Origin of the sequence: Enterobacter sp. MGH 16, from assembly GCF_000493175.1 — a bacterium.
GTDB lineage: Bacteria > Pseudomonadota > Gammaproteobacteria > Enterobacterales > Enterobacteriaceae > Enterobacter > Enterobacter roggenkampii.
In genome coordinates, this window is sequence record NZ_KI535695.1 from 2083543 (window position 1) to 2198885 (window position 115343).

At 55.8% G+C, this 115343-nt stretch carries 112 protein-coding genes, 7 tRNA genes and 2 pseudogenes (1 of these 121 running past the window's edge); 60 read left to right on the forward strand and 61 right to left on the reverse strand.

Translation table 11 applies throughout. From position 1 onward, the window contains the following. Window positions 1-613: 613 nt before the first annotated feature. The 6 genes from cheW to flhD all read right to left on the reverse strand — a co-directional run bounded on the left by cheW (window position 614) and on the right by flhD (window position 6046). Complete coding sequence (gene cheW, locus L362_RS12945; RefSeq protein ID WP_008500420.1) at window positions 614-1117, reverse strand: chemotaxis protein CheW; 504 nt, start codon at window positions 1115-1117, stop codon at window positions 614-616. Window positions 1118-1136: 19 nt separating this feature from the next. Then, window positions 1137-3173: a chemotaxis protein CheA gene (cheA, locus tag L362_RS12940; RefSeq protein WP_008500419.1), complete on the reverse strand. Its 2037-nt coding sequence runs from the start codon at window positions 3171-3173 to the stop codon at window positions 1137-1139. 4 nt (window positions 3174-3177) lie between these two features. Then, window positions 3178-4107, reverse strand: a complete 930-nt coding sequence (gene motB, locus L362_RS12935) for a flagellar motor protein MotB (protein ID WP_008500418.1) — start codon at window positions 4105-4107, stop codon at window positions 3178-3180. Then, window positions 4104-4991: a flagellar motor stator protein MotA gene (gene motA, locus L362_RS12930; protein WP_008500417.1), complete on the reverse strand. Its 888-nt coding sequence runs from the start codon at window positions 4989-4991 to the stop codon at window positions 4104-4106. The genes motB and motA overlap by 4 nt, the downstream gene beginning before the upstream one ends. 123 nt (window positions 4992-5114) lie before the next feature. Continuing rightward, the gene (gene flhC, locus L362_RS12925; RefSeq protein ID WP_008500416.1) at window positions 5115-5693 is read right to left on the reverse strand and encodes a flagellar transcriptional regulator FlhC; all 579 of its coding nucleotides are present in this window, start codon (window positions 5691-5693) and stop codon (window positions 5115-5117) included. 2 nt (window positions 5694-5695) lie between these two features. After that, window positions 5696-6046, reverse strand: coding sequence for a flagellar transcriptional regulator FlhD (flhD, locus tag L362_RS12920; RefSeq protein WP_008500415.1), 351 nt, complete (start codon window positions 6044-6046; stop codon window positions 5696-5698). A 795-nt stretch (window positions 6047-6841) separates the two neighbouring features. On the opposite strand from flhD, the gene uspC reads away from it, so the two are divergent. Further along, a complete protein-coding gene (gene uspC / locus L362_RS12915; protein WP_008500414.1) occupies window positions 6842-7270 on the forward strand; it encodes a universal stress protein UspC in 429 nt (142 codons plus the stop codon). A gap of 15 nt (window positions 7271-7285) precedes the next feature. Here uspC and otsA read toward each other — a convergent pair whose 3' ends face one another. From otsA to araF, 5 genes are all read right to left on the reverse strand, one after another. Next, window positions 7286-8710: an alpha,alpha-trehalose-phosphate synthase gene (gene otsA / locus L362_RS12910; RefSeq protein WP_021240457.1), complete on the reverse strand. Its 1425-nt coding sequence runs from the start codon at window positions 8708-8710 to the stop codon at window positions 7286-7288. Next, window positions 8685-9488 (reverse strand): trehalose-phosphatase, encoded by an 804-nt coding sequence (otsB, locus tag L362_RS12905; protein ID WP_023344441.1) that lies wholly within the window; start codon window positions 9486-9488, stop codon window positions 8685-8687. Before otsB ends, otsA begins: the two co-directional genes overlap by 26 nt. Before the next feature lie 176 nt (window positions 9489-9664). After that, complete coding sequence (araH, locus tag L362_RS12900; RefSeq protein WP_171843394.1) at window positions 9665-10654, reverse strand: L-arabinose ABC transporter permease AraH; 990 nt, start codon at window positions 10652-10654, stop codon at window positions 9665-9667. A gap of 11 nt (window positions 10655-10665) precedes the next feature. Further along, window positions 10666-12180: an L-arabinose ABC transporter ATP-binding protein AraG gene (araG, locus tag L362_RS12895; protein ID WP_008500410.1), complete on the reverse strand. Its 1515-nt coding sequence runs from the start codon at window positions 12178-12180 to the stop codon at window positions 10666-10668. Between the two features lie 71 nt (window positions 12181-12251). Further along, window positions 12252-13241 carry an arabinose ABC transporter substrate-binding protein AraF gene (gene araF, locus L362_RS12890; RefSeq protein WP_008500409.1) on the reverse strand — a complete coding sequence of 330 codons (990 nt, stop codon included), beginning with the start codon at window positions 13239-13241 and terminating at the stop codon, window positions 12252-12254. 788 nt (window positions 13242-14029) lie between these two features. Here araF and L362_RS12885 point away from each other — a divergent pair. Next, window positions 14030-14533, forward strand: coding sequence for a non-heme ferritin-like protein (locus tag L362_RS12885; RefSeq protein ID WP_008500408.1), 504 nt, complete (start codon window positions 14030-14032; stop codon window positions 14531-14533). Between the two features lie 156 nt (window positions 14534-14689). After that, window positions 14690-16033 (forward strand): anaerobic C4-dicarboxylate transporter, encoded by a 1344-nt coding sequence (locus L362_RS12880; protein WP_008500406.1) that lies wholly within the window; start codon window positions 14690-14692, stop codon window positions 16031-16033. 42 nt (window positions 16034-16075) lie between these two features. Here the strand turns inward: L362_RS12880 and L362_RS12875 are convergent, their stop codons facing one another. Then, entirely contained in the window at window positions 16076-16327 is a 252-nt protein-coding gene (locus L362_RS12875) for a DUF2766 family protein (protein ID WP_008500405.1), read from the reverse strand. Between the two features lie 107 nt (window positions 16328-16434). Then, a complete protein-coding gene (gene azuC, locus L362_RS24650) occupies window positions 16435-16518 on the reverse strand; it encodes a stress response protein AzuC (protein WP_014884364.1) in 84 nt (27 codons plus the stop codon). 234 nt (window positions 16519-16752) lie between these two features. On the opposite strand from azuC, the gene yecR reads away from it, so the two are divergent. Then, on the forward strand, window positions 16753-17091 hold the full coding sequence (yecR, locus tag L362_RS12870) for a YecR family lipoprotein (protein WP_023344442.1): 339 nt from the start codon (window positions 16753-16755) through the stop codon (window positions 17089-17091). A gap of 203 nt (window positions 17092-17294) precedes the next feature. Then, a complete protein-coding gene (gene ftnA, locus L362_RS12865; protein WP_008500403.1) occupies window positions 17295-17792 on the forward strand; it encodes a non-heme ferritin in 498 nt (165 codons plus the stop codon). Window positions 17793-17828: 36 nt separating this feature from the next. Here the strand turns inward: ftnA and L362_RS12860 are convergent, their stop codons facing one another. Next, complete coding sequence (locus L362_RS12860; RefSeq protein WP_023293975.1) at window positions 17829-18170, reverse strand: hypothetical protein; 342 nt, start codon at window positions 18168-18170, stop codon at window positions 17829-17831. Between the two features lie 229 nt (window positions 18171-18399). On the opposite strand from L362_RS12860, the gene tyrP reads away from it, so the two are divergent. Next, on the forward strand, window positions 18400-19611 hold the full coding sequence (tyrP, locus tag L362_RS12855) for a tyrosine transporter TyrP (RefSeq protein WP_032637793.1): 1212 nt from the start codon (window positions 18400-18402) through the stop codon (window positions 19609-19611). 32 nt (window positions 19612-19643) lie between these two features. Here tyrP and L362_RS12850 read toward each other — a convergent pair whose 3' ends face one another. Beyond that, entirely contained in the window at window positions 19644-20312 is a 669-nt protein-coding gene (locus L362_RS12850; protein ID WP_023293977.1) for a YecA/YgfB family protein, read from the reverse strand. A gap of 424 nt (window positions 20313-20736) precedes the next feature. Here L362_RS12850 and L362_RS12845 point away from each other — a divergent pair, with 424 nt between their 5' ends. The 8 genes from L362_RS12845 to L362_RS0123015 all read left to right on the forward strand — a co-directional run bounded on the left by L362_RS12845 (window position 20737) and on the right by L362_RS0123015 (window position 27101). Next, window positions 20737-21858: a branched-chain amino acid ABC transporter substrate-binding protein gene (locus L362_RS12845; protein WP_008500398.1), complete on the forward strand. Its 1122-nt coding sequence runs from the start codon at window positions 20737-20739 to the stop codon at window positions 21856-21858. Between the two features lie 99 nt (window positions 21859-21957). Then, window positions 21958-22872, forward strand: coding sequence for an ABC transporter permease subunit (locus L362_RS12840; protein ID WP_008500397.1), 915 nt, complete (start codon window positions 21958-21960; stop codon window positions 22870-22872). 11 nt (window positions 22873-22883) lie between these two features. After that, on the forward strand, window positions 22884-24158 hold the full coding sequence (gene livM, locus L362_RS12835; RefSeq protein WP_032637795.1) for a high-affinity branched-chain amino acid ABC transporter permease LivM: 1275 nt from the start codon (window positions 22884-22886) through the stop codon (window positions 24156-24158). Beyond that, on the forward strand, window positions 24155-25030 hold the full coding sequence (locus L362_RS12830) for an ATP-binding cassette domain-containing protein (RefSeq protein ID WP_023344445.1): 876 nt from the start codon (window positions 24155-24157) through the stop codon (window positions 25028-25030). Before livM ends, L362_RS12830 begins: the two co-directional genes overlap by 4 nt. Next, window positions 25027-25743, forward strand: coding sequence for an ABC transporter ATP-binding protein (locus L362_RS12825; protein WP_008500393.1), 717 nt, complete (start codon window positions 25027-25029; stop codon window positions 25741-25743). Before L362_RS12830 ends, L362_RS12825 begins: the two co-directional genes overlap by 4 nt. Before the next feature lie 154 nt (window positions 25744-25897). Further along, window positions 25898-26389 (forward strand): Hcp family type VI secretion system effector, encoded by a 492-nt coding sequence (locus tag L362_RS12820; RefSeq protein WP_023344446.1) that lies wholly within the window; start codon window positions 25898-25900, stop codon window positions 26387-26389. Between the two features lie 110 nt (window positions 26390-26499). Continuing rightward, window positions 26500-26865, forward strand: coding sequence for a DUF2778 domain-containing protein (locus tag L362_RS0123010; RefSeq protein WP_230469171.1), 366 nt, complete (start codon window positions 26500-26502; stop codon window positions 26863-26865). Beyond that, window positions 26862-27101 carry a hypothetical protein gene (locus L362_RS0123015; protein WP_023325544.1) on the forward strand — a complete coding sequence of 80 codons (240 nt, stop codon included), beginning with the start codon at window positions 26862-26864 and terminating at the stop codon, window positions 27099-27101. Before L362_RS0123010 ends, L362_RS0123015 begins: the two co-directional genes overlap by 4 nt. Window positions 27102-27220: 119 nt before the next feature. Here L362_RS0123015 and L362_RS12815 read toward each other — a convergent pair whose 3' ends face one another. The 7 genes from L362_RS12815 to uvrY form a co-directional block, all read right to left on the reverse strand. Further along, window positions 27221-27898 (reverse strand): DUF2076 domain-containing protein, encoded by a 678-nt coding sequence (locus tag L362_RS12815; RefSeq protein ID WP_023344447.1) that lies wholly within the window; start codon window positions 27896-27898, stop codon window positions 27221-27223. A gap of 302 nt (window positions 27899-28200) precedes the next feature. Further along, a tRNA-Leu gene (locus L362_RS12810) sits at window positions 28201-28287 on the reverse strand. Window positions 28288-28298: 11 nt separating this feature from the next. Further along, window positions 28299-28372 (reverse strand) — tRNA-Cys (locus L362_RS12805). 46 nt (window positions 28373-28418) lie between these two features. Beyond that, window positions 28419-28494: transfer RNA gene (locus tag L362_RS12800), tRNA-Gly, on the reverse strand. 152 nt (window positions 28495-28646) lie between these two features. Next, window positions 28647-29195 carry a CDP-diacylglycerol--glycerol-3-phosphate 3-phosphatidyltransferase gene (gene pgsA, locus L362_RS12795; RefSeq protein WP_008500348.1) on the reverse strand — a complete coding sequence of 183 codons (549 nt, stop codon included), beginning with the start codon at window positions 29193-29195 and terminating at the stop codon, window positions 28647-28649. Window positions 29196-29251: 56 nt separating this feature from the next. After that, on the reverse strand, window positions 29252-31084 hold the full coding sequence (gene uvrC / locus L362_RS12790) for an excinuclease ABC subunit UvrC (protein ID WP_008500347.1): 1833 nt from the start codon (window positions 31082-31084) through the stop codon (window positions 29252-29254). Further along, the gene (gene uvrY / locus L362_RS12785; protein WP_008500346.1) at window positions 31081-31737 is read right to left on the reverse strand and encodes a UvrY/SirA/GacA family response regulator transcription factor; all 657 of its coding nucleotides are present in this window, start codon (window positions 31735-31737) and stop codon (window positions 31081-31083) included. Before uvrY ends, uvrC begins: the two co-directional genes overlap by 4 nt. Before the next feature lie 465 nt (window positions 31738-32202). Between uvrY and L362_RS12780 the strand changes: the two genes are divergently transcribed. Then, the gene (locus L362_RS12780) at window positions 32203-32427 is read left to right on the forward strand and encodes a DUF2594 family protein (RefSeq protein ID WP_008500345.1); all 225 of its coding nucleotides are present in this window, start codon (window positions 32203-32205) and stop codon (window positions 32425-32427) included. Between the two features lie 66 nt (window positions 32428-32493). Here L362_RS12780 and sdiA read toward each other — a convergent pair whose 3' ends face one another. The 8 genes from sdiA to L362_RS12740 all read right to left on the reverse strand — a co-directional run bounded on the left by sdiA (window position 32494) and on the right by L362_RS12740 (window position 39305). Further along, complete coding sequence (gene sdiA, locus L362_RS12775; RefSeq protein WP_008500344.1) at window positions 32494-33216, reverse strand: transcriptional regulator SdiA; 723 nt, start codon at window positions 33214-33216, stop codon at window positions 32494-32496. A gap of 221 nt (window positions 33217-33437) precedes the next feature. After that, the gene (gene tcyN / locus L362_RS12770) at window positions 33438-34190 is read right to left on the reverse strand and encodes an L-cystine ABC transporter ATP-binding protein TcyN (protein ID WP_008500343.1); all 753 of its coding nucleotides are present in this window, start codon (window positions 34188-34190) and stop codon (window positions 33438-33440) included. Continuing rightward, window positions 34187-34855: a cystine ABC transporter permease gene (tcyL, locus tag L362_RS12765; protein ID WP_008500342.1), complete on the reverse strand. Its 669-nt coding sequence runs from the start codon at window positions 34853-34855 to the stop codon at window positions 34187-34189. The genes tcyN and tcyL overlap by 4 nt, the downstream gene beginning before the upstream one ends. A 21-nt stretch (window positions 34856-34876) precedes the next feature. Beyond that, window positions 34877-35863 (reverse strand): D-cysteine desulfhydrase, encoded by a 987-nt coding sequence (gene dcyD, locus L362_RS12760; RefSeq protein ID WP_023344448.1) that lies wholly within the window; start codon window positions 35861-35863, stop codon window positions 34877-34879. Window positions 35864-35969: 106 nt separating this feature from the next. Continuing rightward, entirely contained in the window at window positions 35970-36770 is an 801-nt protein-coding gene (gene tcyJ / locus L362_RS12755) for a cystine ABC transporter substrate-binding protein (protein WP_021240470.1), read from the reverse strand. Window positions 36771-36856: 86 nt separating this feature from the next. Next, window positions 36857-37408: a flagella biosynthesis regulatory protein FliZ gene (gene fliZ, locus L362_RS12750; protein WP_008500339.1), complete on the reverse strand. Its 552-nt coding sequence runs from the start codon at window positions 37406-37408 to the stop codon at window positions 36857-36859. 54 nt (window positions 37409-37462) lie between these two features. Beyond that, on the reverse strand, window positions 37463-38182 hold the full coding sequence (locus L362_RS12745) for an RNA polymerase sigma factor FliA (RefSeq protein WP_008500338.1): 720 nt from the start codon (window positions 38180-38182) through the stop codon (window positions 37463-37465). Window positions 38183-38345: 163 nt separating this feature from the next. Next, the gene (locus tag L362_RS12740) at window positions 38346-39305 is read right to left on the reverse strand and encodes a flagellin N-terminal helical domain-containing protein (RefSeq protein ID WP_023344449.1); all 960 of its coding nucleotides are present in this window, start codon (window positions 39303-39305) and stop codon (window positions 38346-38348) included. Between the two features lie 237 nt (window positions 39306-39542). Between L362_RS12740 and fliD the strand changes: the two genes are divergently transcribed. The 4 genes from fliD to amyA all read left to right on the forward strand — a co-directional run bounded on the left by fliD (window position 39543) and on the right by amyA (window position 43331). Continuing rightward, window positions 39543-40946: a flagellar filament capping protein FliD gene (gene fliD / locus L362_RS12735; protein ID WP_023344450.1), complete on the forward strand. Its 1404-nt coding sequence runs from the start codon at window positions 39543-39545 to the stop codon at window positions 40944-40946. 24 nt (window positions 40947-40970) lie between these two features. Continuing rightward, entirely contained in the window at window positions 40971-41381 is a 411-nt protein-coding gene (fliS, locus tag L362_RS12730) for a flagellar export chaperone FliS (RefSeq protein WP_023293878.1), read from the forward strand. After that, window positions 41381-41740, forward strand: a complete 360-nt coding sequence (fliT, locus tag L362_RS12725) for a flagella biosynthesis regulatory protein FliT (protein ID WP_023344451.1) — start codon at window positions 41381-41383, stop codon at window positions 41738-41740. The genes fliS and fliT overlap by 1 nt, the downstream gene beginning before the upstream one ends. A 103-nt stretch (window positions 41741-41843) precedes the next feature. Continuing rightward, a complete protein-coding gene (gene amyA / locus L362_RS12720; RefSeq protein ID WP_021241382.1) occupies window positions 41844-43331 on the forward strand; it encodes an alpha-amylase in 1488 nt (495 codons plus the stop codon). Between the two features lie 93 nt (window positions 43332-43424). Here amyA and yedD read toward each other — a convergent pair whose 3' ends face one another. Both yedD and fliE read right to left on the reverse strand, forming a co-directional pair. Next, window positions 43425-43838: a lipoprotein YedD gene (gene yedD, locus L362_RS12715; RefSeq protein ID WP_023293875.1), complete on the reverse strand. Its 414-nt coding sequence runs from the start codon at window positions 43836-43838 to the stop codon at window positions 43425-43427. 74 nt (window positions 43839-43912) lie between these two features. Continuing rightward, window positions 43913-44227 carry a flagellar hook-basal body complex protein FliE gene (fliE, locus tag L362_RS12710; RefSeq protein WP_023344452.1) on the reverse strand — a complete coding sequence of 105 codons (315 nt, stop codon included), beginning with the start codon at window positions 44225-44227 and terminating at the stop codon, window positions 43913-43915. Between the two features lie 228 nt (window positions 44228-44455). On the opposite strand from fliE, the gene fliF reads away from it, so the two are divergent. The 14 genes and pseudogenes from fliF to rcsA all read left to right on the forward strand — a co-directional run bounded on the left by fliF (window position 44456) and on the right by rcsA (window position 55990). Continuing rightward, window positions 44456-46135 carry a flagellar basal-body MS-ring/collar protein FliF gene (gene fliF, locus L362_RS12705; RefSeq protein ID WP_021241384.1) on the forward strand — a complete coding sequence of 560 codons (1680 nt, stop codon included), beginning with the start codon at window positions 44456-44458 and terminating at the stop codon, window positions 46133-46135. Beyond that, window positions 46128-47126: a flagellar motor switch protein FliG gene (fliG, locus tag L362_RS12700; RefSeq protein WP_008500327.1), complete on the forward strand. Its 999-nt coding sequence runs from the start codon at window positions 46128-46130 to the stop codon at window positions 47124-47126. The genes fliF and fliG overlap by 8 nt, the downstream gene beginning before the upstream one ends. Beyond that, window positions 47119-47826, forward strand: a complete 708-nt coding sequence (gene fliH / locus L362_RS12695; RefSeq protein ID WP_008500326.1) for a flagellar assembly protein FliH — start codon at window positions 47119-47121, stop codon at window positions 47824-47826. Before fliG ends, fliH begins: the two co-directional genes overlap by 8 nt. After that, complete coding sequence (gene fliI, locus L362_RS12690) at window positions 47826-49196, forward strand: flagellar protein export ATPase FliI (RefSeq protein ID WP_008500325.1); 1371 nt, start codon at window positions 47826-47828, stop codon at window positions 49194-49196. The genes fliH and fliI overlap by 1 nt, the downstream gene beginning before the upstream one ends. 21 nt (window positions 49197-49217) lie before the next feature. After that, window positions 49218-49661, forward strand: coding sequence for a flagellar export protein FliJ (gene fliJ / locus L362_RS12685; RefSeq protein ID WP_021241386.1), 444 nt, complete (start codon window positions 49218-49220; stop codon window positions 49659-49661). Next, window positions 49658-50890: a flagellar hook length control protein FliK gene (gene fliK / locus L362_RS12680; protein ID WP_023344453.1), complete on the forward strand. Its 1233-nt coding sequence runs from the start codon at window positions 49658-49660 to the stop codon at window positions 50888-50890. The genes fliJ and fliK overlap by 4 nt, the downstream gene beginning before the upstream one ends. A gap of 106 nt (window positions 50891-50996) precedes the next feature. After that, window positions 50997-51467 (forward strand): flagellar basal body-associated protein FliL, encoded by a 471-nt coding sequence (gene fliL, locus L362_RS12675; RefSeq protein WP_021241388.1) that lies wholly within the window; start codon window positions 50997-50999, stop codon window positions 51465-51467. Between the two features lie 4 nt (window positions 51468-51471). After that, window positions 51472-52476: a flagellar motor switch protein FliM gene (gene fliM / locus L362_RS12670; protein WP_008500320.1), complete on the forward strand. Its 1005-nt coding sequence runs from the start codon at window positions 51472-51474 to the stop codon at window positions 52474-52476. Further along, the gene (gene fliN, locus L362_RS12665) at window positions 52473-52886 is read left to right on the forward strand and encodes a flagellar motor switch protein FliN (protein WP_008500318.1); all 414 of its coding nucleotides are present in this window, start codon (window positions 52473-52475) and stop codon (window positions 52884-52886) included. The genes fliM and fliN overlap by 4 nt, the downstream gene beginning before the upstream one ends. Window positions 52887-52888: 2 nt before the next feature. Next, entirely contained in the window at window positions 52889-53263 is a 375-nt protein-coding gene (fliO, locus tag L362_RS12660; RefSeq protein ID WP_021241389.1) for a flagellar biosynthetic protein FliO, read from the forward strand. Beyond that, entirely contained in the window at window positions 53263-54000 is a 738-nt protein-coding gene (gene fliP / locus L362_RS12655) for a flagellar type III secretion system pore protein FliP (RefSeq protein WP_008500316.1), read from the forward strand. The genes fliO and fliP overlap by 1 nt, the downstream gene beginning before the upstream one ends. 9 nt (window positions 54001-54009) lie before the next feature. Then, the gene (fliQ, locus tag L362_RS12650) at window positions 54010-54279 is read left to right on the forward strand and encodes a flagellar biosynthesis protein FliQ (protein ID WP_008500315.1); all 270 of its coding nucleotides are present in this window, start codon (window positions 54010-54012) and stop codon (window positions 54277-54279) included. Window positions 54280-54286: 7 nt separating this feature from the next. After that, window positions 54287-55079 (forward strand): annotated as a pseudogene (gene fliR / locus L362_RS12645) (flagellar biosynthetic protein FliR); the annotation flags it as partial. A gap of 287 nt (window positions 55080-55366) precedes the next feature. Then, the gene (gene rcsA / locus L362_RS12640; protein ID WP_008500313.1) at window positions 55367-55990 is read left to right on the forward strand and encodes a transcriptional regulator RcsA; all 624 of its coding nucleotides are present in this window, start codon (window positions 55367-55369) and stop codon (window positions 55988-55990) included. Between the two features lie 107 nt (window positions 55991-56097). On the opposite strand, the gene dsrB is transcribed toward rcsA, so the two are convergent. Beyond that, window positions 56098-56286, reverse strand: coding sequence for a protein DsrB (dsrB, locus tag L362_RS24815; protein ID WP_008500312.1), 189 nt, complete (start codon window positions 56284-56286; stop codon window positions 56098-56100). Window positions 56287-56422: 136 nt separating this feature from the next. Here dsrB and yodD point away from each other — a divergent pair, with 136 nt between their 5' ends. Then, window positions 56423-56650: a YodD family peroxide/acid resistance protein gene (gene yodD, locus L362_RS12630; RefSeq protein WP_008500310.1), complete on the forward strand. Its 228-nt coding sequence runs from the start codon at window positions 56423-56425 to the stop codon at window positions 56648-56650. Between the two features lie 301 nt (window positions 56651-56951). Continuing rightward, window positions 56952-57752 (forward strand): mannosyl-3-phosphoglycerate phosphatase-related protein, encoded by an 801-nt coding sequence (locus tag L362_RS12625; protein WP_023344454.1) that lies wholly within the window; start codon window positions 56952-56954, stop codon window positions 57750-57752. On the opposite strand, the gene dgcQ is transcribed toward L362_RS12625, so the two are convergent. The 3 genes from dgcQ to L362_RS12610 form a co-directional block, all read right to left on the reverse strand. After that, window positions 57737-59437 (reverse strand): cellulose biosynthesis regulator diguanylate cyclase DgcQ, encoded by a 1701-nt coding sequence (dgcQ, locus tag L362_RS12620; protein ID WP_021241391.1) that lies wholly within the window; start codon window positions 59435-59437, stop codon window positions 57737-57739. The two genes, L362_RS12625 and dgcQ, sit on opposite strands and share 16 nt — an antisense overlap. 73 nt (window positions 59438-59510) lie before the next feature. Continuing rightward, complete coding sequence (locus tag L362_RS12615; RefSeq protein WP_008500307.1) at window positions 59511-59693, reverse strand: YodC family protein; 183 nt, start codon at window positions 59691-59693, stop codon at window positions 59511-59513. Between the two features lie 78 nt (window positions 59694-59771). Beyond that, window positions 59772-60683: a DUF808 domain-containing protein gene (locus tag L362_RS12610; RefSeq protein ID WP_008500306.1), complete on the reverse strand. Its 912-nt coding sequence runs from the start codon at window positions 60681-60683 to the stop codon at window positions 59772-59774. Between the two features lie 178 nt (window positions 60684-60861). Here L362_RS12610 and yedA point away from each other — a divergent pair, with 178 nt between their 5' ends. Further along, a complete protein-coding gene (gene yedA / locus L362_RS12605) occupies window positions 60862-61776 on the forward strand; it encodes a drug/metabolite exporter YedA (protein ID WP_021241392.1) in 915 nt (304 codons plus the stop codon). Here the strand turns inward: yedA and L362_RS12600 are convergent. The 3 genes from L362_RS12600 to L362_RS12590 all read right to left on the reverse strand — a co-directional run bounded on the left by L362_RS12600 (window position 61748) and on the right by L362_RS12590 (window position 64398). Next, window positions 61748-62239, reverse strand: coding sequence for a very short patch repair endonuclease (locus L362_RS12600; RefSeq protein ID WP_023344455.1), 492 nt, complete (start codon window positions 62237-62239; stop codon window positions 61748-61750). The genes yedA and L362_RS12600 overlap by 29 nt on opposite strands. Then, window positions 62220-63635, reverse strand: a complete 1416-nt coding sequence (locus L362_RS12595; protein ID WP_023344456.1) for a DNA cytosine methyltransferase — start codon at window positions 63633-63635, stop codon at window positions 62220-62222. The genes L362_RS12600 and L362_RS12595 overlap by 20 nt, the downstream gene beginning before the upstream one ends. 61 nt (window positions 63636-63696) lie before the next feature. Next, window positions 63697-64398: a phosphohydrolase gene (locus tag L362_RS12590; protein ID WP_023344457.1), complete on the reverse strand. Its 702-nt coding sequence runs from the start codon at window positions 64396-64398 to the stop codon at window positions 63697-63699. A gap of 284 nt (window positions 64399-64682) precedes the next feature. Between L362_RS12590 and ompC the strand changes: the two genes are divergently transcribed. Further along, window positions 64683-65825 carry a porin OmpC gene (ompC, locus tag L362_RS12585; RefSeq protein ID WP_023325575.1) on the forward strand — a complete coding sequence of 381 codons (1143 nt, stop codon included), beginning with the start codon at window positions 64683-64685 and terminating at the stop codon, window positions 65823-65825. 57 nt (window positions 65826-65882) lie between these two features. Here ompC and L362_RS12580 read toward each other — a convergent pair whose 3' ends face one another. Next, window positions 65883-66746, reverse strand: a complete 864-nt coding sequence (locus L362_RS12580) for an N-acetylmuramic acid 6-phosphate etherase (RefSeq protein ID WP_008500299.1) — start codon at window positions 66744-66746, stop codon at window positions 65883-65885. 165 nt (window positions 66747-66911) lie between these two features. Between L362_RS12580 and L362_RS12575 the strand changes: the two genes are divergently transcribed. Both L362_RS12575 and dcuR read left to right on the forward strand, forming a co-directional pair. After that, window positions 66912-68528 carry a sensor histidine kinase gene (locus L362_RS12575; protein WP_023293867.1) on the forward strand — a complete coding sequence of 539 codons (1617 nt, stop codon included), beginning with the start codon at window positions 66912-66914 and terminating at the stop codon, window positions 68526-68528. Further along, window positions 68525-69244, forward strand: coding sequence for a two-component system response regulator DcuR (dcuR, locus tag L362_RS12570; RefSeq protein ID WP_023325577.1), 720 nt, complete (start codon window positions 68525-68527; stop codon window positions 69242-69244). The genes L362_RS12575 and dcuR overlap by 4 nt, the downstream gene beginning before the upstream one ends. Here dcuR and L362_RS12565 read toward each other — a convergent pair. Together L362_RS12565 and L362_RS12560 are read right to left on the reverse strand one after the other, a co-directional pair. Beyond that, window positions 69225-70187 carry an FAD:protein FMN transferase gene (locus L362_RS12565; protein WP_023344458.1) on the reverse strand — a complete coding sequence of 321 codons (963 nt, stop codon included), beginning with the start codon at window positions 70185-70187 and terminating at the stop codon, window positions 69225-69227. The genes dcuR and L362_RS12565 overlap by 20 nt on opposite strands. A gap of 94 nt (window positions 70188-70281) precedes the next feature. After that, on the reverse strand, window positions 70282-73062 hold the full coding sequence (locus L362_RS12560; protein ID WP_023293866.1) for a flavocytochrome c: 2781 nt from the start codon (window positions 73060-73062) through the stop codon (window positions 70282-70284). A 609-nt stretch (window positions 73063-73671) separates the two neighbouring features. Between L362_RS12560 and L362_RS12555 the strand changes: the two genes are divergently transcribed. Both L362_RS12555 and fumA read left to right on the forward strand, forming a co-directional pair. Further along, window positions 73672-75180: an anion permease gene (locus tag L362_RS12555; RefSeq protein ID WP_023325580.1), complete on the forward strand. Its 1509-nt coding sequence runs from the start codon at window positions 73672-73674 to the stop codon at window positions 75178-75180. 52 nt (window positions 75181-75232) lie between these two features. After that, window positions 75233-76882 carry a class I fumarate hydratase FumA gene (gene fumA / locus L362_RS12550; RefSeq protein ID WP_023344459.1) on the forward strand — a complete coding sequence of 550 codons (1650 nt, stop codon included), beginning with the start codon at window positions 75233-75235 and terminating at the stop codon, window positions 76880-76882. Here the strand turns inward: fumA and L362_RS12545 are convergent. Beyond that, window positions 76871-77764 (reverse strand): LysR family transcriptional regulator, encoded by an 894-nt coding sequence (locus tag L362_RS12545; protein WP_023344460.1) that lies wholly within the window; start codon window positions 77762-77764, stop codon window positions 76871-76873. The two genes, fumA and L362_RS12545, sit on opposite strands and share 12 nt — an antisense overlap. 106 nt (window positions 77765-77870) lie before the next feature. Here L362_RS12545 and L362_RS12540 point away from each other — a divergent pair, with 106 nt between their 5' ends. The 3 genes from L362_RS12540 to L362_RS12530 all read left to right on the forward strand — a co-directional run bounded on the left by L362_RS12540 (window position 77871) and on the right by L362_RS12530 (window position 81548). Continuing rightward, complete coding sequence (locus tag L362_RS12540; RefSeq protein WP_023344461.1) at window positions 77871-79169, forward strand: serine hydrolase domain-containing protein; 1299 nt, start codon at window positions 77871-77873, stop codon at window positions 79167-79169. Window positions 79170-79449: 280 nt separating this feature from the next. Then, on the forward strand, window positions 79450-80763 hold the full coding sequence (locus L362_RS12535) for an MFS transporter (RefSeq protein ID WP_008500288.1): 1314 nt from the start codon (window positions 79450-79452) through the stop codon (window positions 80761-80763). After that, entirely contained in the window at window positions 80760-81548 is a 789-nt protein-coding gene (locus L362_RS12530; protein ID WP_023344462.1) for a substrate-binding domain-containing protein, read from the forward strand. The genes L362_RS12535 and L362_RS12530 overlap by 4 nt, the downstream gene beginning before the upstream one ends. Here L362_RS12530 and L362_RS12525 read toward each other — a convergent pair. From L362_RS12525 to L362_RS23880, 3 genes are all read right to left on the reverse strand, one after another. Further along, window positions 81523-82422: an L-proline-binding transcription factor PsrA gene (locus L362_RS12525; RefSeq protein WP_023344463.1), complete on the reverse strand. Its 900-nt coding sequence runs from the start codon at window positions 82420-82422 to the stop codon at window positions 81523-81525. The two genes, L362_RS12530 and L362_RS12525, sit on opposite strands and share 26 nt — an antisense overlap. 94 nt (window positions 82423-82516) lie before the next feature. After that, window positions 82517-84046, reverse strand: coding sequence for a cryptochrome/photolyase family protein (locus tag L362_RS12520; protein ID WP_023344464.1), 1530 nt, complete (start codon window positions 84044-84046; stop codon window positions 82517-82519). Beyond that, complete coding sequence (locus tag L362_RS23880; protein WP_071530926.1) at window positions 84043-84189, reverse strand: DUF2256 domain-containing protein; 147 nt, start codon at window positions 84187-84189, stop codon at window positions 84043-84045. Before L362_RS23880 ends, L362_RS12520 begins: the two co-directional genes overlap by 4 nt. 216 nt (window positions 84190-84405) lie before the next feature. On the opposite strand from L362_RS23880, the gene mtfA reads away from it, so the two are divergent. Next, window positions 84406-85203 carry a DgsA anti-repressor MtfA gene (gene mtfA, locus L362_RS12515; RefSeq protein ID WP_008499488.1) on the forward strand — a complete coding sequence of 266 codons (798 nt, stop codon included), beginning with the start codon at window positions 84406-84408 and terminating at the stop codon, window positions 85201-85203. Here the strand turns inward: mtfA and L362_RS12510 are convergent. Further along, window positions 85200-86411, reverse strand: a complete 1212-nt coding sequence (locus L362_RS12510) for an MFS transporter (RefSeq protein ID WP_023344465.1) — start codon at window positions 86409-86411, stop codon at window positions 85200-85202. The two genes, mtfA and L362_RS12510, sit on opposite strands and share 4 nt — an antisense overlap. Before the next feature lie 138 nt (window positions 86412-86549). On the opposite strand from L362_RS12510, the gene L362_RS12505 reads away from it, so the two are divergent. The 6 genes from L362_RS12505 (at window position 86550) to L362_RS12480 (ending at window position 94756) form a co-directional block, all read left to right on the forward strand. Continuing rightward, window positions 86550-88292: an IucA/IucC family protein gene (locus L362_RS12505; protein ID WP_023344466.1), complete on the forward strand. Its 1743-nt coding sequence runs from the start codon at window positions 86550-86552 to the stop codon at window positions 88290-88292. Then, window positions 88292-89239 carry a GNAT family N-acetyltransferase gene (locus L362_RS12500; RefSeq protein ID WP_023344467.1) on the forward strand — a complete coding sequence of 316 codons (948 nt, stop codon included), beginning with the start codon at window positions 88292-88294 and terminating at the stop codon, window positions 89237-89239. The genes L362_RS12505 and L362_RS12500 overlap by 1 nt, the downstream gene beginning before the upstream one ends. After that, entirely contained in the window at window positions 89236-90978 is a 1743-nt protein-coding gene (gene iucC / locus L362_RS12495; RefSeq protein WP_023344468.1) for an IucA/IucC family protein, read from the forward strand. Before L362_RS12500 ends, iucC begins: the two co-directional genes overlap by 4 nt. Continuing rightward, complete coding sequence (locus tag L362_RS12490) at window positions 90975-92300, forward strand: lysine N(6)-hydroxylase/L-ornithine N(5)-oxygenase family protein (protein WP_023344469.1); 1326 nt, start codon at window positions 90975-90977, stop codon at window positions 92298-92300. The genes iucC and L362_RS12490 overlap by 4 nt, the downstream gene beginning before the upstream one ends. A 26-nt stretch (window positions 92301-92326) precedes the next feature. Beyond that, the gene (locus tag L362_RS12485) at window positions 92327-94516 is read left to right on the forward strand and encodes a TonB-dependent siderophore receptor (protein WP_023344470.1); all 2190 of its coding nucleotides are present in this window, start codon (window positions 92327-92329) and stop codon (window positions 94514-94516) included. A 164-nt stretch (window positions 94517-94680) separates the two neighbouring features. Then, window positions 94681-94756 (forward strand) — tRNA-Asn (locus tag L362_RS12480). 107 nt (window positions 94757-94863) lie between these two features. Here L362_RS12480 and L362_RS12475 read toward each other — a convergent pair. Continuing rightward, the gene (locus L362_RS12475) at window positions 94864-95265 is read right to left on the reverse strand and encodes a RidA family protein (RefSeq protein ID WP_023344471.1); all 402 of its coding nucleotides are present in this window, start codon (window positions 95263-95265) and stop codon (window positions 94864-94866) included. 141 nt (window positions 95266-95406) lie between these two features. On the opposite strand from L362_RS12475, the gene L362_RS12470 reads away from it, so the two are divergent. Beyond that, window positions 95407-96345 carry a LysR family transcriptional regulator gene (locus tag L362_RS12470; protein ID WP_023344472.1) on the forward strand — a complete coding sequence of 313 codons (939 nt, stop codon included), beginning with the start codon at window positions 95407-95409 and terminating at the stop codon, window positions 96343-96345. A gap of 43 nt (window positions 96346-96388) precedes the next feature. Here the strand turns inward: L362_RS12470 and L362_RS12465 are convergent. Beyond that, window positions 96389-97026, reverse strand: a pseudogene (locus tag L362_RS12465) (LysR family transcriptional regulator); the annotation flags it as partial. A 170-nt stretch (window positions 97027-97196) separates the two neighbouring features. Between L362_RS12465 and L362_RS12460 the strand changes: the two are divergent. Then, window positions 97197-97805, forward strand: coding sequence for a glutathione S-transferase family protein (locus tag L362_RS12460; RefSeq protein ID WP_023344474.1), 609 nt, complete (start codon window positions 97197-97199; stop codon window positions 97803-97805). Between the two features lie 43 nt (window positions 97806-97848). On the opposite strand, the gene cbl is transcribed toward L362_RS12460, so the two are convergent. Together cbl and nac are read right to left on the reverse strand one after the other, a co-directional pair. Next, window positions 97849-98799, reverse strand: coding sequence for an HTH-type transcriptional regulator Cbl (cbl, locus tag L362_RS12455; protein WP_023344475.1), 951 nt, complete (start codon window positions 98797-98799; stop codon window positions 97849-97851). Between the two features lie 96 nt (window positions 98800-98895). Further along, entirely contained in the window at window positions 98896-99813 is a 918-nt protein-coding gene (nac, locus tag L362_RS12450) for a nitrogen assimilation transcriptional regulator NAC (RefSeq protein ID WP_008499475.1), read from the reverse strand. A gap of 320 nt (window positions 99814-100133) precedes the next feature. On the opposite strand from nac, the gene L362_RS12445 reads away from it, so the two are divergent. Then, a tRNA-Asn gene (locus L362_RS12445) sits at window positions 100134-100209 on the forward strand. An 80-nt stretch (window positions 100210-100289) separates the two neighbouring features. Here L362_RS12445 and ldtA read toward each other — a convergent pair. Beyond that, the gene (gene ldtA, locus L362_RS12440) at window positions 100290-101189 is read right to left on the reverse strand and encodes a L,D-transpeptidase (RefSeq protein WP_023344476.1); all 900 of its coding nucleotides are present in this window, start codon (window positions 101187-101189) and stop codon (window positions 100290-100292) included. Between the two features lie 191 nt (window positions 101190-101380). On the opposite strand from ldtA, the gene shiA reads away from it, so the two are divergent. From shiA to L362_RS12425, 3 genes are all read left to right on the forward strand, one after another. Further along, the gene (gene shiA / locus L362_RS12435; RefSeq protein WP_008499472.1) at window positions 101381-102694 is read left to right on the forward strand and encodes a shikimate transporter; all 1314 of its coding nucleotides are present in this window, start codon (window positions 101381-101383) and stop codon (window positions 102692-102694) included. A 73-nt stretch (window positions 102695-102767) separates the two neighbouring features. Further along, window positions 102768-104222 carry an AMP nucleosidase gene (locus tag L362_RS12430; protein ID WP_023344477.1) on the forward strand — a complete coding sequence of 485 codons (1455 nt, stop codon included), beginning with the start codon at window positions 102768-102770 and terminating at the stop codon, window positions 104220-104222. 18 nt (window positions 104223-104240) lie between these two features. After that, the gene (locus tag L362_RS12425; RefSeq protein ID WP_023344478.1) at window positions 104241-106013 is read left to right on the forward strand and encodes an aminopeptidase P family protein; all 1773 of its coding nucleotides are present in this window, start codon (window positions 104241-104243) and stop codon (window positions 106011-106013) included. Window positions 106014-106158: 145 nt separating this feature from the next. Here L362_RS12425 and L362_RS12420 read toward each other — a convergent pair. Together L362_RS12420 and emmdR are read right to left on the reverse strand one after the other, a co-directional pair. Continuing rightward, window positions 106159-106234: transfer RNA gene (locus tag L362_RS12420), tRNA-Asn, on the reverse strand. Window positions 106235-106337: 103 nt separating this feature from the next. Further along, window positions 106338-107792, reverse strand: coding sequence for a multidrug efflux MATE transporter EmmdR (gene emmdR, locus L362_RS12415; RefSeq protein ID WP_021241423.1), 1455 nt, complete (start codon window positions 107790-107792; stop codon window positions 106338-106340). Between the two features lie 162 nt (window positions 107793-107954). On the opposite strand from emmdR, the gene L362_RS12410 reads away from it, so the two are divergent. After that, a tRNA-Asn gene (locus L362_RS12410) sits at window positions 107955-108030 on the forward strand. Between the two features lie 53 nt (window positions 108031-108083). After that, a complete protein-coding gene (locus L362_RS12405) occupies window positions 108084-108419 on the forward strand; it encodes a gamma-glutamylcyclotransferase family protein (RefSeq protein ID WP_008499468.1) in 336 nt (111 codons plus the stop codon). Window positions 108420-108466: 47 nt separating this feature from the next. Here the strand turns inward: L362_RS12405 and L362_RS12400 are convergent, their stop codons facing one another. From L362_RS12400 to dacD, 4 genes are all read right to left on the reverse strand, one after another. Beyond that, entirely contained in the window at window positions 108467-108802 is a 336-nt protein-coding gene (locus tag L362_RS12400) for a DUF496 family protein (RefSeq protein WP_008499467.1), read from the reverse strand. Window positions 108803-108960: 158 nt separating this feature from the next. Further along, window positions 108961-110019 (reverse strand): FUSC family protein, encoded by a 1059-nt coding sequence (locus L362_RS12395; protein WP_008499466.1) that lies wholly within the window; start codon window positions 110017-110019, stop codon window positions 108961-108963. A gap of 92 nt (window positions 110020-110111) precedes the next feature. Further along, window positions 110112-110585, reverse strand: a complete 474-nt coding sequence (gene sbmC, locus L362_RS12390) for a DNA gyrase inhibitor SbmC (RefSeq protein ID WP_023344479.1) — start codon at window positions 110583-110585, stop codon at window positions 110112-110114. Between the two features lie 119 nt (window positions 110586-110704). Further along, entirely contained in the window at window positions 110705-111871 is a 1167-nt protein-coding gene (dacD, locus tag L362_RS12385; protein WP_023344480.1) for a serine-type D-Ala-D-Ala carboxypeptidase DacD, read from the reverse strand. A 198-nt stretch (window positions 111872-112069) separates the two neighbouring features. Between dacD and sbcB the strand changes: the two genes are divergently transcribed. After that, window positions 112070-113506 carry an exodeoxyribonuclease I gene (gene sbcB, locus L362_RS12380; protein ID WP_369796356.1) on the forward strand — a complete coding sequence of 479 codons (1437 nt, stop codon included), beginning with the start codon at window positions 112070-112072 and terminating at the stop codon, window positions 113504-113506. 122 nt (window positions 113507-113628) lie between these two features. Here sbcB and plaP read toward each other — a convergent pair whose 3' ends face one another. The 3 genes from plaP to L362_RS12370 form a co-directional block, all read right to left on the reverse strand. Further along, complete coding sequence (gene plaP, locus L362_RS12375; RefSeq protein WP_008499462.1) at window positions 113629-114987, reverse strand: putrescine/proton symporter PlaP; 1359 nt, start codon at window positions 114985-114987, stop codon at window positions 113629-113631. Beyond that, window positions 114977-115039, reverse strand: coding sequence for a membrane protein YoeI (gene yoeI / locus L362_RS24655; RefSeq protein ID WP_099458931.1), 63 nt, complete (start codon window positions 115037-115039; stop codon window positions 114977-114979). The genes plaP and yoeI overlap by 11 nt, the downstream gene beginning before the upstream one ends. A gap of 219 nt (window positions 115040-115258) precedes the next feature. After that, on the reverse strand, window positions 115259-115343 hold the end of the coding sequence (locus L362_RS12370; protein WP_021241428.1) for a LysR substrate-binding domain-containing protein. Its footprint extends 845 nt past the window's final position; 85 of the gene's 930 nt are visible here — the last part of the coding sequence; the start codon falls outside the window, past its right edge; its stop codon occupies window positions 115259-115261.

Genomic DNA, 115343 nt, shown 5'->3' on the forward strand with positions numbered 1-115343 from the left:
TGGCTCGAACACGTAGGCCGGGTAAGCGTCAGCGCCACCCGGCTTTGTTTTAGGCTACGCGACTCGCCGCGATATCCTGCAGTGAAGACGGCCCCCGAGCATTAACGTATGGGTAGCCACGGAAGCTAAGCCGGTGGAGCAGGATGTAAAAAAGCCGGGTGGCGGCTTCGCCTTACCCGGCCTACAAATGGCCCGAACACGTAGGCCGGGTAAGCGTTAGCGCCACCCGGCTTTGTTTTTATGCCACGTGACTCGCCGCGATATCCTGCAGTGAAGACGGCCCCGAGCATTAACGTATGGGTGGCCACGAAAGCTGAGCAGGTGGAGCAGGATGTAAAAAAGCCGGGTGGCGGCTTCGCCTTACCCGGCCTACAAATGGCTCGAACGCGTAGGCCGGGTAAGCGTCAGCGCCACCCGGCTTTGTTTTTATGCCACGCGACTCGCCGCGATATCCAGCGGCGAAGAAGGCCCCGAGCATTAACGTATGGGTGGCCACGGAAGCTAAGCTGGTGGAGCAGGATGTAAAAACGCCGGGTGGCGGCTTCGCCTTACCCGGCCTACAAATGGCTCGAACACGTAGGCCGGGTAAGCGTCAGCGCCACCCGGCTTTGTTTTAGGCTACGTGACTCGCGGCGATATCCAGCAGCGCCATCTCATCGCTGTTCAGCAGCTTCTCAATGTTCACCAGAATCAGCATACGCTCGCCGAGCGCGCCCAGACCGGTCAGGTATTCGGTCGACAGCGTGACCGCAAACTCTGGCGCAGGACGAATCTGATCAGAGGTCAGGGAAAGCACGTCAGACACGCCATCCACCACGATCCCCACCACGCGCTGCCCCAGATTCAGGACGATCACCACGGTGTTGTCGTTGTAGTCAACGTCGCCCTGGCTGAACTTCACGCGCAGATCCACGATGGGCACAATGACGCCACGCAGGTTGGTGACACCTTTAATAAACGCAGGCGTGTTAGCGATGCGGGTAACCTGGTCGTAACCACGGATTTCCTGCACTTTCAGGATATCGATGCCGTACTCTTCATCGCCTAAAGTGAATACCAGAAATTCCTGTCCTGATGGCTCGCCCGCCAGTTTCGTTACATTACTCATACCGGTCATGTTATTACCTTCTACTTAATCAGGCGGCTGTGTACGCCACACGTTGTTCACGATTTAATCCCTGAAGCGCCGACACGTCGACGATCAGCGCCACGCTACCATCACCCAGAATGGTGGCGGCAGAAATACCCGGCACTTTGCGGTAGTTGCTTTCGAGGTTCTTCACCACCACCTGGTGCTGACCGATCAGCTGATCGACCAGCAGCGCATAGCGGCGGCCCGCGCTTTGCAGGATCACCACGATACCCTGCGTGGCCTCGGTCTTCGCCCCGTCCACTTCGAACACTTTCCACAGTTCCACCAGCGGCAGGTACTCACCGCGCACTTCGAGGACGCGCTCGCCGCCCGCCAGCGGATGCAGATCTTCCTCACGCGGCTGCAAGGATTCCATTACGGCGTTCAGCGGGAGGATAAAGACTTCGTCCGCCACTTTGACGGACATGCCGTCGAGGATCGCCAGCGTCAGCGGCAGCAGGATGCGAATGGTCGTGCCGGAACCCTGTTTGGACTGAATCTCAACGTGGCCGCCCATCTCCTGGATGTTACGTTTCACCACGTCCATGCCCACGCCGCGCCCGGAGACGTCGGTCACCTGCTCTGCGGTAGAGAAGCCCGGTGCGAAGATCAGCATGCCCACTTCTTCGTCGGTCATGTTTTCATTGACCGCCATTCCCTGCGAAATCGCTTTTGCCAGGATGCGCTCGCGGTTCAGACCTGCGCCGTCATCGGTCACTTCAATGCAGATGTTTCCGCCCTGATGTTCCGCAGACAGGATCAGATTCCCGACCGGGGATTTCCCTGCGGCAATGCGGTTTTCCGGCAGTTCAATACCGTGGTCGAGGCTGTTACGCACCAGGTGCGTTAACGGGTCAATGATGCGCTCGATCAGGCTTTTATCCAGTTCGGTTGAGCTGCCCATCAGGGTCAGTTCAATCTGTTTATTCAGCTTGCTGGCGAGATCGCGAACCAGACGCGGGAAGCGGCTGAAGACATATTCCATCGGCATCATACGGATGGACATGACCGATTCCTGCAGATCGCGGGCGTTACGCTGCAGCTGGCCCATGCTGGTAATCAAATCCCCGTGGGTGACCGGGTCGAGTTCGTTTGAACGTTGCGCCAGCATCGACTGGGTGATCACCAGTTCGCCCACCAGGTTAATCAGCTGATCAACCTTCTCAACGGCAACGCGGATGCTGGTCGACTCGCTGGAGCGCGCGGCAGGTTTTTCACCACGGCCCGGTGCAGCAGCCTCTTTTGGCACCGCCTTGAGCGCCGGAGCCGCAGGCGCCACAGCCGGTGCGGCAGCCTGAGCGACAACAGCCGCCTCTTCCACAGCCGCAGGGGCATCAACCGCGACCGTTTCGGTTTCGAAGGCGATTTGATCGGCTTCAATCACAAAGCACAGCACCGCCACGATATCGTCCTGGCCAATACCGTCATCAAGCGTCGCGGCCAGGCTGTCTTTGCCTTTAACCACGTTGCTTAATTTCGCCAGGTTACCCAGCTCTTCTTCCAGCAGGTTAACTTCATTCTCTTTAAGGCGAGACAGCACCACGCGCAGTTTGCCCGCCGGTGCGTCGGCAGGGGCAGACGCCTGCGCGGCAACCGTATCCACAACGCTCAGTTTTGCGGCAGGAACCACGGCTGCGGCAACCTCACCTTTGGCTTCCAGCGCGAGCTGGCGCAGCGCATTGCAGATGTATTCAAAGCTGGCGGCGTCAGGCTCTGCCGAACTTTTATAGGCGTCGAGCTGTTCCTGCATAATATCTTTGGTTTCCAAAAACAGGTTGATAATGTCGGTATTGAGCTGCATCTCACCGCGTCGTGCTTCATCAAGCAGGTTTTCCATTAAATGGGTCGTTTCCTGCAGGATGGTAAATCCAAACGTTCCGGCTCCGCCTTTAATGGAATGCGCCGCACGGAAGATGGCATTGAGCTGCTCGGAATCCGGTGCTTCGGGCACCAAATCGAGCAAGTGTTGCTCCATATCGGCCAACAATTCGTCGGCTTCATCAAAGAATGTCTGGTAAAAATCGCTAATATCCATGCTCACGCTATCACCTCGGATTGGCTGGTGGCGATGTTGGAACGGCAGCCGAAGGAACGGCCCCAGGCTGTTTTAAATCGTCCAGTGACTCATTCTGACTTTCGGCGTTTTCATGCAGGATGGCCTGCTCCGCCTGCTGGTTCAGCACTAAAAGACTGATACGACGGTTGATGGCATCATCCGGCCCGCGGTCGGAAACGCGCATGGTTGCGGCCATGCCGACTACGCGCAGTACCTTGCCATCATCAAGCCCACCTGCCACCAGCTCGCGGCGCGAGGCGTTGGCACGGTCGGCAGAAAGTTCCCAGTTGCTGTATCCCTTCTCCCCACTGGCGTACGGGAAATCATCCGTGTGGCCTGACAGGCTGATTCGGTTAGGAATGCCGTTCAGCACCGGTGCAATGGCACGCAGAATATCGCGCATGTACGGTTCGACTTCCGCACTCCCGGTTTTAAACATCGGGCGGTTCTGGCTGTCGATAATCTGGATACGCAGCCCTTCCTGCACCAGGTCAATCTTCAAATGCGGTCGCAGCGCGCGCAGCTTCGGATCCGCTTCAATCAGCTGATCGAGATCGCCACGCAGTTTTTTCAGGCGCGCCTGTTCCATCTTTCGTTTCAGCTCGTCGATGTTCGGCTCTTTTTTCACCTCACCCTTCTGCTGGGTGTAATCATCGCCGCCGCCCGGGATCGGGCTTTCGCTGTTAGAGATACGCGGCCCGCCGGCCACCGCCGTTGCCAGCGGCGTGCGGAAATATTCGGCAATCTGGATCAGTTCTTTTGGGCTGGAGATGGAGATCAGCCACATCACCAGAAAGAACGCCATCATTGCGGTCATAAAATCGGCGTACGCGATTTTCCACGAGCCGTGGGCGCCATGCCCACCGCCCTTGTGCTTGCGTTTTTTTACGATGACGATCGGATGGGACTGGTTTTTCATGCGTCCTCAGTTGTCGTCTGTTGGTTTGGGTTTTTCACCGCACGCACGTGTTCTTCAAGCTCGATAAACGACGGACGCTCGCTGGAGTAAAGCGTTTTACGGCCAAACTCAACCGCGATCGGTGGCGCATAACCGTTGAGGTTAGAGAGCAGCGTGATCTTCACGCACTGCATCATTTTGGTGGTTTCCGCGCTCTTCTGGCGCAGCACGCTGGCCAGCGGAGAGATAAAGCCATACGCCAGCAAAATACCGAGGAAGGTACCCACCATCGCATGGGCAATCAGCGCGCCGAGCTCGGCTGCCGGACGGTCTGCCGAGGCCAGGGCGTGAACCACCCCCATGACCGCAGCAACGATACCGAATGCCGGAAGCGAGTCGCCGACCAGCGCCAGGCTGTTAGCCGGCACTTCCGATTCGCTTTCATGGGTTTCAATCTCTTCATCCATCAGCGCTTCGATTTCGAAGGTATTCATGTTGCCGCTGATGATCAGTCGCAGATAGTCGACGATGAAATCCAGCATCATGGCATCAGCAAGAATGCGCGGATAGCTGGCAAAAATTTCGCTCTCTTTCGGGTTTTCAATATCCCGCTCAAGCGAGAACATGCCCTGCTGACGCGACTTCGCCATCAGGCGATAGAGCAGTGCCAGCAGATCCATATACATGCTTTTGGTGTATTTTGAGCGACGGAACAGCAACGGAATTGCCTTCAGCGTGCCCTTGATCGATTTACCGTTGTTGCCAACGATAAAAGCCCCTACCCCTGCGCCGCCGATGATAATAAGTTCAGCCGGTTGATAGAGTGCTCCAAGGTGCCCGCCGGTCATCATGTAACCGCCGAAAACTGTACCGAGAACTACCAGGTAACCTAATAAGATAAGCACGACATCATCCTTCCGCTAGTGACTATGGCAAGGACGTCCAGCTCGCAGCGTTGACCGTTCGCGGGGTAAAAAAAAGCAGCGGTAATCGCTTACCGCTGCTGGAATCTTTCCCACTCGTTCGGGTTAAACAGCTTGTTCGATCTGTTCATCCAGCAGTTGTGGAATAATATCGGCAGCATCCCGGGAAAGTTTACGTCTTTTTACTGCACGGGAAGGAGGCTGACATAAACTACAGGCGAAGCTGCCTGCAGGTTGGTGAGCATGGGTAATGAAATTGCCGTTGCAGCAGTTGCAGCGCGACAGCTCAAGCATTCCGCTCTCAACAAAACGCACCAGCGTCCATGCGCGGGTCAGCGCCAGCAGAGGACCTTCTTCCTGCTGTGGGCATTGTTCAAGGTAAAGTTTGTAGGCTTTGATCACGGCGTCAACGCCGCTACACAAACCGGTTTTGAGAAGATACTGCCAGGCATTACAGAACATGGAAGCGTGAATATTCTGCTCCCACGTCATAAACCAGTCGGTAGAAAACGGCAGCATGCCTTTCGGCGGGGGACTACCACGTAACTCTTTGTACAGTTTGATGAGACGACCACGGCTCAACTGCGTCTCGCTTTCCAGCATTTGTAAACGAGCACCCAGTGTAATCAGCTCCATGGCCAACTGTATGTCACGCGCTTCCTGAACAATGCTTTTCTCGCTCATTGCTAGGCCCTTTTCTTACGGGCTACGTCATCAGGCTGGCTGATTTCGTTAAGCAAGCGAGTAGAGAGAAGAATACCGGTATGGATCTGTTGAAGATCGTCTACACGGGACTCCTGCGTCAGACGCGTTATAGTCTGAGAGTCATCGAAACGGAACTGGCAAACCAGTTGATTCGTTTCAGCCAGTTTAACCATCTGCGGGAGGGTTAAACCACCCAGCATGGTTGCCATCTCTTCGTTAATACCCAGACGAAACATCGCGGACGCCTTGTCCTGACTAATCAAACGCTGCGCGAGCAGTAAATACGACAAATTGATGTCATAGATATGTTTTAGCAACTCGGATGTATGCATTGTTCCCATCCCGAATAACCAACTATTATTTTTATGCGGAAAGACCGCACCCCGTGATGTCGCCGGGAAATCACCCGGTATAAAAAAGAAAAGGCTAAATGCATAGTTGAATTTAGGTTTGTATTCATCGAAACGCGTAAGAGAGGAAACGCGAATGCGTCTCTTACATGTTTTATCATTTCTTACAAATAACTAAGATTTTTCCTAATTCGACGCAAACTCTACTCGTCAGTTTTGACACATACAATCCAGCCATCCTCAAATTTAAAAAAAATGTGATCTACGTCACACAATTTAAGTGAATATGACCCATAAATCCATCAGTATGACTTGTAATTTGTTCAATTATTAACCAATCGACACTGTTTTGTATTCTTAATTGACGAATACTCATGCAGAAGGGGGATCAGAACTGGCATGCAACGTGCTTTTCCTCGGGTGGGCGTCGCGCGGAAACATTTACATCATTCACCCCTCCGGGAAACATTTTTCTTACTGTGAAAAAACATAGAGTTATGCAGGCAGCCCAAAAAAGATGTTTCAGAGCGTGATCATTCGAAATGATTTTGTAACGCATCAAAACGATTCAACAGTCAAGGCATAAAATTGTGTGATTTACGTTAAGTTGTTAATTTTTTTCATTTAGGCGCATTTTTCAGTTATTCTTCTTATAAGAATAATTAATGAATAATTATGATAAGCTTCACACTAATGTCGTAATCAGCCCTTGCAGAACCCGGAAAATCGCGGTAAAGGTGATCAAACGCTGTCAGTCAGACACCCAAGGAGTGCGCCATGAGTTACTCCCATCTACTTGTTTCTGTTGCCGTTTCCCCAGAAAGCCATCAACTCGTCGCCCGGGCAGTTTCCATTGCCAGACCTCACAATGCCCGCATCAGCCTCATCACGCTTGCGGCCGAACCCGAGATGTATAATCAGCTGGCTGCCCCCATGCTGGAGGATATTCGTGAGGTACTTCAGGAGGAAACGCAGCAATTTCTGCGCGAGCTGGTCGAAAAGGCACACTATCCTGTCTATGAAACTGTAATTGCGACAGGAGAACTTAATGCCCATATTCTCGACATGTGTCGTAAACAGAATATTGATTTAGTGATATGCGGGAATCATAACCACAGCTTTTTATCGCGCGCGGCCTGCGCGGCGAAATCCATTGTCGCATCAAGTCAGGTTGACGTGTTATTAGTGCCGCTTGGGGGGCGTTAACCCCCCAGGGAAATATCAGGCAAGTTTAGGGAAAGTTGCGATCTTTTTTTGTAAATCGCCTTCATGGCTTTGTGGGGCGATATCGCGGAGATCCTGAATAAAACGCGCCTGCCAGTGGTTAATATCGTTCTTCCGGATCGTCTCCATCATTTCAGCATGGCGGGAAATACGTTCCGTGAGCGGCATGGTCAGCGCGCGGTTAAGGGCATTCGCCACGTCATCGCGATCGTAAGGGTTCACAATCAGCGCCGAGGTAAGCTCATTCGCGGCCCCGGCAAACTGGGATAGCACCAGCACACCCGGATCGGCGGGGTCCTGCGCTGCCACATACTCTTTCGCGACCAGGTTCATCCCGTCGCGCAGCGGCGTCACCAGGCCAACGTCCGCATAGCGGAAGACCTTCATCAGGATCTTGCGGTCGAAGTGCTGATTCAGATAAAACAGCGGCGTCCAGCCCAGCTGCCCGTAGCGGCCATTAATGCGCCCGGCTTCTGTCTCCAGCTGATGGCGAATGTCCTGATAGGCCTGAACCTCACCGCGCGACGTCGGCGCTATCTGGGTATAGCGAATTTTACCGTGGTGCTCCGGATATTTATCCAGCAGCGTTTCATATGCCAGGAAGCGTTCCGGCAGCCCTTTAGAATAATCAAGACGCTCGACCGAGAAGATATTTTTCACGTGCTTGAGTTCATTCTTAAGCTGCGCCAGCTTCGGCGGCAGCGGGCCGGAGGCCTGCTCCGCGATTTCGTCAGGTTCAATCCCTATTGGATACACTTCGGTGTGGAACGTTTTTCCCCACGCCGTATGGGTTTTCCCGCCTTTGGTCACCAGACGCGCTTTCCCTGACACGGAGTCCAGGAATGCCAGGCGGTCATTTTCCGTCTGGAAGCCCAGCAAATCGTAGTCACACAGCGCTTCCAGCAGCTCTTCATGCGGCGGCAGCGCGGTAAAAATTTCCGGCGTCGGGAACGGGATGTGCAGGAAGAAGCCAATCCTGTTATTCACTCCCCTCTTTCGCAGCTCTCTGGCGAACGGCAGCAGGTGATAATCGTGGATCCATAAAATATCGTCTTCCTCTATCAATGGCAGCAGTTTATCCGCCAGCAGCGCATTCACGCGCGCGTAGCCTTCGAAGGATTCACGCTGGAATTTGACCAGGTCAAGACGATAGTGAAACGCCGGCCACAGGACGGCATTCGAGAACTGCGAGTAATACTCGTCGTAGTCTTTCTCTTTCAGTGCAAACGACGCCCACGTGATATTCCCGCGCGTCACTTTTTTGAGCGGTTTCTCTTCTTCACTGATTTCTCCGCTCCAGCCAAACCACAGCCCGCCAGCGGCTTTCAAGGCACCTAACACCCCTACCGCCAGGCCACCCGCACTGGCTTTTTTATCATCAGGCGGTGCGATTCGGTTAGAGACGACGACTAAGCGACCCATAATGGTTTCCCCCTTTGTTTTGCGCTATTTGTTGTTGTTGCTGGTTAGCGATATCAGATACCCACTGCCAGACGCTGGCGACATCCGCCAGCCGCCATTCGGCGACAGTGTCACCAGGCCCTACCTTAACGGCGATCCCTCCGGCCTGATTAACCACACGGAACCCGGCCTCGTCGGTCAGGTCATCCCCAAAGAAAACAGGCGTCCGGCCCTTAAAAGGTGCCTCCGCCATAAATGCGGTGATGGCTGCGCCTTTATTAATCCCCTTCGGCTTTAACTCCACCACGCATTTGCCCGGCTGCAGCGCCAGCTGTGGATGCGCATCCGCAACCGTCTGAGCAAGCGCGAGCACGGCATCTTCGTGCTGCGGTGCCTGGCGATAATGCAGGGCAAAGGCCATGCCTTTGGCTTCCAGCTCGGTGCCAGGCAGGTCGGCCAGCGCAGCAGAGAGCCGCTTCTGGAGCGTTTGCGTGAGTGCGTCGGGGAGTGAAACGATATGCGTTTGATCATGGATGTCGCGGCGCTCCGCTCCGTGTACACCGGCCAGCGGAAAGTGGTATGGACTGGCGAGCAGATCCAGCTCGGCCATTGAGCGCCCTGATATCAATGCCAGTGCTCCCTCATTCATGAGCGAGAGCTGATGCAAATCCTGTAACACCGCCTCCGGAATAGACACCTGATCGGGGTGCGGTTTTATCCCGGCGAGCGTGCCGTCGAGATCAAAAAAGAAAGCATAATGTCCGGGCAGTACAGGCGGTGCGGTTAACAAGTCAGCCACCCTTTTCCTCCTTACGGTTGACGAGAGGTAAACGCCTTTACCTCTTTCATAGCCATGTAAGTATAGACAGTGTGACGTCGCTCGCCATTTGACAACCGCCCCGCCAGTTTTACTGGCGGGGCGGTGAAGGGGTCAACTATGGTTATAAGTTGAGCAATAAAAGAAGTGCAAAACGGTTACACGGTACGCTTCGCTTTTTGCTTGTAACGGTCGAATATCACCGCTGCCAGCAGGATCAGACCACGCACCACGTACTGCGAGAACGGCGAAATATTCAGCAGGTTCATGGCGTTCTCTACCGTGCCCAAAATCAGGATACCGGCCACCACATATGAGATTTTTCCGATGCCTCCCTTGAGGGAAACGCCCCCTAACACGCAGGCCGAAATAACGATCAGCTCATAACCGATAGAGGTCATTGGCTGGCCGCTGGTCATACGCGACGCCAGAATAATCCCCGCCGCGGCAGAAACCAGCCCCGAGAGCACAAAGATAATAATCTTGGTGCGCACCACCGGTACCCCGGCCAGACGGGCGGCCTCTTCGTTACCGCCAATCGCCAGCGTATTACGGCCAAAGGTGGTCCGGTTAAGCAGGAAGCCGAACAGGATCAGGCAGGCCACGGTCAGCCAGATAGGCGCAGGCAGACCCAGCCAGTTGGCGTAACCCAGCGTAAAGAAGCGCTCGTCTTCAATCCCCACCGCTTTACCGTCGGAGATGATATAGGCCAGCCCGCGGACAATTTGCATTGTCGCAAGCGTCGTGATCAGGGCGTTAATCTTCAGGCGCGCGATAACAAAACCGTTCACCAGGCCGCTGATGACGCCGAGTAACAGACCGGCAAAAACGCCAATCCACAGGCTCTCCGTCATGTTGATCACCACGGCCGTCGTAACGCCTGCACAGGCAATCACCGACGCCACCGACAGGTCAAAATCGCCGGAGGCCAGACAGAACAGCATCCCGCAGGCCACCATCCCGGACATGGAGATGGCGAGACCCAGCCCCTTCATATTAATGAAGGTGGCAAAGTTGGGGACAAAGATCGCGCAGGCGACGAACAGTGCGGCAAACACCACCAGCATGCCGTACTGATCCCAGATACGCCCAACGCTCAACGCCGACTTCGACTTCGGCACTCCGGATGTAGTAACAGAGGACATCATTAACTCCTTACTCAGGCGACGGCCTGGCTAACTTTAGGCATGGCGAGGTTCAACGCCTGTTGTTCATTCGCCTGTTCATGAAGTAATTCGCCGGCAATTTCGCCTTCACGCATCACCACAATGCGGTCGGCCACGCCAAGCACCTCCGGCAGATCGCTGGAGGCGAAAAGCACCGCCACGCCGCGTTTTGCCAGCTCATAGATCACGTTATAAATCTCGTGTTTTGCCCCCACGTCGATACCGCGCGTCGGCTCATCCAGTAAGATGACCTTCATGTCCTCCGACAGCCAGCGGCCCAGAATGGCCTTCTGCTGGTTTCCGCCTGACAGATTCATGATCAGCTGTTCCGGACCCGGCGTTTTGATATTCAGTGAACGAATATGGTGGTCGGCATTACTCGACTCCCAGCTATCGTTTATCAGGCAACCTGCGCGAATAAACTTACGGCGGGCGGAAATATTGATGTTGTCGCGTACCGAGTGCACCGGAATAATGCCCTCTGCTTTCCGGTCTTCCGGACAGAGCATCATTCCCGCCCCGATCGCGTGGGCCGGTTTCTGAATGTCTACCCGCTCGCCGTCAATGGAGACCTGCCCATCGGTAATACGGGTACCGCCGAACAGCCCTTTCATCAATTCGCTACGCCCCGCGCCTACCAGACCAAACAGGCCGACGATTTCACCGCTGCGTACGGATAACGAAATCGGCGTTCTGACGCCAGGCGCTTTTACGCTATCGAGGCGCAGACGCTCAGGGCCGTACTGGCGAGGCTGCCAGTGATAGATATCACCCAGATCGCGTCCGACCATCGCCTGAACAAGCTGGTCATGGTTCACCTGCGCCATGTCGGTAAAGGTGCGCACATAGCGTCCATCTTTAAACACGGTGATGGCATCGCTGAGAGCAAATATCTCTTCCATGCGGTGCGAAACGTACAAAATCGTCCGGCCTTCCTGACGCAATTCGCGGATCACGCGGAACAGATTTTCGATTTCCCGCTTAGAGAGCGAACTGGTGGGTTCATCGAAGGCAATTATTCTGGCGTTACGCGCCAGCGCCTTGGCAATTTCAACCATCTGCCACTGGCCGATGGAGAGATATTTCAGCGGCGTCTGGGGATCGACGTCCAGCCCCAGGTGTTTTAGCTGCAGCCCCGCTTCATAATTAAGTAGCGAACGATTCACCACGCCGCCTTTGTGCGGGAGCTGTCCTAAATAGATGTTTTCCGCCACGGTCATCTCAGGGATGAGGTGCAGCTCCTGATAGATAATGGCCACCCCGGCATTGAGCGCCGCCGTGGTATCGGCAAAAGAGACCTCTTCGCCGCGGATCGCCAGCGTGCCGGTTGTTGGCGAGTAGTTGCCGCTGAGGATTTTCAACAGCGTGGATTTTCCCGCACCGTTTTCCCCCATCAGGGCGTGAACCTGGCCGGCATAGCAGTCGAAGCTGATATCGGTCAGCGCGTTCACACCGGGGAAGGTTTTCCCGATGCCGCGAAAAGAGAGATACGGATCAGACTGTCGCATAACGTCTCCGTGATTCCTGTAGTGTGTACGTCAGGCCCCTCACGCAGGATGAGGGGCACAATCACCGCGTATTACTTCCCGCCCAGTCCTTTTTTCGCCAGCTCCTCTTTGAAGTTGTCGCGGGTGATGAGCACCACGTCGGTCACTTCGGTAAATTTCGGCGGTTCAGCTCCTTTGGTGACCCAGTTGTATAGCATCTCGCTGGATTTATAGCCGTGAACGTCCGGGCTTGGCAGCAGTGAGCCGTAGAAGCCGGTGGCCTGCGCTTTGGACAGCTCGCTGACGGCGTCAACGCCGTTGATGCCAATCCCGATCACGTCAGGTGCCTTGAAGCCCTGACCTTCCGTCGCGCGCACGCCGCCCAGCACGGTGTTGTCGTTCATGCCGACCACCAGCCAGTGTTTGACCTCCGGATGCTGAACCAGCATGGAGTTGGCGGCGTCGAAAGCGCCCGGGATATCGTTAGATTTGGTGGGGACTTTGTAGATTTGTTTTTCCGGGAAGCCGGCCGCCTTCAGCGCGTCCATTGACCCGGTTGTACGACGACGCGCCGTGTCCAGCTCATCCGCTGTAATAGCCATCACTGCGGTCTCTTTGACGTCCCAGCCGCGTTTTTGCATCTCTTTATAGAGTTCCTGGCCCTGACGTTCGCCGATTTTTGTCGCGGCCATCATGACCAGCGGGACGCTGTCCATCGGCTTGCCTTTGGCGTTCACGAACTGATCGTCAACGGCAATGACCTTCATGTCGTAACCGCGGGCTTTTGCCGCGATGGCCGAGCCCAGCTTTGGATCCGGCGTACAGATAACGAAACCTTTCGCACCGCTGGCCGCCAGGCTGTCGATGGCGTTCAGGGTTTTCTCACCGTCAGGCACGGCGATTTTAATCACTTCAAAACCTAAATCTTTCCCGGCCTTATCGGCGAATTTCCACTCCGTCTGGAACCAGGGCTCTTCGGGCTGTTTTACCAAAAAACCGAGCTTTAAATTCTCAGCAATAGCGGATTGTGACATAACGGCAGCCAGACCGATGGCCGCCAGCGCTTTAGTAAATTTGTGCATGGTAAACTCCAGCTTTAGCTTTCTTTTCTGTAGGGAATATGTGCGTGCTTCTTATTTAATCGGACTTAAAACAAGGCATTAGCGCTTACCTCGTTATAAGCGTTATTGCTGGTGATAGTTTTAGCGGGAAATTAATCATCCATAAGAGAGCCCCATCACACCGCAGAATTACAGTAATTGCGTACATAAATTCAGCGAAAAATGACATAAAAAAGGCAGTATTTGTCAGACAAATGAAATGAGGGTAAGCAGGATTATCCATAAGATTAGCTAAGATATCCCTGATGCCCCGGATCGGGCACGAGAACGCCGGACGTCAGAAAAGTGCAGTATGTTTTTCATCAAAAATGCCACACGCACTGAAAATTATTTACTCCACAGAATTTGATTTAGCGCAATTTTATTAATGCACCTGATATACGGAATAATTAATCCGTGATTCATTTTTTTACAGAGCATTATTCCGGTTTAATATTCCCGAAAGAGTAACAGCATATCTCTTCGATAAAAAATGTTGATTATCAGAGGATTATCTAAACACCGATCTATGGCGAGCTAATTGTATTTCTGTACTATATTAAAGTTTGTAATGTATGGTAAACACAGCCAATTTAAGAGTTTTCTTAGACCAAAGACAAGGGTATGCTTATTTATATCGAACACAGGAAGTGAATTTCGGTCGACTTCGTTTACTGCAGAAAGCGTATTTCTGCTCTTTTTCTTCGTACTTGCCTGGTGCTCAGGTTAAGCAACGGACATCACGTCCCACCGTCAATAAGGATATGAGTATGGCTACCCAAACGATGATGCAAAAACTTAACGCGCAGATGAACCTTGAGTTCTACGCCTCCAACCTGCACCTTCACTTAAGTGCCTGGTGCGCTGAGAATAGCCTCACGGGCTCTGCCACCTTCTTTCGCTCTCAGGCACAAAGTAACGTCACCCATATGATGCGCGTTTTTAACTTCCTGAAAGCTGCAGGGGCAAACCCTGTCGTTAAAGCCCTTGATGGGATAAACGAGAGCTACTCTTGTCTGGAAGAACTGTTTCAGAAAACGCTTGAAGAGTATGAACAACGCTGCAGCACCCTCAACAAACTGGCCGATGAAGCCAAAGCGCAGCAGGACATTACGACGCTGAGATTCTTACGCGATATGGATAAAGAGCAGCAGCAGGATGGCCTGCTGCTGAAGACGCTGGCGGATGAGCTGCATAACGCGCAGCAGGCAGGTTTATGTCCTGAGCAAACCGACCGTCACCTGCTCGACATTGTGGCGGTGCAGCACCACTGAGTTTTTGGCCTGCTTCCGTCCCGGGGAGCAGGTCCCCTTCCCCTCTCCAACCTTCTGCTTTTGCTGAAATTTAACAAATCAGATCTGGCTCCCAATGATTAACCACACAACGTGTGATGATTTATTTAATTACATAATCATTGACGAGGGAGCATCATGATCACCATTGAGTTTGTTGTCATTCTCCTCTGCCTGCTGACGGGTACGCGTTTCGGCGGTATGGGGCTTGGGTTAATCAGCGGTATTGGTCTTTTTATTTTATGTTTCGTCTTTGGTCTGCAGCCGGGTAAACCGCCGGTTGACGTCATGCTGACCATCCTCGCGGTGATCGGCTGTGCCGCTACCCTGCAAACGGCGGGCGGTCTCAACGTGATGATGCAGTTTGCGGAACGTCTGCTGCGCAAACACCCGCAGCACATCACCCTGCTCGCCCCGTTTACCACCTGGATGCTGACCTTTCTGTGCGGCACCGGCCATGTGGTCTACACCATGTTCCCGATTATTGCGGATATCGCCCTGAAAAAAGGGATCCGCCCGGAGCGCCCTATGGCCGTGGCGTCGGTCGCGTCGCAGATGGCCATCACGGCCTCCCCCGTTTCCGTTGCCGTCGTGTCGCTGGTGTCCATCCTGGCGGCCCAGCATGGGATCGGCCACGCGTGGGGAATTCTGGAAATTCTCGCCGTGTCGGTTCCCGCTTCACTTTTCGGCGTGGCTATTGCTGCACTGTGGAGTTTACGGCGCGGGAAAGATTTGGCGGACGACATGGAGTTTCAGGAAAAGCTAAAAGATCCTAAGCAGCGCGAGTTTATCTACGGCGGAACAGAGACGTTAATGAATCAGCGTTTCCCAAAACAGGCCTACTGGTCCACGTGGATTTTCTTTGCCGGCATTGCCGTGGTCGTTCTGCTGGGGGCCTTCCCTGAGCTGCGCCCCGCCTTTGAACTGAAAGGCAAAATGACGGCGCTGTCGATGAACCTTGTCATCCAGATGATGATGCTAATTGCGGGTGCCGTGATGCTGATGGCCTGTAAGGTCAATGCCTCCGCGATTTCCAACGGCGCGGTGTTCAAGGCCGGTATGGTTGCGATCTTCTCGGTATTCGGCGTGGCGTGGATGAGCGATACCTTTTTCCAGGCGCATCTCGACGAGTTAAAGCTGGCCCTGGAAGGCGTGGTGAAAAGCCACCCGTGGACATATGCGATTGTGCTGTTTCTGGTGTCAAAACTGGTGAACAGCCAGGCGGCGGCGCTGACGGCGGTGGCGCCGATGGGGTTGATGTTGGGCATCGACCCGAAAATGCTGATCGCCTTTTTCCCGGCGTCTTACGGCTATTTTGTCCTGCCGACCTATCCCAGCGATTTGGCCTGCATCGGCTTTGACCGGTCAGGCACGACCCGCATCGGTAAATTTATCATCAACCACAGCTTTATTTTGCCAGGGCTGATTGGGGTAAGCTGCGCGTGTGCCGCGAGCTACCTGCTGGTCCAGACGTTCTTCTGATAACATCAAAGGGCGACGCATGCCGTCGCCCATTTCCCTGCGTCAGTGGGACTCACCCTGCGGCGTGAATCGCAGCTCGATCAGCGCGATGGCCTTCTGGATCGCACGAAGCGTTACCGGGTCAGCGGCAGCAGGATGGCTGGCAAAATCGATGTTTTTCAGCTGGGTAGACATCTTCTCGCGCACTTCAACCGGCGCAATCACGTCCAGAACATCCAGGATTTGTTTGATAACCAGCTGGCAGGCGACAACGTCAGAGACCAGTTCCTGATCGGCGCTCAGGTTTTGTGACATGGGGTTTCTCCTTATTTAAAGGCCGCCATAGTATCAAAACACGCCCCCTGACATCTTCCCTTCAACGTCTGCAGGTATAAAAAAACCTGCCGAAGCAGGTTTTTTTATCAGAACATGGCGCCCGGCGGCACGTCTTTGAACGTGCGGCAGTAATTGGCCCACATACTTTTCAGGATTTTGCGCAGTTTCACAGTGATGCTCCATCAACTTGTTATACAACTTTATCGTCAATGCGCCTATAATATGACCACCATCACAAAAATCAATGCTTTTGTGATAGAAATCACAATTTAATCAGAATGGGGTCTGATCGCGTTCACCATCAACCCGTTGCGAAGAGTGAGGGCAGATTGTCCGGCTATTCCAGCCATTGCGGCGGGCATCTGCGGGTACGATAACGTATTTCCATCCACTCAGAGCGAACCATGAAAAGAGTCATTGTAGCCGGCACACTCCTCCTGCTCGCGGGGTGCAGCATTAACCGCCGGGCTGAAGTCAGCAGCCTCGATGCGCCGAACGGCATCGTCCGCCTTAACTACGGTCAGGCAGCGCTGCAAAATGCGTATTCCGATGAGTATGTGAATAACGGTACGGCGGCAAAAGCGTGTCAGAGCATGGGGTACGCCACGGCCTCAGCCTATGGTCAGCCCATTAAAACCTGCACCCTCATTAGCGGCTCGTTGTGTCTGAACGAGAGCGTGACTATCCAGTATAAATGTATGGGTTATGCCGTGAACCCTAAGTCAAACAATCCGTGGTATTAATCCAGACTGCCAGCGCAGGCTGGCAGTTTATTTCATTACGAACAAAAACAATTCTCATTAATAAATGATAAAATCGCCAATGCGTTTTATTCCCATTCGTATTTTAAATAAATAAAATAAATATTTTACGTTTTGCAAATAATTAAATAACAAATTATAGTGTCGCTCATTGTGAACCAGAAATAATAACCCGGAGCGCCGCCATGCTGAAAACTGAAATGATCGACAAGCTCAACGCACAAATGAATCTTGAGCTGTATTCATCCCTTCTCTACCAGCAGATGAGCGCCTGGTGCAGCTATCACAGCTTCGAAGGCGCTGCCGCGTTTCTGCGTCGTCACGCGCAGGAAGAGATGACGCACATGCAGCGTCTGTTTGATTATCTGACGGATACCGGCAGCCTGCCGCGCATTGAAACCGTGGCATCCCCATTTGCTGAATATAATTCTCTCGATGAACTGTTCCGCGCCACCTACGAGCACGAGCAGCTGATCACCCAGAAAATTAACGAACTGGTTCATGCCGCGATGACCAGTCAGGATTATCCAACCTTCAATTTCCTGCAGTGGTATGTCGCCGAACAGCATGAAGAAGAGAAGCTGTTTAAATCCGTGCTGGATAAATTATCTCTGGTGGGGAAATCAGGCGAAGGTCTTTACTTTATTGATAAAGAACTTTCCACGCTGGATACGCAGAATTAATTTCAGCGCGGTGCGGGCTCCCTGCACCGCGTTAATTTACATACACCCAGCGCAGCTGGTGCAGCGCCAGTCGTGAGGATTCACGGCCTGGTAAAAATAGCGGTAGCTGGCCGTCTCCAGCGCAATTCCCATCTCGAAAAACATATCCGTCAACCAGTCGACATTCGCTATGATCCACTCATCTTCCTGTAAGCCTTGTGCAAAGGTCTCATCCTCAGGATCAATAACCGAATAGATTCCCCAGGTGCCCATATCTTTTTCGCGGCGGGACTCCGGAAGTATCAGGGGCTGGTTCTGCCAGTGGATTATCCAGTGGCCATGGCACAACAGGTTGCCTCCACGGCTCCATGCCGCGGTAAAAGGATTCTCCCCCGCCATAAAACCCTCACTTTATTTGATAATTTATATTAATTGTTTACGTTACGCCGAAATGTTGCTCAGCAACATTGCCCTCATGTAGTAGGCGGAAGCCTATAAAGGGTCAGAGGAACATTAATGTGTAAAACATTCATTACACCACTTGTAACGGTGATTTGACGAGTTACGGCTTTTCCCTTACTCTGCGCCGCAGATTTTGTCGCGGTTAAGAAGCGTTGTAGAGGAAAGCGTGAAAAACAGAACTCTGGGAAGTATTTTTATCGTCGCCGGAACGACGATTGGCGCAGGAATGCTGGCAATGCCTCTGGCAGCCGCGGGCGTGGGATTTGGCATGACCCTGCTGCTGCTGGGGACGCTCTGGGCGCTGATGTGCTACACCGCCCTGCTGTTGCTTGAGGTTTACCAGCATGTGCCCGCCGATACCGGTCTGGGTTCCCTCGCGGCGCGCTACCTGGGACGCTACGGCCAGTGGATAACCGGCTTCAGCATGATGTTCCTGATGTACGCCCTGACCGCCGCCTACATCAGCGGGGCCGGGGAGTTGATCGCTTCCAGCGTTAACGACTGGTTTGGCTCTGACATTACCCCGGCGACGGGCGCCATCTTCTTTGCGCTCATCGGCGGCGGCGTGGTCTGCGTGGGAACGTCGCTGGTGGATCTGTTTAACCGTTTCCTGTTCAGCGCCAAAATTCTGTTCCTGATTGTCATGCTGGTCCTGCTGGCACCGCATGTTCATCAGGTCAATCTGCTGACGCTGCCGCTGGAAAAAGGGCTGGCGCTTTCCGCCATCCCGGTCATTTTCACCTCGTTTGGCTTCCACGGCAGCGTGCCGAGCATCGTCAGCTATATGAACGGCGATATTCGCAAGCTGCGCCGCGTCTTTGTTATCGGCAGCGCGATCCCGCTGATTGCCTACATTTTCTGGCAGCTGGTGACCCTGGGCAGCATCGACTCTTCAACCTTTATTGGCCTGATGGCACAGCACGCAGGCCTGAACGGTTTTCTGCTGGCGCTGCGCGAGGTCGTCACCTCCCCGCACGTGGAGCTGGCGGTACACCTCTTTGCCGACCTGGCGCTGGCAACCTCGTTTCTGGGCGTGGCGCTTGGCCTGTTTGACTATCTGGCCGACCTGTTCCAGCGCCGCAATACCGCCGCAGGACGATTACAGACCGGGGCCATCACCTTCCTGCCGCCGCTGGCCTTTGCGCTGTTTTATCCACGCGGGTTTGTGATGGCGCTGGGGTATGCGGGGGTGGCGCTCTCGGTCCTTGCCCTGCTCCTCCCTTCCCTGCTGGCGTGGAAGAGCCGCCAGCAGCATCCGCAGCAGGGTTACCGCGTGGCGGGGGGAAAACCGCTGCTGTGCGTTGTGTTTGGCTGCGGGGTAGTGATTATTCTGGTGCAGGTACTGATTGCAGCCGGGATGCTGCCGGAAGTGGGTTAATAAAAAAGGGGCTGTCATCAGCCCCTTTTTTATCAGTGCAAACAGCAGCTCTTGAACTTCTTCCCGCTGCCGCAAGGACACGGATCGTTACGCCCAACCTTCGTGCCGTTCACCATCGGCTTCTTCACCTCCGGCTGCTGCGGATTGTTCACCCAGTAGTTATACAAGCGCAGCGCCGCAGGCTGAATACGTTCAATGCTGGCGGTATATTCTTCTTCGGTCAATTCATCCAGCTGGTCGCCGATCTCTTCGCTACCGTGCAGCGCAATCACATCCAGATCGGCCTTCAGCTCGTCCGGCAAGGCTGACCAGTCCGTCAGCGCCACGCCGCGCATGTAGCCGTAGCACCACTCTTCCACCACGGTATAGCTCTCACCGTCAATGTCGTTATAGCCAAACATCGGTTCAAACTGGTCCGGATATTCGCTCAGGCGCTCGGCAATATCGTTCATATGCTTAAAGCAAAGATCGATAAAACGGTTCATCTCGCGATCGTTTTTCCAGCGCGGAATGTATTTCTCGCCACCCCACACCGCCACCAGCCAGGTATCTGGCTCAACGACAACAGGACCGGAAAGCACTGCGGTAAACATGCCGTCCAGTTCAGACACGTCAAGCACGGACGCATCGTCATGACCGTAAGACATTAACGTCTCTTCAAGCCACGCCATTTCGCTTTCATTTAATGGGCCTTCAGTCATCGCTGACACTCCTGATAAAAAGGAAACGATCCTAACACATATCTCACGCCTCTCCGGGCTGAAGTTTAGGTCTTTATTGCTGCAAAAACGTGCAAATCGTGACCTTTGCACAACTTATGGGCTTTATTGTTAACGATATGTGATCTCCGCTGTAATTTCTTCTCCTCCCGCAAGGCGGCATAACGCGGCGCTCTATACTCAAACATGTCACAGGCCCGTCAATGGGTTAACCATTCTGGCAACGTTTTTGCTTAATGTTCTTCGCGCGACGCTGCGCAGGGAAACCTCGCCGTATATGCAGGATGCCGTCTGTATCTTGTTCGTTTAGTGCATTTTGTTCTTGCTCGTGTTTCGGATTGGCTGCGCCGTCGGGCGTTCGGGTTTACGCCGTGGTGCAAAAACCTCTTTGCTAAGGAACATAATAATGTCGCTGAAATTTATCAGAACTCCGCTTTCTCTCGTGTTGGCCGGTTGCCTGGTGACGGCGTTTTCCGCCAGGGCAGATATCGTGATTGGCGTGGCCGGGCCGTTCACGGGTCCTAATGCCACCTATGGCGATCAGTACTGGCACGGCGCAACGCAGGCCGCTGAAGACATTAACGCCGCCGGCGGCATTAACGGCGAGAAGATCAAACTGGTTCAGGGGGATGACGCCTGCGAGCCTAAGCAGGCGGTGGCGGTGGCCAACCGCTTAGTCGACCAGGATAAAGTCAACGCCGTGGTCGGTCATTTCTGCTCCTCTTCCACCATGCCCGCCTCCGAGGTTTACAGCGATGCGGGGATCATCGCTATTACCCCCGGTTCAACCAACCCGCTGATTACCGAACGCGGCATGAGCGACATGTTCCGCATGTGCGGCCGCGATGACCAGCAGGGCCAGGTGGCCAGCGACTTCATCATCGACAAGCTGAAAGCCAAACGGGTGGTGATTATTCACGATAAAGACACCTATGGTCAGGGCCTGGCTGACGCCACCAAAGCGGCGCTGGCGAAACGCGGGGTTCAGGATGTGATGTACGAGGGGTTATCCCGCGGTGAAAAAGACTTTAACGCGCTGGTCACTAAGATCGGCGCGCAAAAACCGGACGTCGTGTTCTTCGGGGGCTGTCATCCGGAAGCCGGCCCGCTGGTTCGCCAGATGCGTGAGCAGGGCGTGCAGGCGAAATTCTTCTCCGGGGACTGTATCGTCAACGAAGAGATGGTGACCGCGGCGGGCGGCCCGCAATATACCAATGGCATTTACATGACCTTCGGTAAAGATCCGCGCCTGATCCCGGACGGCAAAGCGGTAATCGAGAAATTCCGCGCCGGTAAATTCGAGCCGGAAGGTTACACCCTCTACTCCTACGCCTCGGTACAGGCGATTGCCGCGGCCTTCAAGGCCACCGGCGGCAAGGACTCTGCCAAAGCCAGCGAGTGGCTGAAGGCCAATTCCGTCGACACGGTGATGGGCAAAAAAGCCTGGGACAGCAAAGGCGATCTGAAAGTCTCTGACTACGTGGTTTACCAGTGGGACGACAAAGGAAAATATAAGGAAGTGGAGTAACGGGACGGAGTCACGCTCAACGTCGATGGGCTCGCCCGTCGGCGCGTAATAAACATCAGGCTGCGCGGCTCGCGCAGCCTATAAAACGAGCGCGCTAAAATGAGTACATTCTTCCTGCAACAGTTAATCAATGGCTTAACGCTGGGTTCCGTCTACGGCCTGATCGCCATCGGCTACACCATGGTGTACGGCATTATCGGCATGATTAATTTCGCCCACGGCGAAGTGTATATGATTTCCGCCTATCTCTGCGCCATTGGCCTGGCGCTGCTCTCATTCTTCGGCCTGCAGTCCTTCCCGCTGCTGATCCTAGGCACGCTGGTGTTCACCATTGTGGTCACCGGGGTGTACGGCTGGACCATCGAGCGTATCGCCTATAAGCCGCTGCGCAACTCCACGCGCCTGGCACCGCTGATCTCCGCCATCGGGATATCGCTTATCCTGCAAAACTACGCGCAGCTGAGCCAGGGCCCGCGCCAGCAAGGGGTACCAACCATGCTGGACGGCGTGATTCGCCTGCATCTGGGCGAAGGGTTCGTGCAGATAACCTACACCAAAGTGTTTATTCTGGTGGCCTCGTTTGCCGGCATGCTGGTGCTCACCTGGATAATCAACCGTACCCGGCTGGGGCGGATGTGCCGTGCGGTGCAGCAGGATCGCAAAATGGCCTCCATTCTGGGGATTAACACCGACCGGATTATTTCGCTGGTCTTCGTCATCGGCGCGGCGATGGCGGGCCTGGCGGGGGTGCTGATCACCATGAACTACGGCACCTTTGATTTCTACGTCGGGTTCGTGATCGGCATTAAAGCTTTCACGGCGGCGGTACTTGGCGGCATCGGCTCCCTCCCCGGCGCCATGCTCGGTGGCCTTATCCTGGGCGTGGCGGAAGCGCAGTTCTCGGGCATGGTGAACTCGGACTATAAAGACGTCTTCTCGTTTGGCCTGCTGGTGATGATCCTGATTTTCCGCCCTCAGGGGCTGCTCGGGCGCCCGATTGTGGCCAAAGTGTGAGGGAGACAATGATGACGTCACACGGTTTTTCACTTAAACGCTGCATTCTGGATTCAATTTTTTCCGGGCTGATTGCGCTGATTATCTTCGGCCCTATCGCGGGCGTGGTGCTGGACGGGTATAGCTTTACCTTCGCCGGGCAGCGCCTGGCCTGGATGGTGGGCATTGTCATGGCGGGGCGTTTTCTGTTGAGCACTTTTTTAGGTACCGCTGCCGGGGCCCGCTTCCAGGCGCGCTTCGAGGCCGACAGCGCGGGCGTTTATGTCCGGCCACCGGATTACAAAAGCCGCATGCGCTGGATCATTCCCCTGGTGATTACCCTTGCGATTTGCTTTCCGTTTGTCGCCACTAAATATGTGCTGACCGTCGCCATCCTCGGGCTGATCTACGTGCTTCTCGGTCTGGGGCTGAACATCGTCGTGGGCCTGGCCGGTCTGCTGGATCTGGGGTATGTCGCGTTCTATGCGATTGGTGCGTACGGCCTGGCGCTGGGATACCAGTATCTCGGCCTGGGCTTCTGGAGCATGCTGCCGCTCGCGGCAATCATGGCCGCTGCCGCAGGTGCCCTGCTCGGCTTCCCGGTACTGCGCATGCACGGTGACTATCTGGCCATCGTCACCCTCGGCTTCGGGGAGATCATTCGCCTGATACTGAACAACTGGCTGACCTTCACCGGCGGCCCCAACGGCGTGTCTGCCCCTCCCCCCACCTTTTTCGGTCTTGAGTTTGGGCGACGCGCAAAAGAAGGCGGCGTGCCCTTCCACGAGTTTTTCCACCTGACCTACAACCCGAACATGAAGTTTATCTTTATCTACGCGGTGCTGTTTCTGGTGGTGATGCTGGTGCTTTACATCAAGCACCGCCTGACGCGCATGCCGATTGGTCGGGCGTGGGAAGCCCTGCGCGAAGACGAAATTGCCTGCCGCTCAATGGGGTTAAATCATGTTCTGGTTAAGCTTTCCGCCTTTACGCTGGGCGCGTCCACCGCAGGCATTGCCGGGGTGTTCTTCGCCACCTATCAGGGGTTCGTGAATCCAACCTCCTTTACCTTCTTTGAATCGGCGCTGATCCTCGCCATTGTGGTGCTGGGCGGGATGGGCTCGACGCTTGGCGTGGTGCTGGCCGCCTTTGTGCTCACGGTAACGCCGGAGCTGCTGCGCAGTTTTGCCGAGTACCGCGTCCTGCTGTTCGGCATGCTGATGGTGGTGATGATGATCTGGCGTCCACGCGGTTTGATCCGCATTAACCGCAGCGGGTTTGCCGTGCGTAAGGGCGTCGCACCATGAACGAAACGATATTACGCGTTGAGCATCTGATGATGCATTTTGGCGGGATTAAGGCGCTAAACGACGTCAACCTGGACGTGCAGCGCGGCTCCATTACCGCCCTGATTGGCCCCAACGGGGCGGGAAAAACAACCGTGTTTAACTGCCTGACGGGCTTCTACAGAGCCTCCGGCGGCAACATTTTGTTTAATACCCGCCATAAAACGACCAACGTGATTCAGGTCCTCGGGCAAAAATTCCAGCCCGGCGACTGGATTAACCCCTCGCAGTTCGGGCAGCGTCTTTTCTACAAAATGTTCGGCGGAACCCACCTGGTCAACCGTGCCGGGCTGGCGCGCACGTTTCAAAATATCCGCCTTTTTCGCGAGATGTCGGTCGTGGAAAACCTGCTGGTCGCGCAGCATATGCGCGTTAACCGTAATCTGCTCGCCGGGATCTTAAATACGCCGGCATACCGGCGGGCGGAAAGCGACGCCCTGGACAGAGCCTTCTACTGGCTGGAAGTAGTGGATCTGGTGGAGTGCGCCAATCGCCTGGCGGGAGAGATGTCATACGGCCAGCAGCGGCGACTGGAAATTGCGCGGGCAATGTGTACCGGGCCGGAAATGATCTGTCTGGATGAACCCGCCGCCGGGCTTAACCCGGTTGAAACGCACAAGCTGAGCGGCATTATTCGCTTTCTGCGGGATCATCACGACATCACGGTATTGCTGATTGAGCATGATATGGGGATGGTGATGGACATTTCGGACGACATTATCGTGCTCGACCACGGAGATGTGATTGCCAGGGGGAAACCCGAGCAGATCCAGCATGATGAAAAGGTCATTGCCGCCTACCTGGGCACGGATGAAAGCGAGGTCTCCCTATGAGCGAACCGCTGCTGGCTTTTCGCGAGGTGGATGTGTTTTACGGCGTCATTCAGGCGCTGAAGCAGGTCTCTCTTGAGGTGAATAAGGGGGAAACCGTGGCGCTGATTGGCGCAAACGGTGCGGGTAAATCGACATTGCTGATGTCCATCTTTGGTCAACCCCGTATCCGCAGCGGGCAGATCCTGTTCTGTGGTGAAGATATCAGCCATCAATCCACCCACTACGTTGCGTCCGGCGGCATTGCGCAGGCACCGGAAGGCAGACGTATCTTCCCGGATATGACTGTGGAAGAGAACCTGCTGATGGGGACCATTCCCATCGGCAATCAGTTTGCGGCTGAAGATATGCAAACTATGTTTGACCTTTTCCCTCGCCTTAAAGAGCGGCGCAAGCAGCGCGCGATGACCATGTCCGGCGGGGAACAGCAGATGCTGGCGATCGCCCGGGCGCTGATGAGCCGTCCAAAGCTGCTGCTGCTGGATGAGCCCAGCCTGGGCTTAGCCCCGATTGTGGTGAAGCAGATCTTCCAGACGCTGCGCGAGTTGGCCCGCAGCGGTATGACCATTTTTCTGGTGGAGCAGAATGCGCACCATGCGTTGAAGCTGTCTGACCGCGGGTATGTGATGGTGAACGGACAGATTCGGCTGAGCGGAAGCGGTGAGGAATTGCTGGGGAATCAGGAGGTGAGGAAGGCGTATTTGGGCGGGGTGTGATTTGATACCTAAGGAACCATTAGAAATATTTTCATATAAATAACAATGAGATATTCACGAAAAGTATAGCACGCAATGCCTTGAGATGGCCTGAGTTTGTTGATTTATTAGTCTTTGACAATCACGTCAAACTCACTGAAAAGGAGCGTTCAGAATGGCTATACCCGCATATTTATGGCTCAAAGATGACGGAGGTGCGAATATTACAGGTTCTGTAGATGTTCAGCACCGTGAAGGTAGCATTGAGGTTTTATCGTTTGGCCATGGTTTACACATTCCAACCGATGGCAATACAGGGAAACTAACCGGTACCCGCGTCCACTCCCCACTAACAATCGAAAAAGAGTTTGATTCATCCTCGCCTTACCTTTACCGGGCTGTAGCAACTGGCCAGACCCTAAAGTCAGCTGAAATCAAATGGTACCGTATCAACGATGCAGGGCATGAAGTTGAGTATTTCAACATGCTTTTAGAAAATGTGAAAATCGTAGGGATAACGCCTGTAATGCATAACGTAAAAAATCCCTCAATGGAAAAACACAATCACCTTGAGGCGATAGAACTGCGTTATGAGAGAATCACATGGAAGCACTGCGACGGGAATATCCAGTTTACTGACGGCTGGAATATTCGGGTTACAGCATGATTATTGCTCGCTATGCATTGAATGGCTTACCGTCATCTATTCTTACCGTTCCGGGTATAGGAAACTTTCCGGCATTCTCAGGCCAGCTCTAAGGCAGAAACAATCCGACTATGGCAAGCAAACCAGAAATCGGACCTATCCCGCCAGGACGTTACTTCATCGTGAACCGACAGAGCGGAGGCAGGCTCGGAGGACTAAGTGATTTTGCCCTGAAAAATATTTATGGCACCGATCGCTCAAAATGGTTTGCCTTATACAAAGATGACTGGCAGATAGATGATCAAGTATTTGTTGAAGGTGTCCGGCGTGGCCATTTCCGCCTCCATCCGATAGGACCAAGAGGGTTAAGCGAAGGCTGTATAACCCTTCTTCATCTGAGTGACTTTGATTACTTGTACGAAGCTCTTATGAAAACAACTATGATGCCGGTACCTTGCACGAGCTTTAAAGCTTACGGGACAATAACAGTAACATGAGGACTTTTATAGAAATCACCTTCAGCCTTGCAATCGGTCTTATCAGTTTTCTTTTATATACGCGCTGGCTTTTTATTTTGATACCTGTCGAATGGGCTTATGCCGTGATGGACCATTTCGGGACATACGGGATAGAAGAACTGGAGGATACGTTAGTCGATATCGCCTCTTTGTTTGGATTGCTTCCGGCAATTCTTACAGGTTTGTTAGTAAGAAAAGCAGTAAAAAGAATGTGATTTATGAGCCTTCAGGCTTAGCCTCGAAGGCTTTTTTGACCCGGAAACGCAAAACCCCTAATCGTTGGATACCCAACTTTCGGGGTTCACTTCATTTCTGTGGTTTCACGATAGCGTCGTTAAATAAAACTGTCGTCGTCATTGCTGTAGTCGTCATCTACATCGTCGTTCTGCCAGGCATCGTTATTACTGCCGAACGGATCGTTCTGGTTGAGGAAACGGGTGTCAGAGACGTTATTAACGTCGCCGTATTGATTACCGACAAACGGTTCACCACCGACGGGCATTGTCGGCTCTTCGATGATGTTCACGATCTCTTCCGGCCGCGACTGATGGAACATGCTGGTAAGCATCTCAGCAAGCGCGATGCCACCGGCCACGCCAGCCGCTGTCTGGAGCGCACCAGCCATAAAACCGCCGCCGCGAGTAGCCGACGCTGGCGCCCGAGAGTAATCCTGCGCCGGCGGCTGTTGCGGCTGGGCATTCCAGCTGTTGTCTGGCTGCGGGTTACTTTTCCCGCCACCAAACAGGCCGCCGAGGAAGCTGCCGCCCGTCGAGGGTTTGCTTTTTTGCGCGGCTAATTCGCTTTCAAGCTCCTGAACCCGGGCCTGCAGGCGTTTCAGCGCCGCTTCCTGAATCAAAATCGACTGCGCCATATAGTAGGGGGCCGCAGGCTGCTGTCTGACAAATTCAGCGATCTGACGCTCTGCATCTGCATCCCGTTGGCTGTTTTGTTGTCCGGCCTGTTTAAGACGCTCGAAAAGGCCGTTGATAAGCTGCTGTTCTTCATATTGCATGACAATAACCTTCCGCTCTCCAGGGTGGATACCAACCAGCTTATCAGCAGCGGCAACCTGTGTCTGGCGAGTGAAATGTTTGTTTAAGATTGGTTGCAGGTTAGCTGAAAATCGCCCTGCTTTCCGGGCTTGATATTAGAGAGTTAGGCTTAACGTTCTGGTATGGCAGCAAATTTCCGGGCACAGCACGATCGTGATGACGATGAGATACGCTCACTTCGCGCTAAGCCAGAGGCACAAAAAAACCACCTTTCGGTGGTTTCACGACACTGCTTATTGCTTTGATTATTCTTTGTTTCCCATGGTAGCCGGAGTGGGACTTGAACCCACACAGCGCGAACGCCGAGGGATTTTAAATCCCTTGTGTCTACCGATTCCACCATCCGGCCAGGGAAGAAAGTGGAGGCGCGTTCCGGAGTCGAACCGGACTAGACGGATTTGCAATCCGCTACATAACCGCTTTGCTAACGCGCCGTAAAACTTTTCAAACTGACACCCGCTACTGCGCATGTCTTTAATCTGGAGCGGGAAACGAGACTCGAACTCGCGACCCCGACCTTGGCAAGGTCGTGCTCTACCAACTGAGCTATTCCCGCATGTCATCAAGTAAATGTCTAACCACTTGATTTCATTATCGTCCGGCTTGCTGTGCCGCCGTTCGATGCGTTGCATTCTACTGATATGACGTTATGAGTCAACGTTATTTTTTGCATCCCCGGATCGTTTGCTGAAAATTACGGCGAAACGATCACTGATCAAGCAAATCTCCGCGCGCAGCGTTCAAATATTGCAGCATTGACCATAGCGTCAGCACTGCCGCCACCCACAGGAGGCCAATCCCCGCCCACTCAACCCAGGCGTTCGGACGCCACAGCATCCAGACCAGCGCCGCCATCTGCGCCGTCGTTTTCACTTTACCAATCCACGAGACCGCCACGCTGCTGCGTTTCCCCAGTTCCGCCATCCATTCGCGCAGCGCAGAGATAATAATCTCACGGCCGATCATGGTTGCCGCAGGCAGCGTCACCCACCAGGTGTGATAGTGCTCGGCCACCAGCACCATCGCGATAGCAACCATCACCTTATCCGCCACCGGATCGAGGAAAGCGCCAAAACGGGTGCTTTGATTCCAGCGGCGGGCCAGATAGCCATCAAACCAGTCTGTTACCGCTGCAATAAGGAAGATCAATGCGCAGGCAAAGGGTGCCCAGACAACCGGCAGGTAAAACGCCAGCACAAAGAACGGGATGAGTACAACACGAAAAAGAGTGAGCAACGTAGGGATGTTATATTGCATAGTGACGGTAACTATTTGTTGTCAGTAAAATTTAGCTCTATGTTGCTACAGAGCCCTCAATGTTTCAACGAGTAGTAGATCTTTTCTGCCAGCCCTTGCGAAATACCCGGCACTTTTGCAATTTCCTCCATGCTGGCGTTGAGTAATCCTTGCAATCCGCCCATATACTTCAGCAGCATCTGGCGACGTTTTGGCCCCACGCCTTCGATCGTCTCGAGTGAGCTGGTGTTTTTCACCTTCGCCCTTTTTTTGCGGTGACCGCTGATGGCGTGATCGTGCGATTCATCGCGAATATGCTGGATGACGTGCAGCGCCGGAGAGTCCGGCGGCAGGCTGAAGCCCTCACCTTCCGGCTCGAAGAACAGTGTCTCCAGACCGGCCTTACGATCGGCCCCTTTTGCGACGCCCAGCAGCAGCGGATGGTTTTTATCCCAGCTGACATCAAGCGATTCAAATACCGCTTTCGCCTGGCCGAGCTGCCCTTTCCCGCCGTCAATCAGGATCACATCGGGGATCTTGCTCTCTTCTATGGCTTTACCATAGCGACGACGCAGCACCTGATTCATCGCCGCATAGTCATCGCCCGGCGTGATGCCGGTGATGTTATAGCGGCGATACTCGGCGCGCAGCGGACCGTTAGCATCAAACACCACGCAGGACGCAACCGTCTGTTCACCCATCGTATGGCTGATGTCGAAACACTCCATCCGTTTCACTTCCGGCAGCTTCAGCAGCGCCGCCAGGGCCGTTAAACGCTGGTGCACCGTCGACTGCTGCGACAGCTTCGTGCTCAGCGCCGTTGCCGCGTTGGTCCGCGCCAGCTTCAGATAACGCGCGCGATCGCCGCGCGGTTTGGTTTGAACATTGACCCGGCGCCCCGCCAGTTCAGAGAGCGAATCGGCCAGCAGGGTTTTATCGTCAAGATTAAAATCGAGCAGGATCTCAGAAGGCAGCGTGCGCATCTGGCTGCCCTGCAGATAGAACTGGCCGACAAAAGTTTCCACCACTTCGCCCAGTTCGGTACCGCCAGGCACTTTCGGGAAATAGCTGCGGCTGCCGAGCACTTTGCCCTGGCGTATGAACAGAACATGCACGCAGGCCATCCCGGCGTCAAAGGCCACGCCGATCACGTCGAGATCGTCACCGGTATTTGAGACAAACTGTTTCTCAGTCACTCTGCGCACCGCCTGGATTTGGTCGCGGATACGCGCGGCCTCTTCGAACTCGAGTGCGGCGCTGGCTTTTTCCATCCGCGCGATCAGCTGCGTTAACACCTGATCGTCCTTGCCGGCTAAGAACAGGCGCACATACTCCACCTGCTGGGCATACTCTTCTTCACTCACCAGCCCGGCCACGCACGGTCCCAGGCAGCGTCCAATCTGGTACTGCAGGCACGGGCGCGAACGGTTACGGTAAACGCTGTTTTCACACTGGCGGATCGGGAAGATTTTTTGCAGCAGCGCCAGCGTTTCTCGCACGGCATAGCCGTTGGGGAACGGCCCGAAATATTCACCCTTCGCATGTTTTGCACCACGGTGCATGGCGAGGCGCGGATGGGTGTCGCCGCTCAGAAAGATGAACGGATAGGATTTATCATCACGCAACAGGACGTTATAGCGCGGCTGGTAGAGCTTAATATAGTTGTGCTCAAGCAGCAGCGCTTCTGTCTCCGTGTGCGTGACGGTAACATCAATATTCTGAATGAGTGAGACCAGCGCTTCGGTCTTACGGGAGGCCAGGTTGCTGCGAAAATAGCTGGAAAGGCGTTTTTTAAGATCTTTTGCCTTCCCCACATAGATAACCGTACCGCCAGCGTCATACATGCGATAGACGCCAGGCTGGCTGGTTACGGTTTTCAGAAATGCTTTTGAATCGAACACATCACTCACTGACTTAACAACGTCTCCGCATTACACAAACCATGTCGGATGGCCAGATGCGTCAGTTCGACGTCACCATGAATGTTCAGTTTACTGAACATCCGATAACGATAGCTGTTTACCGTTTTCGGGCTGAGATTCAGCTGTTCCGAGATCTCATTCACCTTCTGACCTTTGGTGATCATCAGCATAATCTGCAATTCACGCTCGGACAAACTGGCAAAGGGTGATTCGGTTTTCTCGGGCTCGATCTGACTCAGCGCCATCTGCTGAGCGATGTCGGACGCAATATAACGCTGTCCGGCAAACACGGAACGGATAGCATTGACGACTTCCTGCGGTGCAGCACCTTTACTCAGGTAACCCGCGGCCCCCGCCTGCATCACTTTCGCGGGCAGTGGATTTTCGGTATGCACCGTCAGCATAATGACTTTAGTGTCTACAAAGGTACGCGCGATTTTGCGTGTTGCTTCAAGACCACCGATACCGGGCATGTTCATATCCATCAGCACCACATCGGCGGAGTGGGTACGGCACCATTTTACCGCATCTTCGCCACAGCATGCCTCACCGGCAACTTTAATACCTTTAATATCTTCAAGAATGCGTCGTATCCCTGCGCGCACCAGTTCGTGGTCATCAACAAGAAGGACGTTGATCAAAGGAAATGTCTCCAGAATAGGGATAACGCTACTGTGTGATAATTTGGTTTATATTAACGGTTTTCCTGACAAGATTAAAACGTTAAAAAACCGGCTATTCGATTTTGCTCTCGTTTTTGGAAATTAGGCTGTACAGGCGGTGGAAAGAGAGCCCGTGCATTCAGGGCTCTTGCAGCTTTTTTTAACCATCTGTATTCAAAAAGTTACAAAAAACGGGCTGGCTTAACCTGCGCAAAAACAGGGTTCAACTTTTTGTAACAATAATTAACGGCAAGCGAACCCGACCTAAACAATTAATAATCATTAAGCGGGTTGAGTTTACCGGTACGATCTGTTTACGCAATTAAACATCAGCGTAAAAGTACGAAAAACAACCGCTGCATTTTTTGCTTCAGCTTGTGGTATACTCCGCCGCCTTGACTTTCGTCGTCGCGCTTTAGCGCCGTTTAATAATGAGGAAAATAAATGAGCACACCTGAATTTGCCACTGCGGAGAATAACCAGGAACTGGCACAGGAAGTAAACTGCCTGAAAGCGCTGCTAACGCTGATGCTGCAGGCGATGGGCCAGGCTGATGCCGGTCGTGTGATCATTAAAATGGAAAAACAAATCGCGGAGATGGAAGACCAGGCTGAATCAGCGGTATTTGCTAACACCGTTAAGCAAATCAAGCAAGCGTACCGCCAGTAACAAAAAACGGCTGGATGCAGTGCATTCAGCCGTTCGCTCGTCTGTCACGCAGAACGTTTTACTGCGTCAAATCAGTCCCGTTGCCGCCGCATAGCACGCGATCTGCGTCTTGTTGGGCGCGTTGAATTTCTTCTGCATATTTTTCTGATGGAAGTTAACCGTATTCTCTGAGATCGAGAGAATGATCGCTATTTCCGCTGACGTCTTCCCTTCCGCAGTCCATTTCAGAATTTCACGCTCGCGCTTGCTGAATTTCATTTCCGGCGGCATGACCATCTCATCGTCAAAACGCATCAGCGAGGTTAAGGCCATTTGCACCAGCATTTGCAACCGCAGCTCTATTTCTTCATGGGCTAATGGCCCTTCCTGTACACGCGTACGAGACACTGACAGGAAACCAAGCGCATGATTTGGCAGCATCAGGCACTGCGTTATTCCCGAGCGTAAACCGTGATCCTGGGCGCTGTGCCATAATTCCTGCGCCTCGGCGAATAATGCATCTGTCCAGGGGAGATGGCCCTGAATGAAATTCTCCGGTTTTAAAACCGGATCAATCGCGAAATAGTTCGCGGATTGATATTGCGCCATCCACAACTTTGGGTAAGTGGTTTGCAGGGAGATCTTAGGGCGGGTAAATGGCACGGGATGGCGCACGCAGAGCGCGTAATAATCGAATTCCAGCGCCTGAGTTTGTCGCTCCAGCTCCTGATATACCTCGGCGGCACAGGTCAATTCCTGAAACCGGAGGGAGCAATCCCGTCGCCAGGTGAAAAAGTCTAAATCCTTCATACTTACTAAATGAAGCCTCTGAACAGATAATCATTATTATGGTGAATATAAGCTAACACATAAAACTTTTTTCTAGCCACAAAATATCGGCAATAGCACAATTAACTTTACTATCGATAAGGTTTATCCGATCTGGATGGAATAAAAAAACAGAAGCCCTCGCGCAGAGGGAGAATAATTTGCTCCAGAGTCAATTTCTGGAGCAAATGCGTGCAAAAATGCTACTGCATAAGGAATTTTTCAAGGAATTGACGGGTTCGCGGCTGTTGAGGGTTAGCGAACAGGCTTTTCGCTGGCCCCTGCTCCACAATCCGTCCCTGATCCATAAAGATGGCTCTGTCAGCAACATCGCGCGCAAAGCTCATTTCATGGGTCACGATCACCATCGTACGTTTCTCCTGTGCCAGCTGGCGAATGGTGTTCAGCACCTCGCCCACCAGTTCCGGATCGAGCGCAGAGGTCGGTTCATCAAACAGGATCACGTCCGGGCGCATCGCCAGCGCGCGCGCAATCGCCACGCGCTGCTGCTGCCCGCCCGACAGGCGACGCGGATAGCTGGTCTCTTTCCCCGCCAGCCCGACTTTGGCGAGCAGTTCGCGAGCCCGCGCCGTCGCTTCTTCTTTTGGCTCACCTTTAACGATCACCGGCCCTTCGATGATGTTCTCCAGCACAGTACGATGCGGGAAAAGGTTGAAGTTCTGGAAAACAAAGCCGACATGCTGGCGCAGGCGGCGAATCAACCCTTTCTGTTGGCTGATGGATTTCCCGGTATCAATCGTGATCTCCCCGACGCGGATGGTACCACCTTCCGGCTGTTCAAGCAGGTTAATGCTGCGCAGCAGCGTCGTCTTACCCGACCCGCTCGGTCCAATAATCGCCACCACTTCGCCCTGCTCGACCTCCAGATCGATCCCGTGGAGCACCGTTTGACCGTGGAATTTTTTCACCAGGTTTTTGACGTCAATTGCACTCATTTTGGATCACGCTCCTGGCGGTTAAGCTGGTTTTCGAAGTAGTTTTGCAGAGCAGACAGCACCGTCGCCATCACCCAGTAAATCAGCGAGGCGGCCAGATACATGGTAAAGACCTCAAGCGTACGGGAGGTAATGAGCTGTGCCTGACGGAAAAGCTCCGGAACCTGAATCGTTGCCGCCAGGGAGGTATCTTTCACCAGGCTGATAAAGCTGTTGCTGAGCGGCGGAAGCGCCACGCGTGCCGCCTGCGGCAGAATAGCCCGGCGCAGCGTCTGCCAGGGCGTCATCCCGATACTGGCCGCCGCTTCCCACTGCCCTTTGTCAATGGAGGAGATGGCCGCACGCAGGGTTTCGGAGGTGTACGCCGCGGTATTGAGCGACAGGCCAATCATCGCCGCCGGAATCGGATCCAGCTCGATACCAAACTGCGGTAAGCCGTAGTAGATCATAAAGAGCTGGGCGATAAGCGGCGTGCCGCGAAACACGGAGATATAAAAGCGCGCCAGCCAGCGCACCGGCAGAACAGGCGACAAGCGCATTAAGGCCAGTATAAATCCCAGTACCAGCCCAAAGAACATCCCGCCGATACTGAGCTGCAACGTAAATACCGCACCTTTCAGCAGATACGGCAGAGAATCAATAACCAGTTGAATACTTTCTTGCATTATTATTTTTCGACCTGATTTTTAGACATGAGGATGGTAGGCAAACAGCGCAGGCGCTCCGCCGGTATGGACAAATAAAATCGGCCCTTCATCCTTAAAGCGTTTTTGCGCAATGCCGTCGATCAGTCCGGCCATCGCTTTGCCGGTATAGACCGGATCGAGCAGTATGCCCTCGAGGCGCGCCAGCAGTTTCACCGCTTCCATTCCCTCTTCGTTAGGCATGCCGTAACCCGGCGCAAAATAGTCATCCCAGAGCAGAATATCGGCCGTGGCCTTCAGCTCCAGCTGCTCTGCGACCGCCTGCTGTAACGTAACCACTTTCGGCTTCTGATCCGCCACGCTGCGGGACACCGTCACGCCAATCAGTTCGACCTCCGGAAGCAGTTGCTCCAGCCCCACCGCCAGCCCGGCATGGGTGCCCGCACTGCCGGACGCGACCACGACGGAGGAGAGACTCACCGCCCCCTCGCACTGCTGCGCGATTTCCAGCGCGCTTTCCACGTACCCCAGCGCGCCCAGCGCATTCGAACCGCCGACGGGGATAACGTAGGGGCGAAAACCCTGCGCTTCCAGACGCGTCGCCAGCTCATCGAGCTGGGCGGTCGGGTCGGTCAGCGCGTCAACCATCTCAACCTGCACGTTAAACAGGTCTAACAGCAGGCGGTTACCGTTGGTGAGATAGTTTTCAGCCCGCGTGCCAATCGGGTTTTCCAGCAATGCCACGCAGTGAAGCCCAAGTTTTGCCGCCACTGCCGCCGTCTGGCGAACGTGGTTGGACTGGATGGCCCCGGCAGTGATGAGCGTATCCGCGCCTTCGCGCAGGGCGTCCGCCGCCAGAAACTCCAGCTTGCGCAGCTTGTTGCCCCCCATCGCCATGGGCGTCACGTCATCACGCTTAATAAAAATATCGCGCCCTAAATAATCAGAAAATCGCGGGAGATACTCCAGCGGCGTCGGCGCGCCGATGAACTCCAGGCGGGGAAAGCGCGTTAAATTCTGTAGTGACATGGATGCTCCGGTAACTCAGACAAAATGTGATATTTTTCATTATGCACGCAGACGCGTAAGAAATAAAAAAGGCGCTTTTAAAAGCGCCTTTTTTTACGTCAGAAACTTATTTCGTGACGTCTGCCCCGAACCACTTCTCGGAAAGCGCCTTCAGGCTACCGTCTTTTTGCATGTCAGCAATCGCGGAATCAATCGCTTTCACCAGGTCTTCGTTACCTTTACGAACGGCCACGCCGGATTCCTGACGAGAGAACGCATCACCCGCTACCGCCAGGGTGTTGTTGGTTTTCTTGACCAGATCCAGTGCTGCCAGGCGATCAACCAGAATGGCGTCGGTGCGGCCCACGCGCAGATCCTGGTATTTCGTCGGGTCATCATCATAGGTGCGGATATCCACGCCCTGAACGTTCTGGCGCAGCCACTCTTCGTAGTTGGTTCCCAGACCGACACCGACTTTCTTCCCTTTCAGGTCCGCAGCCGTTTTGATGGTGCCTTCGTTGCCTTTCTTCACCAGCGCCTGAATACCGGACACGGTATACGGGGTGGAGAAGTCATACTTCTTCTTACGCTCGTCAGAGATGGTGACCTGGTTGATGACCACGTCAATGCGTTTCGAATCCAGCGACGCCAGCATACCGTCCCATTTGGTCGGTTTCAGGGACGCTTTCACGCCGAGGTGTTTCGCCAGCTCTTCAGCAAACTCCACTTCAAAACCGGTCAGCTTGCCGTCATCGCCCTGGAAGCTGAACGGAGGATAGGTTCCTTCCAGCCCGACCAGCAGCGTACCGCGCTCTTTTACTTTATTCAGCAGGTTTTCTGCGGCGAACGTTTTCACGCTCATGCCCGCAACCAGCGCAACGGCCATAACACCCATCAGCGCCTGACGACCCAGAAGTGCAAATTTCATAAATACCCCGATATAGTGGAATTTTTACGTAGTGTAGAGAAATCGCCCGCAACGTCAAAGGCGACTGCGCTACATCTTATTCTTTTTTAATATATATCAGAAGTTGTTCCGGCGTGGGCTTTCTGCTTTATGGCACCCGGCATTTGTACCTTATATTGTGCGTACTTGCGCAGCGCAATCCGGTAGTTGTTGGTGCTGGTCGCAGGCAGCCACGGCTCCAGGTTCTCGTCGAGATAACCGGTTTTGAGCAGATCGCGGGAAATGTTGTTCACGGTCAGATGTTGCCCGAGGCGGCGCAGGCGAACCACGTATTCGCGAACAGTGCCGTGGCTCATCTCCGTTTGTTCAAACAGGAACTGCTTGAAGCCGATAATGTCGAAGAAGTCGCTTTGCTCTTTGCAGTGGAGATCGCCACAGAAACGGCAAAGCGCCACCCACTCTTTTTGCTCTTCGAGCCATGCTGCTTCGTCCATCAACGTGTCGAGGCGAGAAATCGCGATCTTATTGACGATTTCGCCGCGGCGAACCAGCGTGATACGATCGAGTAGCTTGTTACAGTGGGCGCAATGCGTCTGGCTGTGTTTAAAGTCTTTCAGGTAGCGGCTTAAAGGCCGTCTTTTAGATTGCTGCACCGTCATGATAACTCCTGGTTGTCAATACGTTGTGCGGCATTTTTAAGGTGAATCAATCACCTATAACTTACCCAGCTTGGTTCGTAAGCGTTTAATGGCCTGGCTGTGCAGCTGGCTCACCCGCGACTCTCCCACCTCCAGAACAGCGCCAATCTCTTTGAGGTTAAGCTCTTCCTGGTAATAAAGGGTCAATACCAGCTGTTCGCGTTCAGGCAGAGCTTCAATAGCTTCCATGACGCGCTGGCGTAAATTCCCTTCCATTAAATGGTGTAACGGGTTTTCTTGCTGGTGCTCATCCGTCACCAGCTCGATGCTATCGCCATGCTCTTCTCGCCACTCGTCATAAGAAAAGAGTTGGCTATTATTGGTATCGAGCAACATCTGACGATACTCTTCAACAGCAATGCCAAGACGATCCGCCACTTCGGTTTCCGTTGCGTTGCGTCCCAGTTCCTGTTCCAGCTGCCCCATCGCATGCGCCACTTCGCGTGCGTTGCGGCGAACACTGCGCGGCACCCAGTCACGGCTGCGCAGCTCATCCAGCATCGCACCACGAATACGCTGAACTGCGTAAGTCGTAAATGCCGTTCCTTGCAGAGCGTCGTATCGGTCAACTGCATTCAATAACCCGATACCGCCCGCCTGTAGCAGATCGTCGAGTTCCACGCTCGCCGGCAAGCGCACCTGGAGGCGCAATGCTTCGTGACGCACCAGCGGGACATAACGCTGCCACAGCGAGTGTTTATCCATTACACCTTCAGCGGTATAGAGTGAATTCACGATAAACAGCCCTGCGTTAGTTGAGTTATCGGCATGATTATCCGATTCTGGAGGGGTTTTAATCGGGAGAATAGTGGGTGAAATGGGGGGTTATTTGGGGGGTTACGCGTGTATGCGGACAGAAAAAACCCCGCCGAAGCGGGGTTTGTCGTCAAATTGCGAATTAACGCAGCAGGGACAGCATGGTTTGCGGAACCTGGTTGGCCTGAGCCAGAACAGAAGAACCAGCCTGCTGCAGGATCTGCGCGCGGGACATGTTGGATACTTCGGTCGCGTAGTCGGAATCCTGAATACGGCTGCGAGCAGCGGACAGGTTGTTCACGGTATTGTTCAGGTTAGTAATTGTCGATTCGAAACGGTTCTGCGAAGCACCGAGAGAACTACGCTGGTTATCGACGGCTTTGATTGCAGTGTCGATATCTTTAAGTGGATTGCCGCCGCCTAATGCCGTAGTACCAGTCAATTTACCACTTAAGACGTCGAAACCTACAGCATCCACCTTACGGTTGCCTGCATTTCCGTCAACATCCTTAAGAGTTGCAGCAGCTACGGTGTTAGCGTAAACCCCAGCGGCAACTGCTGTAGTTGTGCCATCGGTATTTGCTGAAGCCAAATTCCAACCTGATGCGCTGTTGATGGAAATACCGATAGTTTCATTATCCTGAGAGCCGACCTGGAAATCATAGCCTTGGGAAGTTGCAGTCGCATTATTAAGAATTTTTTTGCCGTTGAAATCAGTCTGAGTAGTAACACGATCGATTTCCTTCATACGCTCATTCACTTCAGACTGGATCGAGTCGATGTCTGAAGCAGAGTTAGAGCTGTTTTGCGCCTGAACAGTCAGGTCACGGATACGCTGCAGGTTGTTGTTGATTTCGCTCAGAGCACCTTCAGCAGTCTGTGCCAGAGAGATACCATCATTGGCGTTACGTGCAGCAACGGTCAGACCGTTGATATTAGAAGTGAAGCGGTTAGCAATTGCCTGACCAGCAGCATCATCTTTTGCGCTGTTGATACGCAGGCCGGAAGACAGACGCTCGATTGCGGTTCCGAGAGAAGACTGAGATTTGTTCAGGTTGTTCTGAGTCATCAGAGACAGGGTGTTAGTATTGATAACAGCCATGATGTATTCCTTTAAAAAGTTGTCGGTTTCAGGCATCTGCCTACGGTTTTCTCACCGTCAATGTGATTATCGACACCACTTCCTCAACCTTTAGAAAAAAAGATCATTTTTTTAAAAGCCCAAACTGCCTGACTTTTTCCCTCTTTATTTACGCATTGGTTAATAAAAATAACGCTAATCTTTTTCCCGTTTCTGCCGATAGAGCATCCAGTGATTGTCTCAATAAAGGATGAAAATATGGCAAGTATTAGTTCACTAGGCGCAGGTACCTCACTGGACCTCAACACGTTGTATGACAATTTACAAACAGCTGAGCAAACGAAGCTGACGCCGATCACCACACAACAAAGTTCTTATAAGGCGAAACTTACGGCCTGGGGAGTGGTGCAGACTGCATTAACAAAACTGCAGACGGCTTCTGACGCGCTAAAAAATACGTCTGCGATTGCGCAGTCCAAAGTATCTAGCACAAATACGGCATTTAGTGCATCACTTGCCAGCAGCGCGGCGGCTGGCTCGTACTCTGTTGAAGTGACACAACTGGCAGCAGCTCAGTCTTTATTAAGTCCAAAGGTGAATAGTAAGGATACAGACCTTGGCGATAGCAGTATGAGTTCTCGTACTATTACAATCACCCAGCCTGGCCAGAAAAATCCTTTAACGGTGACGCTTGCGAGTGACAAAACGAGCCTGGCTGATGTGCGTGACGCGATAAATGCCAAACAGGGTAGCGTCAGCGCCAGTATTATCAAGGCAGATGATAATAGCTACTATTTGTCGCTTACATCACGTGATAGTGGCACAAGCAATGAGATGACCATCACGACAGATGATGCTGAGTTAGCAAAGTATATCAGTTACGATCCAGGCAATGCGACCAACGTGATGAGTGAGCAAGTGCCTGCTGCAGATGCCAAAGTCAACATTAATGGTATCGAAATTATCCGAAGCAGTAACACCATCACCGATGCACCCGAAGGCGTAACGTTAAACCTGATCAAAACGAACAAAGGTAGTCCTGAAACGCTTTCAGTGGTGAAAGACAACCAGCCAATGACCGATGCCATTCAGGCATTCGTTGATGCCTATAACTCACTACAAACAACTATTTCAAACCAGACGAAATATACAAAAGTAGATCAAGGCAGTACCTCACAGAATTCGAGCAATGGCGATCTGCTTGGCGATGGGACCTTGCGTAATATCCAGACACGTCTGCGCTCAATGGTCTCTGCGAGTCAAGGTTCAGGTTCTCTTGCAACCTTATCGCAGCTTGGGATTACGCAGGATATCACCGGTAAGCTGACGGTGGACAGTACCAAACTTAACAAGGCACTGAACGAAAAATCGGCTGACGTCGTCGCGTTCCTTTCAGGCGATGGAAAAACCACCGGGTTTGCCACCCAGACCAGCAGTCTGCTGAAAGACATGCTCGGAACTGACGGTTCCGTTCAGAATGCCACTGCGGGCATCAACAAGACGCTGAAAAAACTGTCGGACGAATACGATCGCGTAAACGCACAGATTACAGCCACCATGGCACGTTATAAAACGCAATTTACCAGTCTGAGCCAGCTTGTCTCAAAGATGGATCAGACCGGAAGTTATCTGACCCAACAGTTCAACGCCATGAACCGTTAATAAATGATGAATTGAGGTTTTACCATGTATACAAAATCGGGAATTCAGGCATATGCTCAGGTCGGCGTTGAATCGGCCGTTCTGAGTGCCAGCCCACATCAACTGGTTGTGCTTCTTTTTGATGGCGCATTAAGCGCCATGAAGAAAGCCATCATTTTGATTGAACAAGGTGATATTCCCGGTAAAGGGCAGGCCATAAGTAAAGCAATCAATATCATCAGCAACGGTTTGCAGTCAGGTCTAAACCATGAGGTCGGTGGCGACCTGGCGGCAAATCTCGATAGTCTTTATGACTATATGACCAGGCGTCTTTTACAGGCTAATCTTCATAACGACATCAATGCCATTAATGAAGTAGTGGAGTTACTCAATAACATTGCTGATGCCTGGAAAGAGATAGGCCCTCATTCTCAAAACATGCGGGACAATTACTAATGGACGTCCATCTCAGCTTGCTCCGACATTATCAGCAGTTATTAACAACCAGTAACACTATGCTTGTTCTCACCCAGGCGGGGCGCTGGGATGAGCTTATCGCTTACGAAGTTGACTACCTGACATCAGTTGAAAAACTGACTATGTTCCAGGATGCCAGCGAAATTCCGCCTCATATTCAGGCTCAAATACGCCCTATTCTGAAAAAAATACTCGATAATGAAATCGAGTTGAAAACCTTGCTGCACCAGCGTATGGAAGAGCTGAAAGCATTAGTTGGACAGACGTCGAGACAACATAATCTGAACTCAACATATGGACGTTTATCAGGAAATGTTCTCTTTCCATCAGATCTCTAGTCTGAATATGGTATTTTGCGGATGAATAATATTTTGTTATTTCATCCGCGTTTTATTCTCATTTCACCCATACTCACTGTGTTCTCAATATGGAGCACGGACGATGAAAAACCCCACCCTGTTACAATGTTTTCACTGGTACTACCCTGCTGGCGGTGAATTGTGGCGAGAGGTCACGGCGTTAGCCCCCAATCTTAACGAAATCGGCATTAACATGATCTGGCTCCCGCCCGCCTATAAAGGCGCGTCAGGCGGGTATTCTGTCGGCTATGACTCCTATGACCTGTTCGATCTGGGCGAGTTTGACCAGAAAGGCAGTATCGCCACGAAATACGGTGACAAAGCGCAGCTGCTGGAAGCCATCGACGCCCTCAAGCGCAACGACATTGCCGTACTGCTGGACGTGGTGGTGAACCACAAAATGGGTGCCGATGAAAAAGAGCCCGTCCGCGTTCAGCGCGTGAACGAGCAGGATCGCACGCAGATCGACGACGAGGTCATCGAGTGCGAAGCCTGGACCCGCTACACCTTCCCTGCCCGCGCCGGGCAATATTCGCAGTTTATCTGGGACTACAAATGCTTCAGCGGCGTCGACCACATTGAAAACCCCGATGAAGACGGCATTTTTAAAATCGTCAACGACTACACCGGCGAAGGCTGGAACGATCAGGTTGATGATGAGATGGGTAACTTCGATTACCTGATGGGCGAAAATATCGACTTTCGCAATCACGCCGTCACCGAGGAGATCAAATACTGGGCCCGCTGGGTCATGGAACAGACGCGCTGCGACGGTTTTCGTCTGGACGCCGTCAAGCATATTCCCGCCTGGTTCTACAAAGAGTGGATTGAGCACGTCCAGGAGGTCGCCGACCAGCCGCTGTTTATCGTGGCGGAATACTGGTCTCACGAGGTGGATAAACTTCAGGCCTATATCGACCAGGTCGAAGGCAAAACCATGCTGTTTGATGCCCCCCTGCAGATGAAATTCCACGAGGCGTCACGTCAGGGCCGGGATTACGACATGAGCCAAATCTTTACCGGCACGCTGGTGGAAGCCGATCCGTTTCATGCGGTGACCCTCGTCGCGAACCATGACACCCAGCCTTTGCAGGCGCTGGAAGCCCCGGTCGAAGCCTGGTTTAAACCGCTGGCGTATGCGCTGATCCTGCTGCGGGAAAATGGCGTGCCGAGCGTCTTTTATCCGGACCTCTTTGGCGCCAGCTATGACGATACGGGTGGAGACGGTGAAACGTACCATATTGATATGCCTGTGATTGAGCAGCTCCACGAGCTGATCCTCGCGCGCCAGCGTTTTGCCCACGGCGTGCAGACGCTCTTTTTTGACCATCCTAACTGCATCGCCTTCAGCCGCAGCGGCACGGAAGACGATCCCGGCTGCGTGGTGGTGATGTCGAACGGGGACGACGGCGAGAAGGTAATTTGCCTGGGGGAAAACTACGGCAACAAAACGTGGCGTGATTTTCTCGGCAATCGCGAAGAAACGGTCACCACGGCGGCGGATGGCGAAGGGACTTTTACCTGCAAAGGCGGAAGCGTGAGCGTGTGGGTAATTGAGGATGCGCTGTAGAAACAATGCCGGGTGGCGGCTTCGCCTTACCCGGCCTACGGGAAGGCACTTTTGTAGGCCGGGTAAGCGTCAGCGCCACCCGGCAACAAACGGCTACGGTAGTTTACTCTCCAGCGGATGCTTGCTCAGGTAATCGGCACACTCAACCGTTGGGCGATCGACCTTCTGCAGCTCCAGCCCGTCGTACTCAAGCGTCGAGCCATCGCGCTCCAGCGGATAAATATCCAGCTTGCGCGTCACGTTGTAATAACTGTCTGAACGCAGCATGATTTTACCCGGCACGGCAATCACGCGCTGCCACTGACGGCAGTCCAGCGTATCGCCCTCTTCCGTCACCACCAGCGTGGCAATCGCTTCAGGGCTGACCATTTTGCTCTGCGGCCCTTTTGACTGCCAGTATCCCGCCAGATGCGCTGGGACAGGATGCTTGATCACCTCTTTATAATTATCGACCTGAACGCACCCGGTCAGTGCCAGCAGCGCGCCAGCAATTGCTATTTTTTTCATCATCTTTCCTGCATTCGAAGAAAAAAATATTGTGGCATTAAAGCGCTGTGGCTGCCAGCGAAGATCGACAGGTCTTAGACCTGCATCCCCATCACTTCCTGATAAGCCGACACCAGCTTGTTACGCACCTGGATCCCCATCTGCAGGGAAACCGAGGCTTTTTGCAAATCGGTCATCACATCATTCAGCGCCACGCCCGGCTCGCCGAGGGTGAATTTCTCTGCCTGCGTGCGCGCTGCGATCTGGGTATCACTGATACGGTCAAGAGCGGCATGCAGTTGCCCTGCAAAGCTGATGCTCGGCTGCTGATCTGCCACATTCTGATTACGGGCCGTCATCGCCGTTGCCTGCAGCTGACTGATTACCCCTTCAATGCCCTGTATAGCCATGACTCTCCCCTGGATGGTTTTTTACGCGGTCAAGACTAACAGCTTGTCAATAAGATAATGGCGGTAAATAGCATGAAAAAACCAGGTTATTTGACGCATAGAAAATCACGAATCATCAAATAATGGCAGGGCCATCAATATGGAACATTTGTCGTGTTTGCCGACCCGGGAGTCAGTTTTGTTTCTCTACACGAATAACGTAAACCACCAGGATTTAAGAGGTGCGCAATGAGTGCAACAGCATCGACAGCGCCGCAGAATAAATCACTCGAGTGGATGAACCGCCTTCGCGCGAATCCTAAAATCCCGTTGATCGTGGCAGGCGCTGCCGCAATTGCGATCCTTGTAGCGATGGTCCTGTGGGCGAAAAGCCCTGATTACCGGACGCTCTACAGTAACCTTTCCGATCAGGATGGCGGCGCCATCGTCACCCAGCTGACCCAGATGAACATCCCTTATCGCTTTGCCGATAATGGCGGTGCGCTGGAGGTCCCGGCAGATAAGGTGCACGAACTGCGTCTGCGCCTGGCCCAGCAGGGGCTGCCGAAAGGCGGCGCGGTAGGCTTTGAGCTGCTGGATCAGGAAAAATTCGGTATCAGCCAGTTCAGCGAGCAGGTGAACTACCAGCGTGCGCTGGAAGGTGAGCTGGCCCGAACCATTGAAACATTAGGCCCAGTGAAGAGTGCCCGCGTGCACCTGGCGATGCCAAAACCTTCCTTATTTGTCCGCGAACAGAAATCACCTTCGGCTTCCGTGACCGTGAACCTTGAGCCAGGCCGCGCGCTGGACGAAGGGCAAATCAGCGCGGTGACGCATCTCGTCTCCAGCGCCGTGGCCGGTCTGCCGCCGGGTAACGTGACGCTGGTTGACCAGAGCGGTCACCTGCTGACGCAATCCAATACCGCCGGTCGCGATCTGAATGACGCGCAGCTGAAATATGCCGCTGATGTGGAAAGCCGTCTCCAGCGTCGTATCGAAGCGATCCTGGGTCCGGTGGTGGGCAACAGCAACGTGCACGCGCAGGTGACCGCGCAGATCGACTTCTCGAATAAAGAACAAACCGAAGAGCAGTACAGCCCGAACGGCGATGCGGCGCAGGCGGTGATGCGTTCGCGCCAGATCAACACCAGCGAGCAGATTGGCGGCGCAAACCCGGGCGGCGTGCCGGGCGCGCTGTCTAACCAGCCTGCCCCGGCTAACGCGGCGCCGATCTCTACGCCGCCGGCCAATCAGCAGAACGGCCAGCAGAATAACCAGCAGACCACCTCAACGGCGACGAACAGCGGTCCACGAAACAGCAGCCGTAACGAAACCACGAACTACGAAGTGGATAGAACGATTCGCCACACTAAACTGAACGTGGGCGATATTCAGCGTCTCTCTGTTGCGGTAGTGGTGAACTACAAAACGCTGGCGGATGGCAAACCGTTGCCGTTGACCGCCGAGCAGATGAAGCAGATTGAAAACCTGACCCGTGAAGCGATGGGTTACTCCGAGAAGCGCGGCGATACCCTCAACGTGGTGAACTCACCGTTCAACTCGGTGGAAGAGACCGGCGGTGAACTGCCGTTCTGGCAACAGCAGGCGTTTATCGACCAGCTGATGTCCGCAGGACGCTGGCTGCTGGTGCTGATTGTCGCGTGGCTGCTGTGGCGCAAGGGCGTTCGTCCACAGCTCCAGCGCCGTGCTGAAGCTGAAAAAGCGGCTCGCGAGCAGATGAACGCGCGTCAGGAAACGGAAGAAGCGGTTGAAGTGCGCCTCAGCAAAGATGAACAGATGCAGCAGCGCCGCGCTAACCAGCGCATGGGTGCCGAGGTGATGAGCCAGCGCATTCGCGAAATGTCAGATAACGATCCGCGCGTCGTGGCGCTGGTCATCCGTCAGTGGATGGGTAACGAACATGAGTAATACGCTTACGGGCACCGATAAAAGCGTCATCCTGCTGATGACCATTGGCGAAGATCGCGCGGCAGAGGTGTTTAAACACCTCTCCCAGCGGGAAGTGCAAATTCTCAGTGCGGCGATGGCCAACGTGCGTCAAATCTCCAACAAGCAGCTGACCGAAGTACTGTCGGAGTTTGAGCAGGAAGCCGAACAGTTTGCCGCGCTGAACGTCAACGCCAACGACTACCTGCGTTCCGTGCTGGTCAAGGCGCTGGGCGAAGAGCGTGCCGCCAGCCTGCTGGAAGACATTCTGGAAACGCGCGATACCGCCAGCGGTATCGAAACGCTTAACTTTATGGAACCGCAGAGTGCCGCGGACCTTATTCGCGACGAGCACCCGCAGATTATCGCCACCATCCTTGTCCACCTCAAACGTGGTCAGGCGGCCGATATTCTGGCGCTGTTCGAAGAGCGTCTGCGTCACGATGTGATGCTGCGTATCGCCACCTTCGGCGGCGTTCAGCCTGCCGCGCTGGCGGAGCTGACCGAGGTGCTGAACAACCTGCTCGACGGCCAGAACCTCAAGCGCAGCAAAATGGGCGGCGTGAGAACGGCGGCAGAAATCATCAACCTGATGAAAACGCAGCAGGAAGAGGCCGTCATTACGGCGGTTCGCGAATTCGACGGCGAGCTGGCACAGAAAATCATCGACGAGATGTTCCTGTTCGAAAACCTCGTCGAAGTGGACGACCGCAGCATCCAGCGCCTGCTCCAGGAAGTGGATTCCGAGTCGCTGCTTATCGCCCTCAAAGGCGCCGAGCAGCCGCTGCGCGAGAAGTTCCTGCGCAACATGTCTCAACGTGCGGCCGATATCCTGCGCGACGACCTTGCCAACCGTGGTCCGGTTCGTCTGTCTCAGGTGGAAAACGAACAGAAAGCCATTCTGCTTATCGTTCGTCGTCTGGCGGAAACCGGCGAGATGGTGATTGGCAGCGGAGACGACACCTATGTCTAATGAGCTGCCGTGGAAGCGCTGGACGCCGGACGATCTGGCCCCTCCCCTCTCCGAGTTCACGCCAGCCGCGATCCCGACCGAGGCGCTTGACCCGGACGTCGAGCAGCCCGAGCTGAGCGAAGAGGAGCAGCAGGCGCAAATGCTGGCTCAGCTGCAAATGCAGGCGCACGAGCAGGGCTACAATGCCGGTCTGAACGAAGGCCGGCAGAAAGGCCACGAGCTGGGGTATCAGGAAGGCCTGGCGAAAGGGCTAGAGCACGGTATCGATCAGGCGCGCCAGCAGCAGGCGCCGATCCATGCCCGCATGCAGCAGCTGGTCAGCGAGTTTCAGCACACGCTGGACGCGCTGGACAGCGTGATTGCCTCGCGACTGATGCAGATGGCGCTGGAAGCCGCGCGTCAGGTGATCGGCCAGACGCCCGTGGTGGATAACACCGCGCTAATCAAACAAATTCAGGGTCTGCTGCAGCAGGAGCCGCTGTTCAGCGGGAAGCCGCAGCTGCGCGTCCACCCGGACGACCTGCAGCGCGTGGAAGAGAGCCTGGGCGCGACGCTAAACCTGCACGGCTGGCGTCTTCGCGGCGATCCGTCGTTACATCACGGCGGCTGCAAAGTTTCTGCCGATGAAGGCGATCTGGATGCCAGCGTCGCCACCCGCTGGCAGGAACTGTGTCGCCTGGCGGCACCGGGAGTCGTCTGATGACCGCACGCCTCACCCGCTGGCTCACCACGCTCGACAACTTTGAGACGAAGATGGCGCAACTGCCATCTGTTCGTCGTTATGGGCGGCTGACGCGCGCCACCGGTCTGGTCCTGGAGGCCACCGGCCTGCAGCTTCCGCTGGGCGCGACCTGCGTGATTGAGCGTCAGGACGGTCTGGAAACGCGTGAAGTAGAAAGCGAAGTGGTCGGGTTCAACGGCCAGCGCCTGTTCCTGATGCCGCTTGAAGAGGTGGAAGGTATTCTGCCCGGCGCGCGCGTGTATGCCAAAAACACGTCCGGCGATGGGCTGCAAAGCGGGAAACAGCTGCCGCTTGGTCCTGCCCTGCTGGGTCGCGTGCTGGACGGCAGCGGGAAGCCGCTCGACGGGCTGCCCTCCCCGGACACTACCGAAACCGGCGCATTAATTACCCAGCCGTTTAACCCCCTGCAGCGTACCCCTATCGAGCATGTGCTCGACACCGGCGTGCGCCCGATCAACGCCCTGCTGACCGTGGGACGCGGGCAACGTATGGGCCTCTTCGCCGGGTCAGGCGTGGGTAAATCCGTCCTGCTCGGCATGATGGCGCGCTACACCCAGGCGGACGTTATCGTCGTGGGCCTGATCGGCGAGCGCGGTCGTGAAGTAAAAGACTTTATTGAAAACATTCTGGGTGCGGAAGGCCGTGCCCGCTCGGTGGTCATTGCCGCACCGGCGGACGTGTCGCCGTTACTGCGTATGCAGGGGGCAGCCTATGCCACCCGCATCGCCGAAGATTTTCGTGACCGCGGCAAGCACGTGCTGCTGATTATGGATTCGCTGACCCGCTACGCGATGGCGCAGCGTGAAATCGCGCTGGCTATCGGTGAGCCACCGGCGACCAAAGGCTACCCGCCTTCGGTCTTCGCCAAACTCCCTGCCCTGGTGGAACGTGCGGGGAACGGCATCAGCGGCGGCGGCTCCATCACCGCGTTCTATACGGTGCTGACCGAAGGCGATGACCAGCAGGATCCGATTGCCGACTCCGCGCGCGCGATCCTTGACGGTCATATCGTGCTGTCTCGTCGTCTGGCCGAAGCCGGACACTATCCGGCGATAGATATTGAAGCCTCTATCAGCCGCGCGATGACGGCGCTGATAACCGAGAAACACTACGCCCGCGTGCGTAACTTTAAACAACTCCTCTCCAGCTTCCAGCGCAACCGCGATCTGGTCAGCGTGGGGGCGTATGCCAAAGGCAGCGACCCGATGCTCGACAAAGCGATTACCCTGTGGCCGCAGCTGGAGGCATTTTTGCAACAAGGCATTTTTGAACGTGCCGACTGGGAAGATTCAATTCAGGCTCTGGAGCTGATTTTCCCGCAGGTGTAACACAGGTGGAGGGCGAAGGTCATGGCGCAAAACAGCGCGTTATCAACGCTGAAAGATCTGGCTGAAAAAGAAGTTGATGATGCCGCATTGCAGCTTGGCGCAATGCGACGCGGGTGCCAGCAGGCTGAAGAACAGTTGAAGATGTTAATCGACTATCAGCATGAATATCGCACCAACCTCAATACCGATATGACACAGGGCATTGGAAGCCAGCGCTGGATTAACTATCAGCAGTTTATCCAGACGCTGGAGAAGGCGATAGATCAGCATCGCCAGCAGCTTCACCAGTGGACCCAGAAAGTCGATACCGCGCTGAATTTCTGGCGCGAGAAGAAGCAGCGACTGCAGGCCTGGCAGACCTTACAGGACCGACAGATTGCGGCAACGACCCTGGCGGAAAACCGCCTGGATCAGAAAAAAATGGATGAGTTTGCCCAGCGCGCATCAATGAGGAAACCGGAATGATCACACTGCAACAACTGCTGATGAGCGACAGCGACCTGTCAGGCGGTACGCAGACAGGAAAAGGCACCGACGGTGCACAGGACTTTCTCGCGCTGCTCGCGGGCGCCCTGTCGGACGCGACGGGCAAGGGCAACGATGCGCCCCTGACGCTGGCTGACCTGAAAGCCGCCGGCAGCAAGCTGTCCCACGTTGCTCAGGACGCTAAAGGGGATACCACCCTGCAGGCCAAAATTGCCGACCTGCTCTCGCGTCAAACTGCGCTGAATGGCGATGAAACGTCGCCCGTTACGTCGCTTGATACGCTGGTAACCGGGCTGGTGCCGCTGTCAAAGGGTGATGCCCTGAAAACGCTTAATGCGGTCAACAGCAAAGATGACGGCAAAAGCGAGCTGAGCGAAGAGGAGCTGGCCGGGTTAAGCGCGCTGATGGCTATGCTGCCGCACCAGCAGACCAGCACCTCACGTGCGGCAGGCAGTGACGGTGTGTCCGCCACCGCAACGCTGAGTTCAGCGGCGCTGACGCAAAACGGCGCGGGCCAGCCGTCCCTGAACGCGCTTCCGGGAAGCCATGATAAAGCCCAGAGTGCTGCGCCTTATCAGAGCCAGGCGAAAAACAGCGACCCGGCCCTGTCGGGTAACGCGCCGGCCACGCCGGCCGTGGCCGCAACGGCAGAGAAGCAGGATCTTGCCAGTTCCTCCTCCTCAGCCTCACCGACGGCGACCCTGGCACCGATTATGTCCAGCCATGCGACCAGTCAGACGGCCGCCACCGTCGCCACCGCGCCGGTGTTAAGCCAGCCTCTGGGTACGCATGAATGGCAGCAGTCCCTGAGCCAGCACATCACCCTGTTCACTAAACAGGGCCAGCAGACGGCCGAGCTGCGTCTGCACCCGGAAGATCTGGGTCAGGTGCAAATTTCGCTTAAGCTGGATGATAACCAGGCACAGCTGCAGATGGTTTCTGCGCACAGCCATGTCCGTGCGGCGCTGGAAGCCGCGCTGCCGGTCCTGCGAACCTCACTGGCGGAGAACGGCATTCAGCTTGCGCAAAGCAGCGTCAGCAGCGAGAGCTTTGCCGGGCAGCAGCAGTCCTCATCCCAGCAGCAGCACCAGGCTTCGCGTTCCGGCAACACCGGCGGCTTTAATGACGAGAGCGATGAGTTACTGCCTGTCCCTGCCGCTCTGCAATCCGCCGCGCGCGGTAACAGTGCCGTAGATATCTTCGCCTAAACGCCAGAGGTAGCGTGATTATCCCCGTCTTTTCCACGCTTTGACGACAGCAGGACACGGGATAATCACCTTATTAAGCTGTACCGAAACAGGAAGCTCGTATCAGATGACTGACTCCGCTATCACCAAAAAAAGTAAGCGTTCCATCTGGATCCCGCTGCTGGTGTTGATCACGCTCGCCGCCTGCGCTACCGCGGGCTATAGTTACTGGCGTATGCAGCAGGAACCTTCGACCGCTGCGGCCAAAGCCGAACCTGCACCACCGCCGGCGCCGGTATTTTTCCCTCTGGACACCTTCACCGTGAACCTCGGTGACGCGGATCGTGTGCTGTATGTCGGTATTACGCTGCGCCTGAAGGATGAAGCCACGCGCGCGCGTCTGAATGATTATCTTCCGGAGGTGCGTAGCCGCCTTCTGCTGCTGTTCTCTCGTCAGGACGCTTCGGCGCTGGCCACCGATGTGGGTAAGCAAAAGCTGGTCGACGCCATTAAACAAACGCTGGCGACCCCGCTGGTAAACGGCCAACCTAAGCAGGAAGTCACTGACGTTCTGTATACAGCCTTCATTCTGCGGTAACGACATGGGCGACAGTATTCTTTCTCAGGCAGAAATCGATGCGCTGCTCAACGGCGACAGCGATAAAAGTGATGATCCGCAACCGGGTATTGGCGGCGATAGCGATATTCGTCCCTATGACCCGAATACCCAGCGTCGCGTGGTACGTGAACGTCTGCAGGCGCTGGAGATCATTAACGAACGTTTTGCACGTCAGTTCCGTATGGGGCTGTTTAACCTGCTGCGTCGTAGCCCGGATATTACGGTCGGTGCGATCCGCATTCAGCCGTATCACGAGTTTGCCCGCAACCTGCCGGTGCCAACCAACCTTAACCTGATTCATCTGAAGCCGCTGCGCGGCACCGGTCTGGTGGTGTTTTCCCCAAGCCTGGTGTTCATCGCGGTGGATAACCTGTTCGGCGGCGACGGGCGTTTCCCGACCAAAGTAGAAGGTCGCGAATTCACCCACACCGAACAGCGCGTCATTAACCGCATGCTGAAGCTGGCGCTGGAGTCCTACAGCGACGCGTGGAAAGCGATTAACCCGCTGGAAGTGGAGTACGTCCGTTCTGAGATGCAGGTGAAATTTACCAACATCACCACCTCCCCGAACGATATCGTCGTGAACACGCCGTTCCACGTGGAGATCGGTAACCTGACCGGCGAGTTCAACATCTGCCTGCCGTTCAGCATGATCGAACCGCTGCGCGAGCTGCTGGTTAACCCGCCGCTGGAGAACTCGCGCAACGAAGACCAGAACTGGCGTGAAAACCTGGTCCGCCAGGTCCAGCATTCGCAGCTTGAGCTGGTGGCGAGCTTCGCCGATATCCCGCTGCGGTTATCTCAGATCCTGAAATTACAACCCGGTGATGTTTTGCCGATAGAAAAACCCGACCGCATTATTGCCCATGTGGATGGTGTCCCCGTGCTGACAAGCCAGTACGGCACGATTAACGGTCAGTATGCGTTACGCGTTGAGCACTTGATCAACCCGATTTTGAATTCGCTGAATGAGGAACAGCCCAAATGAGTGACATGAACAATCCGTCCGATGAAAACAGCGGAGCACTGGACGATCTGTGGGCTGACGCGTTAAACGAGCAAAAAGCGACCCCGGCCAAAAGCGCAGCGGATGCCGTATTCCAGCAGCTTGGCGGCGGTGACGTCAGCGGCACGCTGCAGGATATCGACCTGATTATGGATATCCCGGTTAAGCTGACCGTTGAGCTGGGACGCACCCGCATGACCATTAAAGAGCTGCTGCGCCTGACGCAGGGCTCCGTAGTAGCCCTTGACGGTCTGGCCGGCGAGCCGCTGGATATCCTGATCAACGGCTATCTGATTGCTCAGGGTGAAGTGGTGGTGGTGGCCGATAAATACGGCGTACGCATCACCGACATCATTACCCCGTCTGAACGTATGCGTCGTCTGAGCCGTTAAGCATGAAAACCCAGGCAACAGTATCGCAACCTTCTGCCGTTCCCGGCTCGCCTCTGCTCCAGGTGAGCGGGGCGTTGTTCGGTATTATTGCCTTTATTCTTATCGCCGCCTGGCTGGCGAAGCGCTTTGGCCTGGCGGGGAAAACCGCCGGTGCCCGCGGGCTGAAGGTCAGCGCCAGCACTACGCTGGGGCCGCGTGAACGCGTGGTCATCGTCGAGGTGGACGACGCGCGCCTGGTCCTGGGCGTCACGGCGTCAAACATCAGCGTGTTACATAAACTGCCGCCCGCCCCTGCTGTGGTGGACGAGCGTGCAGAGGCCCCTGCGGATTTCCAGTCCGTGATGAAGAGTTTGCTTAAGCGTTCCGGGAGATCCTGATGCGCCGTTTGTTATCCCTGACGCTTGCGGGCGTTGGCCTGTTTGCTCCCGCGGTCTATGCGCAACTGCCCGGTCTGGTTTCTACCCCGCTCGCGGGCGGCGGCCAAAGCTGGTCGCTTCCGGTTCAGACGCTGGTGTTCATCACCTCGCTGACGTTTATTCCGGCTATCCTGCTGATGATGACCAGCTTCACCCGCATCATCATCGTTTTTGGTCTGCTGCGAAACGCGCTCGGCACCCCTTCCGCTCCGCCAAACCAGGTTCTGCTCGGGCTGGCGCTGTTTTTGACCTTTTTCATTATGTCGCCGGTGATCGATAAGATTTACACCGACGCCTACCAGCCGTTCAGCGAAGATAAAATCTCCATGCAGGAAGCGCTGGATAAAGGCGCGCAGCCGCTGCGGGAATTTATGCTGCGCCAGACGCGTGAAGCCGATCTGGCCCTCTTTGCCCGCCTGTCCAACACCGGCGAGCTGCAGGGACCGGAAGCGGTGCCCATGCGTATTCTGCTGCCCGCCTATGTGACCAGCGAGCTGAAAACCGCATTCCAGATTGGCTTTACCATCTTTATTCCGTTCCTGATTATCGACCTGGTGATCGCCAGCGTCCTGATGGCGCTCGGGATGATGATGGTGCCGCCCGCGACCATCGCCCTGCCCTTTAAGATCATGCTCTTTGTGCTGGTCGACGGCTGGCAGCTGCTGGTCAGCTCGCTGGCGCAGAGTTTCTACAGTTAAGGAACGGCAATGACACCCGAATCGGTCATGATGATGGGCACGGAGGCGATGAAAATCGCGATTGCCGTTGCCGCGCCGCTGCTGCTTGTCGCGCTGGTTACCGGTCTGATTATCAGTATTCTCCAGGCCGCCACGCAGATTAACGAAATGACGCTGTCATTCATCCCGAAAATCATCGCCGTGTTCGTGGCGATTATCGTGGCCGGGCCGTGGATGCTGAACCTGCTGCTGGACTATATGCGCAACCTGTTTACCAACCTGCCGTACATCATCGGCTGACCTGACGATGCTGCACTTCACCAGCGACCAGTGGGTTCAGTGGCTCGGCGTCTATTTTTGGCCGATGCTGCGCATCATGGCGCTGATCTCTACCGCCCCCATTCTCAGCGAGAAATCGATCCCTAAGCGTGTCAAAGTGGGGCTGGGCATCATCATCTCCATTATCGTCGCCCCGTCTCTTCCGCCGGTGGATATTCCGATCTTCTCGGCGAATGCGGTATGGGTGGCCCTGCAGCAGGTGATGATTGGCGTCGCCGTTGGCTTTACCATGCAGCTTGCCTTTGCCGCGGTGCGTACCGCGGGGGAACTGATTGGCCTGCAGATGGGGCTATCGTTCGCCACGTTTGTTGACCCTGGCAGTCATCTCAACATGCCCGTGCTGGCGCGCATTATCGATCTGCTCGCCATGCTGCTGTTCCTGTCGTTCAACGGCCATCTGTGGCTTATCTCCATGCTGGTGGACACGTTCCATACGCTGCCGATTGGCGAAAATCCGGTGAACAGCAATGCGTTTCTGGCGCTCACCCGCGCGGCGGGGCTGATCTTCCTCAACGGGCTGATGCTGGCGCTGCCGATCATCACCCTGCTGCTGACCGTCAACCTGGCGTTAGGTTTACTCAACCGAATGGCACCGCAGCTTTCGGTGTTTGTCATTGGTTTTCCGCTGACGCTGACGGTCGGAATTTTATTAATGTCATTACTGATGCCACTTATCGCTCCCTTCTGTGAACATTTATTCGGCGAGATATTCAACCTGTTAGCGGATATTGTCAGCGAATTGCCACGTAAATAATAGCCCGCACTGTTGTTACTGTCTTTCTGAGGATATTCCTAAAATAAAACGCGAAAAACATCTTCCAGGATATATCTGACGCGGTTTAATTGTTTCTAACCACCTCACAATACTTAATATTTACTTTACTTTAAGAAGATTCCTGGCAAATTATACGTAACTTTACGGGATAGTGAGTCCGCCTGAAAGTCTTTGTCATGCTCACAGGTTTATTATTTTTTTCCATCCCGTATGGCTGTTTTGAGCTCTCAGGCAGATGGTGAATTATCGTTACGCATTGAGTGAGGGTATGCCATGTCAACGATCATTATGGATTTATGCAGCTACACCCGGCTAGGGTTAACCGGGTACCTGGCAAGCAGAGGGGTAAGAAAGAGAGACATCAACGATGCACACACCGTTGACGAACTCGCAGCCGCTTGTGACGAACTCAAACCAGGCGTGGTGTTTATTAATGAGGACTGTTTCATTCACGATCCAGCCAACAGTCAGCACATTAAGCAAATCATTAATCAGCATCCAAAAACCCTGTTTATTGTTTTTATGGCGATCGCGAATATCCATTTCGATGAGTATTTGTTGGTCCGTAAAAATTTATTGATCAGTTCTAAATCGATTAAACCCGAGTCGCTGGATGACATTTTGGGTGATTATTTGAATAAAGAAGTTAAAAATGTAGGAGCGGTTAACTTACCCACCCTATCATTAAGCAGGACTGAATCAAGTATGCTGCGAATGTGGATGGCGGGACAAGGAACTATTCAGATCTCCGACCAGATGAATATTAAAGCGAAAACCGTTTCATCACACAAAGGAAATATTAAACGGAAAATTAAAACGCATAATAAGCAAGTGATCTACCACGTGGTACGCCTGACCGATAATGTGACGAACGGGATTTTCGTCAACATGCGTTAGTCGCTTAAGAAAAGACCCTGTGCACCCTACCTTTGATCTCTGGCCTGGCCAGAGATTTTTGCTTTTACAGCGGGTGTCGGGCACGCAATGTGCTACCCGACGCCGTGCTAGTCTGCTTTCTCAACAAAAATACCGTCCGGATGCCCCAGTTCGTTAAAAAACCAAATGCCGAGCGGGTAGTCTTCCAGTGATACCAGGTACATTGTACCTTCGCTAAACTCTTCAATTGCCAGCACCACACCCGGGCGGCGCGGCCCACCGTCCGTTTTAACGGTTACCCGATCGTTGACCTTCATACATTCCTCCTCTGGTTTTGAGCCAGTGTAGAACAAAACGCAAAAACGCACATCGCCGCCCGGCGTGAATGGCGTTTTTATGCACAGGCTATACTTAACCCTGGACACGTTTGCAGGTTGAAAGAGGAGTCCCGCAATGAAGACCGATAAAGAGTACAGCGATACCATCAAGCGCGAAGTCGAGGTGGATGTCGATGCCCTGCTGGCCGCCATCAATGAGATCAGCGAGTCAGAAGTCCGCCGCTCGGACGACAATTCGGACCGCGTCATTGTCAACGGAAGGGATTATCACACCTATCGCGAGCTGGCCGAGGCCTTCGAGCTCGATATTCACGACTTTAGCGTGTCGGAAGCCAATCGTTAGGGCGAAAAAAATCCCGGTCATGGGGATGACCGGGATCAAAACTTGCTTATGCAAGAAGCACTTGAAAATTCGTTACACCAGGAAATCTGATGTACATGCCACACTATCCCCAACGAATTTGTCTGACAAGCATATATTCTTAGGATGAATATAATATTTTTAACATAATGCTTTTGGTTATGAGCAATAACATACGCCGAATGCGGGTTTGCCAGGGAATACTCTCATTTCTCCGGTTAACAATTCGGATATTTTTTAGGAATTTTCTTAGAGAGAAACGCATCCGTCACCGGGAGTCACTATGCCTTCACTGCGGGATACCTTGCTGATTTTTTCCGACCTGGATGGCTCGTTGCTGGATATTCATACCTATGACTGGCAACCCGCCATGCCCTGGCTGGACAGGCTGCAGGATAACCAGATTCCGATCATTCTCTGCAGCAGCAAAACCGCGGCAGAGATGCTGGATATTCAGCAGGATCTGGGGCTGGAAGGCCTGCCGTTTATTGCCGAGAACGGCGCGGTGATTCAGCCTGACGTGCGCTGGGACAATATCCAGCGTCAGATTAGAGGGATGACACACCGGGATATTCGTCCGCGGATCGAGCAGATTCGCCTGCAGACGGGCTTTAAATTCACCACCTTTGACGATGTGGATGAGCACGTTATTAGCGAGTGGACCGGACTGACGCGCTACCGTTCGACGCTTGCCCGCAAGCACGAAGCCTCCGTCACGCTGATCTGGCGCGATACCGACGAGAACTTGCTCCAGTTTGACGAGGAACTGGCGCACAGCGGCCTGCAATGCCTGCAGGGGGCGCGCTTCTGGCATATTCTGGACGCCCGCTGCGGTAAAGACGTGGCGGTTAACTGGCTGATTGAACGGTATCGCGAGCAGGAAGACATAGAACCCACCACGCTAGGGCTCGGCGACGGTCCCAACGATGCGCCGCTGCTCGACAGCATGGACTTCGCGGTGGTGATCAAGGGGATTAACCGCCAGGGCATCACGCTACGGGACGATAACCCCGCGCGGGTCTATCACACCCAACAGCCCGGGCCTGCGGGCTGGCAGGAGGGGCTGGATCATTTCCTGTCCTGATCCCGCCACACGACCCGGTTACGCCCGCTCTGCTTGGCCTGATACAGCCGGGCGTCCGCCACGGACTGCAGCTGTTCAAAATCGTAATTGCCCGTTTCATCCGCGCTGCTGACGCCCAGTGACGCGCTGATACGCAGGGTTGTGCTCTTCTTCACCAGGATCTCCTTACTGTTGATTCGGCAACGAATGCGTTCGGCGACGCCTCTCGCCTCCTCCAGACCAAGACCGGGAAGGACCACACAAAACTCTTCGCCACCGACGCGTCCGGCCACGTCATTCTTGCGTAACGCGCTGGCAATCACGCCTGCCGTATGGGAAAGCACCTTATCACCGGCCTGATGGCCGAAACGGTCGTTGATGTTTTTAAAATAGTCGAGATCGATCTGAATCACCGAGAACGGCAGCGACTGCTGACGACAGGTTTCCGCCAGCAATTTTGCTCGGTCGAACAGCGCGCCGCGATTATTCAATCGGGTCAGCGGATCGTGCCAGGCCTGCCACTGGAGCGAGTGCTGAAGCGTATACATGTTACTCACCATCCGACGGATCACCAGCCACGAGATCAACAGCATGGCGGTAAAGAGCGCCCACAGCAGCGCCAGCACAATGCTGATACTGCCGAAGTCGTCCTGCACCCCTTCGTGCAGGGTGTGGATCCGCAGGACGACGCCATCGAAGTGATCGAGCCGTTCCCAAGTGATAAACCGGCTCCCGAGGCGGATACCGCCGCCGGTATCATGTTCAATCGCCTGGGCAATCTGCGCCGTTTCGCGTTCGTCAAACTGGTTCACCGGGCTTCCCGCGTGGGCTGAGGTGGCAATCATATTAAGCCTAGTATCGTACAGCTGATACTCCCCCTCCGTCCGGTCTTCCGTCGCGTCGGTCAGCAAACGCTGCATCGTGTCTAATGTAAAATCCATCGCCACGACGCCGTACCAGTAATGATCGAAATAGATGGGGACGCTGGCGGTGATCGTGCGTTCATCCCCGGTCCAGGATGAAGGCGTGGAGATAAACCAGCGCACGGCGCGGGCGCGGTTGTTACGTTCTGACTGCTGGGTAAACCAGGACTGCGTGACCAGATTATAATAGCGGGCGGTAATATCACCCGCCCGATCCGGCGTATCCGTGGAAAGGAAAAAACCGGCGCGGGAGACGTAGATCACCCGCGCTTCCGTTTGCGCTCTCGATGACGCCAGCCTGAGCAGATACCCCACTTCGAGCGCGGCAGAAATTTCATGACTGATGCGCTCAGCGTCCCGGTTCAGAAGCGTGGTTTTATCCACGAACGCATCCGAGACCCCGTTGATGGGAAGGGTGCGCTTTTTATCAACGGCGAGCTGCCAGGTGGGGAGCATGCGGACGGTGTTAAAGCGTGACACCGCATCCTGTAGGACATCAAAGGCCAGCGGCGTCTCGATTGCATCATGCATGCCCTGGCGGAATAACAGCATCCTGTCGACGCTGTTCTGTAACTGCCTGTCCAGCGAACTGGCCACCGTATCCAGATGATTGCGCTGGCTGGAGATGTACGCCTCTTCCAGCACCACCACCTCACGCCAGGTCAGGAGCGTGGAAAACACCAGAACGATCAGAAAACAGAGATTAACAATCCGCCCCGGATTGCTACGCTTATGCAGCCATTGCAAAAAAGTTTGTCTTACAACAAAGGTATCGCGCTGCACACACACTCCCTGATTACTGCTCTATACCCGAAACCTGAGATAAAAACGCCCGGCAAAGCCGGGCGTTATGTGATTAAGCCTTGTCCCGTTTGTGCTGCCCGTCCCCCGGCTGAAGCTCATCTTCACGGAATGCTTCCCGCTTGATGCTATAGCCATCGTGCCACCGGCATTCCACCATTCCGCTGGAATACCCGGTGACGATCATACGTGGGCCGCCCTTTTTAGGCTTAACTTCATCACTGACCAAAAAGACCATACCTGCCTCCTGTATCAGGGTGAAACTGTTTCAATTTAGACGAGGAATGGTCTTTTTGCATCCTGCCGACGGTAACAATTAGTGCGACGTGCCGCGAATTTTCTCAACCAGCTTCACCGCCGCAACGACGATAGCGCCAATGATAAAGCCCAGCACCAGGTTCAGCAGCGTGGGCAGAATCGCCGCGATAACGGCCCCCTGCGTGGAGGAGAAATGTTCGATGGCATGGTGCAGCGGCGCAATGCCGTGAACCACAATTCCGCCGCCTACGAGGAACATCGCCAGCGTGCCCACCACCGACAAGCTCTTCATCAGCCAGGGCGCCAGCACCAGCAGGCTTTTGCCGATGCCTCTTGCCACCGCGCTCGACTTTTCTTCCAGCCAGTAGCCAATATCGTCCAGCTTGACGATCAGTCCCACCAGACCGTACACGCCCACGGTGACCAGAATCGCGATGCCGGAGAGGATCAGCACCTGGTTCAGAAGCGGCGCGTCAGAGACAATCCCCAGCGTAATCGCGACGATTTCCGCAGACAGGATAAAGTCGGTCCGAATAGCGCCTTTGACCTTATCGCGCTCGAAGGTTTTTGGATCCTGCGCGGCCAGCGCTTCAAGACGCTGCTGGCGCACCTCCGGCGTATCGCTCTGCTTGCGCGCGCTAAAGGAATGCAGCACTTTCTCCACGCCCTCGAAGCAGAGAAATGCCCCACCGATCATCAGTAACGGCGTGATGGCCCAGGGGATAAAGGCGCTGATCAGCAGCGCCAGCGGCACCAGGATCACCTTATTCAGGAAGGAACCTTTCGCCACGCCCCACACCACCGGCAGTTCACGGTTTGCCCTCACCCCACTCACCTGCTGAGCGTTAAGCGATAAATCATCGCCCAGCACGCCTGCGGTTTTCTTCGCCGCCAGTTTCCCCATCACTGAAATGTCGTCCAGTAGGGTGGCTATATCATCCAGCAATGTTAATAAGCTACTTCCTGCCAAAATCTTAATCCTTCATTTTTTGGTAATTAAGTGAATAGTATGGAGCAAAAGCGCAAACCCGGAAACAGGCACCTTACGTCAACAAAAAATTCACATCAGCTACACAATTAAAGGGCTCGCCAGCGCGATAGTTTTCGCGTTTACTATCAGCGACCTTTTTATTTCGACGTGAGGGATTATGCGTTTCCGGCAATTGCTACCGCTCATCGGGGCACTCTTTTCGCTGTACATCATCTGGGGCTCAACCTACTTTGTCATTCGCATCGGCGTGGAAAGCTGGCCGCCGCTGATGATGGCGGGTATCCGCTTCCTTTCGGCGGGTATCCTGCTGCTGGCCTTCCTGATGCTGCGCGGGCATAAGCTTCCCCCGCTGCGCCCGATGCTGAATGCCGCCCTGATCGGCCTGCTGCTGCTGGCAGTGGGGAACGGGTTTGTGACGATTGCCGAGCACCAGAACGTCCCGTCCGGGATCGCCGCCGTGGTCGTTGCCACCGTACCGCTGTTTACCCTCTGCTTCAGCCGTCTTTTCGGCATCCGCACCCGCAAGCTGGAATGGCTGGGGATTGGGATTGGGCTGGCCGGCATTGTTCTGCTCAACAGCGGCGGCAACCTGAGCGGGAATCCGTGGGGCGCGGTGATTATCCTTATCGGCTCGATGAGCTGGGCGTTCGGCTCCGTCTACGGGTCGCGTATCGAACTGCCGACCGGCATGATGGCCGGTGCGATTGAGATGCTCGCCGCGGGGATTGTCCTGCTTCTGGCCTCCACCCTGACGGGAGAAAAGCTGACCGCGCTGCCGGACCTGTCGGGCTTTCTCGCGGTGGGCTACCTGGCGCTGTTTGGCTCTATCATCGCCATTAACGCCTATATGTTCCTGATCCGCAACGTCTCCCCGGCGGTCGCCACCAGCTACGCCTACGTTAACCCGGTCGTGGCCGTGCTGCTCGGGACAGGACTGGGAGGAGAAACGCTCTCGCCTGTGGAATGGATTGCTTTAGGGATCATCGTGTTTGCCGTCGTACTGGTCACGCTGGGCAAATATTTGCTGCCGGCAAAACCGGTGGTCACGCCTTGTGAGGTGGAGAAACCGTAAGCAGGTGAATACCCTGCGTGTCGATCTGCGCGGTCTGACCGCCGCCGCAGATCCACTCTTCCAGCCGTTCGCGCAGATCGGTATCGTTCAGCTTTAGTCTGCCTCTCAGCGCACACTCCCAGACGATCAGCACCCGCCAGCCCTGCGCAATCAGCGCGGTGAGATCCCGATTGTCGCGCTCGACGTTTTTACCAATCTTATCCAGCCAGAAATCGGTGCGCGTCGCGGGGACTTTAAACAGGTAGCAGTCGTGATGGTGCCAGAAGCAGCCGTGAGTAAAGATGATGCACTGCCAGGCGTCGAGGACGAAATCGGGACGACCCGCCAGGGCGGGATCCTGCACGCGAAAGTCAAACCCTGCCTGCGTCAGCAGCGCGGCCAGGCGCTTTTCAATGGCGGTGTCACGCGTGCCGATGGCACGCATGTTTTTACTGCGCGTGGCCTTATCGTGAACGTCCGTCATTGACGGCCTCACTCTGGCGTAGCGCCACCGCCTGTCTGATGCGCGGAGCCAGCAGTTTTGCGACAGCCGCAAACGCGGGAACGACGACCGAGTTACCAAACTGGCGGTACGCCTGGGTGTCTGAAACCGGAATGCGGAAACCGTAGCCTTGCGGCGTTTCAAAGCCCATCAACCGGGCGCATTCCCGCGGCGTTAAGCGCCGTGGGCGATGACGCTGGTTGTGCGGATCGTCGAAATCTTTTTCACCCAGCGCTTTGTCCCAGCCTCTGTCGATCAGGATTTCCGCACCGTCTTTAAAGTAGCGAGCAGACAGCGTACGGGTGACGCTGTGCGGATCGTTCGGGTTGACCATCCCAAAACCGAAGCCGTTGCCTTTCGCCTGATGCTTCTTGGCATAGCGGTAAAGGTATTTCCACAGCACCGGGGTCAGGATAAATTTCGCGTCGACGACCGGTTCCAGCAGGTCGGCCACGGTAGGACGGCGCTCGGGATACAGAGAAGGAATATCCCGCAGGGTGAAATCCCCCTTCAGATTGAGATCGCGGCGGAAGCCCACCAGCACGATACGTTCGCGATGCTGGGGCAGGAAATGTTTCCCATCAATGATTTTAGGATCGTCCGCGCCCATGTCCTCTGAATCGGCCACGTCATAACCCAGCTCATCCAGCGTTTGCATGATAATGCGGAAGGTTTTCCCGCCGTCGTGGCTTTTTAAGTTTTTGACGTTTTCCAGTACAAAAATGGCCGGACGACGGGCGTCAATAATGCGCGCCACGTCAAAAAACAGCGTTCCCTGCGTATCGCAGGCGAAACCGTGGGCGCGTCCGAGGGCATTCTTCTTGGAGACGCCGGCCAGCGAAAAAGGCTGGCACGGGAAGCCGGCCAGCAGCACGTCATGCGCGGGGATCGTCTGACGAATATGCTCGGCGGCCTGCTCATCGCTCACGCCGCTTTTATGGCTCAGGGTGACATCGCGAATATCGGCGTTGAAATGATGCTCGTGCGGGTCGCAGTACCAGTTGGCCTTATAGGTCCGCACGGCGTGCTTGTTCCACTCGCTGGTAAATACGCACTGTCCGCCGATAGCTTCAAAACCGTGCCGAATACCGCCGATACCGGCAAACAGATCGATAAACCGGAAGGCATAGTTCGGGTGCGCGGCAGAAGGTCGCGGAAGCAGGTTTTGCAGATAACGAAACTCGCCTTCACTCAGGCGACGCCCTGCTCGCTCGCTGGTCAGCAGACGTTTAAGGATCGCCGGGCTCCAGTGGCTTTCGCCGTGCGCCACCAGCAGACTGGCCAGCGTTTTAGCATCATAGATATCCAACAGCTGGCGCAGTAAGGCCTGCACCGTTGCCGTTGATTTCTCAGCCTGCGCGGGCGCGGGCTCTTTCACTGCTCGATTTTCCTGCATTCTTTTAACCGGAGAGTAAAGACTGGGAACAGATTACCACAGTTCAGTTGCGCAAACTGCGACGGAAGCGGCTCAGCACCTCGCTATCCAGCCCGAGGCAGTCGCCGTGTAATTCGGCGCTGAGTTTCGCCATAAACTGGATCAGGAAATCGGCATTGTGACGTGCCAGTTCGCGGCCCATTTCCGTCTGCATTGTATCAGGCAAACGCAGCAGCTTGGTCTGAAAATGGTCGAGGGCAAATGCCCTATCGTCGAGAGAGCGCGCATCGGCAAAGGGATCGTCCGCGTCAAATAGCGGCACGCCCAGCGCGCCCGAGACGGCAAAAACGCGCGCCAGGCCGATAGCACCTAACGCTTCCAGCCGGTCAGCGTCCTGCACTATTTTGGCTTCCATACTCTGCGGCGCGATTTCGGCGCTAAAGCTGTGCGCCTCAATCGCGTGCGCGACGGCGGCAATATGCTCTGGCGGAAAGTCCGGAAAGTCGCGGCGCAGAATGTCGCTCGTCTTACGCGCGGCGAGCCTTGACGACTGACTGCGTTCGGGATGATTTTTCGGCAGGCTGACAATATCGTGAAAATAGCATGCGGCCAGAATCACCCGCGGCTCGACCGTGTGGTGAACCATGATTTTTTGCGCCGTCATCCAGACCCGTCGAAAATGCGAAATATCATGTGCGGTATCGTCGTTCTGATGATTTTCCTTGAGCCAGCGCTCAAAGCCATGCTGCCACCGGGCCAGTTCCATCGTCATGTCCTGTTGTTAAAAAAAGGATGAATTATAACATAGCCAAATTAAATAAATTAAAAAATAGAAATGCGAAATATTTAATAATAATTACCCCTTATAAATTCAATTAATTAATTCACCGGAAAAATAAAGAGATTTATAGAAATAATTTGAAATATTTCATAGAATTTTATTACATTTATTTTTGAAACTAAACCACATCTCCTGGAATAGTATCAACCCTGTAATTACGGAGGGTAATTACATATATTCATATAAATTATCTTTAAAGGGAATATATAATGAAAAGAAAAGTTCTGGCAATTCTTGTACCCGCGTTATTAATGGCAGGCGCAGCAAATGCGGCTGAAATGTACAACAAAGACGGCAATAAAGTTGACCTGTACGGTAAGGTCGACGCGCGTCATACCTTCTCTGACAACCCTGGCGACGACGGCGATGAAACCTATGTACAGATTGGTTTCAAAGGCGAAACCCAGATCACTAACGACCTGACCGGTTACGGCCAGTGGGAATATAAAACCTACGCTAACGATACCGAAGGCGCGGGTGATAAATCCTTTAACCGTCTGGCATACGCTGGCCTGAAATTTGGCGAATACGGTTCATTTGATTATGGCCGTAATTACGGCGTCGTGTACGACGTTGAAGCGTGGACCGATATGCTGCCTGTATTTGGCGGTGATTCCTACACCTGGACTGATAACTTTATGGTTGGCCGTACCAACGGTGTTGCGACCTATCGTAATAATGATTTCTTTGGTCTGGTTGATGGCCTGAACTTTGCGCTGCAGTATCAGGGTGCTAACGAAGGTGCTAACGCTAACGAAGATCAGGAAGGCACTAAAAACGGTCATAAAGACGTACGCTTCCAGAACGGCGACGGCTTCGGTATGTCCACCTCCTATGACTTCTCTGGCGATCTGTCCGGCCTGAGCCTGGGTGCAGCGTACTCTTCTTCTGACCGTACCAACGATCAGGTTGCCTACGGCAAAGCCGCAGAAAGCATCGGTTTTGCGGGTGGCGAAAAAGCTGAAGCCTGGACCGTTGGCGCGAAATACGACGCAAACAGCGTTTATCTGGCGATGATGTATGCGGAAACCCGCAACATGACGCCAATCGGCAACGTTGGTATCGCCAACCAGACTCAGAACTTTGAAGCGGTTGCACAGTACCAGTTCGACTTCGGTCTGCGTCCTTCCCTGGCATGGGTTTACTCAAAAGGTAAAGACCTGGACGGTAAAGGATTCAATCAGGATCTGGTTAACTACATCGACCTGGGCATGACCTACAGCTTCAACAAAAACTTCTCCACTTATGTTGATTACAAAATCAACATGCTGGACAACGATGAAGCGCTGTATGACGCATACGGTATTTCCACCGACGACATCGTTGGTGTGGGCATGACCTACCAGTTCTAACCTCTAAAAATACCAAAGGCCGCATCTGCGGCCTTTTTTATTTATTAACGGTACGTATTACGGCGCTTCCTGCAGCGCCACGCGGATAAACCCGTTATTCTGCGCCAGCAGCTCATGAGCTTTCCACGCATCCAGCCCTGTCAGCACCATCAATACCGCTGTTTTACAGTGATGGTTACAGCTCTCCAGCGCCGCTTTTGCCTCCGCCCGGGAGCATCCCCCCGCTTCCATTACAATGGCGATTTGACGTTCGGCCCATTTGGTGTTGCTTGCCTCAAGATCCACCCGCAGGTTGCTGTATACGCGCCCGGTTCGAACGGCCAGCCCGGTAGCGATCATCGAGAGGATCATTTTTTGCGCGATCCCCGCTTTGGTGTTGAGATAGCCGGCCACCACATCGGCACCCAGTTCGGGGGCTATAACCATACTCGCCAGCTGCGCGGCTTCACTTTGCGCATCACCGGTAATCACGGCGACCGGCGAACCCAGCGACCATGCATGCCGCATCGCTCCCCAGACCCACGGCGTTTTTCCGCTGACGGTCACGGCCAGCATCATATCGTGTTCACCAAATTTAATGGCCTGCAGGTCGGAAACGCCGCGCTCGTAGCTCCCTTCCCCCTCTTGTGCCGTTACGGCCATCACAGGGGTTTTGCCCGGCGCATAGTCATCGGCAACCTGTTGCGCGACGCGGCCAGACGGCCCCGCCCCGACAATGACCAGGCGACCACCGTGATTGAGAGTCGCGGCAGCGTTATCCACCGCGCGGGCAATCGTCTGTAAACAAGGGGTGATAGCAGCAGAAATGAGTGCATCATCCTGGTGAATGACTTTCAGCATGTCCAGCGTGGACAATCTATCGATATTCATCGTGCTGGCGTGCCGTCTTTCCTTGACCGAACCGGTAAGCATAATGCTCATAAACAGCCTCCTTATTATGAGTACCCACACACTATAAAGTGTTTTATATAGATGACATGCGAGGAGGGTCACGAAAAGAGGACCAAATCCACGCTTTTACATGGCTTTAAGAAAAGTGCGTCATCGGCGATAATTACCCCCTTACTTAATCATCGCGGAGTGTTGATGAGCGATTTGCAGCCTTTCCTTCCGACGCGCAAGCGCCCCATGAAACTCAATACGCTGGTCACGCTGATGGTGTGCGCGATTATCGGTTCAGTTCTGCTGGTGGTTTTTGCGCTCTATTCGGTGCAGATCACCCGCGCAACGCGCGATGATGTCAAAGACACCGCGCTCGGCATTGCCCGCACCCTCGCCGACAGCCCCGAGATCCAGCGCGGCCTGATGCAGGCACCGCAGGAGAACATTATTCAGCCCATCGCCCAGGCGGTGACGAAGCGAAACGATCTGCTGTTCACCGTGGTCACTGATATGCGCGGGATCCGCTACTCTCATCCGAATGAGGCGCTGCTCGGGCTGCATTTTATCGGTGACGATTTAACCCCCGCGCTGGAAGGCAAAGAGAACGTTTCGGTTAACCGGGGCGCGCTCGCCGAAGCGCTGCGCGTTTTTACGCCCGTCTACGACGCGCAGCACGAGCAGATTGGCGTGGTGGTCGTCGGAATCTCCCTGAATAAGGTTGAAGAGCAGATCGCTCGCGGGCGGCTAAACGCCGTCTGGACCATTTTGTTCAGTATTTTTATGAGTTCTATGGCGATTTGGGGTCTGGTGCGGGTTCTGAAGCGCATTCTGTTCGGGCTCGAACCCTACGAAATCTCCGCCCTGTTCGAACAACGCCAGGCGATGCTGCAGTCGCTTCGCGAGGGTGTTCTGGCCGTTGATATACACGGGCGCGTGACGATGATTAATCAGACCGCCAGAGAAATATTGCTTCTCCCCTCCGGCAAGCAGACCGAAAACACCAGCGCGCCCCTGCTGGCCAGCCTGCGTGACGTCTCGAAGACGGGCGTCGCACGCCAGGATCAGGAGATCAGCTGCAACGGTCGGCTATTGCTGTGCAACATGGTCCCCGTGAAAAGTCAGGATCGGGTGATCGGCGCCATCACCACCTTCCGTGATAAAACGGAAGTCAGCCAGCTGATGCAGCGTCTGGACGGCATGGTTAACTACGTCGATGCCCTGCGCGCCCACACCCACGAGTTTATGAATAAACTGCATGTGATACTCGGCCTGCTGAATATTAAGCGCTACGACAAGCTGGAAGAGTACATTCTCCAGACGGCACATCATTACCAGACGGATATCGGTACGATACAGAGCAAGGTAAAATCCCCGGTGGTTGCCGGGTTCCTGCTGGGTAAAATCAACCGGGCGAAAGAAGCGGGCGTCACCCTGACGCTGGCGGATGAAAGCCAGATACCGGATACCGCAAGTGAAGAGCAGGTCGCGGTGCTGATCACCGCGCTGGGCAATCTCATTGAAAACGCGCTCGACGCGATGGAAGGACAGCAGGAGGGCGAGATCGGCCTGCTGCTGCATTATCAGAATGGCTGGCTCAGCTGTGAAGTCAGCGACGATGGCCCCGGCATTGATCCCACTCAGCTGGAGTCTATTTTTACAAAGGGCTTCTCAACAAAAGGTGAAAACCGCGGCGTTGGGCTGTTCCTTGCTCGCCAGCAGATTCAGAACCTTGGCGGCGATATCTCCGTCGAGTCTGAGCCCGGCGTATTTACCCAATTTTTTGTTCACATCCCCTGGGATAGCGAGAGGAAAATCGCGTGATAAATGTGTTAATTGTCGATGATGACGCCATGGTAGCCGACCTCAACCGTCTGTATGTCAACCGTGTTGAAGGCTTTAGCTGCTGCGGCGTCGCCTCCACGCTAAGCCAGGCCGAGGCCATCATTAATGACCCCAGCCAGCCCGTCGATCTGGTGCTGCTGGATGTCTATATGCAGCAGGATAACGGGCTGGATCTGCTGCCCGTGATTCGCGCATCCGGCCGCCCAATCGACGTGATCATGATCTCCTCGGCCGCCGACGCCGCGACGATCCAGACCTCCATCCATTACGGCGTGGTGGATTATCTGATAAAGCCGTTCCAGTTCCCGCGCTTTGAAGAGGCGCTGAACGGCTGGAAGGCCAAGCACAGCCTGATGGGGTCGCACCAGTATTACGAGCAGGCGGACGTCGACCGGCTGATCCACGGCGGGGCGCCGGAACTGGCGGACAGCAAAAAGCTGCCGAAAGGGTTAACGCCGCAAACGCTGCGCACGATTTGCCAGTGGATTGACGCTCACCCGGAGACGGAGTTTTCCACCGACGATCTGGCAAACGCGGTCAATATTTCCCGCGTGTCCTGCCGCAAATACCTGATCTGGCTGGCGCAAATCAATATTCTGTTCACCAGCATTCACTACGGCGCCACCGGGCGTCCGGTGTATCGCTACCGTCTCCAGCCGGAGCAAACGGGCCTGCTCAAGCAATACTGTCAGTAACGCGGTAGGTATCATCCAGCAGGGTAAAGCGGAAGTGGTGTGCTGAAGAGAACACCACTTCTTTTGTTTTGGTCACAAAGATGGCCTCAATGTCGGGGCGCGCACGCAGCGCGGCACAGCCCTTCTCCACGCCCATGCCGTACATCAGCGTGGTCCAGATATCGCCGTCGATGGAATCTTTCGAAATGATGGTGACGCTGTCCAGTTCGTTATCGAGCGGGTAACCGGTGCGCGGATCAAGAATGTGGTGATAGCGTTTGCCGTCTTGTTCAAAATAGCGCTCGTACGTTCCCGACGTGACGACGGACACGTTCTCAACGATCATCGTGCCGATCAGCGCATCTCCGGCGAACGGTTTTTTCAGCCCGACGTTCCAGCCCCCTTCCGGCGAGCCTAACGTCTGAATGTTGCCGCCGAGGTTAATCAGCCCCAGCTCCGCGCCCTCTTTATGCAGGTAATCCCGCACCCGATCGGCGATATAGCCTTTGGCAATCGCTCCCAGATCGATCTCCATCCCCGCTCTGGTCAGAAACACGCTGCTGCTGGCCTCATCAAGGAGAACATCCTCGGGCCGGGTTATCGCCAGCAGCGACGCGATTTCATCGGCAGGCGGAACGCTGTCCCCCTGAAAACCAATCTTCCAGCGCTTCACCAGCGGACCGATCGCCAGATTAAAGGCGCTGTCCTTGAGCAAGCTTGCCGCTTTTGCACAGCGGATCAGATCAAACACCGGCCGACTGACGGTGACCGGATGCTGGCCCGCCGCATGGTTAATGTCCATCACCTGCGAGTGCGCGCGGTTAACGGTGAGCAGATCTTCGTACTGTTTGATCAGACGAAACACGCGGGACGCGAGGGCTTCGTCATGGGAGAAGAGTTTCAGGAGGATGGGCGAGCCCATCAGAACGGCGGAGTAGCTGTAAACGCGATGGCTATCAGGCATGGCAGGAGTCCTCAGAAGTAGCCCCGGCAAGCTCCGCGCCGCCGGGGAAAATGCCGGATAGCGCTGTGCGTATCCGGCCTGGGAAGCAGGTGCCTTACATCTTTTTCGAACGCAGAGCCGCCTGATGTCCTGCAAGGGTACCAAAAATGATGATATCTGCCACTGCGTTACCGCCGATACGGTTGCCGCCGTGGATCCCGCCGACCACTTCACCGGCCGCAAACGCACCTGGCAGCACGTTGTGGTTGCTGTCCAACACGCAGGTTTCGGTGTTGATGGTCACGCCGCCCATGGTGTGGTGCACCCCCGGTGCAATCTGAATGGCGTAGAATGGCCCTTCATTGATTGGCGCACGCAGCGCGGTGGTACGTCCGAAGTCGTCATCGTGCTGTTTTTCAACGAAACCGTTGTAACGTTCCAGGGTCGCCAGGAAAGCGTGGTAATCCATGCCGAGCGCTTCCGCCAGCGCTTTTGGCGAGCTGGCGCTGGTCACGAAGCCTTTAGCGATGTACTCATCCGCGGCTTTGTTTTTGGCGCGTACATGCTCGTCAAAGACGATGTACGCGTATTTCTCCGGCAGGGCGATGATTGACGCCGAGACTTTATCGCGGGTCGACATTTCGTTGTAGAAGCGTTCCCCTTTCTGATTGACCAGAATCGCCCCGCCGCCGCGGATGGATTCGGAAATCAGGTATGAGGTTTTCTGTTCCACGGTTGGGTGAATTTGAATTTCCCCCATATCCACGGTACCTGCCCCGATACGCTCCAGCAGCGCGATGCCGCCGCCGGTCGCCCCTTTATGGTTGGTGGTAACGAACCCTTCCAGGTCAGGGCGGTATTTCACCACCATCTGGCTGTTAGCGCTGAAGCCGCCGGTGGCGACAATCACGCTTTTCGCTGCCACGGTGAGGGTTTCGTTCTCTTCGGTGGTCAGGCGCACGCCGGTCACTTCGCCGTTTTCGAAGATGATGTCGCTGACAGAGGTATCCAGCATCACCTCGATGTTGCGTTTGTTGACGTTACGCACCAGGCCGCTGATCAGGTAGCCGCCGACCGCTGAGCCGTCTTTTGGACGGTGGGTACGGTCAATGCTCATCCCGCCGGTGGTGGTGATGTCGTTCAGCATGATGCCGCGGGTTGCCAGCCATTCAATCGCCTGCGGCGCGTTCTCAACGAAGCGGTGCAGCAGTTCCGGGTTGTTCTTGTTGCCGCCACCTTTCAGGCTTTCCTGGTAGAACAGCTCTTTGCTGTCCTGAATGCCCTTCACGCGCTGGAAGCGGGTTTCTGCGGCGTTCATCCCGGCAGAGGCTTTAATGGTGTTGCCACCGATGGTTGGCATTTTCTCAACAATCAGCACGCTCGCGCCTTCGTCGTGCGCCTGAATCGCCGCCGCCAGACCGGCGCCGCCGCTGCCGACAACCACCACGTCCACGCTGCGGGTTTCGTTCGGGTCAACGCCCTCTTCCGCGGCCAGCGCTTTGCTGGATTTCAGCATCGCTTTAGAGACCGCTTTCTTCACCGCCTCGCTCTGGCTGGTTGCGCCGGTGATGGCATCCACGTGCGGGGTGTTGGCATCCAGAATGCGGGTGCGGATCTCTTCAAAGCTGGTGACAAACTCAACGTCTTCGCTCGGGCCAGAGGCCAGCTCGATGTCTGCAATGCGGTCAGTTTCCAGACTGACGTTAATCACCAGCTCGTTCGCGTCGTCCTGCACCTTCTCAGTAAACATGCCCGGTTTGAATTTCGATTCGCCCATGCTCATGTCGCGGATCATCGCTTCCACCAGCGAGAAGCGCCACAGCGGCTCAGGAATGTTCAGCGCCTCGCGCTGGGTGCTGTCCATAAACAGCTCCAGGTTTTCCCCGGCCGCGATGCGGTCGGTCCAGTCCGGGTAAGCGATGGTGGCACGGCCAACGGCAATCAGGTCGTAACCGTGGTCCAGCGCTTCATTGGCATCGGCGGCATTCACCACGCCGCCCACGCCCATCACCGGTACCTGAGCCAGCGTTTCAGAACGCATCGCGCAGTATTTTTCGATCAGCGGCGTCGGGTCCTGGGTGTCAACAATGGAAGGACGCAGGGTCGCGCCGACGGAGAAGTGGAGGTAGTCCACGCCGCGAGCCGCCAGTTTTTCCAGCAGGTACATGGTGTCTTCAAAGCGGATGCCCGGCACTTCAAGCTCTTCAGGAGAGAAGCGGTAGCCAATAATAAAGGCGTCGTCCGCGTACTGGCGCACCATTTTGTGGGTGATATCCAGTACTGCCAGCGGGAACTTCGCGCGGTTGTCGCGGCTGCCGCCCCACTCGTCATCGCGCTGGTTAGAGTTTGGCGAATAGAACTGCTGAATCAGATAGGTGTTTGCCCCGTGGATTTCCACGCCGTCGAAGCCGGCCTGGATGGCGCGGCGCACCGCTTCACCAAACTTGCCGATCATGCCTTCGACTTCTTCGCCAGTCAGTGCCACCGGCGTTGCTGCGCCCTCACGCGGCGCGGCAACAGCGCTTGGGCCAACCGGCGTACGGCCACCGATCAGTTTCGGGTCGACCATGCGGCCGCCGTGGTAGATCTGCAGCAGGGCTTTAGATCCTTTGGATTTGATCGCCTCCGCGATTTTCGCCAGCCCGGCAATTTTCTCGTCATTATCAATCCCGATCGCGCCCGGGAAGGCGAGACCGAGATCGTCGACGAAGCAGCACTCCACAATAATGGTGCCGATGCTTCCGGAACGGGCACGATAGTACTCCACCAGTTCGCTGGTGACGGTGCCGTCGTAATAGCCGGTGCAGGTGGTCATAGGGGCCATTAACAAACGGTTTTTCAGTTCAGTGCCATTCGGTAATGTGAAGGGGCTAAGAATACGTTCGTTAGTGCTCATAATTGAAACTCCAAACTTTTTAAAATTAAGAATTCGTTATCGGATTAATTTTTTAGTTCGTCGTTATTTGCCGATGTCATGATATTAATATAATGATTTTTTTAGTTTCTAAATTTATTACGTTAGTTAAAAAACTATTTAATCCCTGCAATAACACAATTAACACATTGGTGTTAGCGAATGTCATTTAGCCATTCACAATAATTTAAAATTCGTTAAATAATGATTGGTAAAACCACTTCCCCAACTAACTAAAAACACCCAACAAAACAAACACATATAAAATCACAGAAAATAAAAATGTTACAAAAATGATAAAATAAACCAATAAAAAAGGGAATACCCACATACGCCAGAGTGGTTATTAATAAAAGCATAAAAATAACGCTGCAATTCTATTTTTTTGATCGCGATCAATAGTTATGGCATCCAAAAGCGCAATATAAAAACATCATCAATTTTTAATTTAGCGCCTCCATAAAAGCGTTAAATTGCTATTACTGAAAATACAAAATCGCACCTTTAATAACTAAAAAAAGCAAAGAAACTTAAGAAAGTGATTTTGTTTTTCAGTACGACCGAATCTTTGACAACTTAAGACGTGAAACTATGAATACAAAAACTGCTGTAACGCCCCCTGTGGCGAACCAGGCATCAAATGGAAACGCAAAACGTCTGCTGATGATGGCACTGCCCGTCATCGTCGCCGTACTGCTGCTGTTTGTTCCGGTACCGGAAGGCCTGCCTCCTTACGCGTGGCACTATTTCGCTATCTTCGTTGGCGTGATCGTCGGTTTGATCTTCGAACCGCTGCCGGGCGCGGTGATCGGTCTCACCGGCGTGGTCGCCATTGCGCTGTGCAGCCAGTGGGTGCTGTTCAGCCCTGAACAGCTGGCTGATCCGAAATTCAAGCTGGCGGGCGCCTCCTTTAAATGGGCGGTGAGCGGGTTTGGTAACTCTACCGTCTGGCTAATTTTCGGTGCCTTTATGTTCGCCGCAGGCTATGACAAAACCCGCTTCGGCCGCCGTCTGGCGCTGATTCTGGTGAAATACCTCGGCCGTCGCAGCCTGACGCTCGGTTACGCGATTACGTTTGCTGACCTGCTGCTGGCACCGTTCACCCCGTCCAACACCGCGCGCAGCGGCGGGACCATCTACCCGATCATCGCTAACCTGCCGCCGCTGTACGGTTCAAAACCGAACGACCCAAGCGCGCGTAAGATTGGTTCGTATCTGATGTGGGTGGCGATCACCGCGGCCTGTATCACCAGCTCAATGTTCCTCTCCGCACTTGCGCCGAACCTGCTGGCCCTGGCGCTGGTGAAAAGTACGGTTGGAATCGATATCTCCTGGGGGACCTGGTTCCTCGCCTTCCTGCCGCTGGGTATCCTGCTGATTCTGACCATGCCGCTGCTGGCCTACTGGTTCTACCCACCAGAAGTGAAGGTAAACAACGAAGTGCCGCTGTGGGCGACCCGTGAGCTGGAAAAACTGGGCAAACTGTCCCGCAATGAAATCCTGCTGCTGGTGTTCGTGTGCTGTGCGCTGCTGATGTGGATCTTTGCCGCCGCGTGGATTGAACCGGCTATGGCTGCCCTGCTCATCGTCGGCCTGATGCTGTGGACCGGCGTGCTGGAGTGGAACGACATCACCGGTAATAAAGCCGCGTGGAACACCTTCGTCTGGTTTGCCACCCTTGTTGCGTTGGCGGATGGTCTCTCCTCTACCGGCTTTATCAGCTGGTTAGGTAAAGAAGGCGGTTTGCTGATGAGCGGTATCTCTCCGGGCGTAGCGACCATCGTCCTGCTGCTGGCGTTCTACCTGCTGCACTACCTGTTTGCCAGCACCACCGCGCACACCACGGCGCTGCTGCCAGCGATGCTGACCATCGCCTCCACCATCCCGGGCATGAATATGGAAGTGTTTGTTCTGCTGATGGTGACCTCGCTGGGCGTGATGGGGATCATCACCCCGTACGGCACTGGCCCAAGCCCGATCTACTACGGTAGCGGCTACCTGCCAACCAAAGACTACTGGCGCCTCGGCACCATCTTCGGTGCCATCTTCCTGGCGGCCCTGCTGCTGATTGGCTATCCGTGGATGTCCATGATGTTCTGATTCCTGACCGCCGGACTTCTCCTCCGGCGGTTTTATTTTTTTGGAGCAAGCTATGTCAAACAAACCGTTTTTTTATCAAAACCCCTTCCCACTGGCGCACGACGACACCGAATACTATCTGCTGACCAAAGAGCATGTTTCCGTTGCCGAGTTCGAAGGCCAGGAAGTGCTGAAAGTGGAGCCGGAAGCGCTGACCCTGCTGGCGCAGCAGGCCTTCCACGATGCTGCGTTTATGCTGCGTCCTTCCCATCAGCAGCAGGTTGCCGCCATCCTCAACGACCCGGAAGCCAGCCAGAACGATAAGTACGTTGCCCTGCAGTTCCTGCGCAACTCCGAAATCGCGGCCAAAGGCGTGCTGCCGACCTGCCAGGATACCGGCACCGCGATCATCATGGGTAAAAAAGGCCAGCGCGTCTGGACCGGCGGCGGTGACGAAGCGGCCCTGAGCCAGGGCGTGTATAACACCTACATTGAAGACAACCTGCGCTACTCCCAGAACGCGGCGCTGGATATGTATAAAGAGGTGAACACCGGCACCAACCTGCCCGCGCAGATCGATCTCTACAGCGTGGACGGCGATGAATATAAATTCCTGTGCATGGCGAAAGGCGGTGGCTCTGCCAACAAAACCTATCTCTACCAGGAAACCAAAGCGCTGATCACCCCGGCTAAGCTGAAAAATTACCTGGTTGAGAAGATGCGTACCCTGGGGACGGCAGCCTGCCCGCCGTACCACATTGCCTTTGTTATCGGCGGAACCTCGGCGGAAGCTACGCTGAAAACCGTGAAGCTGGCTTCCACGCGCTACTACGACGCGCTGCCAACGGAAGGCAACGAACACGGCCAGGCGTTCCGCGACGTTCAGCTCGAACAGGAGCTGCTCCAGGAAGCCCAGAACCTCGGCCTCGGCGCGCAGTTTGGCGGTAAATACTTCGCTCACGACATCCGCGTGATCCGCCTGCCGCGCCACGGCGCCTCCTGCCCTATCGGCATGGGGGTCTCCTGCTCCGCGGACCGCAACATCAAAGCGAAAATCAACCACGACGGGATCTGGATTGAGAAGCTGGAGCACAACCCGGGCCAGTACATTCCTGAATCACTGCGCCAGCAGGGCGAAGGCGATGTGGTCAGCATCGATCTGAACAAGCCGATGAATGAGATCCTGGCGCAGCTTTCCGCGCACCCGGTCTCTACCCGCCTGTCGCTGAACGGGACCATCATCGTGGCGCGCGACATCGCCCACGCGAAGCTGAAAGAGCTAATCGACAACGGTGAGGAACTGCCGCAGTACGTCAAAGATCACCCGATCTACTACGCAGGCCCGGCCAAAACGCCGGAAGGCTACGCGTCTGGCTCACTCGGCCCAACCACGGCAGGGCGCATGGATTCGTACGTAGACCTACTGCAGTCCCACGGCGCGAGCATGATCATGCTGGCGAAAGGCAACCGCAGCCAGCAGGTGACGGACGCCTGCCATAAGCACGGCGGCTTCTACCTGGGCAGCATCGGCGGCCCAGCGGCGGTGCTGGCGCAAAACAGCATCAAGAGCCTGGAGTGCGTGGCGTATCCTGAGCTAGGCATGGAAGCTATCTGGAAGATCGAGGTCGAGAACTTCCCGGCGTTTATCCTGGTGGATGACAAAGGCAACGATTTCTTCCAGCAGATCCAGAACCCGCAGTGTAAAGGCTGTTCACAGCGCTGATTGCTTCCATACGTCCGGCAAGAGCGACAGCGTTTCAGCGATTGTGCTGCGCTTGTCGCTCCCCGGCTTCCAGATGGTGACCATCGTCTGACCAATCCCCTGGCTGCCCACTTCGGTGTGCAGCCTTTTTACGTTTTGCCACTGCCCGGCGTGAAAATGCGTCGGTAAGAATCCCCAGCCGCAGCCGCGCTCCAGCAGACCGCGCAGCATCTCCGGCTCATTGGTAAAGAGGGTATGCCCCGAAATCTGCAGGCGGCGCGCCACCGGCTCGTCCGAGGCGGGGTGCATGACGAGCTGAGGTACCAGGGAGAGATCGAGCAGCGACAGAGGGGAAGCACTGTCCGCAAACAGCCAGCTGGCGGCATAAAAATCCATCTCGATGGCCCCCAGGGCACGCCACTCCATGTCGTTGCCCACGCTGCGGTTGCGCGCCTGGCAGATGGCCAGATCCGCGTCGTTATTCGCCAGCAGCCGTTCCGATTCATCCCGCGAGGCGCAGATAAGGCTCAGGCGGATTTTTCGCACCGCCATTTCAGCAATCACCCCGTGCAGAAAGGCTCTGGGCGTAAAAGGATCGTAGACCAGCGTCAGGTCCTGCGTGGCACCGTGCGGCACCTCTCTGGCAAACGCCTCAAAGGCTTTTACCTGCCGCATCAGGAGGTGCGCCTGGCGCTGAAGCTGTTCCCCTTCGGGCGTGAGCCGCAGGGTGCGGCCGTCGCGAATAAACAGCGCGTAGCCCAACCCATCCTCAAGAAAATCAACCAGATCGCGAAGCGTCGTGCGGTCCTTCTTCAGCGCCACCGCGGCTTTACTGAGGCTCCCATTCTCGGCCACGGCGGTAAAAGCCTCGAGCTGTGCAAAAGAGTAAATCAGTCCCGCCACGCTACGCTCCCTCTGTTTTTTAGGGGGATTTTCCCCCACTACGCGTTTTTTATTATAGCCCCAGGGTTTTTAAACTGAAGCCGTTCTTAACCTGTAAGAGACGGATATGAAAAACAGAAAAGTAAACCATGCCCTGCTGGCGGGCCTTGTCTTCAGCACCCTGCTCTCCCCTGCGGCAGTGGCGGCCTGTAAAGGCACCGACCTCAGCGCCTGCCCTGCCCCCTTCGACACCACGCTGCCTGACACCCATAAGATGCTTACCTGGAGTCAGGCCGATCGCGTGGTGGGCTTTCGCAATGACTACCGCAACTACACCGGGGATGTTTTCCACCACGGTAACGCTGTGCCGCTGGAAATGTCGGACAAGCCGCTCACGGACGCACACTATCAGGTCAACGGCAGGCGCTACGGCCTTAAGGACTACCTCCAGCGGCAGAACGTCAGCGGCATGCTGGTGCTGAAGGACGGCAAAATCGTCTGGAAGTATCTTGGAGAGGGCAATACCGACTCGACGCTCTGGACCTCGCGCTCGGTTGGGAAATCGGTGGTATCGGCGCTGGTGGGCGTGGCCCTCAAAGAGGGAAAAATTCACTCGCTCGACGACCTGGTCACGCGGTATGAACCCGACCTGAAAGGCACCGCGTGGGACGGCGTGACGCTTAAGCAGCTGATCACCCATACCTCCGGCGTGGCCTGGAACGAGGATTACACCAACCCTAAATCCGACTTCGCGCAGCTCACCGAGTGCGAGGCGAAGCCGGGTACCTATGACTGCGTGCGCAAGCTGGTGAAGGGGCTGCGCAGGGCGCACCCGGCCGGAGAGAGCTGGTCTTACTCTTCGGGCGGCGCCTGGCTGCTGGGTGACGTGCTGGAGCGGGCCACCGGCATGACTCTTGCGGCCTATCTGGAGAAAAGCATCTGGCAGCCTTACGGCATGGCGAGCGACGGCGTGTGGCATGCCTACAGCAAAGGCCAGCACGACGTCGGCGCGCACGGCTTTAACGCCACGCTGGAGGACTGGGGACGCTTCGGGCAATTTATCCTGAACAACGGTACGCTGCCGAACGGTAAGACCATCCTGCCGGAAAACTGGATTCGGCAGTCGTCAGACTGGACGAAGGCCAAAGGCTCGGTCTCTGACGCCCATCCCGAAGGGCTTTACGGCTATCAGTGGTGGAACAACGAAGTGCCCGCCAACGCCACGGGCGTAGAGCCGACGGCCCAGGATTCGCTGAAAGGTTCACTCTGGGCGCTGGGCATTTTCGGGCAGATGATTATGGTGAACCCGAAGGAAAATCTGGTCATCGTCCAGTGGTCTACCTGGCCGCAGGCGGAACCGTCCTTCAGCGCCCAGCCGCTGGAAGCCTCTCTGATGTTTAGCGCGATTGCCAGGGCGCTGCGCTAAATGGCCTCCGCCGGGTAACGACGCGGTTACCCGGCTCATTCTGAAACGCGCCTCTGCGCTACATCACAAAATCGCAATATCAGAGACTTACAGAATGATGGTGAATAAAAAGCCAACATTTTGTTAAGTTATTGTTGCCATTAATTGTATTTATTCGCCGGATTATATTCATGCAAGAAATGCATCAGTCGATGCGGCATTTGCGCTTATCTAATTCCTCATCCTGATCCAGTTTTCAGAAACAGACGCGTAAAACGTCAACAATAAACTGGAGATAACCATGTTTTCCTCAACCTCACCTGCAACCGTACGGTCGAAGGCGGGCGCGATACTTCGCGTCACGTCCGGCAACTTTCTTGAGCAATTCGATTTCTTTCTGTTCGGCTTCTATGCCACCTACATCGCCCACACGTTCTTCCCGGCGAGCAGTGAATTTGCGTCGCTGATGATGACCTTCGCCGTCTTCGGCGCGGGCTTTTTGATGCGTCCAATCGGCGCCATTGTGCTGGGGGCTTATATTGACAAGGTTGGCCGCCGCAAAGGGCTAATAGTGACGCTTTCCATTATGGCGGCAGGCACCTTCCTGATCGTGCTGATCCCGTCTTATCAAAGTATTGGGCTTTGGGCGCCGCTGCTGGTGCTGACGGGCCGTCTGCTACAGGGCTTTTCCGCCGGCGCGGAGCTTGGGGGCGTGTCGGTCTATCTCGCGGAAATCGCCACGCCGGGCCGCAAGGGCTTTTACACCAGCTGGCAGTCCGGTAGCCAGCAGGTCGCCATTATGGTCGCCGCCGCAATGGGCTTTGCGCTGAACGCGGTGCTGGAAGAGAGCGCCATTCGCGAATGGGGCTGGCGCATTCCGTTCCTGTTCGGCTGTTTAATCGTGCCGTTTATCTTTTTCCTGCGCCGCAAGCTGGAGGAGACGGAAGAGTTCAGCGCGCGCCGCCATCATCTGGAGATGCGCCAGGTCTTTAAAACGCTGCTCGCGAACTGGCAGGTGGTGGTCGCGGGCATGCTGATGGTGGCGATGACCACCACGGCCTTTTATCTGATCACCGTTTATGCGCCCACCTTTGGTAAAAAGGTGCTGATGCTGAGCGCGTCAGACAGCCTGCTGGTCACGCTGCTGGTGGCGATCTCTAACTTCATCTGGCTGCCGGTGGGCGGTGCCCTGTCGGACCGTTTTGGCCGCAAGCCGGTGCTGATTGCCATGACCCTGCTGGCGCTGGCGACCAGCTACCCGGCCCTGACGCTGCTGGCGAACGCGCCCAGCTTCTCGATGATGCTGAGCGTGCTGCTGTGGCTCTCCTTCCTCTACGGCCTCTATAACGGCGCGATGATCCCGGCGCTGACGGAAATTATGCCTGCTGAAGTCCGCGTAGCAGGGTTCTCTCTGGCTTACAGCCTGGCAACGGCGGTGTTCGGTGGCTTTACCCCGGTGATGTCCACCGCGCTGATTGAATACACCGGTGACAAAGCCTCGCCGGGCTACTGGATGAGCTTCGCTGCGGTATGTGCCCTGCTGGCAACGCTCTACCTCTACCGCCGTCGTGCGATGTCGCTGCAAAATACCGTCAAGTCACAGGGGGCCGCATGAAACGCACGTCTCGCTATACCGCCAGCGCGCTGGTGCTGATGTTCCTGAGCGCGAGCGCCTGCGCGCAGGACGTGAAGGTCATGATTTCCGGCGGCTTCAAAGCCGCCCTGGAAAAGCTGGCGCCGGAGTATGAACGCCAGACCGGGGATAAAATTGTGGTCATCCCCGGCCCCTCAATGGGCAATACGCCGCAGGCGATCCCAAACCGGCTCGCGCGCGGCGAGAAGGCCGACGTGGTGATTATGGTGGGCGATGCGCTGGAGAAGCTCGAAAAGGCGAGCCAGACCCGGCCGGGTTCGCGAACGGAACTTGCGGACTCTCCCGTCGGCATGGTGGTAAAAAAAGGAGCGGATATACCGGACATCAGCAGCGACGCGAAACTGCGTGAAACGCTGCTGCAGGCCAGCTCCATCGCCTACTCTGACAGCGCCAGCGGCAGGTACGTCAGCCAGGGGCTGTTCAAAAAGCTGGGCATTGAAAAGGAGGTCGCCGATAAAGCGACAATGGTCGAGCGCATTCCGGTCGCGTCGGAAGTGGCTAAAGGAAAATACGCCGTCGGTTTCCAGCAGGTTAGCGAGCTTCTGCCGGTTCAGGGCGTCACCTTTGTCGGGAAAATCCCTGACAATGTGCAATACATCACGCGCTTCGCGGGTGCGGTCACTCGTCACGCTGAACACCCTGACGAGGGGAAAGCGCTGTTGACCTATCTCGCCTCACCGCCCTCACGCGCCGTCATCGAGAAGACGGGGATGATCCCCGTTACGTCCGGCGATACTGCTCGGTGATCTGCTTTTCCAGTTCAGCCGCAATGTAAGACTGGATGCGCCCCCGGCGCCGGATAAGCCCAACGGTGCGTTTCACTTCCGGCGCCACCAGCGGCAGATGCGTCAACAGCGTGTGCTCAGAGGTCGGCATTGACATGGCGGGAACGGCAGCGATGCCAATCCCCGCCTCTACCATACCGAGCATCGTGGTGACGTGACGCGTTTCGCAGACGCTGGGGCGCCCGGGAATAATATCCCCCAGCATCCGATCGAGCAGGTTACGGTTACCTGACGTTTTATCGAGGGAGATATAATCCTGCTGATAAAACGCCTGCCACGTCAGGTGACTCTTCTGCGCCACGGGGTGATCCTTTCGGCACGCCGCGACGTAGACATCCTCCACCAGCGGGAAAAACTCGATTTCAGACGGCAGGTTTCCTGCGAAGCAGATGCCGAAATCCGCCTGGCTGCGGGCCACGGCGTCAATCACATTCCCCGCGCTGCTGTCGATGAGCTTGATGCGAACGCGCGGATACCGAGACTGAAAACGCCGGATCACGTCGGGCATAAAGTAACAGGCTGCGGAAGGGACCGCGGCAACCGTGATTAGCCCCGTCCGCTCTTCGCTGGCCTTATCGACATCCGCCAGCATTGACTCCACGCTGTCGAGCAGCTGCGCAGAGCGCTCGGCAAAGTTTTGCCCGTAGAGCGTCAGCGCCACGCGGCGGGTGGTGCGATCGAACAGCCTGTTTCCCAGCGCGGCTTCCAGCTTTTCAATCCTGCGGCTCAGCGCCGACTGGGATAAGCAGATAGATTCAGCAGCGACACGGAAGTTACCGTATTCCACTAACGCTCTGAAAGCATAAAGATCGTTAAGGTCAAAATTCACGGGCATGGCGTCTGGATGTCCTGTCAGGGAATACGCAACAAAGTCAAAAATAATAGCGTCTTATTGACCTGCCGCAACCGGCCAGGCGTTGAAATGCCGATCAGAGGTCGTTGAGATGCAGGCGGACGTACCCGGCGCGGTCGGCAATGGCCTGCCGCTCCTCTTCCGTCATGTCCGCAAGCTGTTTAAAGACAATGCCCAGGCGGGGATTGTTACCGAGACGCGCCTGATTGCGCGCAAAGAAGTCCCAGTAAAGGGCATTGAAGGGGCAGGCCTGCTCTCCGGTACGCTGGTTGTGTTGATACCGGCACCCCTGACAGTAATTACTCATCTTATGAATATATGACGCGCTTGAGACGTAGGGTTTACTGGCCAGCAACCCGCCATCGCCAAACTGGCTCATGCCGAGGGTATTGGGCAGTTCCACCCACTCAAAGGCGTCAATATAGACGCCCAGATACCATTCATGAACCGCCTGCGGCGACAGGCCGCTGAGCAGGCTAAAGTTTCCAATGACCATCAGGCGCTGGATATGGTGGGCGTAAGCCTCGGTGAGCGACTGCCCAACGGCATGCGCCAGGCAGCGCATCTGCGTCTTGCCCGTCCAGAACCAGTCCGGCAGCGGGGCGTGCTGGTCTAAGGCATTCAGTTCCCGATAGCCGGGCATCTGCGACCAGTAGATCCCGCGCACATACTCCCGCCAGCCGAGAATTTGCCGGATAAACCCTTCGACGGCAGGCAGCGGCGCGTGGCCCAAACGCCACGCCTGCTGGGCGGCGGCAACCACTTCCCGCGGATTAAGCATCTTTGTATTCAGCGCAAACGAAATTAACGAATGGAAAAGAAAAGGTTCCTCTGTGTGCATCGCGTCCTGCCAGTTTCCAAACTGCGGGAGCACGTGCGTGATAAATTCATCCAGCCTGGCTTTGGCTTCAGAACGGTTGAGCGGCCAGCGGAAATTGTCGGCCTGCGGTTCGCCGAAGGTCTTTACGCCGCAGCGTTGGATCTCCGCCCATAAGGCGGAACGATCGTGGCAGGGACGCGCGTCCCCCGGCGCGGGAGGCTCGCCGGACCAGCGCTTTCGGTTTTCAGCATCGAAATTCCATTTCCCCCCTTCCGGCTCGCCTTCAGAGGTTAACAGGACGCCGTGCCGACGACGCATTTCCCGGTAAAAATACTCCATTCGCCAGCTTTTGCGCGACGCAAAAAACGCGCTGACCTGTTCCCGAGTGGTGAAGAAATGCTCGCTGCTGACGCAGGCCGTGTCAACGGAGACCGTCTTCGCCCACGCCTGCAGCTGCGTATCAAGACGCCATTCGTCGGGCTCCTGCCATATCACTCTGCCCGCGCCGTAATGCGCGACAAGCGCGTTGAGATTGTCTTCCAGCGCGCCGCGGTTTGAATCATCAGAGAGCCGGACATACCTCACCCGATGCCCCTTCTCCTTTAACGCAGAGGCAAACGCCCGCATGGCGGCGAAGATAGCGATAACTTTCTGGGCGTGATGAAGCACATAGGCGGTTTCTGCCCGGAGTTCCAGCATCACGTAAATGATGTTCGGACTGCAGGTATCAAACCAGCTGTGATGCGGATTAAGCTGATCGCCCAGGATCAGACGTAGCTCGGTCAACGGTGGCTCCTGCGACAGCGTTCAGAACAGTATTTAACCTCATTCCAGCATTTCGCCCATTTCTTGCGCCACGTCATGGGCCGCTGGCAGTGCACACACAGTCGACTGGGCAGGTCCTGCTTGTTACCTTTGAAATCGCTCATCTTTTCAATACCGTACTGATTTATTCACCCCACCTGCGGATAAAGGCTACGACAGACTTCACAAAATGAAGGTGATGCCCGCAAACCGCTACCCACCGCTACGTACGAAATGATAGTTTATTCAGGCTGGATTTGTCGCAGCAGGCGATATTCTGGCATCTTAACCGAATCTGACTTTCCCATTTTTGTTCAAGTGACGAGTTTGCGAGCAAAGCGATGATAAAGTGGCCCTGGAAAACGAATGAGGCTGGCCGGGATGTGGCGCTGCCATGGGATGACGCGCTGACGATCCCTGTTCTGGCTAATCTAAACCCGGATGAACAATCGAAACTGGTTCAGCTGGCGGATCGTTTTTTACAGCAAAAGCGCCTGGTGCCGCTGCAGGGGTTTGAACTCGATCCCCTGAAAAACGCCCGCATCGCGCTGCTTTTCTGTCTGCCGGTGCTTGAACTCGGCATTGAGTGGCTGGACGGTTTCCACGAAGTGCTTATCTATCCTGCGCCGTTCGTGGTGGATGACGAATGGCAGGACGATATTGGGCTGGTGCATAATCAGCGCGTGGTGCAGTCAGGACAAAGCTGGCAGCAAGGGCCGATTATCCTCAACTGGCTCGATATTCAGGACTCGTTCGACGCCTCCGGTTTTAATCTGATTATCCATGAAGTGGCGCACAAGCTGGATACCCGCAACGGCGATCGCGCCAGCGGCGTCCCGCGGATCCCGCTTCGCGAGGTCGCGGGCTGGGAGCACGACCTGCACGCGGCGATGGATAACATCCAGGATGAAATAGACCTGGTGGGCGAAAGCGCGGCCAGCATTGACGCCTATGCGGCAACCGACCCGGCTGAGTGCTTTGCGGTGCTCTCCGAGTACTTCTTCAGCGCGCCCGAGCTCTTCGCGCCCCGTTTCCCGGCCCTCTGGCAACGTTTCTGCCAGTTTTATCAGCAGGATCCGCTACAGCGCCTGCGGCAGAATGAGGCGTCCGGCGGGCATTCGTCCCGCCAGTTTCATTAAGCTTTTTCAGCAGGGGTACGCTCGGTTGACCATACCCCTATGCTCAGGGCTAAAAACAGCAATGCCATTCCCCACGCGGCCACCGTTAAAGACTGCTCCCCGTAAAAGCGCGTCACGACCGGCACCATCAGCGCGCTGACGCCGTAGCCTAACGTGTGGCTGGTGGCGATGACGCCCGCCCCTTTCCCCGTGGTTAGCCGATCGTTCAGCAGCAGCTGGTAGCCCGGCGTGGCCATCGCCGCCCCGAGTGACGTGATAACAATCCCCACGTAGAACAGCGCTAAACCGGCGACAGCCATCAGCCCAAGCCCGGCCACCATCAGCACCGCCGCGATGCAAAGCAATGTCACCGGGCTGAAATGCTGCGGGCGGACCACCAGAAACTGTGCCGCGAGCGTGGCCAGCGCGGCCAGGCTCAGCAGGAGCGCGACATGATGGCTGATCTCCCGGGCGTTACCGTCCAGCAACGGGCTAAGATGCGGTGACAGGCCAATCTGCATCAGGCTCACCAGCGCCGCCAGCAGCAGCGCCAGCAGCAGGAACGGCAGCATGGAGGCCTGCAGGCGGGTTGCCTGGTGGGCTACCGGCGGCAGCGGCGGGTCAGCGACTTCGCGAAGCACCAGCAGCAGAGCGAGAAGCGGCGCAACCGCCATCAGCCAGAGCGGCGCCACCGGATTAACGCTGAGCATCAGCGCCGCCAGCGGCGGGCCGAGCAAACGCCCGCAGCTGAGGCCGGAGCTTATCGTCGCCAGCGCCGCCATTCTTTTCTCCAGCCCCGCACGCTGAATCACCCACGTCTGGGCCGCAGGCACCAGCCCCGAGACCGTCAGCCCGTAGAGCAGGCGCGAGAAAATAAGCCCCGCCAGCCCCCAGACCGCATCCAGCCTTCCGGCCGCCATCCCCCAGACCACCAGGGCCATCACGACGAAACTCGCCAGATAGCCGCTTAGCGAGGCCAGCATGACGGACTTACACCCCTTTCGCTCGCTCTGACGCCCCCACCAGGGCGAGGCAGGTAAAAAGAGCATGGATCCAAACATCAACAGCCCGGCCCAGACAGAGAGTGACAGCCCGGTCAGGGTGACCAGCTGCGGGAGCATCACCAGCAAGCCGTTTTGCCCGATGCCCAGTAACCCCGCAGATAGCGCCAGGGGCCAGTTAGCTTTTGAAGTGACGTTTTCCGTCAAGGTTTCAGAGTCAGCGCGCATGAGAATGTGAACATAGTGTCAATAAATGTGTGGAAATTATGAAGTTTATGAAAACAAATATTGCAAAAATGGTTGCGAGTGTAAACAGAATGAATATCATAACGAGAATTATTATCAATCATGGAATGAGGTACATCTATGCGTGCTCTGCTCCGCGCCGCCGGTACAGACGTTGCAGCCCAGTGCTTTTTAAACGCCCTGTTGCGTGAAACGAAGGACTGGCGCTATCTCCCCGCTTCCGATGCGGATGCGCTATCTGAGATCCATATCCCGCTTTTCCAAACCCAGGCGCTTCGGGTGCCGGTACGCTATTTCTCACCCACCCAGCATCATCAGTACCGTTTCCCGGCAACGCTGATTCAGAGCAACAGCGACAGGGGTGACGCCGTCACTTTCCCTCAACTGGTTGATTTAATTCTTGTAAAACCGTCCGTAAAAGGCTCGCTGGATGCCGATACGCTGGCGCGTTTTAAGCAGCGCGTTCTCGAAAGCCATGCCCACACCTGGCAGGCGATTGATTTACGCCACAGTTGGGCAACCCTGCGCGATAAGCCGCTGACGTTTGCCGAAGCGGAACAGGCGCTGCTGGTCGGCCATGCGTTTCACCCGGCACCGAAGTCCCACGAGCCGTTCAACGAAGCCGAGGCGCGCCGCTTTTTGCCCGATTTCGCCTCCCGCTTCCCGCTGCGCTGGTTTGCCGTTGAGAGCACGCTCGTTGCCGGCGACAGCCTGAACGTCTCCCTGCGTGAGCGTCTGCTGCGCTTTGCGGCCCAGAGCGCGCCCGAGCTGCTCGGCCACTTTACCGACACCCGCTGGCTGCTGCCGATGCACCCGTGGCAGGCCGACTATCTGCTGGAGCAGGACTGGTGCCAGCGTCTGGTGGAAAACGGTTCACTGCAGGACCTGGGTGAAGCGGGCGCACAGTGGCTGCCCACCAGCTCCTCCCGCTCGCTGTACAGCGAGACCAACAGCGACATGATTAAGTTCTCCCTCAGCGTGCGCCTGACCAACTCCGTGCGGACGCTGTCGGTGAAAGAGGTGAAGCGCGGCATGCGCCTGGCGCGTCTGGCAAAAACGGAACGCTGGCAGGATTTACAGGCGCGCTACCCGACCATGCGCGTGATGCAGGAAGACGGCTGGGCGGGACTGCGTGATGAAAGCGGCACTATTCAGGAAGAGAGCCTGATGGCCCTGCGCGTCAATCTGCTGTTCGATACGCCAGACACCCAGACCAACGTGCTGGTGAGCCTGACGCAGGCCGCGCCGGACGGCGGTGACAGCCTACTCGCCGCGGCGGTGCGCCGTCTGAGCCAGCGTCTGGATCTCCCGCTCGCCCAGGCCGCCCGCTGCTGGCTGGACGCCTACTGCGACCGCGTATTGCTTCCGCTGTTCAGCGCCGAGGCGGACTACGGTCTGGTCCTGCTGGCGCACCAGCAAAATATCCTCGTTGAGATGCAGCAGGATTTCCCGGTCGGGCTGATCTACCGCGACTGCCAGGGCAGCGCGTGGACCGAAGGCGCCGACGCGTGGCTGAAAGAGGCGGGCGAAACTGAGGTGGAAAACCGCTTTGGCGAGAGCCAGCTGCTGCGCTACTTCCCTTACTACCTGCTGCTGAACTCTACCCTTGCCGTCACCGCCGCCCTTGCCGCCGCCGGTTTTGACAGCGAAGAGAGCCTGATGTCCCGGGTGCGCGACGCGCTGGCGGCACTGCGCCGCACGGCGAAGCAGACCCGCTGCCTCGACTACGTGCTCGACAGCCCGACCTGGAACTGCAAAGGCAACTTCTTCTGCTACCTGCACGATCGCAATGAGAACACCATCGCCGATCCGGCGGTGATCTATTTCGACTTTAGCAACCCGTTCTACAAGGAGAAGGCGTGATGGCTATCGCGAATATCGTCCATTCCGGCTACGGCTTTCACTGCACCGCAACGGATCGCGCCCTGCCGCTGGCGTTGGGTCTCGACGGCAGCGCGGTGCTGGAGCGTCTGAAGGGGATCCCGGACGGCTGGCTGGTGGAAGCCCTGGATCAGCTGTTTGTGGCCGCCCCCGCGCTGACCGGCATTACGTTGCCGTGGGCGGACTGGCAGGATGAACCCCAGGCGCAGGCGCTGTTTGGCCTGGCCCACGGTGATTATCTGGCGCGCGACGCCTTCTGGCAGCTGCCGCTGTGGCTGAAGGGCGAACGCCCGCAGGCGAGCGGCGGAATGCAGTTTGACGAGAGCCGTCAACTGTACTTCCCGCTGCGCCCTCGCCGCCCGCAGGGTGAGGTGTATCGCCGTTACGATCCGCAAATTAAGCGTACCCTCAGCTTCCGCGTGGCCGACGTGGCGCTGGACGGCGAGCGTTTTACCCGCTGGATGAATAACCCGCGCGTGAACGCCTTCTGGGAGATGGCGGGCCCGCAGGCCGAGCAGGAAAACTACCTGCGCCGTCAGCTCGACTCGACCTACTGCTACCCGGTTATCGGCTGCTTCGACGATCAACCGTTTGGCTATTTTGAACTCTACTGGGCACCGGAAGACCGCATTGGCCGCCACTATCGCTGGCAGCCGTTTGACCGCGGGCTGCACATGCTGGTGGGCGAAGAGAACTGGCGCGGCGCGCAGTACATCCGCAGCTGGCTGCGCGGTCTGAGCCACTATCTGTATCTCGACGAACCGCGCACCACGCGCATCGTGGCCGAGCCGCGCTTCGACAACCAGCGCCTGTTCCGTCACCTTTCCTCTGCCGTTTTTGACACGGTGAAAGAGTTCGACTTCCCGCATAAACGCTCGCGCCTCATTATGAGCCAGCGTCACCGCTTCTTCAGCGAGGTGGGCCTGTGAACGCGCTCTGGGAAAAAGTGAACCGCGAGATGGTGGCGAAGATCCTCGCCGAGCTGGAATACGAGCGCACCCTGCGCGCCGAGCCGCTTTCGTCGGACGCCTGGCGCATCACCATGGGCAACGCGTCCTGGCAGTTTTGCGCCACGCGCGGGATCTGGGGCTGGCTGCATATCGACCCGGACAGCCTGACCACCGCCAGCGGCGATGCCGTCGAAGCGGAAAGCGCGCTGCTGCAGCTGGCGACGGTGCTGGAGATGAGCGACGCGCAAACGGCAGAGCACATGGAGGACCTCTACGCCACGCTGCGCGGCGACATGCAGCTGCTGCAGGCGCGTGACGCGCTGGATGCGGACGCGCTGATCCACCTCGATCCGGACGAATTACAGTGCCTGATGCGCGGTCACCCGAAGTTTATTTTCAACAAAGGTCGCCGCGGCTGGGGGCTGGACGCGCTGCGCCAGTACGCACCGGAGTACCGCGGACGTTTTCGTCTGCACTGGGTTGCCGTTCAGCGAGAGCATCTGGTCTGGAGCAGCGACGCCGATTGCGATATCAGCGCCCTGCTGGCGAGCGCCATGGACAACGCCGAGCGCGCCCGCTTTGACGCCCGCTGGCAGGCGCTGGGCCTCGACGAGAGCTGGCTGCCGGTGCCGCTGCACCCGTGGCAGTGGCAGCAGAAGATTGCCATTCATTTCCTGCCGCAGCTGGCGCGCGGTGAGATGGTTGAGCTGGGCGAGTTTGGCGATGAGTACCTGGCGCAGCAGTCCCTGCGCACGCTCACCAACGCCAGCCGTCGTGCGCCGTTTGACATTAAGCTTCCGCTGACGATCTACAACACCTCCTGCTATCGCGGTATTCCGGGCAAATACATTGCCGCCGGGCCGCTGGCCTCGCGCTGGCTGCAGCAGCAGTTTGCCACCGACGCCACGCTTGCCCGCTCTGGCGCGCAGGTACTTGGCGAACCCGCCGCCGGATATCTGTCGCATCCGGGCTATGCGGCGCTGCCGAAAGCGCCGTACCGCTATCAGGAGATGCTGGGCGTGATCTGGCGCGAGAACCCGTCCTGCTATCTGCAGGAGGGCGAACAGGCGGTGCTGATGGCGGCGCTAATGGAAACCGACAACGCCGGGCGTCCGCTGATCGACGCGTGGATCACGCGCTCGGGGTTAACCGCCGACGCGTGGCTGGAAAAGCTGTTTGAGGCAACGGTGATCCCGTTCTACCACCTGCTCTGCCGCTACGGCGTGGCTCTGATTGCCCACGGCCAGAACGTGACGCTGGTGATGAAAGACTACGTCCCGCAGCGCATCCTGCTGAAGGATTTCCAGGGCGATATGCGCCTGGTGGATGAAGATTTCCCGCAGGCGGAAAGCCTGCCGGAACAGGTGAAGGCCGTCACGGCGCGCCTGAGCGCGGATTACATCATCCACGATCTGCAAACCGGCAACTTCGTGACGGTGCTGCGCTTTATCTCGCGCCTCACGCTGCAAAGCGGCGTCAGCGAAACGCGTTTCTATCAGATCCTCGCCGGCGTTCTGCACCGCTATATGGCCGCGCACCCCGAGCTTGCCGAGCGCTTCGCGACGTTCGACCTGTTTAAGCCGCAAATTATTCGCGTGATCCTCAACCCGGTCAAACTGACCTTCTCCGAACACGACGGCGGCAGCCGCATGCTGCCGAACTACGTCACCGACCTTGATAACCCTCTTTTTCTGGCCTCCCGGGAGTCCGCGCAATGAAAACCTATGATTTCATCGGCATTGGTATCGGCCCGTTTAACCTTAGCATCGCCGCCCTCGCAGAAGGACTGGACGGCTTTAGCTCGCTGTTTCTTGAGCGCAAACCGCACTTTTCCTGGCACCCGGGGATGATGGTGCCGGACTGCCACATGCAAACCAGCTTCCTGAAGGATCTGGTCAGCGCCGTGGAGCCGACCAACCGCCACAGCTTCCTGAACTACCTGGTGCAGCGTAAAAAATTCTACCGCTTCCTGACCACCGAGCAGCGCACCGTTTCACGGGAGGAGTTTGCCGACTACCTGTGCTGGGCGGCGGACAAGCTCACCAACCTCGCCTTCAGCCAGCAGGTGCAGCAGGTGAGCTTTGATGAGCAACGTGGCCTGTTTGAGGTAGTGACCCAGCGCGATCGCTTCCTGGCGCGCCACGTCTGCGTGGGGATCGGTAAGCAGATCAACCTGCCGGACTGCGTCACGGCGCAGGACGATAGCTGCTTCCATGCCAGCGAGATGATGCTGCGCACGCCGGATCTCGCGGGCAAGCGCGTTACCGTCGTCGGCGGCGGCCAGAGCGGCGCCGACCTGTTCCTGAATATTTTCCGTGGCGAATGGGGCCAGCCGCTGAGCCTGAACTGGGTCTCGCGCCGCAACAACTACAACGCGCTGGATGAAGCCGCCTTTGCTAACGAGTATTTCACGCCGGAGTACGTGGACAGCTTCTCCACGCTCGGTGAAGAGGCGCGTCGTCAGATGCTGCACGAGCAGAAGATGACCTCCGACGGGATCACCACCGAGTCCCTGCTGGCGATTTACCGCGCCATGTACCACCGCTTTGAAGTGCTGCGCGAAAAACCCTGGGCGCACCTGATGCCGTCCCGCTCGGTGACGTCCCTGACGCGCCTGGAAAACGGACAGCGTCTGAGCATACAGCATCACCTCGACGGCGGCCGAGAGCAGCTGGAGAGTGACGTTGTGATCTTCGCCACCGGCTATCGCGCCGTGCAGCCCGCGTTCCTGGCGCCGCTGTCTCACCGCCTGCATCTGGATACGGACGAAGCCTTCTGCATCAACAACGATTTCACCCTCGAATGGGACGGCCCGCAGAGTAACCGCCTGTTTGCCGTGAATGCCGGGATGCACCGTCTCGGCATTGCCGAACCCCAGCTCAGCCTGATGGCCTGGCGCGCGGCGCGAATTTTGAATCGCGCGCACGCCGACGAGCCGTTTGAGCTGGCTACCACCCCCGGCGTTATCCACTGGCGAAGCACCACCAGCCCGGAGAACAGCCAGGTTTTTAAATCATTAGCAAAAACCACCGAGTACTGACACACACAATCAGGGTCAACATAACAATGAAACGTTCTCATCTTTGGGTTTTAAATCCTTGCCTGCTTGCAATGCTTTCTACCTCTGCGTGGGCGGAAGAACAAAAGGAAGAAAATATCGTGGTCTCCGCCAGCCGCGCGCACCGCAGCGTGGCGGAGATGGCGCAGACCACCTGGGTCATTGAGCGGGCTGAAATTGAGCAGCAGGTTCAGGGCGGGAAAGAGATTAAAGAAGTGCTGGCGCAGCTGATTCCGGGCATGGACGTCAGCAGCCAGGGACGTACCAACTACGGCATGAACCTGCGCGGCCGCTCCATGATGGTGATGGTGGACGGCGTGCGCCTGAACTCGTCCCGCAGCGACAGCCGCCAGCTCGACTCTATCGATCCGTTCAACATTGACCGTATCGAAGTCATCTCCGGCGCCACGTCACTCTACGGCGGCGGCAGCACCGGCGGTCTGGTGAACATCGTCACCAAAAAAGGCCAGCCTGAGACCGAAGTCGAATTCCAGACCGGGGCTAAAAGCGGGTTTAACAGCCACAACGACCACGATGAGAACGTGTCGGCAGCGGTCAGCGGCGGCAACGATAACGCGTCCGGTCGTCTGTCGGTGTCGTATCAGCGCTACGGCGGCTGGTATGACGGCAACGGCGACGAGGTGATCATTGATAACACCCAGACCGGCTTACAGTATTCCGACCGTATCGACGTGATGGGCACAGGCACCCTCAATATTGACGATCATCAGCAGCTGCAGCTGACCACTCAGTACTACAAGAGCGAGTCCGACGGCAAGCATGGTCTCTATCTCGGGAAGAACTTCTCGGCGGTCACGGGGGATGCGACCGCGTACAACAAAGGTAACCTCGATTCTGACCGCGTGCCGGGTACCGAGCGCCATCTGATCAACCTGCAGTACTCCAATACCGACTTCTGGGGCCAGGATCTGGTCGCGCAGATTTACTATCGCGACGAGAGCCTGACCTACTATCCGTTCCCGACCCTGACCAAAGGCGTGGTCACCAGCATCGGCGCGTCGCAGCAGAAAACCGATTTCTACGGCGGCAAGCTGACGCTGAACAGCAAGCCGGTGGACGATTTGACGCTGACCTGGGGTATGGATGCCGACCACGAAACCTTCGACGCCAACCAGCAGTTCTTCAACCTGAAAAAAGCTGCGGCGAGCGGCGGCATGGAGCTGGATAACGCCTACAACGTGGGCCGCTACCCGGGTTACAGCATCACCAACCTCGCCCCGTTCCTGCAGGCCAGCTATGATATTGACGCCATCACCCTGAGCGGCGGCGTGCGCTACCAGTATACCGAGAACAAGGTGGACGATTTTGTCGGTTACACCCAGCAGCAGGCCATCGCTACCGGGAAAGCCACCTCCGCCGACGCGGTGCCGGGTGGGAAAACCGATTACAACAACTTCCTGTTTAACGCCGGGATCCTCGGTCGCCTGACCGAACAGCAGCAGGTGTGGTTTAACTTCTCCCAGGGCTTCGAAATCCCGGACCTGGCGAAGTACTACGGCTCCGGGACCTATCAGCTCAGCAACGGTCACTATCGCCTGCTGAACAGCGTCAACGTCAACGACTCGAAGCTGGACGGTATCAAGGTCAACGCTTATGAGCTGGGCTGGCGCTACACCGGGGATAACCTGCGCACCCAGGTTGCGGCATATTACTCGCTCTCGGATAAAACCATCACCATCAACAAGACGGACATGACCATCAACCTGGAAGACGACAAGCGTCGTATCTACGGGGTAGAAGGTCAGGTGGACTATTTCTTCACCGACAGCGACTGGAGCACGGGCGCGAACTTTAACGCCATTAAGTCGGAAACTCGCGAAAACGGGAAATGGGAGAAGCTGACGGTAGACAGCGCCAGCCCGTCGAAAGCCAGCGCGTGGGTCAACTGGGCGCCGGGCGACTGGACCCTGCGCATGCAGAGCACGCAGACCTTTGACGTCTCTGACGCCGACGGCAAGAAGATCGATGGCTACAACACGGTCGACTTCCTGGGCAGCTACGCCCTGCCGGTGGGTAAAGTCAGCTTCAGCGTGGAGAACCTGCTGGACAAAGACTACACCACCGCCTGGGGCCAGCGCGCGCCGGGGCTGTATAGCCCAACCTACGGTGCACCGGGTCTGTATACCTATAAAGGCCGTGGGCGGACGTTTGGTCTGAACTACTCCGTTCTGTTCTAATCCTGAGCGCCGCCTGCGGGCGGCGCATTTTGCTGTGTAATTTCGAAGCAAATTTACTATAAAATCAGCGATTTGCTGAAATTGTCGGCAAACGAACAAAAAGCGCGATTTCACCCTTTGACAAGGCGAACTGAGGTCGCTACTATGCGCCTCGTTCACACGATTCCTCTGTAGTTCAGTCGGTAGAACGGCGGACTGTTAATCCGTATGTCACTGGTTCGAGTCCAGTCAGAGGAGCCAAATTTGAAAAGCCTGCTTTTGAAGCAGGCTTTTTGCTTTTCTGCGTCGGGTAAAATTGTCGGGTGGCGGCTTCGCCTTACCCGACCTACGGGACTGCATCTCTGAAGTTAACTCTGAATCGCATCCAGCCTGGCAATCACCTTAATCTCAAACTTAAATCCGTACAGCCACGTCACGCCGATCCCGGTCAAGGTAGGATAAGGCGCGTCCCCCCAATATTCTGGCAGGATACTCCAGATAGCGTCGAGGTTTGACTCGGGATCGACGACAAAGAGGGTCACGTCAACCACGTCAGCGAACGTGCAGCCCGCAGCCGCGAGGACAGCATTAAGATTATCGAAGGCCAGCCTGACCTGCGCTCTCAGATCGGGTTCAGGCGAACCATCCTCGCGACTACCCACCTGCCCCGAAACGAACAAGAAACCGTTGGATTTGATGGCCGGTGAATAGCGATTACGCTCATAGAGCGCCTGCCGACCGGAGGGGAAAACTGCTTCGCGTGCTGTCATGTTTGTACCTTTGCAATAGGGCAAAATCAGCCCGTTGAACATAAAGACACTTTACAGGTGCAGGTTCGGGCGGATAAACAAGCGACTTTGTCCATCATTGTTTGTAATATCCAAACAATCGGTGAAAAGAGAGGACAAGTGATGGATCGTTTCGACGCGATGCGCGCCTTTGCTCGCGTGGTGGAGGCAGGTAGCTTCACAAAGGCTGCCCAAACGCTTCATATGAGCAAAACCACGGTGACGCAGCTCATTCAGCAGTTGGAAGCGCGCCTGCGCGTCAAATTGCTCCATCGCACCACCCGAAGGCTCGGTGTGACCCCCGATGGCGCGGTCTACTACGAACGCGTCATCCGCCTGCTGGCAGACATGGAAGATGCTGAAAACAGCCTGTCCAGCGCGACGATGACGCCCAGGGGACGGCTACGGGTAGACGTGCCCAGTCCGCTGGCCCGCCTCATCCTGGTGCCGGCGCTACCGGCTTTCCATGCACGCTACCCGGATATCCAGTTCGATATGGGCGTGAGCGACCGGGTGGTGGATCTGATCGGCGACAACGTGGATTGCGTCCTGCGCGGTGGCGAAATCAACGACCAGTCCCTGATCGCACGCCACGTCGGCGATTTGCACATCGGCGTTTACGTCGCACCGAGCTATGTGGAACGCCTCGGCGCCCCTGCGCACCCGCGAGAGCTGGAAAACACCGACCATCGCATTGTAGGGTTCTTGTCCTCGCGCACCGGTAAGATTGATCCGCTGGTACTGCGCAGTGAGAGTGAACATATTGACATCACGGGCAGCTATGTCCTTGCCGTGGATGATGGCAATGCTTACCTCGAAGCTGGGTTAGCCGGGTTAGGCGTGATTGCGCTGCCGGTCTATATGGCAGAAGCGCATCAGGCTTGTGGTTCCTTGATTCGGCTATTCGAACATTGGCGTATTAAGCCAATGCCCCTGTACCTGGCATTTCCGCCTAACCGCCACGTCAACGCCAGACTGCGCGTTTTTATTGATTGGATCGTTGAATTGATGCAGCAGCATATCCCTAATTCCAATAATAAGTCACTCCCTCCCAGCCCCTGATTCGCTCATTAGGGTTGGTTACTTTCCACAGCACTCACCGCTCGCCGCCAGGCACGATCTCTTTCTCAAGACCCGCATTCATGCACCACGTTTTCCACGACCCCATGGAAAAAAAAGATGACTTTTTGCAATGTCAGACGGCGTAGCGGGCAGCACGCCGTCGTTATAGCCCGGTGCGGCCACCACAATGAGCTCATCGGAAAAAAGATAATGACTTTCGCTCCCTTCCCAGTTTCCCTGCCCCATCCGTATCGCGATATCTATCCCTTCCTGCTGCAGGCTGGTGACCGTCAGACTGGCCTGGATCCGCAGGGTGATAAGCGGATACTTCGTCCGAAAGCGTTCCAGGCGCGGCAAAAGCCAGTGGCATCCAAATGACGGCACCATCGCCAGCGTCAGCTCCTGCTTTCTCGGCTTCACCTGCACGAGCCGGGTGGCATCCGCGATGTGGTTCAACGCTTCGCGTACCTGTAAGGCATAGAGCCGCCCTTCTTCGTTGATCTGCACTCCTCGCCCCTGACGGATAAACAGCTTTACGCCCACCATCTCCTCCAGCGTTTTGATCTGCTGGCTGATAGCGGAATGGGTAACGTGGAGTTCTTTCGCCGCCAGCGTCACGCTGCCAAGACGGGCGACGGCTTCAAAGCTTCGCAAACTGGCAATGGGTGGAAAATCCGACATGAAAGTACTTCCTTATCTGCGCTGGATATACAGCGGCAACCTGACCATATGTCAGTAATACTAACCCTTACGGTAAGATACTGAAGATATTCGCCATGCAAATTGTATTGTAATGTCGGGTCATCCTTTTCAATGACGCGTTCTTTCACAGAGACAGGAAAACGGGAAAGATGATTAAGCTTGTTGGCATGATGGATTCACCTTATGTACGGCGCGTGGCGATCTCCCTTGAGCTTTATGGGGTTGAGTTTGAAAGCCAGCCGCTGTCAGTCTTTAGCACCTTCGACGCATTCTCCCGGATCAACCCCGCGGTAAAAGCCCCGACGCTGGTTCTGGATAACGGAATACGTCTGATGGATTCCTCGCTGATTCTGAATTATTTTGAGGCTCAGGCCGACCCCGAGCGGAGACTCCTGCCCGTCGCGCCGGATGCGCAGGCAAACGATCTTCAGACGCTGGGCTTTATTCTCGCCGCCGCTGAAAAAGCGGTGCAAAATGTGTATGAACACAACCTGCGCCCGGTAGAAAAGCAGCACATTTCATGGGTCGAACGCATTACAATCCAGCTGCTGGCGGCCTGCAGGGAATGGAGTACCTTACTGGAGGGGCGTCCCGCCACCGCCGTTCCCGATCAGGTTGCCGTCACGAGCACGGTTGTCTGGACTTTTATTCAGTCGATGATCCCGCAGGTCGTTAACGCAGCGGATTTTAGAACGATCCAGGCGTTTGCCGAATCATTCGAATCGCAGTCGGCCTTCAAAAAATATCCGTTCAATTAAATGCAGAGCCCGGTAAGCGCAGCGCCACCGGGCAAACCCGCACCTAAATCTGATAATCAATCGCCACTTCTTCCGGCTCCATCACCTGGCGTTTAATCTCATCGACGGACAGCCCGGCGTTGCAGAGCTCGATAAAGCGCCACACATAGTTACGCTGCAGCTGTCCGCGCTTCAGGCCAAGCCATACGGTGTTGGAGTCAAACAGATGACGCGTGTCAAGACGCACCAGGTTCCCGTCCTCGCGTTCTCCGCTGGACTGTTCCGCCACCAGCCCAATGCCCAGACCCAGTTCGACGTAGGTTTTGATCACGTCTGAATCCTGCGCGCTCAGCACGATGTCGGGCGTTAACCCTTTACGATTGAAGGCTTCATCTATGCGCGAGCGTCCCGTGATCCCCTGGCGATAAGTAATGAGCGGCCATTTCGCAACGTCTTCCAGCGTCAGGGGAGAGACCTGATTCAGCGGATGATCGACCGGGAGCAGTAAGCTGTGATACCAGCGGAACCACGGGAACGCCACCAGCAGCGGGTCGTTGCTCAGGCGTTCGCTGGCGATACCGATATCCGCCCCACCGTTTTGCAGCAGCACTTCAATTTCCTGCGGCGTGCCCTGGATAAGCTCCAGACGCACCTCCGGAAAAAGTTCGCGGAACGCCTTAATCACCGGCGGCAGGCTGTAGCGCGCCTGGGTGTGGGTGGTGGCAATGGTAAGCACGCCGGAGGCGTCATTGGTGAAGAGATCCGCCAGGCGACGCACGTTGCTGGCCTCGTTGAGGATCCGCTCAGCGATGGTGAGCAATGCCTTACCCGGCTCCGTCATGCCGAGCAGCCGCTTGCCGCGACGGATAAAGATCTCTATGCCCAGCTCCTCCTCCAGCTCGCGGATATGGCGGCTGACGCCGGACTGAGAGGTATAAAGCATATTGGCGACCTCGGTCAGGTTGTAGTCCCGCCTGGCCGCCTCACGGATAATTTTAAGTTGCTGGAAATTCACGATTCACTCCGGCGCATCTGACATAGCTCTATTGTTAGAGTCAGCCGAGCTGCAGAACAAATAATAAAAACCAGCATCTTATGCTTTTATGGAATATCAGCTCACGAGCTGGAGTTCACGGTTCTCAAGCGATGGCTTGCTGACCAGCGACATCAGAATCTCTTTTACCGCCTGCGCCTGTGGCGACAGCGAACCGCGTGCGGACATGTTCAGCGACAGCGGCAGGCTCATGGAAGGCGTGGTGATCCGCGCCATCCAGCCGTTTGCCGCGCTGCACAGCGAACGCGCGGCGGATTCCGGCAGCACGGTGACGCCCATGCCGCTGGCAATGGCTGCGGTCAGCGTGGAGATCGAGTCAATTTCGCCGATGATTTTGGCCGTCAGGCGGCGCAGGGAGAACGCTTCGTCCACGCGCACGCGCACGGCGCTGTAGTCGCGCGGAAGATAGAGGTTCATCTCTGCCACGGCGGTAAGGTCGACACTCTGGCCCGGACAGTCGCGGGTGCCCACGAGGTAGAGATCTTCTTTCAGCAGCGGCTGGCTGGTGATCCCGGCCACCGGGGAGCGATCGTAAAGGACCGCCATGTCCAGCTGGCCGTTGAGCAGTTTGTCATTCAGTACGGACCCGCTGTTTTCGTGCAGGTACACCAGCACTTCAGGCAGCTCAGCGCGAACGGCCTGCAGCAGCGGCATGGTAATAGAGGACGCGGCCGTTCCCGGCGCCAGGCCAATAGAAACGTGTCCGCTCAGGGTCTGGCCCACGTTATTCACCGCCAGCTGCGCCTGCTCGCACTGGCGCAGAATCGTGCGCGCATGGGTATAGAGAATTTTTCCGGCTTCCGTTGGCGTGACGCCGCGTTTGGTACGGATCAACAGCTGCTGATCCATCTCGCCTTCCAGAGTAGCCACCTGCTGGCTCAGCGCAGGCTGCGCGATATGCAGCACTTCTGCTGCTTGAGTCAGGCTGCCGATATCGACGATTTTTACGAAGTATTTCAGTCGTCTTAAGTTCATTTTGCCCCCTGTTCGAAATGCTGTGCCGGAACCGGCTGTCGTTGTTGAACAGGTTTTGCAATATGAATGCCACTTTTACCAGGCGGTCTGAATTGGGCGCTAAGCGCCTGAAAATAAGGAAACCTAATCATGGAGGGGGGTTTTATTACCGAAACAGCAGTTTATGATCTGCCCCATTAGAGGTATATCCGCACCAAAGCGGTGCATTCCGCTGTCAAAAACAGCACTTTGCCGATTTTGTCAGCAAACGATCAAAAGGCGGCGATCCACCCTTTGACAAGGGAGACGCAGGTCGATAATATGCGCCCCGTTCACACGATTCCTCTGTAGTTCAGTCGGTAGAACGGCGGACTGTTAATCCGTATGTCACTGGTTCGAGTCCAGTCAGAGGAGCCAAATTTGAAAAGCCTGCTTTTGAAGCAGGCTTTTTGCTTTTCTGCGTCGGGTAAAATTGTCGGGTGGCGGCGAAAATGTCCTCAATTGCCGAGCTTCACCGGCATCCCTGACCGCCGTTCCAGCTCAGCGCCCGCCCCCTCGTTTATCAACTGTGTCTGCTGTGCGGCGGAGATGGGCAGCGGCACTTTCCGGGTCGATTCAAATTCCGCGCGGTTACGTGATAACGGCTCGTGAACCTCCACCCAGCGGCTGCCGTCCGGTTCCGTGGTGACTTTAACGGGCCGATCGATAAGCTGCACGCGGGTGCCGACGGGAACATTATCGAAAAGGTATTTGATGTCGTTATTCCGCAGACGAATACAGCCCTGGCTCACCCGCAGCCCGATGCCGAAATTGGAGTTTGTGCCGTGTATGGCATACAGCCTGCCGATATAGATCGCATACAGCCCCATCGGGTTATCCGGCCCGGCGGGCACGAAGGCAGGCAGCGTTTTTCCCTCTGCCGCATAGGCACGTCGCGTATTGGGCGTCGGAGACCAGGTGGGTCCCACCTGCTTACGTTCAACCGCCGTTACCCAGTTACGCGGGGTTTCGCGCCCGGCCTGACCGATGCCGATGGGCAGCACTTCAACGGTATTGCTGCCCGGCGGGTAATAGTAGAGACGCATTTCCGCCACGTTAACGACAATCCCCTCGCGAACGGTGTCGGGCAAAATCAGCTGCTGGGGAATGACCAGCCGGGTGCCGGATTTGGGCAAAAAAGGATCCACGCCCGGGTTCGCTTCCAGCATATTGCTCAACCCCTGCCCGTACTGCGCGGCAAACGCCTCAAGCGGTAACGTATTATGATCCGGCACGGTAATGACCTGCGAGCTCCCCACCAGGCGACTGCCCGTCGGCGGTAAAGGATAGCTCACCGCCTGCACGCTCTGGCTGATGAGTAACGCAGCAAGACAGCCCAACGCCTTTTTACGACACATATTCCCTTCCTCAGTCGCTTCGCTCTTTAGTAAGCATAGCGTAGCCGTTTTGCATTACCCATCAGGAAATAAAATCAGTTTGCACAGGCCCCCTGTCGCGGTAGTCTCATAGGTTCCGTTTATATGACGGCCGCTATGTGAGTGACCTTTTCTTATACCAATAATTAAAAATCAGTGCAGACAGGACAACTATGGACTCCACTCTCACCTCCACACATCCTAACGAGGAGACACCTTCGCTCAATCGTGCCCGCCGCGCCGCACTCGGCAGCTTCGCGGGTGCCGTCGTCGACTGGTATGATTTTCTGCTCTACGGCATTACCGCCGCGCTAGTGTTTAACCGCGAATTTTTTCCACAAGTCAGCCCCGCGATGGGCACCCTCGCCGCGTTTGCCACCTTCGGCGTCGGTTTTCTGTTTCGCCCGCTGGGTGGGGTGATCTTCGGCCACTTTGGCGACCGCCTCGGCCGCAAGCGCATGCTGATGCTTACCGTCTGGATGATGGGGATCGCCACGGCGCTGATTGGCATTCTCCCGTCGTTTTCCGCGATTGGCTGGTGGGCACCGGTATTGCTGGTGACATTACGGGCGATTCAGGGCTTCGCCGTGGGCGGTGAATGGGGCGGCGCGGCGCTGCTATCCGTTGAGAGCGCGCCCAAAAATAAGAAAGCGTTTTACAGCAGCGGCGTGCAGGTCGGATACGGCGTGGGTCTGCTCCTTTCTACCGGGCTGGTCTCCTTGATCAGCCAGCTCACCACCGACGAGCAGTTCCTGAGCTGGGGCTGGCGCATTCCGTTCATCTTCAGCATCGTGCTGGTCATCGCCGCGCTGTGGATCCGTAACGGCATGGAGGAGTCGGCAGAGTTCGAAAAACAGCAGGAAAAACCGGCCGTCAAAAAAAGGCTGCCGGTCATGGAGGCACTCGTCCGGCATCCTGGCGCTTTTCTGAAAATTATTGCCCTGCGCCTGTGTGAACTGCTGACGATGTATATCGTCACCGCGTTTGCCCTGAACTACTCGACGCAGAACCTCGGCCTGCCGCGTGAACTGTTCCTGAATATCGGCCTGGTGGTTGGCGGGATCAGCTGCCTGACCATCCCCTGCTTCGCCTGGCTGGCGGACCGCTTTGGCCGCCGTCGCGTCTATATCACCGGGGCGCTGGTGGGAACCCTCAGCGCCTGGCCATTCTTTATGGCGCTGGAGGCACAGTCGATCTTCTGGATTGTCTTCTTCGCCATCATGCTCGCCAACGTCGCTCACGACATGGTGGTCTGCGTCCAGCAGCCGATGTTTACCGAACTGTTCGGCGCCAGCTACCGCTACAGCGGCGCGGGCGTGGGCTACCAGGTCGCAAGCGTGGTCGGCGGCGGGTTTACGCCATTTATTGCCGCCGCGCTGGTGACCTTCTCCGGCGGAAACTGGCACAGCGTGGCGATTTATCTGCTGGCCGGTTGCCTGCTCTCTGCTGCGACGGCGCTGGTGATGAAAGAGCCCCGCCACACCTGATCGCCCTTTTGTTTCACAGGCGTGTGACATACTATCGGGTAGAGTCGCACACCTGTGGAACAAGGAGACAGAGATGAATAATAAGGGCTCCAGCCTGACCCCGGCTCAGGCGCTGGAAAAACTCGACGCGCTGTATGAACAGTCCGTCAATGCGCTGCGCAGCGCCATCAGCGAATATATCGATACAGGGAAACTTCCCGACCAAAAGGCCAGAAACGAGGGCCTTTTTGTTTATCCATCGCTCTCTGTGACCTGGGACGGCAGCGCCAGCACGACGCCAAAAACCCGCGCCTACGCCCGTTTTACCCACTCCGGCTGCTACAGCACCACCGTCACCCGCCCGGCCCTGTTCCGCCCGTATCTTGAAGAACAACTTACGCTGTTGTACCAGGATTACGGCGCGCACATTGCCGTTGAGCCCTCGCAGCATGAGATCCCCTATCCGTACGTAATTGACGGTTCGGCGTTAACCCTTGACCGCTCCATGAGCGCGGGGCTGACCCGCCACTTCCCGACGACCGAGCTGTCGCAGATTGGCGATGAGACCGCCGACGGGATTTATCACCCGGCAGAATTTTCTCCTCTGTCGCACTTTGACGCCCGCCGGGTCGATTTCTCCCTGGCGCGACTGCGCCACTACACCGGTACGCCCGCTGAACATTTTCAGCCGTTCGTGCTCTTTACCAACTACACCCGCTACGTCGACGAGTTTGTCCGCTGGGGCTGCAGCCAGATCCTCGACCCGGAAAGCCCGTATATTGCGCTCTCCTGCGCGGGCGGGATCTGGATCACCGCAGAGACCGAAGCCCCCGAGCAGGCCATCTCCGATCTGGCATGGAAAAAGCATCAGATGCCGGCCTGGCACCTGATCACCGCCGACGGTCAGGGGATCACCCTGATCAACATCGGCGTCGGCCCCTCGAACGCCAAAACCATCTGCGACCATCTGGCGGTACTGCGCCCTGACGTGTGGCTGATGATTGGCCACTGCGGCGGCCTGCGTGAAAGCCAGCTGATTGGCGACTACGTGCTCGCCCACGCCTATCTGCGCGATGACCATGTGCTTGATGCGGTGCTGCCGCCGGATATCCCAATCCCGAGCATCGCCGAAGTGCAGCGCGCGCTGTATGACGCCACCAAAGAGGTCAGCGGCATGCCGGGTGAAGAAGTTAAGCAGCGCCTGCGCACCGGTACGGTCGTCACGACGGATGACCGCAACTGGGAGCTGCGTTACTCAGCCTCCGCGCTGCGGTTCAACCTGAGCCGCGCGGTGGCCATTGATATGGAGAGCGCCACCATCGCCGCACAGGGCTATCGCTTCCGCGTCCCGTACGGCACGCTGCTGTGCGTCTCAGATAAGCCGCTGCACGGCGAAATTAAGCTACCGGGCCAGGCCAACCGTTTCTATGAAGGGGCCATCTCAGAGCATCTGCAAATTGGCATTCGCGCCATCGACCTGCTTCGGGCGGAAGGTGACAGACTGCATTCCCGCAAGCTGCGCACCTTCAACGAGCCGCCGTTCCGCTAATAACGATAAGGAATAACCATGTCCAGCACATCTCCGCTCTCTGCCCTGCGCCACTGGCTTGAGGCCAGCCATCTCGACGGGATGATCGTCCCGCGTGCGGATGCGTGGCAGAGCGAATACTGCGCGCCCTGTGACGAAAAGCTGGCCTGGCTGACGGGCTTTGACGGTTCTGCCGGCGTCGCGCTGGTACTGAAGGATAAAGCGCTGCTGTTCGTCGACGGGCGCTATCAGGTGCAGGCCCGCGTTCAGGTGAATCTGGACGAGATTGAAATTCACCACCTGCACAACGAGCCGCTGGCTGAATGGCTGGCAGAAAACGTGGAGGCAGGCATGCGCATCGGTTTTGACGCACTGCTGATGACCAATACGGAGTTTGAGCAACTGTCCGCCACGCCGTGCAAGCTGGTACCGCTGAAGGCTTCGCCGTTTGACGCCTTATGGACCGATCGCCCTGCCGCACCGGCGGGGCTTATTCGTGAAATGCCGGTTGAAGTAAGCGGTGAAAGCAGCCAGGACAAACGTCAGCGCGTCGCTGCCGTGCTGGCCGCGAACAATGCTGATTATCTGGCCGTTACGCCGCCGGATAACATTGCATGGCTGCTCAACGTAAGGGGCTCAGATATCCCAACCAGTCCGGTACCGCTCTCATTTGCCCTGCTGAGTCGTGACGGCCACGTTGAGTGGTTTGTAAACGACAACAAGCTCGGCGCCCTGCCTGAAGAGGTGCGCAATGCGTTTACGATTGCGCCGCAGGACGCCTTCATCGAACGCTGTCAGCAGATTGCTGCAGGCAAACGGGTGATGGTTGATGCCGATTCCGCTCCGGTCGCCCTGCGCTTTGCCATTGAACCACGGGGAGAGATTGTCTGGCGAACCGATCCCATCACCCTGATGAAGGCCACCAAAAACCCGATCGAGCTGGCTGGATATCGCGCGTGCCATCACCAGGACGGTGCCGCCTGGGTCAACTTCCTGGCCTGGCTGAGCCGCGAAGTGCCGCTGCGCGAGGCGGCAGGAAATCCGCTCACCGAGCTGGAAGTGCAGGCGCAGCAGCTCGCGTTCCGTCAACAGCAGCCCGGGTTTATCGAGCAAAGCTTTGCGACCATCTCCGCCTCTTCGAGCAATGCGGCGATGTGCCACTATCATTCGAGCGAGGCCAGCAACAAGCCCATCGGCCATGATCATTTTTACCTGAACGATTCCGGCGGTCAGTACGTTAATGGCACCACCGACGCCACGCGCACGCTGGCATGGGGTAAGGTCGACCCGCAGCAGCGCCTGCACTACACCGCCGTGCTGAGAGGCTTTCTGTCGCTGATTACCCTGCAGTTCCCCTCTGGCACTCAGGGGCATCAGCTGGATGCCTTCGCGCGTCGTCCGCTGTGGGAGATGGGGCTGGATTACGATCACGGCACAGGGCATGGCGTGGGGCATCAGCTTCTGATCCATGAGAATCCGCATCGCATCGCCAAAAAGGTCAACCCGTGGCCGCTGGTGGCGGGCAATATCATGACGATTGAACCTGGCTACTATCTGGGCGATAGCCACGGGATTCGCATTGAAAACCAGGTGGAGATAGTGGAAAGCCGTCCGGGATTCTGTAAATTTGCCTCGCTGACGCTGATCCCGATTGATTTAAGCCAGGTCGAGCTGGATCTGTTGAGCGAACAGGAAAAAGCGTGGCTGGATGCGTATCACCAGCAGGTGCGTGAGGCGCTGTCACCACGGGTGAACAGCGATGCGCGTTCGTGGCTGGAAGAGGCGACGGCACCGGTTCGTGTGAACGGATAGTGCGGCTTTTGCCGGGTGGCGGCTTCGCCTTACCCGGCCTACGATTAGAGGTTTTTGTCGGTCGGGTAAGGCGAAGCCGCCACCCGACAATTCTACCCGACGCAGAAAAGCAAAAAGCCTGCTTTAAAAGCAGGCTTTTAAAATTTGGCTCCTCTGACTGGACTCGAACCAGTGACATACGGATTAACAGTCCGCCGTTCTACCGACTGAACTACAGAGGAATCGTGTGAACGGGGCGCATATTATCGATGCTCCCCCATGATGTCAAAGGCAGAATGCATATTTCCGATCGTTTGCCGATTTATTCTCCACTTCGCGCAATTGTCAGGCATTTTTCCGCGGGTATTTCCACAGCCAGCGCCCGCTGACCATGCGCCAGTAGAACAGCGCGCCCCTTACGGCCCAGTCCAGGAACATACCCAGCCAGACGCCGACTACGCCCCATCCGAGCATCACCCCGAGCGTATACCCCGCCACAACGCGACATCCCCACATGCCGAGCATCGACACCCACATCGCAAAGCGGGCGTCACGCGCGCCCTTCAGCCCGGCTGGCAGTACCCATGAGGCCGCCCAGATGGGCATAAAGGCCGCATTGAGCCAGATGAGGATTTTAACGACCTCTTTAACGTCCTCTTCGTGGGTATAGAACGAGGCCATCAGCCCGGCAAACGGCGCCGTTCCCCAGGCAATCACGGTCAGTCCAATGGTCGACAGCCAGAAAACGTGGCGCAGCTGCCGCTCAGCCTGGCCAATCTGTCCTTTCCCGAGCCGTTTCCCGGTAATGATAGTCGAGGCCGAACCCAGTGCGTTACCCGGCAGGTTAATCAGCGAGGCGATAGAAAAGGCGATGAAGTTACCGGCGATAACGTCGGTGCCCATCCCGGCGACAAACATCTGCGTCAGCAGCTTCCCGCCGTTAAACAGCACCGACTCAATACTGGCGGGAATGCCGATCCCCATCACTTCCCAGATAATGGCGAAGTTAAAGGGGCGGAAATAGCTCTTCAGCGTGAGGCGCAGCGAGGGGGTGATCCCCGCCATCAGCACGCCGATAATCGCTGCTGCACCGATATAGCGTGAAATGGTTAGCCCCAGTCCGGCGCCGACGAACCCCAGCCCGTCCCACGAGAACACGCCGTAGATCAGCACGCTGCTGATGATGATATTCAGGATATTCATTCCGCCGTTGATCAGGAGCGGAATTTTGGTGTTACCTGCCCCGCGCAGCGCGCCGCTGCCAATCAGGGCGATAGCCGCCGCCGGATAGCTGATGACGGTCATCTCCAGATAGGTCAGCGCCAGGTCTTTAACCTCGTTCGTGGCTTCCCCGGCGACAAAATCGATAATCTCTTTACCGAAATAGTGAATCACCGCCGCCAGAACAATCGAAAAGACAGTCATGATCATCAGCGACTGGCGGGCTGCCTCGCGCGCACGTTTGGGATCGAGCTTGCCGAGGCTAAAAGCCACCACCACCGTCGTCCCGAGATCGATGGCAGCAAAAAATGACATCACCACCATGTTAAAGCTGTCCGCCAGCCCGACCCCCGCCATCGCCTCTTTCCCCAGCCAGCTCACCAGGAAGGTGCTCAGTACCCCCATCAGCAGAACGCAGGTATTTTCCAGGAAGATAGGCACAGCAAGAGGGGTGATTTCACGCCAGAACAGGACACGATAGCTTTTACGTTTTGCATACCATGGCGTGCGCGCGATCGCCTGGCGTAAGGAGGCAGTGACGTTCAAAATGGACCTTAGCGAGAAAAGTTGAAACTCCATTTCAAATGATGGGGGAGAAATGCTAATCCTGCAAAGTATTTTCCTGAAAAAAGATGTGTGGAATTACAACAAACTGACGACAGAATCAGCAATCAGTCGATTTTCCCTAAGATCAGGTTTGACAAAAGTTTTTTCGCCGCTAAGATAAGCCTCCACAACGATTCCTCTGTAGTTCAGTCGGTAGAACGGCGGACTGTTAATCCGTATGTCACTGGTTCGAGTCCAGTCAGAGGAGCCAAATTTAAAAAGCCTGCTTTGAAAGCAGGCTTTTTGCTTTGCGGATGAGGGAAAATGAACGCTCTGTTTGTCTACGGCACGCTGCGCCCGGGCCATTCTAATGCGCATATCCTTGAAAACATCGGCGGTGAATGGCTGGCCGGTTTCGTCTCCGGTACATTCTACGAACGCGGCTGGGGTGCGGCGGCAGACTTTCCCGGGATTGTCCTCCACTCTGATGGACCGCGCGTCGAAGGCTATCTGTTTATCTCTGATAACCTTTCCGCACACTGGCAAATGCTGGATGAGTTTGAAGACGGCTATGACCGGGTTGAGGTCACGGTGACCACCACTGAAGGCAAGCAGGTTCAAGCCTGGATTTATCAGCTACAGCCACATTCTGAGTCATAAAAAAAGGCCCTCTGTCACCAGAGAGCCTTTTTCACGATTCGCTGCGATTACTCGCTTTTTGCTTCGCCGTTTTTGATTTCGCCCATCACTTTCAGCTTCTTAGAGATGTCGCGACGCTCTTTGGACAGTTCAGCGTTTTTGATGATGTAATCATCAACGCGGTCTTCATAGTCGCTCTTCATGCTGGCGATGATGCCCTGAATAGCTTCAACGCTCATGCCTGGCTTGATGTAGTCGCTCAGGTTGTCGAGCAGCAGAACACGTTTCTGGTTGTCACGGATCTTCTTCTCAACGTCCTGGATTTCACGCTGCAGCTTGTTTTTGCGGCGGAACAGGCGGACGAATTCCAGAACATCCTGGAACGAAGGCTTGGTAGTTTCCATTTTTACACCCCTGATAATGTGAGATTCGGATTCGTTAAAGCAACCGTTGTAACAATAACCTTACTGACAGCGGCTGCGAATGACAATGAGTATATCGTTTAAACCTATCATAACCCCAATTGCTGCTGAATCGAAGCAGCAGGCGTCACATCCGCGTTTTATTTGCGCAGCGCCCGACAAATCAGATGCGATAGCAGCTCAAGCTGTCGCGCCAGTTCCATACTCAGCCAGACATAGCCATGAATGGGCGTTTCCGCCACGTTATCGCCCTGCCGCTCATTGATTAACTGCTTCAGCTCCGCAACGATCTCATTCAGCCGCTCGCTGTTTGCCAGTATCGGCTGCGGGTTACCTTCGTAGAGCGCATGAGCGATGGTCAACAGCGTTTGCTGCGTCATCTGCTGGGTCTCTTTGAGGGTCTGCGCGTTAAGCATCAACAAATGGCTCGGGCGAGAGGCCCAGTGCGCGTTGATTTGCAGTTCAAGCATGCAGACCAGGTTGCGGCTTACCGTCTGGATGGCTTCGAAAATCGCTTTCTGAATATGGGTCTCTTTGCTGGCGGGCGTGATCAGGCCGCGCATTTTGACCACGTCGTTGAGGATGGTTTGCAGATGCTTTTCCAGCCGGGGGCGTTCAACCAGATTAGGGGAAAAACCGGCCTGATAGACGCGGTTAAACGCGGTGACATAGTTGGCCATCTGGATACGCCAGTGCAGAAAAGCCCGCTGCGGCCAGATGCCGGTAAACAGCATGGCGAGCAGTGAACCCAGAATGACATCCCCGCTTCGCCACAGCGCCGTGGTCATATCCCCGGCGGGTGCGCCGACCACCACCGCGAGCGTGATACCAATCAGCAGCGCCTGATAAGGACGCTTGCCCAACGCCAGCCAGCCGCACAGGAACATGGCGGCACCGCACCATATCAGCATGACCGGAAACGAGATAAGCTCCAGCTTCAGGGCGATAAGCCCAAGTGCCGAGCCTAAAACGGTCCCGCCAATACGCTCGAAGGCGCGCGGGACAACGTTGCCCCAAAACGAGATGGGCCCCATCACCACCACCAGCGTGATCAGCGGCCACGTCCCTTCCGGAACCTCCAGCAAGCGGACCAGTACAAACGTCAATACGAATGCCAGCGCGATGCGACACCCGTGCACCACACGGTAGTGTTTATACAACCGAATTTCAAAAGGGGTTAATGATTTGTCGGGACGCACACCCGCTCTCCAGCTACACGGCAAATCACAATTGTACTGTGTTTTCAGCCGGGCGGAACGCTCCCGGCTGAAAAACCCTTTATTCAGCAGGCCTAAACCGGTTTGTGCTCTACCGCGATATACATTTCAATATCCCAGTAGCCGTCCGCGTTGCCGTCATTCAGGTAGCGCTCGAAGCAGGGTTTGAGCGCCATTTGATACTTATTGTCCTGCAGCAGGGAATTGAAGAACTGATACCACGGCGTGGCAAAGTCGTAGTTTTCCACACGCGCCGTCGCCACGGCATAATCCCCTCCCGCGATTTCCGTCATCATGACGCCTTCGCTGTTTTCCGGGATCATAAAATCGTCCGGTACGGTAACGGCCGTATCGCAGCGAAGTTTTTCGGCCGGGACTTCATCCGGGTTATCGTAGTAGACCGCCACCCACTCCAGCGGCTCAATGTGACGCCCGTCGACCCACATGACCAGCTGTTCAAAGCCCTGTTTTACCGTGTGTTCCCACGGACCGACCAAATGAAAACCGGCAATCTTACGTTTCTGTTGCTGCGTAATGCTGTAGTCCATGCTGCCTCCGCTTATCACTGTATATTTATACACTATAAAACTGGATTATCATTATCAGCAAACGAGGAGTGTTTATTATGTGAGCAGACTCGCAACCCTGCCAGTCTGCTCATCGGCGGTTAAAGCGTGTGATGCAGATAATCGCTCAGACGAGAGAACAGGCCGCCTTTATCAACGGCTTCCAGCGTGACCAGAGGCCAGTGGGCTACCACCTTGTCGCGATCGTAAAGCTGGATCTCCCCGACACGCTGATGCGCGGCAATCGGCGCTTCCAGCTCTTTTTTATCCAGCACGTATTTGGCTTTGATGTTGGGCACCTCCGCTTTCGGCAAAGCCAGCCAGAAGTCCTGGTCGGTGCCCAGTTTTACCTGCTCCTTGTCGCCGTACCAGATGCGCTCCGTTCCCACTTTTTTTCCGTTATGCAGGATCTGCACCGTATCGAAATTCTGCTGCCCCCAGTGCAGCAGTTTTCGGGCCTGGTCCTCACGCCCTTTCGGGCTGTCCGCTCCCATTACAACGGCAATCAAACGACGCTGACCGTCAACAGCAGACGCAATCAGGTTAAAGCCGGCCCCCGAGGTATGCCCCGTTTTCAGCCCGTCTACGTTCATGGTCTTATCCCACAGCAGGCCGTTACGGTTCTGCTGGGTGATCCCGTTCCAGGTCAGGCTCTTTTCGCTGTACATATGATAAAACTCGGGCTCACCGTGGATAATGGCCCGGGAGAGAACGGCCAGGTCATACGCCGAGCTATGCTGGCCCGGCGCGTCCAGCCCGTGGACGGTTTCGAAGTGGGTATCACGCAGGTTCAGCTTCTGCACATAGTCGTTCATCATCTTCACGAACTGCGGCTGCCCGCCCGCCACGTGATAGGCCAGCGCCACGCAGGCGTCGTTGCCGGAATCGACAATCAGGCCGCGGCTCAGATCGCGCACGGTGACGCGATCGCCCTCCTTCAGGAACATCAGCGACGAACCGTCAAACACCGGGTTCCCTTTTGCCCACGCATCGCGCCCTACGGTGACGATGTCATCCGGGGTAATGCGGTGGCTATCAATGGCCCGATCCACCACATAACCCGTCATCAGCTTGGTCAGGCTCGCCGGATTACGTTGTTGATGTTCGTTGCCCGCCGTTAAAATCTGACCAGTCGTGTAATCCATCAGCACCCAGGAGCCAGCCTGAATGGCCGGAGGCTGCGGCGAAAAATCCAGTGGTTCGGCCGCAAAAGCAGATGAGACACTCGAAGCGAGTAAAGAAACAGCAATAAACAGACGGCGTTTCAACGGTATATCCTCAGGTCATTAAAAATCGATGACCTTTTTACGGGAGTTCTGATGTCGTTACCTGGCTTAATTGCAAAAAAATGTGACAGAACGCAGATTTTTCTCTGAAGCTGGCGCGCAAATTTGCGACGCGGCGGTGCTTTTTATTCGGTCTGACCCGCACGATCGTTTACCATAGTGACGTCATTTTTTAACAGGATGGTATTACTGGTGTCTGACTCTGCCGCTCGCCCGACTTTTTTATTTCATGACTACGAAACCTTTGGCACGCATCCGGCGCTGGACCGACCGGCGCAGTTTGCCGCCATCCGTACCGACGACGAATTCAACATCATCGGCGAGCCTGAGGTCTTTTACTGCAAGCCGGCGGATGATTACCTGCCGCAGCCCGGCGCGGTGATGGTCACCGGGATCACCCCGCAGGAAGCGCGGGAAAAAGGCGTTAACGAGGCAGAATTCGCCCGCCGCATCCACGACCTGTTTACCGTTCCCAATACCTGCGTGGTCGGTTACAACAACATTCGCTTCGATGACGAAGTGACGCGCAACATCTTCTATCGCAACTTCTACGATCCCTATGCCTGGAGCTGGCAGAACCGCAATTCGCGCTGGGATTTACTCGACATCATGCGCGCCTGCTACGCCCTGCGTCCTGAAGGCATTCACTGGCCGGAAAATGAGGAAGGTCTGACAAGCTTCCGGCTGGAACACCTGACGCGCGCCAACGGTATCGAGCACAGCAATGCCCACGACGCGATGGCGGACGTCTATGCCACCATTGCCATGGCAAAGCTGGTGAAAACCGCACAGCCCCGGCTGTTTGAATATCTGCTGAGCCACCGAAGCAAGCAGAAGCTTATGACCCTTATCGACGTACCGCAGATGAAACCTCTGGTGCATATTTCCGGCATGTTTGGCGCCTGGCGCGGCAATACCAGCTGGGTTGCGCCGCTGGCCTGGCATCCGGACAACCGTAATGCAGTCATCATGGTGGACCTGGCGGGCGATATTTCACCGCTGCTCGAACTCGACAGCGATACCCTGCGCGAACGGCTTTATACCCCGAAAAACGAGCTCGGCGATCTGCCGGCGGTGCCGGTCAAACTGGTGCATATCAATAAATGTCCGGTACTGGCGCAGGCGAATACGCTGCGCCCGGAAGATGCTGACAGGCTGGGCATTAACCGCCAGCACTGCCTCGATAATCTCAAAGTGCTGCGTGAAAATCCGCAGGTGCGCGAGAAAGTCGTGGCCATTTTTGCCGAAGCCGAGCCGTTCGTGCCGTCTGAAAACGTGGACGCCCAACTCTATAACGGTTTTTTCAGCGATGCCGATCGCGCGGCCATGAATATCGTTCTGCAAACAGAGCCGCGCAACTTACCGGCGCTGGATATCACCTTCGCCGATAAGCGCATCGAAAAGCTGATGTTTAACTACCGCGCGCGTAATTACCCCGGCACGCTGGATGAAGCCGAGCAGGAACGCTGGCTGCAGCATCGTCGCAACGTGTTTACTCCAGAGTACCTGCACAGCTATGCACAGGAACTGGAGATGCTCTACGGCCAGTATGAAGGGAATGCTGAAAAACAGGCGCTGCTGAAATCCCTGTTCCAGTACGCACAAGAGATAGTTTGATCGATGGGTATAAAAAAGCCGGAGGCGATGTCTCCGGCTTTTTTTTGCCCGGTGGCGCGGCGCTTACGCCGGCCTACGGGGTATGTAGGTCGGGTAAGGCATAGCCGCCACCCGACACAGTCTTACGCGACGTCTTCGTACTGTGGAACCGGGTTACGGAAGCTCTTCGTGACGCAGGCCAGGTAAACCAGACCGATACCCGCCCAAATCAGGCCAAGCACCATCGAGCTCTCTTCCAGGTTGACCCACAGCGCGCCCACGGTCAGGGCACCGCACATCGGCAGGAACAGATACTGGAAGTGATCTTTCAGCGTCTTGTTACGCTTTTCACGGATCCAGAACTGAGAGATCACCGACAGGTTAACAAAGGTGAACGCCACCAGCGCACCGAAGTTAATCAGCGCCGTTGCCATCACCAGGTCAAAGTTAATCGCCAGAAGCGCGATCGCACCGACCAGGATAATGTTCATTGCCGGGGTACGCCAGGTTGGATGCACGTAGCCGAAGAAGCTTTTCGGGAATACGCCATCGCGGCCCATTACGTACATCAGACGCGCAACGCCTGCATGCGCGGCCATACCGGACGCCAGTACGGTGATGGTGGAGAAGATCAGCGCGCCGACCTGGAACGCTTTACCCGCCACATACAGCATAATTTCCGGCTGAGACGCATCCGGATCCTTGAAGCGAGAGATATCCGGGAAGTACAGCTGCAGGAAATAGGTCGAGAAAATAAAGATCAGACCGCCAATCAGCGCCGTCAGGAAGATGGCACGAGGAATTACGCGCTCTGCATCTTTGGTTTCTTCAGACAGGTTGCTGATCCCGTCAAAACCGGTAAAGGAGAAGCACAGAATGGTTGCCCCGGTAATCATCGGGATAACATGCGCATCACCAGACCAGAACGGCTTGCTGCTCGCCAGGGTGCCCGCGCCTTCGCCGTGGAATACGCCGTAAATCACCATGCCAAGAATAACCGCAATCAGGACAACCTGAAGCACAACGATAACGGAGTTAAAGTTGGCGACAGACTTGATGCTGCGCAGGTTAAAGGCCGTCATAAAGGCCACCAGCGCCACGACGAACATCCACGAGGGAATCGACGGCACCAGTGCTTCAAAATAGATTTTTGCCAGCAGAATGTTGATCATCGGCGCGAACAGATAGTCGAGCAGCGAAGACCAGCCCACCATAAAGCCAACCGTCGGGCTGATGGATTTCTGGGCATACGTGTAGGCGGAACCCGCAGACGGGTAGCGACGCACCAGTTTACCGTAGCTCAGCGCGGTAAAAAGGATCGCAATCAGCGCGAAGCCATATGCCGTTGGCACATGACCGTCTGTGAGGCCTGATACGATACCGAATGTATCAAACAGCGTCATCGGTTGCATATAGGCCAGGCCCATCATAACAACCGGAATCAACGTAAGCGTTTTACGTAATTCCACGCGAGAGGTGTTTGGAGTTGCGTTATGCGACATAGTTATTCTCCTTTACGGTGATAACCGCCACGTAAGCGAAAAATTGCCCCATTTCTTTCTTCCTCAGCGACAACAACTGTCGGATTTTAGTAAATATCTATCCGGTACGAAGCCCGGCCTCTTGGTTTTTAGTTTCGTTTCGTACATGCAAAAAAAAATAACCGACGCCTTTTATATCGTCGATTATTCATTTGGTTGCAGCGGCGGCATTTTGCCCCACATCGGATACAAAAGGCAATACTTTGCAACGCACCGGGTCATTTTCTTTTTGCTAACTGGCTGATTTCTCGACGCTGCCCTGAGCATATACAGCAGCGATAGCACTATTTGCTAAAATTTCGTCCCGCCACCAGGCA

Bases quoted from the DNA above. Each gene is read 5' to 3' on its own strand.
- cheW (WP_008500420.1), bottom strand. From the start codon at position 1,117: ATGACCGGTATGAGTAATGTAACGAAACTGGCGGGCGAGCCATCAGGA.
- motB (WP_008500418.1), bottom strand. From the start codon at position 4,107: ATGAAAAACCAGTCCCATCCGATCGTCATCGTAAAAAAACGCAAGCAC.
- flhC (WP_008500416.1), bottom strand. From the start codon at position 5,693: ATGAGCGAGAAAAGCATTGTTCAGGAAGCGCGTGACATACAGTTGGCC.
- flhD (WP_008500415.1), bottom strand. From the start codon at position 6,046: ATGCATACATCCGAGTTGCTAAAACATATCTATGACATCAATTTGTCG.
- uspC (WP_008500414.1), top strand. From the start codon at position 6,842: ATGAGTTACTCCCATCTACTTGTTTCTGTTGCCGTTTCCCCAGAAAGC.
- otsA (WP_021240457.1), bottom strand. From the start codon at position 8,710: ATGGGTCGCTTAGTCGTCGTCTCTAACCGAATCGCACCGCCTGATGAT.
- araH (WP_171843394.1), bottom strand. From the start codon at position 10,654: ATGATGTCCTCTGTTACTACATCCGGAGTGCCGAAGTCGAAGTCGGCG.
- araG (WP_008500410.1), bottom strand. From the start codon at position 12,180: ATGCGACAGTCTGATCCGTATCTCTCTTTTCGCGGCATCGGGAAAACC.
- araF (WP_008500409.1), bottom strand. From the start codon at position 13,241: ATGCACAAATTTACTAAAGCGCTGGCGGCCATCGGTCTGGCTGCCGTT.
- L362_RS12885 (WP_008500408.1), top strand. From the start codon at position 14,030: ATGGCTACCCAAACGATGATGCAAAAACTTAACGCGCAGATGAACCTT.
- L362_RS12880 (WP_008500406.1), top strand. From the start codon at position 14,690: ATGATCACCATTGAGTTTGTTGTCATTCTCCTCTGCCTGCTGACGGGT.
- L362_RS12875 (WP_008500405.1), bottom strand. From the start codon at position 16,327: ATGTCACAAAACCTGAGCGCCGATCAGGAACTGGTCTCTGACGTTGTC.
- yecR (WP_023344442.1), top strand. From the start codon at position 16,753: ATGAAAAGAGTCATTGTAGCCGGCACACTCCTCCTGCTCGCGGGGTGC.
- ftnA (WP_008500403.1), top strand. From the start codon at position 17,295: ATGCTGAAAACTGAAATGATCGACAAGCTCAACGCACAAATGAATCTT.
- L362_RS12860 (WP_023293975.1), bottom strand. From the start codon at position 18,170: ATGGCGGGGGAGAATCCTTTTACCGCGGCATGGAGCCGTGGAGGCAAC.
- L362_RS12850 (WP_023293977.1), bottom strand. From the start codon at position 20,312: ATGACTGAAGGCCCATTAAATGAAAGCGAAATGGCGTGGCTTGAAGAG.
- L362_RS12845 (WP_008500398.1), top strand. From the start codon at position 20,737: ATGTCGCTGAAATTTATCAGAACTCCGCTTTCTCTCGTGTTGGCCGGT.
- L362_RS12840 (WP_008500397.1), top strand. From the start codon at position 21,958: ATGAGTACATTCTTCCTGCAACAGTTAATCAATGGCTTAACGCTGGGT.
- livM (WP_032637795.1), top strand. From the start codon at position 22,884: ATGACGTCACACGGTTTTTCACTTAAACGCTGCATTCTGGATTCAATT.
- L362_RS12830 (WP_023344445.1), top strand. From the start codon at position 24,155: ATGAACGAAACGATATTACGCGTTGAGCATCTGATGATGCATTTTGGC.
- L362_RS12825 (WP_008500393.1), top strand. From the start codon at position 25,027: ATGAGCGAACCGCTGCTGGCTTTTCGCGAGGTGGATGTGTTTTACGGC.
- L362_RS12820 (WP_023344446.1), top strand. From the start codon at position 25,898: ATGGCTATACCCGCATATTTATGGCTCAAAGATGACGGAGGTGCGAAT.
- L362_RS0123010 (WP_230469171.1), top strand. From the start codon at position 26,500: ATGGCAAGCAAACCAGAAATCGGACCTATCCCGCCAGGACGTTACTTC.
- L362_RS0123015 (WP_023325544.1), top strand. From the start codon at position 26,862: ATGAGGACTTTTATAGAAATCACCTTCAGCCTTGCAATCGGTCTTATC.
- L362_RS12815 (WP_023344447.1), bottom strand. From the start codon at position 27,898: ATGCAATATGAAGAACAGCAGCTTATCAACGGCCTTTTCGAGCGTCTT.
- pgsA (WP_008500348.1), bottom strand. From the start codon at position 29,195: ATGCAATATAACATCCCTACGTTGCTCACTCTTTTTCGTGTTGTACTC.
- L362_RS12780 (WP_008500345.1), top strand. From the start codon at position 32,203: ATGAGCACACCTGAATTTGCCACTGCGGAGAATAACCAGGAACTGGCA.
- sdiA (WP_008500344.1), bottom strand. From the start codon at position 33,216: ATGAAGGATTTAGACTTTTTCACCTGGCGACGGGATTGCTCCCTCCGG.
- tcyN (WP_008500343.1), bottom strand. From the start codon at position 34,190: ATGAGTGCAATTGACGTCAAAAACCTGGTGAAAAAATTCCACGGTCAA.
- tcyL (WP_008500342.1), bottom strand. From the start codon at position 34,855: ATGCAAGAAAGTATTCAACTGGTTATTGATTCTCTGCCGTATCTGCTG.
- dcyD (WP_023344448.1), bottom strand. From the start codon at position 35,863: ATGTCACTACAGAATTTAACGCGCTTTCCCCGCCTGGAGTTCATCGGC.
- tcyJ (WP_021240470.1), bottom strand. From the start codon at position 36,770: ATGAAATTTGCACTTCTGGGTCGTCAGGCGCTGATGGGTGTTATGGCC.
- fliZ (WP_008500339.1), bottom strand. From the start codon at position 37,408: ATGACGGTGCAGCAATCTAAAAGACGGCCTTTAAGCCGCTACCTGAAA.
- L362_RS12740 (WP_023344449.1), bottom strand. From the start codon at position 39,305: ATGGCTGTTATCAATACTAACACCCTGTCTCTGATGACTCAGAACAAC.
- fliD (WP_023344450.1), top strand. From the start codon at position 39,543: ATGGCAAGTATTAGTTCACTAGGCGCAGGTACCTCACTGGACCTCAAC.
- fliS (WP_023293878.1), top strand. From the start codon at position 40,971: ATGTATACAAAATCGGGAATTCAGGCATATGCTCAGGTCGGCGTTGAA.
- fliT (WP_023344451.1), top strand. From the start codon at position 41,381: ATGGACGTCCATCTCAGCTTGCTCCGACATTATCAGCAGTTATTAACA.
- amyA (WP_021241382.1), top strand. From the start codon at position 41,844: ATGAAAAACCCCACCCTGTTACAATGTTTTCACTGGTACTACCCTGCT.
- yedD (WP_023293875.1), bottom strand. From the start codon at position 43,838: ATGAAAAAAATAGCAATTGCTGGCGCGCTGCTGGCACTGACCGGGTGC.
- fliE (WP_023344452.1), bottom strand. From the start codon at position 44,227: ATGGCTATACAGGGCATTGAAGGGGTAATCAGTCAGCTGCAGGCAACG.
- fliF (WP_021241384.1), top strand. From the start codon at position 44,456: ATGAGTGCAACAGCATCGACAGCGCCGCAGAATAAATCACTCGAGTGG.
- fliG (WP_008500327.1), top strand. From the start codon at position 46,128: ATGAGTAATACGCTTACGGGCACCGATAAAAGCGTCATCCTGCTGATG.
- fliH (WP_008500326.1), top strand. From the start codon at position 47,119: ATGTCTAATGAGCTGCCGTGGAAGCGCTGGACGCCGGACGATCTGGCC.
- fliI (WP_008500325.1), top strand. From the start codon at position 47,826: ATGACCGCACGCCTCACCCGCTGGCTCACCACGCTCGACAACTTTGAG.
- fliJ (WP_021241386.1), top strand. From the start codon at position 49,218: ATGGCGCAAAACAGCGCGTTATCAACGCTGAAAGATCTGGCTGAAAAA.
- fliK (WP_023344453.1), top strand. From the start codon at position 49,658: ATGATCACACTGCAACAACTGCTGATGAGCGACAGCGACCTGTCAGGC.
- fliL (WP_021241388.1), top strand. From the start codon at position 50,997: ATGACTGACTCCGCTATCACCAAAAAAAGTAAGCGTTCCATCTGGATC.
- fliM (WP_008500320.1), top strand. From the start codon at position 51,472: ATGGGCGACAGTATTCTTTCTCAGGCAGAAATCGATGCGCTGCTCAAC.
- fliN (WP_008500318.1), top strand. From the start codon at position 52,473: ATGAGTGACATGAACAATCCGTCCGATGAAAACAGCGGAGCACTGGAC.
- fliO (WP_021241389.1), top strand. From the start codon at position 52,889: ATGAAAACCCAGGCAACAGTATCGCAACCTTCTGCCGTTCCCGGCTCG.
- fliP (WP_008500316.1), top strand. From the start codon at position 53,263: ATGCGCCGTTTGTTATCCCTGACGCTTGCGGGCGTTGGCCTGTTTGCT.
- fliQ (WP_008500315.1), top strand. From the start codon at position 54,010: ATGACACCCGAATCGGTCATGATGATGGGCACGGAGGCGATGAAAATC.
- rcsA (WP_008500313.1), top strand. From the start codon at position 55,367: ATGTCAACGATCATTATGGATTTATGCAGCTACACCCGGCTAGGGTTA.
- dsrB (WP_008500312.1), bottom strand. From the start codon at position 56,286: ATGAAGGTCAACGATCGGGTAACCGTTAAAACGGACGGTGGGCCGCGC.
- yodD (WP_008500310.1), top strand. From the start codon at position 56,423: ATGAAGACCGATAAAGAGTACAGCGATACCATCAAGCGCGAAGTCGAG.
- L362_RS12625 (WP_023344454.1), top strand. From the start codon at position 56,952: ATGCCTTCACTGCGGGATACCTTGCTGATTTTTTCCGACCTGGATGGC.
- L362_RS12615 (WP_008500307.1), bottom strand. From the start codon at position 59,693: ATGGTCTTTTTGGTCAGTGATGAAGTTAAGCCTAAAAAGGGCGGCCCA.
- yedA (WP_021241392.1), top strand. From the start codon at position 60,862: ATGCGTTTCCGGCAATTGCTACCGCTCATCGGGGCACTCTTTTCGCTG.
- L362_RS12600 (WP_023344455.1), bottom strand. From the start codon at position 62,239: ATGACGGACGTTCACGATAAGGCCACGCGCAGTAAAAACATGCGTGCC.
- L362_RS12590 (WP_023344457.1), bottom strand. From the start codon at position 64,398: ATGGAACTGGCCCGGTGGCAGCATGGCTTTGAGCGCTGGCTCAAGGAA.
- ompC (WP_023325575.1), top strand. From the start codon at position 64,683: ATGAAAAGAAAAGTTCTGGCAATTCTTGTACCCGCGTTATTAATGGCA.
- L362_RS12580 (WP_008500299.1), bottom strand. From the start codon at position 66,746: ATGAGCATTATGCTTACCGGTTCGGTCAAGGAAAGACGGCACGCCAGC.
- L362_RS12575 (WP_023293867.1), top strand. From the start codon at position 66,912: ATGAGCGATTTGCAGCCTTTCCTTCCGACGCGCAAGCGCCCCATGAAA.
- L362_RS12565 (WP_023344458.1), bottom strand. From the start codon at position 70,187: ATGCCTGATAGCCATCGCGTTTACAGCTACTCCGCCGTTCTGATGGGC.
- L362_RS12560 (WP_023293866.1), bottom strand. From the start codon at position 73,062: ATGAGCACTAACGAACGTATTCTTAGCCCCTTCACATTACCGAATGGC.
- L362_RS12555 (WP_023325580.1), top strand. From the start codon at position 73,672: ATGAATACAAAAACTGCTGTAACGCCCCCTGTGGCGAACCAGGCATCA.
- fumA (WP_023344459.1), top strand. From the start codon at position 75,233: ATGTCAAACAAACCGTTTTTTTATCAAAACCCCTTCCCACTGGCGCAC.
- L362_RS12540 (WP_023344461.1), top strand. From the start codon at position 77,871: ATGAAAAACAGAAAAGTAAACCATGCCCTGCTGGCGGGCCTTGTCTTC.
- L362_RS12535 (WP_008500288.1), top strand. From the start codon at position 79,450: ATGTTTTCCTCAACCTCACCTGCAACCGTACGGTCGAAGGCGGGCGCG.
- L362_RS12530 (WP_023344462.1), top strand. From the start codon at position 80,760: ATGAAACGCACGTCTCGCTATACCGCCAGCGCGCTGGTGCTGATGTTC.
- L362_RS12525 (WP_023344463.1), bottom strand. From the start codon at position 82,422: ATGCCCGTGAATTTTGACCTTAACGATCTTTATGCTTTCAGAGCGTTA.
- L362_RS23880 (WP_071530926.1), bottom strand. From the start codon at position 84,189: ATGAGCGATTTCAAAGGTAACAAGCAGGACCTGCCCAGTCGACTGTGT.
- mtfA (WP_008499488.1), top strand. From the start codon at position 84,406: ATGATAAAGTGGCCCTGGAAAACGAATGAGGCTGGCCGGGATGTGGCG.
- L362_RS12510 (WP_023344465.1), bottom strand. From the start codon at position 86,411: ATGCGCGCTGACTCTGAAACCTTGACGGAAAACGTCACTTCAAAAGCT.
- L362_RS12505 (WP_023344466.1), top strand. From the start codon at position 86,550: ATGCGTGCTCTGCTCCGCGCCGCCGGTACAGACGTTGCAGCCCAGTGC.
- L362_RS12500 (WP_023344467.1), top strand. From the start codon at position 88,292: ATGGCTATCGCGAATATCGTCCATTCCGGCTACGGCTTTCACTGCACC.
- L362_RS12490 (WP_023344469.1), top strand. From the start codon at position 90,975: ATGAAAACCTATGATTTCATCGGCATTGGTATCGGCCCGTTTAACCTT.
- L362_RS12485 (WP_023344470.1), top strand. From the start codon at position 92,327: ATGAAACGTTCTCATCTTTGGGTTTTAAATCCTTGCCTGCTTGCAATG.
- L362_RS12475 (WP_023344471.1), bottom strand. From the start codon at position 95,265: ATGACAGCACGCGAAGCAGTTTTCCCCTCCGGTCGGCAGGCGCTCTAT.
- L362_RS12470 (WP_023344472.1), top strand. From the start codon at position 95,407: ATGGATCGTTTCGACGCGATGCGCGCCTTTGCTCGCGTGGTGGAGGCA.
- L362_RS12460 (WP_023344474.1), top strand. From the start codon at position 97,197: ATGATTAAGCTTGTTGGCATGATGGATTCACCTTATGTACGGCGCGTG.
- nac (WP_008499475.1), bottom strand. From the start codon at position 99,813: ATGAACTTAAGACGACTGAAATACTTCGTAAAAATCGTCGATATCGGC.
- ldtA (WP_023344476.1), bottom strand. From the start codon at position 101,189: ATGTGTCGTAAAAAGGCGTTGGGCTGTCTTGCTGCGTTACTCATCAGC.
- shiA (WP_008499472.1), top strand. From the start codon at position 101,381: ATGGACTCCACTCTCACCTCCACACATCCTAACGAGGAGACACCTTCG.
- L362_RS12430 (WP_023344477.1), top strand. From the start codon at position 102,768: ATGAATAATAAGGGCTCCAGCCTGACCCCGGCTCAGGCGCTGGAAAAA.
- L362_RS12425 (WP_023344478.1), top strand. From the start codon at position 104,241: ATGTCCAGCACATCTCCGCTCTCTGCCCTGCGCCACTGGCTTGAGGCC.
- emmdR (WP_021241423.1), bottom strand. From the start codon at position 107,792: ATGGAGTTTCAACTTTTCTCGCTAAGGTCCATTTTGAACGTCACTGCC.
- L362_RS12405 (WP_008499468.1), top strand. From the start codon at position 108,084: ATGAACGCTCTGTTTGTCTACGGCACGCTGCGCCCGGGCCATTCTAAT.
- L362_RS12400 (WP_008499467.1), bottom strand. From the start codon at position 108,802: ATGGAAACTACCAAGCCTTCGTTCCAGGATGTTCTGGAATTCGTCCGC.
- sbmC (WP_023344479.1), bottom strand. From the start codon at position 110,585: ATGGACTACAGCATTACGCAGCAACAGAAACGTAAGATTGCCGGTTTT.
- sbcB (WP_369796356.1), top strand. From the start codon at position 112,070: ATGGTATTACTGGTGTCTGACTCTGCCGCTCGCCCGACTTTTTTATTT.
- plaP (WP_008499462.1), bottom strand. From the start codon at position 114,987: ATGTCGCATAACGCAACTCCAAACACCTCTCGCGTGGAATTACGTAAA.